The following is a 101,010-nucleotide window of genomic DNA, read 5'->3' as shown; positions in this document are numbered from 1 at the left end:
GCGAGAGGCGCGCGCCTACACCAAAGCCAATCAGCAGCGCCAAGCAATCAGCTGATAGCAACAGCAGGCACAGCCACAGGCGTGCATTGCGCCTGGCGATTAACGCCCCCGTTCCGCTCGCGCTGTGGAAACGCGCCGCCAAATCCGGATTTGCCATGCCCTGTCCTTTTCTCGTCGATTGTCGACCACTGACACAGCAATGGCCGGACGCTCCCAGTTCCGCAGCACGCAGAGGAGCGAAATTAATTCAACCAACAAGAGCACGGACACCTCAAAAGCATCAATCCGTGACAACACCTAATTAATATTAACCAATCAATTATCAGAAATTCAATTCTATATCAGAACGAATGCAACTTAATCTGCAATTTTATTAACAGCGTAATTTCACTTATATTAATCTCATCTTTTTTTGTTAAATCAGGTAAACCAGATCATCGCCCTTCATCCAAAAATGGGAGGTCCAGGAGAATATGACCATTGCACTCTGTGCCAGTGCGACAATCATATTGGCCGTTTGGGCGATCGGCCTTTATTATCTCTGGCAACGTCAAAATGCATCGCTCGTCGAAATCAAGCCAGCATGGCCAGATCGCCTTTTCGCAATTTTCTGGCTCCCGATCGCACTATTGGCGCTCATCGCGACAATCCCCTCGCTATGGCGACAAAAAGCACCACGGCGGCAGAAATATTGACGCTCATCCATCCAGCCTCCGGCCTATTCCCGCCGCAAATGCAACTCTCAGGGCATCCGAAAGATTGCGCGTTTTGAGCTTTGCCATCAGGTTTGCGCGATGAATTTCGATCGTGCGCGGGCTGATGCCCAATTGCAGGGCGATGTGCTTGTTCGGTAGCCCCATTGTCAGGCCTGCCAGAACATCGCGCTCGCGCGGCGTCAACTTTTCCACCAGCGATTGCGCCTGCGCGACCCTTTGCCGGCGCGCACCATTATCATATAGCACCGACCAGGCGTTCTCGACCGCCTGCAGCAGGCTCTGCCGCTCGAACGGCTTCACCAGGAAATCCACGGCGCCCATCTTCATTGCCGCGACCGTCACGGCAATGTCGCCATGCCCCGTCAGCATGATGACCGGAAAATTAAGGTCCGCTTCATTGAGCCGGCGCTGTACCTCCAGTCCATCCATGTCGGGCATGCGCAGGTCCAGGATGACGCAACCCGGCGGCTCGGTCGGCGCGGCGGCGAGGAAATGAGCGCCCCTCTGCCAAGTGCGGACCGAATATCCTTCAAGCTCCAACAAGAATGCCGTTGCCGCTCTGACGGAATATTCGTCGTCCACGATGTGAATCGTCTTCATTTCCTCCACAAAGAATCCCCTTCTTACGCTTCAATGTGAAACAAAAGCAGCTGCCGGCAGGCGCGGGCTCAACCCAGATCCGCCCGCCATGGGCCTCCACAATTGTTCGACAAATGGACAATCCGACCCCAGTTCCCTCTTCCTTGGTCGTGACAAAGGCGTCGAACAGCCGCTCGCGGATTTCCGCAGCGATGCCCGAGCCAGTGTCGGTAATCATGACTTGGGTGGTAAGCTCATCGACGCGGGACGCCTGGATCGTCAGTATCCGCTCATCCATGTTGCGCATCGCATCGATGGCATTGCGACAAAGATTGCCGATCACCTGCTGGATCTGGATCGGATCGGCGAATACCGGCCCCGCGTCCGGCGCAACCCGAAGCACGACGCGGACTTGCGCACGGGCTGCTGCGGGGCGGACGAGCGCAATGCTGCTGCGCACCATTTCGCCGATATCCTGTACCTCCAATTGCGCTTCGCCGCTGCTGGTAAAGTCGCGCAAATGGCGCATTATCGCCCCCGCCCGCACTGCTTCGCTTGACGCGAGATGGAAAATCTCGTCCAGCTTCGCCCGGCTCCCGCCGTTGAGATTGTTGAGCAGGATGCTGCCGCCCTCCATATAGGCTGCAAGCGCAGTCAACGGCTGGGTCAACTCATGCGACAGCATCGACGCCATCGCCCCCATTGCGCTATAGCGGGTGCCATCCAGCATTTCCGCCTGCAGGGTTTCCAGCCGAGCCTTCGTCGCCTCCTGCTCAGAGTCCGTTTGGAAAATCAGGGATGAGCGTTTCGGCGTAGTAGGTTTCCACCCATGGCGACGAGGATCATCGCCTGTGAGACGTCGATGCGCTTTTCGTAGTCGCGGACCAGACGGCGCCATCGGGTCATCCATCCGAAGGTGCGTTCGACGACCCAGCGGCGCGGAAGCACCTTGAAGCCCTGCTGGCGATCGCTTCGACGGATGACCTCCACGACAAAGTCGAGGTAGCTGGCCTTGTCCATGAGCTTGAGGCGATCATAGGCGCCATCGGCAAAGAGATGCTTCACCCACGGCCAGCGCTTGCGGATGCCATCGAGGATCGCCTGAGCGCCTGCACTATCGGAGATATCGGCGGTAGTGAGGTTGACCATCAGCAAGCGTCCATCGGTGTCGACTGCGATATGCCGCTTGCGACCGACGATCTTCTTGCCTGCGTCAAAACCGCGCTTTTCTGCGGAAGGCGCCTTGACCGACTGGCTGTCGATGACCGCCGCACTGGGGCTGGCTTCTCGCCCCTCACGTTCTCGGTCCAACATCAATTCGATGTCGTGGATCGTCTGGAACAGGAACCTGCGTGCCAGCTCCCGAAACCAGCCATAGACCGTCTGCCAGGCGCCAAAATGGATCGGCAGCATCCGCCAACCACACCCCGATCGCACCAGATAGCGGACCGCGTTGATCACTTCGCGGAAATCCACCTCGCGGGGACGGCCTCGACGACCCGGCTTGGGCATCAACGGCGCAAGGCGATCCCATTCCTCATCGGTCAGGTCACTGGGATAACGCTTCGTCTTCTTCGCAATCTGGGCCATCCGCCCCCGGCTCTGCTGCGTCCACATCCAGAGCCTGAATCACGCAGATACGCCTATGACAACCCCTGCCGCCGATTTCCCAAACAGCCTCTCAGAAAGATCGCGGACGAAAGCGGTAAACCTTGTGCCGCCGTTCGCCTCCATCCGCACGAAGGTCATCTCGGTCGGAAAGTTCGAGCCATTATGATGCCGGCCGATCAACTGCCGCTCGATCTTTTCCGAAACATCGACGATCCGGAATGGATAGTCATCAGGCACTTCGTCTTCAGAGGGGCAGACCAGCAGCAGGCTCTCGAAATTCTGGCCTTTGAGATCCACCAGATCATAGCCGAACATGCGGGAGGCCGCTTCGTTGATATATTCGATGCAGCCGTCGGCATCGAATACGAAGACGGCATCCGGCGCGGTCTCCAATATCAGCCGCAACTCATGCTCCCGCTCCTGTAGCGCAAGCTCATGCGCACGCTCCAGCGTGACGTCGCGGATCAGGTTGGCAAAGCCCTGCAACGCTCCGTCATTGTCGTACAATGCCGTGACAACGCAATTTTGCAGATAGATGGTGCCATCGCTGCGGCAGCATTCATGATCAAATTCCCAGCTGCCATGCTGCCGGGCGAAGACGAAGGCTTGCGCCATGCGCGCCTTGATCTCCGCGCGCCCTGGATAGAGCAGCGCGACATGGCGATGCATCACCTCGCCGGTCAACCAGCCGGTAAAGCGCTCGGCGCCTCGATTCCAATGCAGGATGAACCCCGAAACATCGGTCATGTAGAGGGCATAATGCGCCGCGCCGTCGGTCAGCAGCTTCATCTGCGTCATCAGCCGGCCGACATGGGCAGCCTGATATTCCGCCCTAGCGCGCCAGAATGTCGCGCGAAGCGCCACGACGTTGGCGGCAACCAGGGCCATGAGGAAGGCGCCCGCCGCAAGCAGGCCGCCATGAAAGCCTTCAAGCAAATAAGTGACCGCCAAGGCGGCGATACCAGCCAGAAAGCCCGGTCCGGCGCCGAACAGCATCGTCGTAAACAATGCAACGAATGTGAATATCACATAAAATTCGCTGGAGAAGGACGGATAGTCATCGGCCTGAAAAGCGGCGAGCGCGATCGCGACCATGGCTAACCCGACCAGATAGCGACTGACCCCACTCCACGAGACGTGGCGCCTGAGGCAACGCAATCTGACCAGCGAAAAGCTGGCGCGGACTTGGCCCGCCTTGGAGATCGGCATGATGTTAAATCGTCTGACGGCTGCGAACATAACTCAAACCCCGCGCTTAACGCCCAGAATTATTTCATATGCTGCGACCGTCACCCTGAAAGGGATGGCAGAAACCGGCTCACGTCTTCAATCGGACGTCTGCCCCATGCTCACCCCTGACCGATTATTGATCCAGTTGGAGGTTTACATAATTCTCTGCTGCAATGCGCAATTTTTAACATCGGCATTAGGGGAAGTATAGTAGGTAGTTTTACACATTTTGAGAAATTTCGTTCCGCAGCTGCAAAATGTCATTGCCGGAGGATTTCCAAAAATGTCCACTTCGGAAATTTAACTGGTGGAGGACACACGTTTGCCCCCTGCCCGTGCGAAATGGAACATGTCGACGACAATGGTCCGTCCGACCAGTCCGAGGACGATCATATAGACCGCTGCCCCAGCGATGACCGTCGACAACAGCATCGGAATCGGCGCTTGGCCGGCCAATGCGAACCGGAGCCCCCATAGAAAAACAGCCATGACCAGCGATGCGACGACACTGGGCCGCAGCGCTTTCCAATAATCCCGCCATCCCAGCGGCAGCAGAACCACAACTGGCCAGACGGACAGGGGATAGAGGATATAGGCGCGCGCCGTGAACGCGGCAGCGACCGCAGCTATCCCATATTCAACGGCAAAGAAGAAGGTGACAATATTGACCAGCGCATAAATGCCCGCCAGCCAAGTCTGCCATTGCGGCTTTCCCATGGCGAGCATAAGCGACTGATTGTAAATGCCGATCGCCTGGAGCGCCCCGAACAGGCTGAGATAGCGCATCACATCGGCTGCCGCCGCCCAACGCGGACCGAACAACAGGAAAATAAACTCGTCCGATACGATCGCCAGGCCGACAAAGGCCGGGGTCGTTATGGACGATGTCGCCGACACTATTCTGAGGAAAGCCTTTGCAAGGCGGGGCGGATCCCCCTTGAGTTGCGAGAAGACCGGAAGTGCCACACGGGACAGCGCACGCGCCAGCATCAGATTGGCGGCCAGCAAAGCCCGCTTGCCGACGGTATAAATGCCTGTCGCTGCGCCACCGAGCGCCAGGCCGATGACCATGATGTCAGCATTGGCGTTGAAGAAATTCGCAGCGCCCGTCACGCCGACATGACGGCCATAGAAAAGCACATCCCTTGCCTTTTCCCGTGAAAAACGCAGTCGGGGTCGCATCGGGCAGGCGGCCCACAGGATTATCGTCCCGATGACGGCTACGGCCAGATTTTGTGCCACCAGCGCCATCACGCCATAACCGGCCACGGCCAGTGCTATTCCGACAAGGCCGCCCACCAGGGTCGAGATTGTCGAGCGCGTGGCCAATGGCCGCATCAGCAAGGCCCGCGTCAGCCAAGCCTGTGGCACGACGTTCAGCGCACCCAGGAAATTCGCGACGCTCAGCCATCGCAAAACCATGCCCAAGCCCTGACGGGCCGCGGTTCGCTCGACCAAGTCGGCTAGCAAGAAGGTCGCGATCAGCAGCAGCGCGCCGGCCGCAGCAGAAATCCAGAAGGCCGTATCATCCAAGTCGGCATCGGCAGTGCCCTTGCTGACAAGCGATGCACTGATCCCCGACAATATGATCATCTGGAACCATTGCCCCACGAGCAGAGCCATGGCGACAATACCCAGCATCGTCGCATCGACATAGCGCGCAATCACGAGGAAGGTCAGGAACTGCAACAGTTGCACACCCCAACTTTCCAGGATGGACCAGGCCATGCCTGAACGGACTGCGCGCCCCAACCCCGGACCTGACATATCGCCCTCCCCCTAGCTACGTCGAAAATCGTCGGTCGCCCGGACATGCTTCACGAATGCCGCGGGGTTGCCCCGCCACACCTGTCGGGCGGGAATATCATCAAAGACCACTGATCCGGCTGCCACCACGGAATGATCGCCGATCGACACGCCGGGCAAGATGATGGCGTTGCGGCCAATCCAGACGTTGCGACCGATGGTGATCGGACGGGGCCTTACGGAGCGCCCTTCATGAACGGGATGGAAGCTCGTGTCGAACATCGCGACATTGTCACCGATACGCGACCCGCCGCCGACATCGATCCGCGCAGCGCTGAAGATATGAACTCCCGTGTTCAACGAAACCTCGTCGCCAAGAATGATAGCCCCCTGCGGAACCGTAGCCAGGCGAATCCGGGTCGGTTCATTCCGCAGGCGGACATTGTTGCCAATGACCAAGGATCCGGGGTTCCGGAGATAAGGCACGCCACCCCGCACGCGCAGGCCCCGCCCCGGTTGGCAGCCTTGCGCGCGGAGTCGCATCACTGTCAGCCGGGCGTAAAGATGATCCAGCTGTGCGGACAGAAATTGCAATGCCAAACCCGTTCTCCGACTGGCGCTCACGCGACAAGCATGAGCCGAAAGCCTGAATAGCGGCGCGCCTCCACGATCGAATGGGCGCCAAGAACCAAACGCACCATGCAGATCCGCTCATGAAAACGCGTCCGCCTCGGACAAGATGGCACGTGCATCGAGTGCTCGCGTCACTCACCCGAACAAACACCAAGTTCACACATAACAAAATCATGTTCCATTATGTATTTGCACCTAATTGATAGGTGTTACCCCTGATGTTGACTAATACCGCAGTTGCGTAAGAATTTCCGCAAGCAAGATCGAGGCAATATTATCGCGATCGGGCAACGGAATGATCGTTTCTTCAATGGAGACGCAATTGCTTTCGCCGATCAATGCGCCTGGAGGCAAGATAGCGATGATGAATGCATCGCCTCTCGTCGTCGACTGGAAGCTATTTACATGAACGAAATCGGTTATCAGCCCATCATAGCAGTGACCGGCGCGACTGGCTTCGTTGGCGGGGCGCTCGCACGTCAACTCCTGCAAATGGGCTACCGCGTCCGCTCAATGTGCCGCAGGCCCCTTACCGAAGCGGAGCGCGAGAGCGGCATAGAGTGGATCGAAGGCTCGCTGACAGACACGGATCGTTTCGACGCACTGCTTCGGGACGCACGCTATTGTTTCCACATTGCCGCGATGTTCCGTACCGAAGGACCGCGCAAGGCGTTCATGCAGGTCAATCGGGATGCTACTCGGGCCCTGCTCGAAGCGAGCCGACGGGCCGGCGTCGAGCGCTTCATCTATTGCTCGTCGATTGGCGTCCACGGGAATGTGGCCGACGCCCCCGCAGACGAAAATGCGCCATTCGACCCCCGCGATCCCTATCAGGAAAGCAAGTTGCGAGCCGAAGATCTCTGCCGTGACGAAATGGGCCGGCCGGGCATGAGCGTCGTCATCGTTCGCCCCTGCTCCACCTATGGGCCAGGCGACACCCGGATGCTAAAGCTGTTCCGCCTGGTCCAGCGCCGCCGTTTTCTGTTTGCGGGTCGGCAAACACCCAATTTCCATCCTGTCTACATTGATGACCTGGTCGCCGGCTACATATTGACGATGGTTCATCCCGATGCGCCATCGGGTACCTTCATCCTGGGTGATCGCGCTTTCCTGCCGCTGCGCGACTATGTAAGGGCCGTCGCGACCGCCTTGGACGTACCACCGCCCAAGACGACCATCCCCTACAGCCTCGCGCTGATGGCCGCACGCCTGTGCGAAGCACTTTATGCGCCGCTGGGATTGCAACCCCCATTACCTCGTCGCCGGCTGACCATCTTCAGGCATAACCGCGCGTTCAGCATCAGGCGGGCGCAGACGGTCCTCGGCTATCAGCCGCTGATCAATCTGGAGGAAGGCTTTCGTCGCACCATCACCTGGTATCGGCAGCAGGGGATGCTCGCATGACCATGTCCATTGGAACTCTTGCCGACCTAACGGGCAAGCCAGCGGCCGATTCTCGTCCGATCTCGGCGATCGCGGCGATGCAAGCTCCAGGCACCGGCAAAGGAAAATACCGCTGTGGTCAGCGCGAGAGGAGCCGCGATGCCGCAAACCGCCAGCATTGCCAGAGCCGATCCGGCCCCTGTGCCCCAACTAACGAACCGGCGTGTGGCACGAGTATAATCGTCGACGATCACGTTGACATCATCGAGCATTATCCATTCCCGTTGGCTCTTCGCCCGCGCCATGATCGGCCGCACCGCCCCGTCAGGCAGCGTCAGCGCACGGATCATGATCATATCTCCGATATCGACATCGATGCGCGCGGGCAGTTCGACGCAATATTTTCCATCAACCTGCCGGCGATAATGGATCATGCGCGTTTCCGCATCGCCCGACTGCCCAACGTCGGTCACGATGCCCCGCATCAACAACAATCCGACGCTGCCGAAATGAGTCAGCAACGCGGCATGTCGTTCACGTCCGGCGACGGCCCGCGCTGCATGTCGCGACGCGGGCGCGATAGCGACATCCACGCTCGCCTGCCTGTTCCCGATCGGTGCCATGTCCTACAATCTGTTCCTTTGCGGCGCCCTGCTAGCACAGGCGGGCAGCGCTGACCATGAGCGCCCCTCAGCACCCGAGACGGACGGTCCTTGCGATCCGATGTGCTGCCCTGCTCTTGACGGCATGCCCTTGGATGGCCTGCGCGGAGCCACCGTTGTCGGGAATCAACCTCGCGGGCGGAGAGTTCAACTCGGGCAGGAAGCCGAGTATTTTCGGGAAGGATTATATCTACCCCGATACCCGCACCGCGGCGCCCTTCGTCGCGATGGGCATGAAGATCGTCCGGGTTCCGATATTGTGGGAGCGGATCCAACCCGTCCCGCTCCAGCCCCTTTCGACTGCCGAACAGGCCCGCCTCGACAAGGTCGTGGCGATCCTCGCCCCGTTCCGGATCATCATCCTCGACATCCATAATTATGGCGCCAACGGGGGACAGCGACTGGATCAATCGCCAGATGGGAGCGCGAAACTTGCCGATCTCTGGCGCCGGCTGGCCGAGCATTATCGCGGGAACAGGCAGGTGGCCTTCGGCCTGATGAATGAGCCGAACGGCATGGCCCCAGCACGCTGGCGATCGATGGTGGACGAAAGCGTCATCGCCATCCGAAAGGCGGGTGCGCGCAACATGCTGTTCGTGCCGGGCTCCAACTGGACCGGCGCGCATAGCTGGATCACTGGCGGCCGCGCCTCCAACGCTGCCGCCTTCCAGAACTTCCGCGATCCAGCCGGCAATTATGCGATCGAGATGCACCAATATCTGGACTCGGACAGTTCCGGGATGAAGGCGCAATGCGAAGCACCGCCGGTCATCCAACGCCGCATGGAAGCGGCGACAAAATGGCTTCGGGACAACCGCCACAAGGGCTTCCTTGGCGAGTTCGGCGCCCCTGCAAATGCCGCCTGCCTCGACAGCCTGGACGCCCTGCTCAAGCATCTCGATGCCAATGCCGATGTCTGGATGGGTTGGGCCTATTGGGCCGGCGGCCCATGGTGGGGCGCAAACTATCCCATGAGCCTGCAACCCGTGCGAGGCAAAGCCCGGCCACAGGCAGCCATTGTTGCAAAATACAGCCAGACGGGAGCCGCAAGATGACCCGCCTGCATTATGCGCGCCTTCCCCTTGCCTGCTCGATCGTCTTGGGCTGCCCAGCCTTTGCGCAGGTCGAAGTGCCGCCTGACGGCCTGACCGTGGCACCCACGGTGCGGATGCTCTACGACGACAATGTCCTGCGCCAGAGCGATGATCTCGTCTCCGGTGACAAGGACGATGTACGTGTCACCCCGGCGCTCGATGTCACCTTCAGGAAAAATCTCGGTGTCCACCAGGTCACGGTCGTGGGATCGTTGGGCTATGACTTCCATCAGCGCTACAGCAATCTCGATCGTGAGCGCGTTACGCTCACCGCCAAGGGCGATGTTAAGGTCAGCGCACTCTGCTACCTGCGTCCAAGCGCCCGACTGAATTTCGCACAGGCCGATCTGGCCGATCAAGGCATGATCGTCGGCAACAGTGAACGCACCCAGGACTATGCGGTCACGGCCGAGTGCGACAAGCCCTATGGTTACTATCCCGTCATCAAGCTCGGCTATCTCCAAACGAACAATAGCGTCGATTCACGCCGGCCGTTCGACATCCGCACCCGCAGCGCCGGTATCGGTATCGCCTATAGCAAGGCGAGCCTTGGCGACATCCGACTGATGTTCAACGTCGAAGCTTTCCGCCGCCCCCACTGGTCAGGCGAGACTTCCGAACTGCGCATGAGCCGCGGTGCCGACAATTATCGGGTTGGGATCGAGTTCAAACGCGCCGTCGCTCCGCGTCTCAGTTGGAGTGCCGGAATTGGCTATATTCATACCAAGGCGCGTGATGAACGGGTCGATGACTATTCGGGCCTGGGCTATCATGCCGGTGCCGTCTATCGGCCATCGCCGCGCACCTCCCTGACATTCGACGGCAGCCGCAGCACCAGCAACCAGAGCAACACCGGTGCGACCTATATCGTCCTGACCAATTTTTCGCTGCGCGGCAATGCGACCCTCAGTTCGCGATCTTCGATCCAGGCTGGCGCGAGCTATGCCAGGCGCCAGTTCAAGGGCGAGCTGTTGATCGACACCGACATGATGCGCGGTACCGACGAAACGATCGCGCTCAACGCCGGATATCGATTTGCACTGCGCAGCCGCCTGACGGCCGGCGTGGACGTTCGCCACGAATGGCGTGAAAGCGCAGTCGAGCGCTACCGATATAAATCGACATCGATGATGCTGTCCCTTGACCTTACATTGTGAGGAGCATGGCCATGTTCTTACCCCGTGCGATGCGAAACCTGTGCAGTTCCCTTCTTCTGGCCGCGCTCGCCAATCCCGTATTGGCCGGCGTCGACCACAAGGAAGCTGTCGCCGCCTATGTCCTGGGTGCCAATGACGAGATACGCGTCTCGATATTCGGCGCCTATCCGATCGAGGTCAAAACGCGGATCAAGGAAGATGGGCGCATTACCCTGCCGAGCATCGGCGACGTGGTTGCGGAGGGATCCACGACCAACGCCCTTGCAAACAATATCCGCCGGCAATTGCAGACCGGCGGATATTTCGTCGATCCGATCGTCAATGTCGAAGTCGTGAGCTTCGTCAGTCGATCGGTCACGATGTTCGGCAACCTCCAGAACCCTGGGCTCTACCCCCTGGATCGGCCTCAGACGATCGCGATGATGCTGGCTCGCACCGGCGGCGCCCGCGCGGACGCGGCGGACTATGCGGTCCTGCAACGAACGGGAGAAGCGGATCGCCGGATTGCGCTCAGCGATCTCGACCCGCAAAGCGGGACCGGTCAGTTCCTGCGCGCAGGCGATTCCATCTTCGTGCCGAAGGCAGAGGAGGTCTTCATCTACGGCCAGGTGAACAAGCCCGGCCGCGTCGCCTTCGAAACCGGCATGACCCTGCGCCAGATGCTGGCCCAGGCCGGCGGGCCGACTTTGGGCGGATCGGAAAAGAAGATCACGCTGCACCGTGGCACGGAGATCATCAAGAAGGCCAGCCTCGATATGCTGGTCAAGCCTGGTGACGTCTACACCGTCAACGAGCGGACTTTCTGAGATGCGATCCGGTATCCTGACAGGAGGCATTGCGTGAATATCTTCACCAGAATTGCCCGTTGGCTCCGACGAACGCCCGAGCCCGAGCGTCGCCGAGAAGCGCCTGGCCGGCGTTCCCGAGCTACGGGCGGCGCGCCTCAAAATGCGCAGCCGGCCGGCGCTGCATCCATCACACCATCTACAAATGCAGCCATGTCCGCTGACGCTGTCCGATCAGCGATACGCAAGGGGTTCAATGCGACCCAGCCCGTCACGGCCGCCCGCCATCTTCATGGCCGGCAGCAGGAGATGGACCTGCTGGTGGAGGGGGTGCTGGACCGCGGCAATCATGCGATGATCTTTGGCGGCCGTGGGACAGGCAAGACCTCGCTGGCGCGCGTCTTCGCCAATGTTGCCGACAATCGCGGCTATCTGGTCTTCTACATGGCATGCGAGCCTGGGCAGGATTTCACCAGCCTCATCTCGCCGTTCCTCGATGCCGCCCGCGGAAACCTGCCGCGCTCACCCGCGACAGATACGCCGATCGTCGTTGGACCGCGCGATGTCGTGGAAGCACTCGCCGAACATGGGCAGCGAAAATTCATCTTCATCCTCGACGAGTTCGACCGCATCACCGATCCGGCTGTTCTTGGCGAATTGTCGCGCACCATGAAGCTGCTCTCCGACGCGGCCCTGCCGGTTCATATTCTGGCGGTCGGCATCGCGTCCGGATTGAGCCAACTCATCGAAGGCCATGAATCGCTGCGACGGCACATGACAGCCGTTCCCATCGTGCGGATCGACACGGCCGCCGTGTTCGACCTGATCGATCGCGGCGCCGCCCAGGCCGGCCTCAACTTCAGCGATGCCGCGCGCGAGACAATTGCCCATGTCGCATGCGGCTCCCCCTATCATGTCCGCCTGTTCTGCGCGCTGGCCTGCCTGGAAACCCTCAGGCAGCGCAAGACAGTGGTCGAAATGCCGGCAACGCTCGCGGGGATGATGCGGGCGGTCGACGACTGGACGATCACCAATCCGACAGATGCTGCACTGTTCCATGAGGCCATCGATCTGGGCGCTGGCCATTGGCCGGTGATCGAGCAGCTCGTCCGCGCCGCGATCGTTCCTCCCGGACTCGCACCGGAACAGCAGGCGCCGCATATCGACCGCGACGGCCCGGTCCTGGAAATTTTGCGCCGCGCCATGCACGCCCGGCCGGGCAGCACCGCCCTCATGTTCCGGGACAGCCTCGCCCCCCAATTCCTGCTCGGCATGTTGTCTGCCAGCCGCCACGGCGACCACCTGACCCGGCGTGTCGTCAGCCTTGTAGAAGGGCAGCGCCAAAGCGCTGCATCGTAAGGGACCGATAGGATGTACATGTTCGACATAACGCGAGCCATCCTGCAGCGTTGGAGAATGGCAGCCGCCATCTTCTGCTGCGTCATGGCGCTGACGGTCCTTTGGATTGCGATCACGCCACGCGAATATCGCGCGACCGCCACCTTGTTGTTCGACAACCGCGCACCGGACCCGACCGGCGGCAAATCGAACGAGGCGACCGGGGAATCCATGCTCGCGACGGAGTCCAGAATCCTGCAGAGCGAGGTGATCGCCCGCAAGGTGGCCGAGCGGCTTGGCCTTTTCAAAAATCCGGCCATGCGCGCACGTTGGCAGGAGCAGACAAACGGCAACCAGAGTTTCGAAGGCTGGATCAGCCGCAGCGTCCAGTCGGGTTTGCAGGTTTCGCCCAGCGCGACCGGCAATACGATCGACGTCTCCTACCGCAGCCTCGATCCACAGCGTTCGGCGTTGATGGCCAACAGCTTCGCCCAGGCCTTCAATGATGCGCGCCTGGGCATCAGCAACGAATTCGCCCAGCGCTTTGCTGCCTGGTACAAGAAACAGATCGCCGCGTCCGAACAGCGAATGGAAGAGGCGCAGGCACGGCTCGCCGATTTCCAGCGCGCCCATGGCATTGTCGCCACTGGCGCCATCGATGCGGAAAGCACGCGCCTCAGCGAATTGTCGTCGAAACTGTCGTCGGCCGAAGCCGTTGCTGCGGAGGCCCGGTCGCGCGCGGCGGGCGGCGCCAATATGCCCGACATTCAATCGAGCGGGGTGATCCAGGGGCTAAGGGCGCAGATCGCAGCCAAATCAGCGGAAATCAGCCAGATGGCTGCCGAACTCGGCCCCAATCATGCGACGATGCGTGCCGCCCAGCAGCAGTTGCGCCAGATGCAGGACAGTCTGGCCCAGGAAACCGGCAAGATGTCGGGCACGCTGGCGGCCGCCAGTTCGGCGGCATCGGCCAATCAGGGCACGATGCAGGCCCTGCTCGACCAGCATCGCGGGCGCATGCTGTCGCTCGCGGCCGATCGCGGCAAGCTCGCCGTGCTGGAAAGCAATGTGGAATCGGCGCGCAAGGAATATGAGGCGCAGACCGAACAATTCTCGCAGTTGCATGCCACCAGCACGGCTCCGTCGCTCAACATCGTGCGGCTCGACATTGCAGAACCGCCGATGATCCCCAACGCGCCCAATATCGGCGTGCGGTTCCTGATGATGACGATGGTGGCCCTCATGCTCGCAATCGGCTCGGTCATCCTAGCCGAATGGCTCAGTCCGCGCATCCGCAGCCGTAACACCGTCACCTATCTTACCGGCGTGCCGTTGCTTGGTCAGGCAGACCTGCGCGTCAACGGCAGGCAACTCCGTATCGAAGGAGGCAATTGGTCATGAGGCTTCGCTCGACTGAACCGGTAGAGGATGTCTATCCCGGCCTGCCGCCGACTTACGATGGCGATACGCGCGAGGAAACGGCGACTGTCCACGCCAATGTCGATCCCGCGATCGCGGTGATCCACGCTCCCAGCGCAATGCTGGCGGAACAAGCGCGGGACATCCAGTCGACCCTGTCTGCAATGCGCCATCCCGACGGTCGCGCGCCCGGCTCTATCGCGGTCATCGCAATCGAGGCGAGCGAGCAGGCGGCCATATTGACGGCGAATATCGCCGTATCGGCAGCCCTGAGCGGTCTGCGCACCTTGATCGTAGACATGGAGCATTCCGGCTTCGTTCAACATCGCCTGCTTGGCATGAATGCACGAACAGGCTCGCCGGACGACATGGATGAGCCATTTCAGCTGGTGCAGCCGAGCAGTATCCGGTCGTTGTTCGTCATGGCCGCGCCCCAGCAGGATGGCTGCGCCATCGACGGCAGTCCGCTTGCGCCACTGTCGCAACGCCTGTCGTCGCTGACAGCCCATTTCGATCTGTGCCTGGTCGACGCCAGCCATATCGACGATCTCGCTCATGCGGCAGGCAGCGCCGATTGCGCGATCGTTGCGGTCCAGCGCGATCAGACATCCACCAGCGAGCTCAAGGCCGTGATCAACAAGATGACCATGCTGAACACGGTGCTGATCGGCACCATCATGCTGATCTAGCGGTCAGCGATCGTCGGCACCAAGGGGGTCTGATATGAAAATCGCCCATATTTCCCGACAATATCATCCCGGACTCGGCGGGCTGGAAAGCTTCACCAGAAATCTGTGCCGCGAACAGGCTCGCGCCGGGCACCAGGTCAGGATGATCACCCTGGACCGCATCTTCGACGGCGACGACGCGCCCTTGCCACGATGCGAAATCATCGACGATGTCGAAGTGGTCCGGGTACCCTACCGGGGTGGACGTCGCTATCCGCTCGCACCATCCGTGCTGCACCATCTGGACGATTGCGACATCGTCCATGTCCACGCTGTCGATTTCTTCGCCGACTATCTGGCACTGACCCGGCTGCTGCACCGCAAACCGCTGGTCCTGTCCACGCATGGCGGCTTCTTTCATACCGGCTATGCCCGTCGATTGAAGCAATTCTACTTTCACAGCATGACCCGCCTTTCACTGGCTGGATATCGGGCGATCATCGCCTGCAGCGAAGCGGACTACGAGACCTTCGCCAAGGTCAATCGTCGCGCACTTACCTTGGTCGAAAATGGCGTGGACACGGTCAAGTTCGCCGGTCTTGCGCAATCGCCTTCCACCGAGCATCGCTTCATCTATTTCGGCCGGATCGCGCCGAACAAGCGGATCGACCTGTTGATCCGCTGGTTCGCGCATCTGCACAGGCTGGACCGCAAGGCCCGGCTGATCATCGCGGGAAAGCCGATGGGTGTCACCTTCGCCGATCTGCAACAGATCGTCGAACAGCTCGGTTTGGGCGATCTGGTGGAATTTCATGACAGCCCCAGCGACGAGGCGCTGCAGGCGCTGATTGCCCGTAGTACCATCTTCGCATCGCCCAGCGCCTATGAAGGTTTCGGTATTTCCCTGATCGAGGGGGTGTCCGCCGGGCTTTATCCAGTCGTCAGCGACATTCCGGCGCATCGCCGCTCCTGCGTCAAGCTCGATACCGGCAGCCTGATCGATTTCGCCGATCCGCTGTCCGCTGCGCGCACCCTGCAGGACATTCGCAAGGCGCAGCAACGCTCACCCTCCCCCACCACTGCCGCAGGTCTGCTCGCTTATGGTTGGCCGGGCGTGAGCGCCAGGATCTCGGCCATCTACGAACATATTCTGGGACGTCAGACCCGCCAGATCGGGCCGCTTCGCCTTGCCGTTCTTTCGGAGAGCGACGCGCTGAAAGCCGTTTCCGATCTGATCAGGGACCAGTCGCCGCGCGTGGTCGCATTCGGCAATGCCCATCTGATCAACCAGGCACGGCGGGTCGAGGGCGTCGCTGCCGCACTGAACGACGCGCTGGTCCTTAATGACGGCGTCGGCGTCGATATCGCAAGTCGCCTCCGCTACGGGAACTCTTTCCCTCACAATCTGAACGGCACCGACTTCATTCCCCAACTCCTGAAGAACTATCCGGACCGCCTCCGGCTATTCCTGGTAGGCGCAGCCCCCGGCATCGCGGAGCGCGCAGCCGCGATCCTGGAAGAGCGTCATCCCCATATTCGCATAGTCGGCACCCTACATGGCTTCTTCGACCCGCAAGAGGAGGAGCATCTGAGCCGCCATATTCGGGAAAGCGGCGCGGATCTGGTAATCGCAGCCATGGGGAACCCCCGCCAGGAATTGTGGGCGGCCAAATGGGCATCCCATATCGGCCGCCCCATATTGTGCGCGGGCGCCCTGCTCGATTTCACCGCCGGCCATGTCCCGCGCGCGCCTGGCTGGCTGCGCCGCATGCGCATGGAATGGATATTCCGGCTCATGAACGAACCGACCCGACTGGCAGACCGCTATTTGCGCGGCAATGTCACCTTCCTCATGAATGCCATCCGTGACGCCAGGGGGGGCTACTCGGACGGCCCGATCCCGCCGTCATCGCCCCACTCCCACGCTGTCCGCAACGCCGATGCCGCCTGATCCCGTGCCGCCCTACCCAAGTGAACTGCGGGTCGTGCGCCGGATCGCGGTCATCATCCCCTATTTCCAGCGTGAACGGGGTATCCTGCAACAGGCCCTCCGCTCGATCGTTGCGCAAACATTCACCGCGCCCACCGAGGTGGAGCTCCTCATAATCGACGATAGTTCGCCCATTCCGGCGCAGGACGAACTGGCAGACATGGAATTGCCACCCTGGCTGAACCTCCGGACCGTGCAGCAATCGAACGCCGGCCCCGCTGCTGCGCGCAATCACGGACTTGATCAGATCGGACCCGACATCGACTATGTCGCCTTCCTGGACTCCGATGACAGTTGGGCGCCAGATCATCTGCAACAAGGCGTGGACGCGCTCGAACTGGGGCATGATTTCTATTTCTGCGACAGCGCCATGCCGCCGTCCAGCCTGTTCGCCTCGCTGACACTCTTTGCGCAGGGCGCCAATGAGGATGCGTTCGAACCCCTGCCTCTGGGGGGGCAAATCTATCGCCTGCAGCCCGACCGCGCGGGGCAATTCATGGTGCAGGAATATCTCTGCCAGACATCCGCCGTAATCCTGCGCCGCAGGGCGATGCGCGATCTCCGGTTCGAGGAACGGCTTCGCTATGCCGGCGAAGACTGGCTGATGTGGGTGCGGCTGGCGCACAGCGTTGAGGGGATCTGCTTCTCCAAGCTGGCCAAGGCCCAGCGGGGAGAAGGTATCAATCTTTATCGCGATGCGCATGAGCGCCTTGGTGCCAAAAATCTGCGCCGCCTCATGTCGATGGTACTCGCCAATCGATTGATGAAGATTACGCCGGGCATCAGCGCCGCTGCCGCGTGCCTGACCGACCAGCGCATCATGATCTTGCGCCGAGAGATGGCGGCGATCCTGCTTCACCCCCGTGTCTATCAGGGCCTGAAAAATGGTGAGCAGCGTCGCATCATCCTGGATGCCTATCGGCTCATGAACGTCTCGCTGCTGCCATTATGGCGCGACATCATCATTCGAAAGATGCGCTGGCACAGCCCCCGCCTGGACGAGGCCATGACATGAAACTCTTCTATTATCGCGCCAAGGAAGGGAATTTTGGCGATGACCTCAACGGCTGGCTGTGGGAGGAGCTTGCTCCCGGCCGTTGGTCCGACGAAGCCGATACGCTGTTCTGCGGCATCGGCACGATCATCGGCAATCAAATGCCGCCCGCATCGCGGATCAGAATTTTCTCCAGTGGCCTGGGCTATAGGCCGGTGCCCGAGGATTTCTCGACCGATCGCTGGGATGTGGTGGCGTTACGCGGCCCGCTCACGGCGCGCGTCCTCAACCGCCCGGATCGGGCGATTGCCGATGGCGCGCTGCTGCTTTCCACGCTGGATCGGCTCAACCCCCTACCCGAAGCTGAGCGCGGCCGGCCCATCTTCATTCCCCACTATGAGGCGATGGATGAAGGCGACTGGGCTGCCGCCTGCGCCACCGCCGACGTAAAGCTGGTGGACCCGCGGCAATGCGCGCATCAGGTCATCGACGAAATCCGCCGGTCACGTCTGGTGATCGCCGATTCGATGCACGCAGCGATCATCGCCGATACGCTGCGCGTTCCCTGGATTCCGGTCTCCAGTTCGGGAAGGATCAACAGCTTCAAATGGCTCGACTGGTCACTTTCCCTCAACTTGCCCTATGAGCCGCGAATATTGCCTACCGCGACGTTGGATACTGCCTATCGCGACGGGGTCCGGCGTCTGGTCGGTGAACATTATCGACTTGCGCATCCTGATGCAGAAGGCGCGCTTGCGCATCAAAGGCAGATGACCCGTCGTGAACAGCGCGGCTGGTGGATGTCCGTGCGGCCCAAACTGAAACATCATCTGCTCGCCCTGCCGCGGCGTCTGCCACAACCACCCGCGGTCGCGCGGCGTATCGCCACATGGAACCGACGGCAACACAGCCGCATCGCCTCGGCACTTGAACAATTGAAGAGTGAGGCGGGATTTCTGAGCGACGATCGGATCTTTGCCAACCGTGTCGATCAGCTCAGCGTCGAATTCGACAAGCTGGTGCGTTCGGGCTGAACTATCCGCGCCATCTGCGCGCGATGGTGCCAGCGGCGGATCAGATGGCGTCCCAGCATGGGCCAGTTGCTCCAGTCCGTCATCATAGCCTCCAGCAATGCCATCGGCTTGCGTGCGCGAAGATGCGGATAGACGCGGTTCCAGCTATGCTGCTGCCTTATGGCGCTGGCGCGACGAGCCAACAACCGTGACAGAACACGATCATCGCGAACGCGGGGCAGATCCAGCATGGCAAGACTATGGGCACGCATTGCATCCAGGTTCAGTAATGTCCGGGATTGCCCCGATCCCTGATCCGAAATGGAGCCCTGCCGCTGAGTGAACAGATAATGCGGCTCTGCACTCAGAATGAAGCGACCGTCCGCCAGCAGGCAATCGATGATGAAGGCGAAATCTTCGCCGTGCCGCAACTGGGGCGGGTAGCGCAGACAACGGGTCGTCAGGAAGCGGCGACGAAAGATCGGCTTGAGCTGGCCGAAATCGAACGGCGAGCGCCCTGTGATCGCGTTGCGGACGAATTCCGCCGGTCGGATATGCCGGATCGGCTGCGCTGTCCGCGACAATGCCGTCCCGACCACTGTGCCGGCGTGCCAATCATAGAAAAACAGATTGTCCGCGACCAGATCGGCGTCATGCCGATCGCCGAGCGCGGTCAGATGAACCAGCCTGCCCGGTGCGAACGCATCATCGGCGTCCAGTATCGCGATCCATTCGCCCCGCGCGGCCCCAATCCCCAGATTCCGCGCGACCGAAGGGCCACCATTGGCCTCGCTTAGCACCAGTCGCACCCGTGGGTCCTGCTCCATCAAACGCTCGGCGATTGCCACGGTTTTGTCGCCGGACGCGTCATCGACGATGATCACCTCCACCGGGAGTTTCTGCGCAAGCGCAGATTGCACCGCGCGATCCAGGCTGTCCTCGGCGTTGAACGCCGCAATCACGACACTGACAAGGGGGGGCGCAGGGGCAATCGCGGGAATTTGCATAGGTGTTATGCCTTACTCGAAAGCGATAATAAGCTTCGATATACCAATCGATGAAACCGCAACGAATTGAGGAATTTCACCTAGTGGAATTATCTGGCACACCCAACGTTGCAATATACAGAAGAGGCTTCCTTCCTCTTTCTGAAACCTTCATATCAGATCACATACAGGGTCTTAATAGATATAATCCGATCATAATAACTGAGAACATATTGAACGGATACTCTATTAACGGTCACACTCCCCATCTGTTGCATCGCGCCCAGGCGGGCAAATATGAAAAAGTCTATAATCGACTGACCGGCCGATATCGCCATGTCGGCGATGTCCTGTCGGCTCCCTCGACGCGATTGATCCACGCGCATTTCCTGCAGGATGGGGCGAACATCCTGTCCCTTGCCGCGCGAAGGAACATACCGCTGGTCGTCACCGCCCATGGCTATGATGCAACGGTGACGGCGCGCGAACATGCGCGCCGCACCGAGGGACTTTGGTATCTGATGCTCAAGCCCTTCCTTCTGCGTTACGCCCATGGGATCATCTGCGTATCCCAGTGGATCAAGCAGTGCCTGCTCGACGCAGGTTATCCCGACCACAAGCTGCGCGTCATTCCGCTGGGTATCGACACGTCCAGCCTGCCGCCGCCACCCGCCGCCCATGGCCGCCGGGGCGCCCTCTTCGTCGGCCGTCTGGTCGAAAAGAAGGGGGTCAATTTCCTGCTCGACGCCTGGGCGAAACTGCCAGAACGCGTCCGAAGCGAACCGCTCACCATTATCGGCGGCGGCCCCCTGATGCCCGCCCTGGTCGCCCAGGCCCACCGGCTTGGCATCCAGCCGCATTTCCTGGGCGCACGATCTCGCGCGGAGGTCTTCGCGGCCATGGCCCGTCACCGCATCTTCGCGATGCCGAGCGTGCGCGCGGCAAACGGCGATTCCGAAGGGCTTCCCATCGTGCTGATGGAAGCGCAGGCGATGGGCATGGCAGTGATCGCGTTTGACGATGGCCCGATGCGCGAAGCGATCAAACCCGGCATGACCGGGCTGCTCGCACGATCGCGCAACAGCCACGATTTTGCCGACCATCTGCAAACGCTTCTGGGGGCGCCGGACCTGTGCGGCGATTTTGGCCGAGCCGGCCGGTCCCATGTGGCCGCCAAGTTCGACCTCCGCAACCGCGTAGCCGCCCTGGAAGACTATTATGACGAGATCCTTGCCAGCACGGAGGCCCGTTCATGATCGGACAATCCGCCGCAAAGCCACAGCCAGTTCACGCCGAAGGACACCGCGTCCTCATCATCTCGCGCCATGACTATCGGACCCGGCGCCGCGCGAGCGTGCATTTCGTGGCGCGCCATATGGCGCAACAGGGCCATCAGGTGACCTTCATGTCGATCGGCTACAGCTGGCTGTCGCGCCTGCGTGGCGACAGCCGGGCCGATCTGTTTGATCGCGCCAATGCCTGGGAACAGGTGGACGGGCTTCAGGCCTATCTGTGGCGCAGCGCATGGCATCCGGTGAAGTTGCCGGTATCGAGCAAGGTGGAATCCTGGCTTTACAGCAAATGGGCCAGAAACCGCTGCACCGCGCTGGACGAAGCGGCAGGCGCGGCAGACATCATCATCGTCGAATCCGGCATTGCGCCGGCATTGCTGAAGCGCATCCGAGCCGTCGCACCCTCGGCGCGGATCGTCTATCGGGCCACGGATCTTCTATCCACCGCCGGCGTGCCTGAATGCATTGAAGACATGCTTTGGCAATCGGAGGCCGATATCGACCTGATCGTGGTCGTCGCCCGCTCCATGCTCCCGCATTTCGAGGCCTTCAGCTGCCCCAAATTATTCATTCCGCATGGCGTCGATACTGCTTTGCTCAATCAGGCAACAGACAGTCCCTACGCGACCAAGCGCAACGCAGTCACAGTCGGATCGATGCTGTTCGATGCCGGGGCGATCCGCACCCTCGCGCTGGCACGCCCGGAATTCACCTTCCACACCATCGGATCGCCCAAGAGCGTCTTTCCGACCAATGTGATCCAGCATGAAGAGATGCCTTTTGCGCAAACGCTGCCCTATCTCCAGCATGCCGATGTCGGGATCGCGGCCTATCAGCGCGCAGCTGCCGCCGCCTATCTCGCGGATTCCAGCCTCAAACTCCTGCAATATAAGGCAATCGGTCTGCCCGCCGTTTGCCCCGATTTCGCCGTTGGCGACCATGCCCTGCGCTTTGGTTACCGGCCTGATCACCCGCAGGAAATGGTCGAGGCTTTTGATCGGGCACTGAACGCTGGCCGCAGCCCGGTGGCGAGCAAGGATTGGAGCGATGTTGCCGCCAGGCTCGTCGAGGCTTCTCTTGGCTGAGATTGCCCTTTCTCTACCGGCTCGCGCGCGGCGCGACGCGGTGCATCGACGCAGCCTGATCCATGACAGGCTCGTCAACTATGTCGCCGCCGGACTGCTTGTCGCCACGGTCCTCTTCAATCCGGCCCTGGCCTGGGTCAACGCGCATCTATTCCCGATGACCGCCGGCATCGTGTCCGCCGCGCAGGGCAGCATCGTTCTGACCGCGCTGCTGGTCGGGACCATGCAACCGGTTCAACATAGTTTTCGGTGGCTGGCGCTGACCTGGATCATGGTCCTTTCGGCGCTGCTGACGAGCGCGATCAAGGGATATTTCGAACCCAAGATCCTGGGCGACATATTGTTGATCCCGGCCTTCATCCTGCTTGGAACCCGCATTGAAGGCGCGTTGCTGCGTCAGACAGTGTTGTCGTTGCAATTGCTGATCATGTTGGTCGGCCTGTGGGAACTGGCGAGCCCTGGCGGCTTTGGTTCAACCTTTCGCGTGATCGACTATTATGTGCAGACCCGTGGCTATGACGCAGATGCCTTCTGGGCCGGTGGCGACCTATTTCTTAGTTCGGAACGTCCCGGCGGCCGCATGCTGCTCGATGGCCTTGGCCTGCATCGCGGATCATCGCTGTTTCTGGAGCCGGTATCGCTCGGCAACTGGGCCATCGTCGGTACCATCTTCACGGCGGCGATGTGGCGGTCTCTGTCGAACGGCGCGCGACTGTTCATGCTGGTTTCGACGACGGTGCTGCTGGTCACGTGCGATGGCAGGCTTGCGCTCAGCGTGATCCTGCTCTTCTGCCTCTATCTGCCGATCAGCGCCTATGTTCCGGATCAATGGAGCGTCGCCTATCTGCCGTTGCTGCTTGTCGCATTGGTCGGGGGCGAAGCGCTGGGAATTCTGGCGGAGCACCAAGACAATCTTCCCGGACGACTCAGCGTCGGGCTCGATGCACTGCGATCGATGGACCTTGACCAGTTGTTGGGCGTCCGTGCGGATCGGGTCCGGTTCGATGACGCCGGCTGGGCCGATTTCGTCCAGGCTCAATCCGTGGTGATCGCGATCGGGCTCTGGTTAGCACTCGCCTGCAGCAGCTTTGGTCGCGATCCCGGCAACCGGATGGCAAAGCATGGCATTATGCTCTTCCTCGCACTCTGCCTGCCCATCAGCAATTCACTGCTGTCAATCAAGACAGCCGCCCTGATGTGGGTCGTCTACGGCTTCTGTTATGCCCGCGGACGCCTGACGCGCATGGAAGGAAACGCCGCATGAGCCCTGGCCGTCATATACCGGCGCTCGACGGCATCAGAGGCTTTGCTGCCCTGCTCGTCGTATTCTGCCACTTCCGCACGTTCGGCTATCCGGAACTTCTGCATCCGCGCGCCGGCGATTATGGCGTCCTGCTGTTCTTCACGCTCAGCGGCTTTCTCATGGGCCATCTCTACCTCCCCAGAACGCCCGACCGAGATGCGTTGGCGTCCTACGCTGCGGCGCGCATAGCGCGCATCGTGCCGCTCTACGCCTGTGTCTCGCTGCTATCCTTCCTGATCTATCGCTTCGTTTACGCCGATTTCATCTATCCGATCGGACTGATCGAACTGGTCCGGCAGGGAACATTCACCAGTACCGTATCGGTCTTCTGGTCGATCGGGCCGGAGTTCCAATTCTACTTTCTCTTCCCGGCGATCTGGGCGGCCACCCATGCGAAGCAACCGCTACGCGGCTGGCTATATGTGCTGATCGGGCTGATCGTGGCAGGCTGCTATGCAGCGAGCCCTTGGCTGCCGGGCATCTTTGCCCTGGCTAAGATGCACATCTTCATGACCGGAATTCTCTGCGCAGTACTGGTCCGACAGATCCCGGAAGACCGCATGACGCGATTATTCCCGCCGCTGCTGCTGTTCACCGCGGCCTTTATCTGGGTCCTCATCGCACCCCCTGCTTCAGTCAGCGCATGGGTATTCCCGCCCGTGACCAACGATCCGAAACACATCATCTACTATGCAGACCCTTTGAAGATCGTTGCCTGCGCCTTGGTCATTCTGGGCACAGCAATCCGTCATCCGTTCAACGACATGCTATGGGGCAATCCGTTGATGCGCCGACTGGGTGCATATAGCTTCTCGCTCTATCTGCTCCACATGCCCATCCTTCAATTGGTTCGCCTCGCCGGGCCTGCATGGGGCATCAGCATGCCCATGCAGATCCTGATCGCGACAATCTTGTCCTTGGCCGTCGCCGGCCTGTCTAACGAGATGTTTGAACGCCCCGTCGGCAATTGGGTCCGTCGCAAGCTGACCGATGCCCTGAACGGCCATGCCGCGACACGACCGTTGCCGTTAGCGGCAGAAAGCCCTTCTTCCTGACCAGTCAAACAGGCGCGGCCAACTGGAAGAATGGACAAGCTTGTCTTGCGCAATCCTGCCAGTCGATTAGGTGTTCGAACGGATTTCAATCCGCTGCCAATCAATCACTCTCATGAACTCATTCCTTGCGGGAGACGAGCATGAGACCTCGGAGGCAATCGATCGCCCTGCGAAAAGGTACAACGCAAGGCATGCCCGATGCCAAGTATTAAGCTTCAGCCAAATTTCGTGGAAAAGATCTGGGGAAAGGACGTCGCCCCTAACCACCCTGTCGACAAATTGGGCAAGCGCATCGGCGAATTGTGGTTTGGATCTCCGTCCGGAACCAAGCCCCCGCTACAGGTTAGGTACATCTATACCAGCGTTAGATTGTCGACCCATATTCACGCCCACCGCGAATCCACCGGCCAGGAAGAATGCTGGTACATCCTCGAGGCGGAGCCTGCATCGATGATCGGCATCGGCACGATCGTTCCGCTGAAACAGCCGCTGCAGCACCATGCGGCGGAAATTGAAGCATGGGCGCAGTTCATCGATTGGCGGCCGGCTCGCGCCGGCGATTTCTATTTCGTGCCGGCTGGCACCATATATGCCATTGGCGCCGGCATATCTCTTGTCGAAGTGCAGCAGAATATCGACCTGACCTGCAATCGCGATGGACATGACCGCACTCGCGGCCTTGAGACGAAGGCGACCGCCGGAGATCTGCAAACCGAGCAGCGCCCTGCTGTTGCCCTGCATCGTCCACTTGGCTGCAGCGGCGTCCTGCTAGATGATGGGCCTTTCGGTTTGCGACTGGCACATATGCAGGGCGGAGACGCGCTGCACGTGACCAACAGCGGTCTCGCCTGGTTCATTCCGTTGCGGGGGCGCGGGGACATCGATGGCCTGACCTGGCGGGCGGGGGAGTGCTGGTTGCTGACCCAACCCACTCCCCTGATCCGCGCGGCCAGTGACGCCGACTATCTGTTCGCAACGGTGTGATGCTTTTTCACGCAGAGCGATCAGCCCGATGCGGCAACAGGCGCAACATGGATAATGGTGGGATCTTCCTTCGGCCATCCCGGTATCTTGCGCGCTGCCTTGGACGCCAGGAAGCTGCCACCGACCCACATATATGTTCCCAGTTTCTGGCCGGCTCGCCGGTTATCGCATAGCCGCCACAGCAAATGCCGCAAGCGCGGCCAGGCAATGGACGGATCATCGGGCGTGAAGACGGCCAGGGACAAATCCGCGCCAAACAGGTCCGAGATCGGCAGTGGCTCCGCAAATTCCGGCACTTCCAAGCCGAACATGCTTTCGGCACAGGCCAGGGTAATGCGCAGACTATGCTCGATATTCTGCTCCGTTGCCCGTTGATGCAAAATCGCCAAGGCCGCATGATCGAGCCCGGCAATCGCGGCGCAGAAATCCAGAAGATAGGCCGCTGCGTGGCAATGCTGGGTCAGAGACTTCACGAAGCTCAGGCTTGCCAACAGGGTTTCGTGGATTGGCGATATGCAGGGAACCTTCACTTGCCCCAATTCCTGATCCGCCGGCTCACGCAGAAACGCGCCCACGTCCATGGGGTGCGGACAACCCGGCTGCTGGAGCCGATGATGAACGTCGACCGTTGCCTGGTTCGGCGAACGCGAGAAGAAATGCTGCTCTCCCAGAAACGCACGCCACCAGATACGATCACATTCCGCGGGCAGGAAATAACCTGCCGCCTGGAGAAGCGCAGTGCAGCGACGCAGATCACCGCGATCAATCAGGATATCAACATCCGATGAGGGACGATGAAAGTATCCGCCATAGATTCTTCTCTGAGCAAGCGGCCCTTTGAAAACTATAAATCGCAGCTCATCATGGATTAGAGTTTTAGATATATTGGTTATTGTAGCGATGTTCACGCCGTTCATCGCGAGCGTCAACTTCCTGAACCTGTCCTCCTCGCGCGAGAAGGCGTCCGGAATATGCTGCCCAGCGGCGCGGAGCCCGGCACCAAGGTGCAGCAGAAGTTTACAAGATTTCCCAACTGTTATGATGTCCGCCCAATCGTCCGCGTCGATCGCCGGAGAGGGGACGCTAACGATCATCTGCGGAACGGACAGGGCCACATGGCATCTCACGATGTCCACGATTTTCCGTGCCTTGCGGGAGGGATCTAACAACACATCAGTCACGCCTTGAATGTTAGCTTATGCAAAACATTGCCCTACAAAGTTAAATCATGGCGATATGTGTTTATACCTATAGGTGTTACCGCGGATGGATTGGAATTTGACTTAAACATTTACTTACGATCAATTTATACCCGCTGAATGGTTCAGCAGATGATGAGGAGTTGAGTATGGAAAAGGAGTCTTATGAATCGCCCGAGCTCGTCGAACTCGGCTCGTTCGAATCGCTGACGCAGGGCACGTCCTATGGCGAAAGCCTGGACGCGACCTTCCCGGACGGTACGCCGCGCGGCGAGCTCACGTTCTCCTGACAGGGTGGACGCCCTTCTCGGACAGAGGGGGCGTCCATTCTCCTGCAAAGCCCTTGGAAGCGGGGAAGAAAGATGACGATCGCCTGGCCATCCGCGACAATCGTGGCAGCAGATCCCAACATCGTGTTTTGCGACCTAGACAATGAGAGAGTTCTACTGGACCTGACCTCCAGCCGCTATTTCGCGCTCAATCGCGTCGGCGTCCATGTCTGGGAAACGATCGCGACCCCCACCAGTGTCGGCGCACTGCAGGACAATATCGAACAACGCTTTGACGTCCGACCGGAACAGTGCCGCAAGGATCTGGAGAGCCTGTTAAGCAACCTGTCGCAGTTCACATTGATCAGCGTCCAGCATGCGCCGGCGTCCTGATCGCACTTTGGCAGGGCTGCTTCTGGCACTCCTGCTGCCGGTCGCACTGTCTGTGGTATTGGCTGTCCGTCTTGCCCTCAGCCTCACCAGCTATGCGCGCCTGTGCGAATGGTTGCCGCAATCCACTGGCCAGCGCAATCCGCTCTGGGTGCGCCAAGTCGCCCGCGCTGTCAGCATCGTCGCACGACTTGTTCCCGGCGCCACGTGCCTGACCCAGGCCGTGGCCACACGGACGTTGCTCGCCTGGATGGGACATGAAAGCTGGATCCGGATCGGTGTACGCCGCTCCGAAGATGGCAGCTTCCAGGCCCATGCCTGGCTGCTCGACCATCGTGCAAGGCCCATTATTGGCGGCAGACGACAGGACTTGGCCGGCTTCAACGTCCTGGCGGACCTGGACGGACTGGTCCGGCAATGAATGCTTTTGCCGGCCTGTTCCACCGCGATGGCCGGCCGGCACGGCATTGGCCCGGTGAAGGCATCGCCTCCCTGGTATCACGCGGGGTTCGTTGCGCGATCGATAGCGGCCCGACGATTCTTGCCGGGGCTGGCATGGAGGCGTTGGACCATGAGAAGCGGCGTCCGGACCTCATTGTGGCCGCCGACGTCCGGCTCGACAATCGCGCAGAAATCGAGGCACGGCTCGGCCTTCCTCCCCGCCCCGCCCTCCCTGAAGCCAGCCTGATAGCCGCACTGTACGAGCGCTATGGCACAGACTGCGCCTCCATGTTGCTGGGCGACTTCGCCTTTGTGCTCTGGGACGAAGCGACACAGACATTATTTGGCGCCCGTGACCATTTCGGCGTCCGCCCGTTCTACTATCATGCTTCGCCCAGGCTGTTCATGGCAGCGACAACGATTGGCGCGCTGCTCGGTTCGGAGATTTCATCCGCCATCGACGAAGTTGGTGCAGCAGATTTTGTCGCCGGCATAGTCGGCGATGCCCAGACGACGCTATATCGCGAAATCCGGCGTCTGCCGCCAGGGCACGTCATTCAGGTCACGCGCGACGAACTCACCATCAGCCGTTACTGGCATCTGGAGGCATCGCAGCCGCCCAAGGATGAGGAAACCGCCGAGCAGTTTCGGCATTTGTTCGAACAGGCGGTCTCTTGTCGGATCAGCGAACAAGCCGGCGTGATGCTCAGCGGAGGGCTGGACTCCTCGTCCATCGCCATGATGGCATCGCGCTTGCGGGCGGCGGCGGCGGGACCGCCCGTGCCAAGCCTGTCCATGACATTCGACACAAGTCCCAACTGGACGGATGGCCCGCACATAGAAGCCATTCTGCAAGCAGGGCGTTTTGCCCCCCATTTCCTGCCCACCGAGCATCAGGATCCGCTGCAGGAACTGGACATGATCCTGACTGAACAGGACGGCCCCTGCCTCGCCTACAATCTGGGCAGTTCACGACGCCTCTATCATAGGGCCCGGCAACTGGGGCTTCCCCGCCTTCTGGACGGACATGGCGGCGATGAAGTCGTTTCCCACGGGTTTGGGCGGCTGAACGAACTGGCCATGGAACGACGCTGGGCCACCTTGTTGCGCGAAGCACATGGCTTGGCCCATATTCTCCGCTGTTCGACCTGGCAGGCAGCGTCCCCCCATTTCGATCATATCGCGACGATACGGCGATTCCGGCAGAATTGGCGGCGCATCGTCCACCATGCACATCCGCCCCGCACCTCACCGAACTTCACGACCGCGCTCGTCGCACCGGACCTCGTCCGTCGTACAGACATAGCTTTGCGCCGGGCAGCGACAATGCCCAGCCGCTCGGCCTATCAGACCGAGCAGCAGCGCCACCTGTCGACCCTGACATCGCCACAACAACCCTATGCGTTTGAAGTGCTGGATCGTTCGGCGGCTGCAGCCGGAGTGCGCCTGTGCTTCCCATTCTATGATCGCCGTCTCGTCGAATTCTGCGTATCGCTCCCGGCCCACGCCAAGCTCGACAATGGCTATCCGCGCGCATCCCTGCGGAACGCCATGGCAGGCCTGTTGCCAGAGCAGGTCCGGCTGCGGCGCGACAAGTTCAACTTTGCCGGCCAGTTGGGAACAGGCATGGCGCGTCACCGGGCATCCTTGCTGACGATGCTGGATGCGCAGGCTGACATGTTGGCGCCATTTGTCGACATTGATGTCGCCCGCGCGGCCATCACGCAGTTCGATCAGTCCATGGCCAATGATGCCGCCCCCTTATTCGCTGCCTACCGGGTCGCAAGCCTGGGCCGCTGGCTTGCAAGACGATCCCGGCCCGTCGCTCCGAGGGCTAAATTTCACATCGTACATGCAGGAGGATGACATGAAGATGGGCCCAACGCCTCAGCCCGCCCTTGCCCCCGCCAGCAAGGCCTCGTCCCTTTATCGTGCCTTTGGGCTGACGATCGAATCGGATGTTCCGCTGCCGGAACTGACGACCGCCCCGGCGGGATCCGTGCCCGACATCCGCATCATCTACAGCCGCGACCTGCCCTTGCCGTCGCGCGAGGAGGGCGTGATCACGCAGTTCCGCACGGACGGGACGCATTTCCTGGCATGGCCCGACGTTGCGGCCTTCCAGTTCCACGGCCCCGACCTCATCGAGATTCAGCCCTATCCCGATACGCCGGTGACCTACCTCCCCTTTCCTCTGCTGGGGCCGATCATGGCGCTGGCGTTGCACATGCGCGGCTACATCACGCTCCACGCCAGCGCGATCGACCTGGACGGGCATGGCGTCATCTTCGTTGGCGACAAACTGGCGGGCAAATCCACCACCGCCGCAGCCTTCCTCCGGGCGGGCCATCGTCTGCTGACGGACGACCTCCTGGCGATCCGCGCCAACCCGGACGGCACGCTCGAAATCCTGCCGGCCTATGGCCAACTCAAGCTGGCGGAAGAGGCCGCAGACGCCATGCAACTGGCCGAAGCGCAGCCATTGCCATTGGTCTATCCCGGCTTTTCCAAACGCCAGCATCGCTTGATGGGCGATTTCCGCCATGATCAGCTTCAACCCGAACGCCTCTATGTTCTCGACCGCGTGGGGGATCAGCCCGGCCTCACCCGACTTGCCGGAACCCAGGCCCTGTCGGCGATCCTGCGCTACTCCTACATAACCCGTTTCGGGAAGGCAGCGCTCTCGCCCGCCGACGAGGCCCGTCACATGCAGGGCTGCGCTGCCCTGGCCCGTTGCGTCCAGGTGGCAACGCTGCACGTCCCGCATGCCCTCAATCGACTGGAAGAGACGGTCGAACTCGTCCGCGCCGACTGCGAGGACCATAGGTGAGCCAGTTCCGTCAGATCAGCGATTTCGCGCGTTTTTCCCTCGGGGGATATGGCCGACAGGCGTCCGTCATCCTGTTGCTGATCCTGATCGGCAGCATTCTGGAAAGCTGCTCCCTGCTGGCGATGATCCCGTTGCTGAAACTGATCGGCACCAACCATGGTGCGGCCCAGAGCAGCATTCAACTGCCCTGGATTGGCAGCATATCGCTCGGCTGGTTGCTGACGGCAATGCTGTGCCTCATGGTGTTTCAGGCCTTGGTGTCGCGCCGCCGCCTCCTCCTCATGACCCGCACGATGCAGCAGGCGGTAGACGACATCCGCATGCGCCTGTTCACGGCCATCGGCTATGGTCGCTGGTCGCTGGTCGCGAACATGCGCGGGTCGGATCTCAACCATGCGCTCAGCAACGATGTCGATCGCATCCAGGTCGCAGTCTTCAGCCTCATGTCATTTGGCCAGAATATCATCTGGCTGACGCTCTATGGCCTGCTGTCCACGCTGATATCCTGGCAGATGACCTTGTTCGCCATGACCGTTGGCGCAGCGACCCTGTTCGGCCTGTACCCGGTGCGCCGGAAGATCGCCCGCCATGCGCAATCCATGTCGAATTCCCTGCAGGAACGGCAATATGTCGCGTTCGAATTCATCACCGGCATGAAGATCGCCAAGGCTTTCAACAGCGAACCCTATTATCTTCAACGCTTGGATCGGTTGCTGGAAACGCTGCGCGTCGGCACTGTCGAGTTCGCCCGGCTGACATCGAACAGCACCGCCCTGTTCCAGTTGGCAAGCGGTGCGGCCGCAGCCCTGTTCGTCTATGTGGCCTATGCCGTCATCGCGCTGCCGCTGCCGCAGTTGATGACGATGCTGCTGTTGTTCATGCGCCTCGCGCCGCGCTTCAACGCCCTGCAAAGCACGCTCCAGCAACTGCTCCTCTGCCTGCCAGGCTATGAGAATGTCGCCAGGCTGCTGCGCATCTTCACGGCAGAGCAGAACCGCACCGAAGGACCGGAGCGCGGGCAGATGCCCCTCCTGACCCGGCATGTCCGTTTCGACCGTGTATCCATCACCCATCAGGGCGCGGGCACGCCGACGATCGCGAACCTCGATCTGGAATTGCCCGCCGGCAAGATCATTGCCCTGGTCGGGCCTTCGGGTGCAGGCAAGAGCACCATAGCGGACATGCTGATGGGGCTGCTCGATCCCAGCGAAGGCCAGATTCTGGTCGACGGTGTCAACCTTGCCCAGGATGATCGGCAATGGCGGTCCCAGATCGCCTATATGCCCCAGGACGTCTTCCTGTTGCATGACAGCATCGCAACCAATTTGCGCATCGGCAAGGCGGATGCGAGCGATGAGGAGTTGTGGAACGCCCTCGACGCCGCCAATGCCCGGCAGTTCGTCGGTGCCCTGCCCCAGGGACTCGATACCGTGGTCGGCGATCGTGGCAGCCGTCTGTCCGGCGGGGAAAGGCAGCGCATCGCCCTCGCGCGCGCGTTGCTGCGCCATCCCAGGCTGCTGATCCTGGACGAGGCGACCAGCGCGCTCGATATCGACGCACAAACTAAGATCGAAACCGCGATTGCCGGTTTACGGGGCCATATCACCATATTGGCCATAGCCCATACGGCATCGCTCGTCGCACTTGCCGACGTCATCATTCATCTCGACCGGGGTCGGGTCGTGCAGGTCCGGACGAACAATGCGGTCAAGGACGAGGATGTCGTCGCCGCAGCGGAATAACCCTCCCACAGGCTCCAATGCGCGTCCCCATGGGCACCATATCCGCCTATCGGCGCTCCGTTCGACATCGGGGGTGGCCTTGTATCCGGCAAACGCCTATCCGCAGGCCCATCAGCAGCCAATGCGAAGGTTCCCATGTCCAAAGCCAGTCCCGCCGATATCATGCCGATCGCCGATGTCATGGCGCGGCTGCGCGATCCGGACACCGGTTGCCCCTGGGACGTCGAGCAGGATTTCGCCAGCATCGCCCCCTATACGATCGAGGAAGCCTATGAAGTGGCCGATGCGATCGAGCGCAATGACATGGCCGACCTGCGCGATGAACTGGGCGACTTGCTGCTGCAGGTCGTCTTCCACAGCCGCATCGCCGAACAGGCCGGCCATTTCCGCTTGCAGGATGTGATCGACAGTATCGCGGCGAAGATGATCCGGCGTCATCCCCATGTCTTTGGCGAAGGCGCCCGGCGCGAGGATGGCCATGCCCAATGGGAAAGCATCAAGGCGGCCGAACGCGCCGACAAGATCCCCGACCCGAGCGCCATGGCCGGCGTGGCACAGGCGCTTCCGGCGCTGCTGCGCGCCGAAAAGCTGCAGAAGCGGGCCGCCCGCACCGGCTTCGACTGGCCCGACGCCCAGGGCGCGATCGCGAAGATCCATGAGGAACTGGACGAGGTCGCCAGCGCGACCAGCCATGCCCATCGGGAGGAAGAGGTCGGCGACCTCCTCTTTGCCGTCGTGAACCTCGCACGCCATCTCAAGATTGACCCCGAAGTCGCCTTGCGTGGCGGAAATGCCAAGTTCGATCGTCGTTTCCGTCAGATGGAGGCGATTGCCGGCGACGCGTTCGTGGGCCTGTCGCTCGAAGAGAAGGAAGCGCTATGGCAGCAGGCGAAGCAGGCGGAATGATCAGGCCGGTCACGCCGGCGGATCATGACGCGATCTGGGCCATGTTGGAGCCGGTGCTCCGCGCCGGCGAAACCCTGGCGGTCGATCGCGCGATCAGTCGCGAAGACGCCCTTGCCCTGTGGCTGTCGCCGGACCGCACCGTCCGCGTCGTCGAGGAGGATGGCGCCCTGCTCGGCATCTTCTACGTCCGGGCCAACCAGGCCGGCGGCGGCCGCCATGTCGCCAATGCCGGCTATGTCACGGCGGGCCACGCAACCGGGCGTGGCGTTGCCAGGCGCATGTGCGCCGCCTCCTTCGATCTGGCCCGCGGTCTGGGCTTCAGCGCCATGCAATATAATTTCGTGGTTTCCTCCAACAGCCGCGCAGTCGCGCTGTGGCAGGCAATGGGCTTTGCCATTGTCGGCCGCGTGCCAGATGCCTTTGCCCATCCAACGCTGGGGCTGGTCGACACATTTGTGATGCATCGTTACCTTTGACGCGGCGCGTGCGCAGCGGCATAGGGCGCACAATCGCGACCATCGCGCATAGGGGGTATCTGGTGTCAACTTCGCTGTCCGGGCCGGCCATGGCCCCTTCCGTTTTCCTGGCCGGTTGCGCGCAATGACGGCTCCCCTGTCGTCCTGGCTCGACAGCCGTTTCCAGATAGCCGCGCGCGGCAGCAATGTGCGCACGGAAATCGTCGCCGGCATCACCACCTTCCTCACCATGGCCTATATCGTGCTGGTCAACCCGGCGATCCTGAGCGAGGCCGGCATGCCGCTGGTCGGCGTCGCCGCCGCGACCTGTTTCGCCGCCGCCTTCGCCAGCATCCTGATGGGGATGGTCGCGAACGTGCCCCTGGCACTGGCACCGGGCATGGGGCTCAATGCCTATTTCACCTATTCGGTCGTGCTGGGCTTGGGCATTCCCTGGCCGGTCGCGCTGGGCTGCGTCTTCCTCTCGGGCGTCGCCTTTCTGGCGCTGACCCTGGCGGGCATCCGCCAGATGATCCTGGCCGCCATCCCGCCCCATCTGCTGGCGGCGGTTGCCGGGGGCATCGGCCTGTTCATCGCCTTCATCGGCCTGCGCAATGCCGGTATCGTCGTTTCCAACAGCGCCACCTCGGTGGCGCTTGGCGACCTTCGCTCCGCGCCGGTGCTGCTCACCCTGTTCGGCCTGACGCTGATCGCAGGCCTGTCGATCCGCCAGGTCCGGGGCGCGATCCTGATCGGCATCGTTGCCACCACCCTGCTCGGCTGGCTGGTTGGCGCGCTGCATTTCACGCCGACGCCCTATGATGTATCGGCGCTGGGCAGCACGGCCTTCCATCTCGATCTTGGTGCAGTCTTCGCCGGCAGCCATGGCATCGGCGTGCTGGAAATCATCTTCGTCTTCCTGTTCGTCGACCTGTTCGACAATCTCGGCACGCTGATGGCGGTGACCAAGCGCGCCGGCCTCGCTCGCCCCGATGGTAGCGTGCCCAATCTCAACCGCATCCTGATCGCCGACGCGGCCGCCACCATGGTCGGCGCGACGGCGGGCACCAGCACCGTCACCTCCTATGTCGAAAGCGCAGCCGGCGTCGCAGCCGGCGGTCGTACAGGCCTTACCGCCATCGTCACCGGCCTCCTCTTCCTCATCACCATCTTCGCTGCGCCCTATGCCGGCCTGGTGCCGCTCTATGCGACGGCGCCAGCGCTGATCCTGGTCGGCAGCCTGATGATGGCGCCGCTGGTCGAGGTCAGTTGGGAAGAACCGTTCGAGGCTGTTCCCGCCTTCCTCACCCTTGCCCTCATCCCCCTCACCTTCTCGATCGCCAACGGCATCGCCTTCGGCATTGTCGCTCATGCGATCCTGAAGCTGCTGCGCGGCAAGATGAGCCGCGCCGACTGGCTGCTATTTCTCCTCGCCATATTGATCGTCATCCGCTTTGCCTGGGTTGCCGCCGCATGAAGTTCCTCCTCGCCCTGGTCGGCCTGCTGACCGCATCCCCTGCCCTCGCCCAGAAGCTCGATGAGCGGCCCCGCACCGCGATCATGACCGCCTTCCCACCCGAACATGCCGCGCTCGTCGGCCGGATCGAGCAGCCGCGGACCGTCCGCGTCAACGGCGTGCCCGTGACGCTTGGCCAGATGGCCGGCAAGCCGGTGCTGCTGGTCGAAAGCGGCGTCAGCATGGTCAATGCCGCCATGACCACCCAGTGGCTGGTCGATCGCTTCGCGGTGAAGCGTATCCTCTTTTCCGGCATTGCCGGCGGCATCGATCCGTCGCTGCATATTGGCGATGTCGTGGTCGCGGCCGACTGGGGCCAGTTCATGGAAAGCACGATCGCGCGCGAGGCGCCGGGCGGCTACGCCCCGATCTTCCGCACGCCGGGCAACGACCTGCCCAATTATGGCATGATCTTCCCGCGCGATGTCGAGGTCGGCAATGAGGCCGAAGCCAAGAGCTGGCACCGCGCCTTCCCGGCCGATCCCGCCCTACTTACCATCGCCCGCGCCCTCTCATCCTCGGAAAGCCTGGCCCGCTGCGCCGACGCGGCCGCCGCCAAATGCCTGCCGCACCAGCCCAGCCTGCATGTCGGCGGGCGCGGCATCAGCGGCCCGGCCTTCATGGACAATGCCGCCTATCGCCAATATCTGTTCGCGACCTTCCAGGCGCAGGTGCTGGACATGGAAAGCGCGGCGGTGGCACAGGTCGCCTATGCCAATCGCGTGCCCTTCCTGGCCTTCCGCAGCCTCTCGGATCTCGCCGGTGGCGACGCCGAGCAGAACCAGATGAGCGTCTTCATGGCGCTCGCCTCGGCCAATTCGGCCCGCGTCGTACAGGATTTCGTGGCGCGACTGCCTGATTAACGGTCGCGCTTGAGGAAGCGGGCGAGGCCGGAGTCGGACAGGCGGACATCCACCTGCATCTCCGCTTCGCTCGGCCGAGTCGCCAGCACCTCGCCATGCTCGTGCAGCCAGGCAAGGGCCGCACCATCGCTGATCGGCAGGCGTAGGCTGTGAACCCTTGCGCCACGGGTCAGCCGGCTGCTGATAGCCCGCTGCAGCCCCTCGACACCTTCGCCGGTCAAGGCAGAGATGATAACGACATCATCATGCCGCGCCGCAATCTCGCGCGCCTGCGCGGCACTCTCTGTGTCGAGCAGGTCCAGCTTGTTCCACGCCTCGATGATCGGCGGCGGATCAGCCTCGCCATCGCCACGCTCCAAGGCGCCTTCGCCGGCCACGCCCAGTTCGCTCAGCACATCGAGCACGTCGTCGCGCTGCGCTTCGGTATCGGGATGGGCGATGTCGCGGACATGGACGATGATATCGGCCGACAGCACTTCCTCCAGCGTCGCACGGAAGGCCGCGATCAACTGGGTCGGAAGGTCGGAGACGAAGCCCACCGTGTCGGACAGGATCGCCTTGTCGAGCCCCGGTAGCACGATCTGCCGCATCGTCGGATCGAGCGTGGCGAACAGCAGATCTTCGGCCATCACTTCGGCGCCGGTCAGGCGGTTGAACAGGGTCGATTTGCCGGCATTGGTATATCCCACCAGCGCGATCACCGGCCAGGGCGCACGCTGGCGCCGGGCGCGATGCAGGCCGCGTGTCTTGGTCACCTGATCCAGTTCGCGCCGGATCTTGGCCATGCGGTCGCGGATCATGCGCCGGTCCGCCTCGATCTGGGTTTCGCCCGGACCACCCAGGAAGCCGAAGCCGCCGCGCTGGCGCTCAAGATGGGTCCAGCTGCGCACCAGACGCCCGGCCTGGTAATCGAGATGGGCGAGTTCGACCTGCAGACGCCCTTCATTGGTGGCCGCGCGCTCGCCGAAAATTTCCAGGATCAGCCCGGTCCGGTCGATCACCTTGGCACCGGTTCCCTTTTCCAGATTGCTCTGCTGCACCGGGGTCAGCGCATTGTCGACGATGACCAGTTCCGCCTCTTCCTGGTTCACCAGCGTGGCGATCTGGTCGACCTGGCCGCTACCGAATAGCGTGGCGGGCTTGCGGTCACGGACGCGGAAGCTCTGGGCGGCGCGCACATCGATGCCGATCGCCAGGGCGAGGCCTCGGGCTTCCTCCAGCCGGGCGTCGCTGTCGCGGCGGTCGCCGCCATGGGTTTCGGCATGCACGACGACGGCACGCGCACCGCGCGCCACTTCGTCCTCGGAGTCGCGATTGAATATGGCCATGTCAGCTTAGAGCATCTGGCCGCGCTCCGGTCTACCCGCGCGGATCGGCGGGAAGACCGGATGCGGCATGGACGATCAGTCGTCCTGCTCGTTCTCACCCGACAGGTCGAGCGAATGGAGCGGTTGCACGGTCGAAATGGCGTGCTTGTAAACCAGCTGCACCATGCCGTCGCGTTCAAGCAGCATGCAGAACAGGTCGAAGGCGGCGATCTCGCCCTGGAGCATCACGCCGTTGACCAGGAACATGGTCACCGGGCTGCCCGACTTGCGCACGGCGCTCAGGAAGATCTCCTGCAGCAGGCGCGGCTTGCCATTGCCGTCACTGGCCTTGCGCAGATCGGTCAGGTCCATCGTCTGGGCCGGCATGACCGTCGAAATGGCATGCTTGTAGACCAGCTGCGATTGACCATCCCGGCGCAGCAGCACGGAAAAATTGTCGAACCAGGTGATGATGCCCTGCAGCTTCACGCCCTTGACCAGGAACATGGTCACCGGGGTCTTCGACTTGCGCAGGCTGTTGAGGAAAATATCCTGAAGGTTGTTCACTTTGTCGGCCATGGTTTTTGCCAGTCCTTTATTGGCGGGACGTTACCCGCTCTCGCACCTCTGGGCGGAGGTGTCTTGCCTGCCCCCGCTTGTCGAGGGCGAGGCAATCCTACCGCAATTGCGAAGGGGCGTCCATGCCTGACATCGCCATCGGGAATTTCCCTAGCGTCAGCCGTCCTTTCCGTCGGTAATGCCCAGCAATTTCAGTTTGCGGTGCAGCGCAGACCGCTCCATGCCGATGAAGGTCGCGGTGCGCGAGATATTGCCCGAAAACCGCCGGATCTGGATGCGCAGATATTCCCGCTCGAAACTTTCGCGCGCCTCGCGCAGCGGCGCGCCCATGATCGCCGACTGGCCAATGCCGTCGCCGCCGCCGCCGCCGCTCGTCAGTTCAGCCGGCAACATGTCCAGTTCAATCCGCCCGATCCGGTCGCCCGGCGCCAGGATCATCGTCCGTTCGATCACGTTGCGCAACTGACGGACATTGCCCGGCCACTCATTGGCCTGCAGCGCCGCCATGGCATCGCTGGCGATCTCGGGCGGATTGACCCGACGATCGGCGGCGAAGCGCGCCAGATAATGTTCGACCAGCGGCGGAATATCATCGCGACGCTCGGACAGCGACGGAATCTGCAACGGCACCACATTGAGCCGATAGAAGAGATCCTCGCGGAAGCGCCGCTCCTCGATCTCCGCCGTCAGGTTGCGCGCGGTCGAGGAAATGACGCGCACGTCCACCTTCACCTGCCGCTGCCCGCCGACGCGGGTGAAGCTCTGGTCGGTCAGCACGCGCAATATCTTGCCCTGGGTGGTGACGGGCATGTCGGCGATCTCGTCCAGATACAGCGTGCCGCCATGCGCCTGTTCCAGATAGCCCGGACGCACCAGCCCGCTGGGATCCTCGACGCCGAACAGTTCTTCCTCGACCCGATCCGGGTCCATCCGCGCCGCGGCGACGATGATGAAGGGCGCGTCGGCGCGACCGCTCCAGCTGTGCAGCATACGGGCAGCGACTTCCTTGCCGACGCCGGCCGGGCCGGAAATCAGCACTCGGCTACCGGTGCCCGCAACCTTCTTGATCGTCGCCCGCACGCCGTTGATCGATGCCGACGTGCCGGTCAGCTCATCATCCTGGCCAAAGCGCGCGCGCAGCGTCTGGTTCTCGCGCCGCAGCCGCTCGGTCTCGGTGGCGCGCGCCACCAGATGGAGCAGCCGATCCGCCTCGAACGGCTTCTCGATGAAATCGGCCGCACCCTTGCGGATCGCCGCTACCGCCGTGTCGATATTGCCATGACCGGAAATCATCAGCACCGGGACGGTCGCGTCGCGCCGCTTGATCTCGTCTAGCAGTTCCAGCCCGTCGAGCTTCGAGCCCTGCAGCCAGACATCGAGCAGCACCAGCGAGGGGCGCCGGCTGTCCAGCGCTTCGATCGCGCTGTCGCTATTGGCGGCGGTGCGGGTGGTAAAACCCTCATCTTCCAGCACACCCGCAACCAGATCGCGAATGTCCTCTTCGTCGTCGACTATCAGAATATCAAGCGCCATTGGCCGTCACTTTTCCTTTGGGCAAGGCAACCACCTGCCCCTCTTCCAGTTTCTCCAGGGCCGCGACAGGGAAGCGCAGCGTCACCCGCGCGCCCCCGCCTTCCGCGTCATCGAAGCGGATTTCGCCCATATGTTCTTCGACAATCTTCTTGACGATGGCCAAGCCCAAACCCGTCCCCTTCGACCGCGTGGTCATATAGGGCTCCAGGATGCGTTCACGTTCGGGCGGCAGGCCGATGCCATCGTCGCGCACTTCGATTACCAGCGCGCCATCAGCCTCATGCAGGCGCATGCGCACATGGCCGCGCACCCCGCCATCCTCGGGCGCCGGCTTCGGCTCGATCGCCTCGACCGCATTTTTGACGATATTGGTCAGCGCCTGGCCAAGCTGGCGGCGATCGCACACCATCTCCATCTCCCCGGCATCCGCGTCGAAGGCGAAGCGAATATCGGGATGAGCCACCTCGTGCAGGAACAGCGCGTGGCGGGCGATGTCGCCCAGCGCCTCGCGCCGGAACACCGGCTTGGGCATGCGCGCAAAGGAGGAGAATTCGTCGACGATGCGGCGCAAATCACCCACCTGCCGCACAATCGTGCCGGTCAGGCGTGCAAAGGTCGACTTGTCGCTCGTCACCTCCTCGCCATAGCGGCGCTGCAGGCGTTCGGCCGCCAGCTGGATCGGCGTCAGCGGGTTCTTGATCTCATGCGCGATGCGGCGCGCTACATCCGACCAGGCCGCACGGCGCTGATCCGACAATTGCTGGGTGATGTCGTCGAAGGTCAGAATATGGCCGGACACATCCTCGGACACCTTGACCGCCAGCGTGCGCAGGTCGCCTTGCGCGCGCACCTGGACGATGCCGGCATCCTCCTGCGAAGCAACCAGTTCGGCCAGCTCAGCCGAAATCTCGGCCAGCGGCCGTCCGACCGGATCATCGCCTTCACGCACCAGGATCGCAGCGGCCGAGCTGTTCAGCAACTGGATCACGCCGCCGCGGTCCACCGACAGCACGCCGGCACTCACGCCCGACAGGATCGCCTCGATAAAGGCACGCCGCTCATCAAGCTGACTGTTGGCCGCGACCAGCGCGCCGGTCTGCGCTTCCAACCGCTGGGTCATGCGGTTGAAGGCTGAGGCGAGCGTGCCGATTTCATCCCGGCTGGCCGGGCTGGTCACGCGCGCGGACAGGTCGCCCGCCGTGATCTTGCGGGCAGCCGTCACCAGCTCATTGACCGGCCGCACCATCCAGTCGGCGACCGCCAGCGCGATGTAGACGGCGATGCCGACCAGCAACAGCGATCCGACGAACAGCAACAGGTTGAACCGTAACTGCAACGCGCGGGATTGCGCCGCGAACAGATCATAATCGCCCAGCACCTTCTGCGCCCGCTCCACATTGGAGAAGGACGAACTGCCGGCATTGCGCGTGGCATAGAGGTAGATTTTGGAATTGGGGTATAGCAGCGTCACCGCTTCGATCTGGTTCGGCTTGGCCGCCACCACCACATCCTCGCCGGACGCCAGGCGCTTGACCACATCGGCCGACAGCATTTCGGACGCTGGCCGGCTCTCGGGATCGACCGTCGCAGCGGTCCGCGCCACGCCGTCCTTGCCAATCTCGATGATCGCCGACCGGTTCAGCTTTCGCGTCACCACCTGATAGATATAGCCCTCGGCAAAGCGGGGGCTCGAAACGCTTGACTGGCCCAGATAGTCGCGCAGATCGCTCGCCATGGTCAGCGTCTCGTCGCGGACCTCGCGCAAATTCTGCTCATAATAGCCACGCGCCAGATCGCTGGCATTCTGGAGCATGCCGCGCGCACTGTCCGAAAACCAGAATTGGACGCCATATTGGAACAGCAGCGACGCAAAGATCACGACCAGCAGCATCGGTACGCTGGCCACGACCGAGAAGATCGCCACCAGGCGGACGTGGAGCTGACCATCGCTACCGATGGCGGATTTCGCGGCCCTGCGCTTGGCCACGCGGCGCCCCAGCAGCATCAGCAGCGCGATCGCCGGCACCAGATTGGCGACCAGCAACAGCGCCACGATCGGCGGGGTCAGCAGGGTGTAGGACTGGTCCTGCCCGGACAGCAGGCGATAGGTCAGGCCAGCGGTGCCAAGAAACAGGATGAGCGTGACCGCTTCGATCGCGGCGGCCAGGCGACCGTTGCGCAGGTAAGGCCGGATCAGCCTTGCCCAAGCCTGCCCCCGTCGGGGGATTGTCACCGCACCAGTCATAGTGGCTTCGTTACAACAATGCCGTGCCCGATCAAACACAGTTTTTACATAAAACCATGTCGCTGGTCGATGCGATTGGGCGCTTCGTCTCGCCCTCGCTAATCGCTCAGGCGCAATTGCAGTGGGTCGAGGCCATAGTCGGTCAGCTTCTTGCGCAGCGTGTTGCGATTTATCCCTAGCAGGCCGGCGGCGCGGATCTGGTTGCCGTCGACGCTGGCCAGCGTTTCCTGCAACAGGATCGGCTCGATCACCGCCAGCAGATTATCGTGCAACTGGGGATTGGCCTGTCCAAGCCCGACGCCCAGTTGCCGCTTGGTCCATTCCCGCACGGCCTGCGCAAGCTGCCCTGCGGGCGCGGCATGATCGGCTGGCACGGCATCCAGCGGCAGCGCATGCCGCAGCATGTCCGCCGCGATCACATTCTCGCGGCTCAGCACGGCAAGCCGCTGCATGATATTCTGCAACTCGCGCACATTGCCGGGCCAATGATAGGCCATCAGCAGCTGCGCGGCGTCCTCGGCCAGGGCCTTGCGCGGCAAGCCGTCCTGTGCCGCCCGATCCAGGAAATGGCGGGCCAGCAAGATCACGTCCTCGCGCCGTTCGCGCAAAGGCGGCAGCGACACCGGCACGACATTGAGCCGATAATAGAGGTCCTGACGGAACCGGTTTTCCTCGATCAGTCGCGGCAGATCCTTGTTGGTGGCGGCGATGATGCGGACATCGACGCGGACCGGCTTCGACCCGCCGACCGTGGTCACTTCGCCCGACTGGAGCACGCGCAGCAGCCTTGTCTGCGCCTCCATCGGCATGTCGCCGATTTCATCGAGGAACAGGGTGCCGCCCTGCGCCTGTTCGAACTTGCCGGCGGTCCGCGCCTGCGCGCCGGTAAAGGCGCCCTTTTCATAGCCGAACAGTTCCGCTTCGATCAGTTCGCGCGGAATGGCCGCCATGTTGATCGCGACGAAGGGACGGGTGCGTCGCTGGCCCAGGCTATGGATGGCTTCGGCCACCAGCTCCTTGCCCGTTCCCGACTCGCCCAGCACCAATATGCTGAGATCGTTGGAAAGAACCCTGGCGATGGTGCGATAGACTTCCTGCATCGCAGGCGAGCGACCGACCAGCGGCAGGCCGTCATGCGGCAATCCTTGCTCGCTCGCGTCCGCCCCGCCCGATCGATGCCCCAAGGAGTCCGCAACAGCGCGCGTCAACTCATTGAGATCGAACGGCTTTGGTAGATATTCGAACGCCCCCTTCTCGGTCGCCCGGATCGCAGTGTTCAGGGTGTTCTGTGCGGAAAGAATGATAACATTCAGGTCGGGCTTGCGCTCGATAATCTCCGCCACGCCATCCAGTCCATCGCCGTCCGGCAGCATGACGTCGGTGATCAGAATGTCGGGCGAAAAACTCTCCATCAACGCCGTGCGCTCGCGGATCGATCCGGCGATCTTCACCTTGTGCCCCTGGCGCCGCAGAGCTTCCCCCACGACCACGCAGATGGCGGGATCATCATCGACGACCAGGACCGTACCCGTTGCGGCCATCAGCCCATTCCCATCGGCAGCAGGATGCGGAAGGTGGATTCCCCGGCTTCCTGATCGCGGGAATATTGCACGAAACCGCTCATGTCCCTCACCAACTTGTCTACCAGTGCCAGGCCGAGCCCCTGCCCGTCCCGCTTGCCCGTGATGAACGGGTTGAAGAGGTGGTCCAGAATATGTTCGGGCACGCCCGGCCCATTGTCGATCACCACGATCTCGATCGGCAGCACGGCGCTGCCCTTGCGATCGCCGACCAGCACCGACATGCCATGCCGGAAAGCCGTCTCGACGCGAATGCAGGGGTGCTCGACATGCTCAAGCGCTTCCGCCGCATTCTTCAGCAGGTTAATCATCACCTGCACCAGCGCATCGTCGTTGATGATCGCGAATGGCAGGGATGGATCATAACGCTTTATAATTTTTACATTCTTGGCAAAGCCTGCCGCCGCAATATGTGATGCGCGATCGATCAACGGATAAATGTTGCCGGGGCCGCATTCCAGCGTGCGGTCGGTCGTGAAATCCTGCATCCGGTCGATCAGCGCGGCGATCCGGTCTACCTCGTTGCAGATGAGCTGGGTCAGCGCGGCATCGCTGCCGCCATTGCTCGTCTCCAGCAACTGCGCCGCGCCGCGAATGCCCGACAGCGGGTTCTTGATCTCATGCGCCAGGATCGCCGCCGCGCCAACCGCCGATCGCGCGCCGCCCGCCGTGCCGCGATGGCCGATCTTGCGGGCCTGCCCCTGCGCATGGATCGACACGACCCGCCAGCCATCATGATCGACGATGGGGGAAATCATCAGATCCACTTCCATCTCGGCGGTGCGCCCGGCATGGACCTTGATGTCATAGGCGGCGATCGGCTTGTTGCTGTGCCAGATATCGAACCGCGCGCCGGCCTCGGCAATCCGCACCGTGCGCGCCACGTCGCTGCCGATGATCGCCGACCGCGCCATGTTGAGCAGGGTTTCCGCCCGCGCATTGGCGTCGGCAATGCCATTATCCGGCCGTACTACCAAGGTCGCGACCGGAAGCGCCGTCATCAGTTCCGACAAGGATGGTCCATCCTGCTGCATCTGAAGCGGCGGGAGGGACGGCAATGGCATGGTCATGCAGCCTGAAGTGCCACCGCCGGTTCATCCGCCGCAATCAGCGGCTCATAAAAGGCGGCCAGCATATCCAGCACCCGCTGCGCGTCCGCCTCCTGATTGACCGTGTTGCGGAACTCCGCCGATCCAGTCAGGCCCTTGGTGTACCAGCCGATATGCTTGCGCGCCATGTTGACGCCGGTCATATTGTCATAATGATCGAGCATCATGCGATAATGTTCTGTAATCAGATCATATTGTTCAGAAAGGCTTGGGTCGGCGCGACGCTCGCCGGTGGCGAACCAGTGCATCACCTGGCCCAGCAGCCAGGGCTTGCCATAGGCGCCACGGCCGATCATCACCCCGTCGGCGCCGCTCTGGTCGAGCGCGGCTTCCGCGTCCTCGATCGAGCAGATGTCGCCATTGACGATCACCGGCAGCTTGACTGCATCCTTGACCGAGCGGACGAAGCCCCAGTCGGCGCTGCCCTTGTACATCTGGCAGCGGGTGCGGCCGTGAACAGTGATCAGCTTGGCGCCCAGATCCTCGGCAATATGCGCCAACTCCGGGGCATTGAGGCTGCTATGATCCCAGCCCATCCGCATCTTGACCGTGACGGGCACATCGACCGCCTCGACCGTTGCCTTGATAAGGGCGGCCGCAAGCGGCAGGTCGCGCATCAGCGCGCTACCGGCATCGCCATTGACCACCTTCTTCACCGGACAGCCCATGTTGATGTCGATGATGGCCGCGCCCCGATCGGCGTTGAGCTTAGCCGCCTCAGCCATCTCGGTGGGCGAACAGCCCGCGAGCTGCATCGACACCGGTTCTTCCAGCGGATGCCAGGCGGCCTTCTGCAGCGACTGGCGCGTCTCGCGGATCATCGCCGCGCTGGCGATCATCTCGGTAACGTTCAAACCCGAACCAAAACGGCGGACCAGCGTGCGGAAGGGCATGTCGGTTACGCCCGTCATCGGCGCCAATATGACCGGCATGTCGACCGTCACCGGTCCAACGGAAATGGGGGAAAGCCTGCGCGTCATCTTCTATCACTGCCTAAAAAACAGGCAGCCCTTAGCCGAAAATGGCCGCGACGACAAGGCAGGCCCCGGACCATCCATCGCGCTTTAGTAGTTGGCGAGCATGGGGCAGAGCGTCTATGCGCCGCTGCATGACATCGAACAGCAGGATCGTCGCGCTGATCGTCGCCGCCGGGCAGGGAAGCCGGGCCGGTGGCGACATTCCCAAACAATATCGGCGGATCGGCGGCAAGGCCGTGCTGGCCCATGCCCATGACGCGCTGACGGCGCATGGCGGCGTGTCGGCCATCCACATCGTTCTGGGCGAAGGCGAGGAAGACCGCGCCCAGTCCATGCTCGGCGATCGCACCGCCCATTTCGTCACCGGCGCGGACAGCCGGCGCGGTTCGGTCCGGGCCGGGCTGGAGGCGATCGCGGCGGCCGGCGGCGCAGATATCGTGCTGATCCACGATGCCGCCCGCCCGTTCCTGCCCGCATCGGTCATCGACCGGTTGCTGGCCGCGCTGGAACATGCCGAAGGCGCCATCCCCGCCCTGCCCGTCGCCGATACGCTGGTTCGCGCCAATGGCGAGATCATGGCAGACGGCGTCGATCGCGCCGACCTGCATCGCGTGCAGACGCCGCAAGCCTTCCGCCTCGAGACCATCCTGGCGGCCCATCGCGACTGGGATGAGGAACGGGAAGCCACCGACGATGCCCAGATATTGCGCGCATGGGGCCATGACGTCATCTTGGTGCAAGGCGATGAAAGGCTGGAAAAATTGACCTACCCGCAGGATTTCGCCCGCGCCGAAGCGCGCATCATGGGCGCCCGCACCACCCGCGTCGGCATGGGCTATGACGTCCATCGGCTTGCGCCCAACGAAGAATTGTGGCTGGGCGGCGTGCTGGTCCCGCACGATCGGGGCCTCGCCGGCCACAGCGATGCCGATGTCGCGCTCCATGCCATTGTCGATGCGATCCTCGGCGCGCTCGCCGATGGCGATATCGGCAGCCATTTCCCACCGTCCGATCCGCAATGGCGCGGCGCCTCGTCGGATCGCTTTCTCGCCCATGCCCGCGATCTGGTCCTGAAACGGGACGGCCGGATCGATCATATCGACCTCACCATCATCTGCGAAGCACCCAAGATCGGGCCGCATCGCGACGCCATGCGCGTCCGGATCGCCGAGATATTGGGGGTTCCCCTGGATCGGGTCAGCGTCAAGGCGACTACGACCGAGCGACTTGGCTTTGCCGGCCGGCGCGAGGGCATCGCCGCGCAGGCGGTTGCCACCCTCTCCCTCCCCACGCTATCCTGAGCCGACCATGCCCAATACCATTCTGCCCGCCCAGCTCGTCGACCTTGCCGAAAAGGTCATCATCGCCAACCGCCGCGCCGGTCGCACCGTCGCGGTCGCAGAAAGCTGCACTGGCGGCCTGGTCTCCGCCGCGCTAACCGAAATCGCCGGATCGTCGGACGTCTTCGAGGCCGGTTTCATCACATATTCCAATGATATGAAGGCGGAACTTCTAAAAGTTTCGCATGACGTGCTGGACACGTTCGGCGCAGTCTCCATCGCCACCGCCTGGGCGATGGCACAGGGCGCCCTCAAGAAAAGCCACGCCCATGTCGCGGTCGCCATCACCGGTATCGCCGGGCCGGGCGGCGGCAGCGAGCAGAAGCCGGTCGGCACCGTCGTCTTCGCGCGCGCGGAACGCGGCGGCAGCCCCGACAAGGTCGTGGCCGACATGCATCATTTCGAGGATAATGGCCGCGGTGGCGTCCGCCTTCAGGCGGCGTTGTGCGCGCTCGAACTGCTGCTGCCCGATTCGCCGGCGCCATAAAGCGCCGCCGCGCGCGTCTCGAACGCACCGATCATCTTGCGCAGCGCCTTGTCGAAAAACTGACCGGCGAGCATCTCGAATATCCGGTTCTTGAATTCGAACTCGACCTCGAAATCCACCAGCACGCCGCCCTGCCCGTCGTCGCGGAAACGCCATTCATTATGGAGATGCTTAAGCGGGCCGTTGAGATAGTCGACCCGGACATGGTCCGGGCGATGCTTGTGGACGCGCGAGGTAAAGCTCTCGCTGATCCCCTTGAAGCCGACGATCATGTCCGCGACCATCTCGCTCTCGCTATCCGACCGGATACGGATCGCGCTGACCCAGGGCAGGAATTGCGGATAGGCCGAGACGTTCGACACCAGGTCGAACATCTGTTCCGGACTATAGGGCAGCTGGCGGGTCTCTTCATGCTTGGGCATTCGCCGGTCAGGCCTTCGCGACGGCCGCCTTGGCCAGCTTCGCCTCGCGCGCGGCGCGCATCTCGGCGAAATCCTTGCCAGCATGATAGCTCGACCGGGTCAGCGGGCTCGACGCCACCTGCAGGAAGCCCTTGGCCCGCGCGATTGCCGCATAGGCGTTGAACGCGGCCGGGGTGACGAATTCCATCACCTTGGCATGTTTGGGCGTGGGCTGCAGATATTGGCCCATGGTCAGGAAGTCGATGTCCGCCGAACGCATGTCATCCATCACCTGATGAACCTCCAGGCGTTCCTCGCCCAGGCCCAGCATGATGCCCGACTTGGTGAAGATCGACGGATCGAGCTTCTTGACGCTCTCCAGCAGGCGCAGCGACGCATAGTAACGGGCGCCAGGGCGTATGGTCGGGTAGAGCCGGGGCACGGTCTCCAAATTATGGTTATAGACGTCCGGACGGGCGGCGACGATCATCTCGATCGCACGCTCATGCTTGTTGCGGAAATCCGGGGTCAGGATCTCGATCGTGGTGCCCGGCGTCGTGCGGCGCAGCGCCTCGATCACCTTGACGAACTGGCTAGCGCCGCCATCGGGCAGGTCGTCGCGATCGACCGAGGTGATGACGATATGTTCAAGGCCCATCTCGGCGGCGGCATCGGCCAGGTTCTGCGGCTCGTTGACATCGACATTGCGCGGCATGCCGGTCTTGACGTTGCAGAAGGCGCAGGCGCGGGTGCAGACATCGCCCAGGATCATCACCGTGGCGTGCTTCTTGGTCCAGCATTCGCCGATATTCGGGCAGGCCGCTTCCTCGCAGACCGTGTTCAAACCCTTTTCCCGCATCAGCTTGCGCGTCTCGTGATAAGCGGGGCTAGTCGGCGCCTTGACGCGGATCCAGTCAGGCTTGCGGGCACGCTCGGTCGTGGCGGGCTGACCGGGGACGGGGATCGGGGCAATGTCGTTCATCGGCCCCAGATAGCGATGCAGGACCATACTTGCCAGCCCTCTCTTTGTGCGGCACATCAATCATCATGACCGACTTTGCAGACATGCTCGAAGGCTATCGCCGCTTCCGTGACACCGGCTGGTCCCAGCAGCGCGAGCGATGGGACGAACTCAACGAGGGGCAGAGCCCCCGCGTGATGGTGATCGCCTGTTCCGACAGTCGAGTCGACCCGGCCCAGATCTTCGACACCAGCCCCGGCGAAATCTTCGTCGTGCGCAATGTCGCCGCGCTGGTGCCGCCGTTCGAAACCAATCCCGGCTGGCACGGCGTGTCGGCTGCGCTGGAATTCGCCGTCCAGGTGCTCAAGGTTGGCGAGATCGTCGTCATGGGCCATGGCAAGTGCGGCGGCTGCAAGGCAGCGCTCAGCCATGACCTGAAGGACGCGCCTCCAGGCGAAGGCGGCTTCATCCATAACTGGATACAACTGCTTGACGATGCGCGCGACGTGGTGGTGGACCGCTATGGCGACCAGCGCGACCGGGATGTCGAGCGCGCCATGGAGCAGGAAGGCGTGAAGGTCAGCCTTACCAATTTGCGTAGCTTCCCCTGCGTGCGCGCCAAGGAAAAGAGCGGCGAACTGAAGCTGGTCGGCAGCTTCTTCGCCATTTCCGACGGCCAGCTTCACATATTGGACGAACAGACCGGCGTCTTCGCCGCAGCCTGACGGGAGGCGCACCATGCCCATGCGGCAGGAAGGGCGTGGCAATATCGCCCTGCTGATCGACGCGGACAATGCGTCGGCGGCCCATTTCGATGCGGTGATGACCGTGCTGGCGGAACTCGGCACGGTCAATATCCGCCGCGCCTATGGCAATTGGAACAAGGCGACGCTCAAGACCTGGGCGGCGCTGTCGGTCGCGCAGGCGATCGAGCCGCAGCAGCAGTTCGACCTGACCAAGGGCAAGAATGCCACCGACATGAAGATGACGATCGACGCGATGGACCTGCTGTCCAGCGGGCGCGTCGACGGCTTCGGCCTGATGTCGAGCGACAGCGACTTCACCCCGCTGGTGACGCGCCTGCGCCAGGACGGCATCCCGGTCTATGGCTTCGGCAATGCCAATGCGCCCGAGGGCTTCCGCCGCGCCTGCACCCGCTTCATCGACGTCGCCGCGCTGCGGCCGGTCGAAGTGCCGGTGGCCAAACCGGCGGCAGCACCCAAGAAAAAGACGCCGGCCAAAAGCGGCGCCGCCGCCAAACCATCTCCCGCAGCGGCGGCCCCGCCCCCGCCAGCCGCACCGCCGGCGCCAGCGGGCACCGGCGCGGCGGTAGACCCGGAAGTCGTGCGCCTGCTGATCGATGCCTATGACGAGGCGAAGCGGGATGAGCGCGGCTTCGTGGCGCTGGGGCCGGTCGGCCAGCGGGTCGGTAACCGTTCCAGCTTCGATGTGCGCAATTATGGTTTCAAGCGGCTGTCCGATCTGGTCGCCGCCATCCCCAATTTCACCACCGAAGTGCGCGAAGGCGGCCAGACCTGGATCAAGCGGATCCGCTGATGCTGGTCGTCGCCCGTCACCTGATGATCCTCGGCCGGGTGCAGGGCGTCTTCTACCGCAACTGGACGGTCGAGACCGCCCGCAGCCTGGAACTCACCGGCTGGGTTCGCAACCGCATGGATGGCAGCGTCGAGGCGCTGGTACAGGGCGAGGCGGACATGGTCGATCGCTTCGTCACGCTGGCACAGGATGGCCCGCCCGCAGCAAAGGTCGCGCGGATCGACGCGACGGATGCGCCAGTCGAGGCGCTGAACGGCTTCGAGAAGAGACCGACAGCCTAACGCGCCATGGGGCGCGAGATGGTCTCGACAGATCAAAGAGCCGATCGAGTTTAGGCTGAATGACGGCCTGTAGGACAGCGGAAACATCCGGCGGTCAGCACAGCAATCGACGCGACAGTTTATTTTCGTCCGAAGTTCATAGTGTCGTCGGGTCATTTCGGTCCTTTTGCCCCTGCCACGCGCCCATGACGCGACACCCACGCACCTGCAACGCGACAGCGGGGTCATTGCCAGGGTCACCCCCGCGCGCCGCTGACGCGACAGCGAAGCGACAGAGTTGGTTGAACGGCCGAGATCGAGGTGATTTTTTTCATGGCCCGAGTAGATCAGGATTGGGCAAAATAGGACAGACCCGCCTCGCATGGCTGACGGATTTGCGATGGTATCTAACGACCAACTGTGGCCGTTCAGCCGCCGCTTCTCAATTCCAGGGTGCAGTCGGTCCGCGTCTGGCGTTTCCATGCGCAAGACCGGCTGTGATGGGAATGAAAAGGTCCGGGCGTCCGATCGGCACCTCATTCCCCTCCCCAGACTGATGACCCGTTCCGGCTGATACACCTGACGAGAGGCGCGTGTGCCATCCACATGTGCAACACTTGCCCCTCGCCATGATGCAACTGGCGCTACCCTATGTTGCCGGTCAGTTCTGGTTCGGGCTCGCCGTTCCGATCTTGTCCATGGCGTCGCTGACCGTCCAGCTCGCCGCCTTGGCGCGCGGAGGAAACTTCTTGAAGCTTTCCAGCAGGTGGGCAACGATCGCTTGCGCGGGCACCATCAGGAACATGCGGTGCGCGATGAAATCACCATAATAGATGCTTTCGGGGCCGCGTTCGAACGGGTCTGAGCGCAGGTTGATCATCATCGGCGCGCGTAGCGCGGTGAACTGGCCTTGCCAGACGCCGACGGGCGTGCGCGGACTGATCTCGGTATTCTGGGCCAGGAAGTTGACCTTCCACTGGTTGACGCGGATCGCCATCAGATCGCCGTCGTCGCTCCAATAGGCAAAGCCCTTGCGCGGCGCTTCCGTCTCGTCGCCCTTGAAGAACGGCATCAGATTGTGACCGTCCAGATGGACCTTGAACTTGGTGTCGCCGATCTTCCCGCCCTTCTTCACCCGCTCGACCACATTGCTGTCGCCCGCCGCGGCGGCCAGCGTCGGCAGGAAGTCTTCATGCGCGCAGATGTCGTTGATCACCTGGCCGGGCTCGATCACGCCGGGCCAGCGGATGACGCAGGGCACGCGGAAGCCGCCTTCCCAGTTGGTTGCCTTCTCGCCCTTGAAGGGCGTGGTGCCGCCGTCGGGCCAGGTGAAGCATTCGGCACCATTGTCCGTGGTGTAGACGACGATGGTATCCTTGGTCACGCCAAGCTCGTCGACCAGATCGAGCAGTTCGCCGACATGCCCGTCATGCTCGACCATCCCATCGGGATAGATGCCAAGGCCGGTCTTGCCCTTCGAGGCGTCCTTGAGGTGGGTGAAGATGTGCATCCGGGTGGAGTTGAAATAGCAGAACCAGGGGCCGCCCGCGTCATGGTTGCGCTTGATGAAGTCCTTGGCGTCGGCGAGGAACTCTTCGTCCATCGTCTCCATCCGCTTCTTGCTCATCGGGCCGGTATTTTCGATCGTCTGGCCGCCCTTGCCATCGGCCTTGCACCGCAGCACGCCGCGCGGGCCGTATTTCTCGCGAAATTTCGGATCCTTGGGGTAATCCTCATTCTCCGGCTCCTCTTCGGCATTCAGATGATAGAGGTTGCCGAAAAATTCGTCGAAGCCGTGCATGGTCGGCAGATGCTCGTCGCGGTCGCCGAGGTGGTTCTTGCCGAACTGCCCCGTCGCATAGCCCTGCGCCTTGAGCACCTGGGCGATGCAGGGATCATTCGGTCCCAGACCCTGATCGGCCCCTGGCAGGCCGACCTTGGTCAGGCCGGTGCGGATCGGCGATTGGCCGGTCAGGAACGCGGCGCGGCCCGCGGTGCAGCTTTGCTGGGCATACCAGTCGGTAAAGCGCGCGCCCTCCTGGGCAATGCGATCGATATTGGGCGTCTTGTAGCCCATCATGCCGCTATTGTAACAACTGGCGTTAAACCAGCCGATATCGTCACCCATGATGAACAGGATGTTGGGTTGCTTTGCCATTGACAGGGCCTCCATCAGTTTTCGCGGACATGATGGATGTGACAATCAGCGCGCGTGCGGTATCAGTGAAAACCCCGGAAGCGTCCCTGCCTGCCCCTGGCGCGTCAGCGGCATCTGTTGGTCGATCTTGAGCGAGCGAACTGCAAATGCGACAGTTCCGCATGGAGGCGTCCGCTTGATCCATCCGACGGTCGGAGAGCTGACAGTCCGCTCCCCACCCGAAGTTGCCATTCCCCTAACCAGACCTCAACAACCTTCTGGTCGACAGGGAGCATCCGACGTCGCCCGAAGCAAGGGCATTTGGCGACGAGCACCATTATTCACTTCCATCGAGCGTGGCCGCCCCCTCCCCCTTTACCCCGGCCTGCGGATCGGTCAGCCTTGGTTCGTCATGCGCGGCGAAGGGGACGGCGGGTGCGAGTGGGTGGAGCGGCGATCATCGGAGCGGCGGCGTTGCTGGCGACGGGACTGGGGGCTGCACGTCCCGCCTGGCGCTGGCCTGCCCTGCCCTCTGGCGTTGCAGTGCCCGCCATCCCGTCCGACAACGGCATGACCGCTGCCAAGGTCGCACTTGGCCGCCGGCTCTTTTATGATCGCGCCCTGTCGGCCGATGGCAGCATGGCTTGCGCCGATTGCCACCAGCAGGAGAAGGGCTTTGCCGATGGCCTTACCACCCATCAGGGCGTGATGGGCGAGATGGGCGTCCGTAATGTACCCGGCCTCGCCAATGTCGCCTGGCGCAGCGGCCTGACCTGGACCGAGGCCGGCCTTTCGACGCTGGAGCAGCAGGCGATGGTGCCGATGACCGGGACCAAGCCGGTTGAGATGGGGCTGGCGCAGGATGATGTCGGGCTGGCCCGGCGGATCGGCGCCGATCCCTGCTATCGCCGGATGTTCGCGGCCGCCTTCCCCGGCGCACCGAATGACCTGGGCTTCGCAAGGGTGACTGCGGCTCTTGCGGCGTTCCAGCGCACGATGATCTCGTTCGGCAGCGCCCATGATCGCGGCACATTGTCGCCACTGGCGCAGCGTGGGGCCAGGCAATTTGCCGCAGCGGGCTGTGGCGGCTGTCATTCCGGGCCGGACTTCACCGACAGCAAGACCCATTATGTCGGCACCGCTGCGCCGCAGGAGGTCGATGCGGCCGCCTATGGCGGCAAGCCCCTGCCGCCGGGCTTCGAGCCGCCACCCGAGCAGTTCCGCACGCCGTCGTTGCGCAATGTCGCCGTCACTGGCCCCTGGCTGCACGATGGCCAGTCGCCGACGATCGAATCGGCCATCCGCCGCCACGCCGCGTCGATGCTGGTCGATGTCGATATGCCTGCCCTGCTCGCCTTTCTCGACGCGCTGACGGACCCTGATTTCCTGAAGAATGCCGCGCTGGCCCGGCCGGCCGCGACCTGCCCGATTCCCGCGTGAGTTGGCTCCGCCTGAAAACGCTCGTTCGACGGACAAAAAAAAGGGCCAGCCCCGAAAGGCCGGCCTTGATAAGTTTTAGGAGAGGATGCCTGAAAGGCCCGTCCTATGTGCAGCGCAGCGCGTTCTTTCGCAATTGCGAAGGGCGGAACCGGCGTTGCAGATATTGCAACTTCATTACCGCCCGGACGATGGGACGGCAAAACGCCCGGCATCAATAAGGGACACCGGGCGTTTCAAGCCGTTGTTTCAACGGTATTTTCGAGGGAGGTTGTCGTCAGCCTCCCGATCCGGTCAGCGCGTCAGCTTCTTATAGGCGAGGCGCGTCGGACGATCGGCGGCATCGCCCAGGCGACGGCGCTTGTCTTCCTCATAAGCCTCGAAATTGCCCTCGAACCATTCGACATGGCTGTCGCCCTCGAAGGCGAGAATGTGGGTGGCGAGACGGTCAAGGAAGAAGCGGTCATGGCTGATCACCACGGCGCAACCGGCGAAATTCTCGATCGCCTCTTCCAGTGCCGCCAGCGTTTCGACGTCAAGGTCGTTGGTCGGTTCGTCGAGCAGCAGCACGTTGCCGCCGCGCTTCAGCATCTTGGCGATGTGGACGCGGTTGCGCTCACCACCCGACAGCTTGCCGACATTCTTCTGCTGGTCCTGGCCCTTGAAGTTGAAGGCGCCGACATAGGCACGAGTCGACATGTCATGGCCGTTGACCTTGACATAATCGAGACCGTCCGAGACTTCTTCCCAGACATTCTTCGACGCGTCGAGATGGTCGCGGCTCTGGTCGACATAGCCCAGGCGCACGGTCGAGCCGATGTCGATCTCGCCCGAATCGGGGGTTTCCTGACCGGTGATCAGACGGAACAGGGTCGACTTGCCCGCGCCGTTCGGACCGATGACGCCGACGATGCCGCCGGGCGGCAGCATGAAGGACAGATCCTCGAACAGCAGCTTGTCGCCATAGGCCTTGGAAATGCCCTTGGCCTCGATCACCTTGCCGCCCAGACGCTCAGGCACCTGGATGACGATCTGCGCCTTGCCGGGCGCGCGATTTTCCTGGGATGCGACCAGCTGCTCGAACTTGGCGATACGCGCCTTGGACTTGGTCTGGCGCCCCTTGGGTCCCTGACGGATCCACTCCAGCTCGTCATTGATCGCCTTCTGGCGGCCGGTGGCCTCGCGGTCTTCCTGCTCCAGGCGCTTGGCCTTCTTCTCCAGATAGGTGGAGTAGTTGCCTTCATAGGGGAAATATTTCCCGCGATCGAGCTCCAGGATCCAGCCGACGACATTGTCGAGGAAGTAGCGGTCGTGGGTGATCATCAGCACCGACCCGGCATATTCCTTGAGGTGATTTTCCAGCCAGGTGACGCTTTCGGCGTCAAGATGGTTGGTCGGTTCGTCGAGCAGCAGGATGTCGGGCTTCTGGATCAGCAGGCGGGTCAGCGCGATGCGGCGCTTTTCACCGCCCGACAGGCTTTCCACCGACCAGTCCGACGGCGGGCAGCGCAGCGCTTCCATCGCGATTTCGAGCTGGTTGTCGAGCGTCCAGCCATCGGCGGCGTCGATCTGCTCCTGCAGCGTGCCCATTTCCTCCATCAGCGCGTCGAAATCGACATCTTCCGGCGGATCGGCCATGATCATGCTGATCTCGTTGAAGCGGTCCAGCTTGTCCGCCATTTCGCGGGCGCCGTCCTTGACGTTTTCCAGCACATTCTTGGTCGGGTCGAGCTGGGGCTCCTGCGGCAGATAGCCGACGGTCACATTCTCACCCGGCCAGGCTTCGCCGCTGATGTCCGTGTCGATCCCGGCCATGATCTTGATCAGGGTCGATTTACCGGCGCCGTTCGGGCCGACGATGCCGATCTTGGACCCGCGATAGAATTGCAGATTGATGTTGTTCAACACCGGCTTGGGCGCGCCGGGGAAGGTCTTTGTCATGTTCTTCATGACATAGGCATATTGCGATGAGGCGGACATGGGTTCGCGCAGCTCCAAAGGGTATGGACAGGAAAATTTGCGCCGAATTAGCGAAGGCGGAAGCCATTGGCAAATGGGGTATGTCTGAGTAAGCCTTCAGCCATGCAGAAAATCCGATCGGGCCCGCTCGCCGCCCTGCTCCTTGGCAGCATCCTCACCCCCGCTCTGGTCCAGGCCGCCCCGGCCAGCGACGCCGCGATTCGCGAAGCCGCCCTGAAGGATGATGTCGCCTGGGACATCACCGAAGGGCTGACGACCGAAGTCGGTCCGCGCCCGGCCGCCACGCCGCAGGAAGCACGCGGGCGCGAATGGGCCGCCGCCAAGCTCAAGGCATTGGGCTTCGCCAACGTCCGCATCGAACCTTATAAGATGCCGCTGTGGGAACGCGTCCATGACGAGGCGGCGATCATCGCCCCTTTCCCGCAGAAGCTGGTCATCGCGGCACTGGGCAACAGCGGATCGACCCCGGCACAGGGGATCGAGGGCGAAATCGCCTATTTCCCGACCATCGCCGACCTGCAGGCCGCGCCGGACAGCGCGGTAAAGGGCAAGATCGTGTTCGTCAGCCATGACATGGTCGCCGCCCAGGACGGGTCGGGCTATGGCTATTATGGTGCCGCCCGCCGCCAGGGCCCCAGCATCGCCGCCAGGAAGGGCGCGATCGCGATCCTGGTGAAGTCGATCGGCACCGATCATCACCGCATCGCCCATACCGGCGTGCAGATGTGGGCCGATGGCGTGACGCCGATCCCGGCCGTCGCCGTCAGCGTACCCGATGCCGAACAGATGGCGCGCGTGGTGTCGCGCGGCCAGCCAGTCCGCGTCCACCTGACCGCCGTTTCGAAGACCGCCAAGGACCAGCCGTCGGGCAATGTCATCGCCGAAATCCCCGGCAGCGATCCCAAGGCCGGCGTCATCGTCGCTGCCTGCCACCTCGACAGCTGGGACCAGGGCACCGGCGCGATCGACGATGCGTCGGGCTGTGGCATCGTGGCTGCCGCCGCGTTGCAGGTCGCCAAGGTCGGCGCGCCGCGTCGCACGATCCGCGTCCTGTTCGCCGGCGCCGAGGAAGTCGGCGGCAATGGCGGCCGCGCTTATTATGCCTCCCATGGCAAGGAGCCGCATGCCCTGGTGCTGGAATCGGACTTTGGCGCCGACAAGGTGTGGAAGGTCGACTTCACCCTGCCCGCCGGTCATGAAGCGCTTTCGGCCCGGATCGCACAGGGGCTGGCGCCGCTGGGCATCGTGCCGAGCCGTGACAAGGCGCATGGCGGATCGGACATCGAACCGCTGGTGGAAGCAGGCATTCCGGTGATCGACCTGCAGCAGGATGGCACGCGCTATTTCGACATTCACCACACGCCTGACGACACGCTGGACAAGATCGATCCGGCGCAGCTGCGCCAGAATGTCGCCGCCTGGGCGGTCACGCTGAACATTGCTGCGAATGCGACAGAAACATTGGGCATTAACTGAACTTTTATAGTAGAGAACGCCCCGTCGCGTGATTCTGCCGCTTCACCGACGTCAGAAAAGCATTGATTTGTGCAGCGCACACGTTAATGCGGGTCGCTCGCGTAGGGTCACATTTGTAACGTGCCAGACGCGGCATAATGCTATGGGAGCCGTACACAATGAAGAAGATCGCTGTTGTTTTCGCTTCGGCCAGCCTGATGGCCCTCGCCGCTTGCGGTGAGAAGCCGGCCAACGAAACCGCGAACGCTTCGAACGCCGTCGTCGAGAACGTTGTCGAGAACGCCGCCAACGCTGCTGACAACGCCGCCAACGCCGCCAACGAAGCTGCTAACGCCGCTAACGTTGCCGAGAACGTTGCGAACGCGCACTAATCTCTGCCACGGCGAGATTTCGAAGGGCGGGCCTATATGGTCCGCCCTTTTTGTTTGTCCGCGCAATATATGTGGCTCGACATGATTTTCGGGCATTGACGCCGGCGGCGCTCGAACGCTAAGGCGCGCGTGCATCGGGGAGTAGCGCAGTCTGGTAGCGCGCCTGCTTTGGGAGCAGGATCGGCCACCAAAAAACGGCGGATTTCCTAAGGTTTCCCGACACACCTTCCAAAATTCTGGGGAAATTCTGGGGAAATTCTCAGAGTTGCCCGCACCGGGTTTAATCGCGCCTATATCACCAGACATGTGATACGCTGTCCCCGGACGGAGGACGTGTCCCATGAACATTGACGCCTGATGCGCAGCAGCCCCGACATCGTGCTGACCATTGAAGCTGCCGTCCTTGCGCTGCTGATGATCGTCAGGTTGATCGACTGATACCCGCTGCGGTGCTGCATAGGGTCGTGATCAGCGAGATTTTCTAACCCAGCGCAAACTGGAGGCGGTTGAAAAATCTTGACCGATCGATTTTATTTGCCGCCTGCGTAATGATCGGAGGCGCGGATGGAAGACCACTTGAAGGCCGCTGCGGTTGCGGCCGATATGTCAGACGACGAACTGATGAAGGCTTGGACTGCGGTCACCGACCGAGAGAACCTCTCCTACGAGCATCAGGCGGTTATGGATGAAATGATCATCCGAAGGCTGATGCCTGATGAAACGTGACCGCCATCCGTCCTGACCATTGAAGCCGTCGCCCTGGGCGGGATGATGTTCGTCGAGGCGATCAGCACCGATCCGCCCCAGCGCATTGATCCCTCTCGACCATTTCCATGGCGACCGCTGCACGGATCGATGCTATCGCTTCGACGCAGGGAGAGAACGGATGGACGATCATCACGACGATGGCGACCAAAGTCGAAGCGGCGACGATCAGTCGGATATCGAGGCGTTCGTCCTGGCTGCGACGATCCTGGTCGCGGCTATCAGCGCGATCGTCATCCTGATCATCTAGCGCGCAACCATCGACGAGAACGGTCGTTTCATCCCGACCCGCACACCTGGAGAGACAAGCATTGCGCCGCCCCGACACCGATGCCACTAACCGAACGCGATCGATCGCCGATACAATCCTCGCGCTGGCAGTGCTTTGCGCATATGCCGTCGTCGCCCTGGTGGGGCTGCGCTAGACGCGGAACCGACGCGAGCAGAAAACGTTTGTCGGTCTCCTCTCTGGCTTGACTATGCCCCGCCGACTTTGGCGGGGTATTTTTTTTGAAGGCGAACGTTTGAATCATCACTAATATGATCGCGATCGATCGTCGCTAGTCCTCAAAGTCCAGGCGATCTTCCTGGCCGCCATGATGATCGGATCGTCGGCCGCAGGCCTTTACAGCCTGCTCTAACACCCGCGTCAGGCTGGCCCCTGGCGCCAGGCGATCCCATTACGGTCGCACCAAGCCGCATATGTGGTCGAACTGCCAGGGCTGATCTTGAGCCGGGGGTTCTGGAACCACATCTCGATCGTCCAATCGGGATGCTGGTCGCGAACGGCAAGAACCTTTCTTCGGTCCTGTGCGAGAAAACGACCCTTCGCCTCGATTATCCGCCGACCTTCGACATCGACGAAATCGGGCAGATAGGTGTGGGCGATCTGATACGGGAGCTTGATCGCTTCGTGCGCGAATTCGGCCGGGACGAGCGCGGCGCAACGGGCTTCGAATTTCGACCGGTAGCGAGGGGCGTCAGGCTTCATTCTTCGAAACCTTCGCCCCGGCCGAATTCAGCACCGGCGCCAGCGCAATCGCCTTTGGCGCCCCGGTCGGCCATCGCATCGAAACGCACCGGCCACGTTCGATCCAGGTTTCGTTAACGCTGTTGGACTGATTTCCGCCGAGGACGCGGAACAGCCGACCGTCAGCGGAGACCCCGGTCAAAAAGCCGACGTGACCGCCGCCAGGACGCTGGAACCGGACGATGGCGCCGAGGAAGGCCTTTTCGACCGGTTCGCCGAAAGCGTCCCACGACGACGCACGAACGGCGATCCGGGGCGGCTGGAAACCAGCGTGGGATACGACGTGCGCGGCGAAGGTGCCGCACCAAGCGGTTTCGTCATTATCGACGGCGATGCCGAGAATTTTGGGGCCAAGCGCCTTGATCCAGCCCATAATGGTGGAGGAATGCTTGGGGCCGACGATCTCGCGGACGCCGATCTGGCTGCGGGCATAGGTGAGCCAGGACGGCTCGAAAGGGTCACATAACGCTTATTTAGCGGGCATCCTGATGGCGACCAGATGCGCGCGCTTATCGAGAGGCGGCCACTGGCATAAGGGGAAGCTGCGACGAAACCGGGGTCATCGCGATCTGAAAGCCAAAGTATCCAGCGATACCGATCGCGATCCCGACAGCGATTTTCATGAAGCTACCCGCTTCGATCCATCCTCGCGCCTTGCCTTCAACCGTGGTGCGCCACGTCTTGAGGTCGGCTAGATCGGCCTCTACTACACGATAGCCAGGTATCATGGCCGCACGGTCGGCCTCGATCGTGCGGACAGCACCTTCGACAGAAGACAGCCGACTTTCGTGCGCGTCCTGGCGCTGGACGATGGCGGAAAGGGTGGCTTGGATGCTATCCACTTTCCCTTCCAGCCGCCCAAGGATCAGGCTGGTGTCATCCACCGTTCGCAAGGCCGTCCGCAATAGCGACGATGATCGAACCAATCGCGCCACCACCGGCGATGCGGATGATGTTCGTTGCGATAACGGATCGAACAGGCGGCAGGTGCCACAGCCAAATCGCTGCGGCGCCGATCTTCCCGCAGACACTTTTCAGACGGTCGATCATGCGGGCGTCACCGGGAGCGTCGGCGTGAAGGTGCCAGCGGCCGACACCGGCTCTTCACCGTCCCATTCTCGACGTTTATTCTCCAGGGTGACCCGGCGCGTCTCAAGCTGCATGCGAACGCCTGCGATGCTGGACATGGCTTGGCCGACCACCTGGGCGGTCGGATAGTCCTGCTCCAACGTCGCGCTCTGGGCGGCCGAACGAAGGGCGTCGATGTCGGCGATCAGCGCTTCAAGCGTGGCGATCGAAAATGCGTTGACCTCGCGAAGGGTCGTTTCTGCTGTGATTTCCATGTCGGTATTTATCATTCGACAGTGCTGACCCCGACGCGCTGCGTCACGTTCGCCCCCGATCCCAGATTTCGCGTGATGTCGGCGCTGTATGTGCGCGACGCGGTGTTATGTTCGGGATCGGTATAGGTCAGCGACGCCGCATAGCTGTAGGTCCAGGTTATCCGGCCGCCGCTATCACCAGGCATCGGACGAACGCCTTCCAGCGACAGAAGCCCGGTCCCACCGGCCTGGCTGGCGACCAGCGCACCATTTCGACGAAGGTTCAGCACGACACCATTACCGCCTAGGCCGATCGACTTCGACCCTGTCCAGCTATCGCCGCCGCTCGCCTGTAGATACTGCCGCCCGAACGAGTCCAAATCGGCGTCGAACGCGTTTCGCCCCTGCGTCGTCGCCGCATAGGTCTGCTCGCTGGTGTAGCTGTATGTCCAGGAGGCGTTCGCGACGATCATGCCACCGTTCGAACCGAACGTGCCGGTCGAAACCGAGGCATTATTGGCAAGACTGCTGGTCTGCTGGCTGTTGCGGATCGAACCAGCTAGTAGCGTGCCGCCGAAAAATACGTCTCCGTTAACACGAACATATTTCTTTGCGTTCGCCTCGCTGCACTGGTTGAGATCAGCGAAATATGGGCCGGTCCACTCGACGAACCGGTTACCAGCGCCGAAGGGCTGACCGTAGACCGACATCCACGACGATCCATCGGTCGCGATCATACGACCGTTGATGAACTCCATCCGCGCGCCACCACCCGGCTTCAAGATGCGAAAACGGTCGGCCGACACGGTGAAGTCACTGGTCTGGCCATTCGACGCCATCTCGACACCGGACACGTATCCGTTGACATCCATCTGGACGCCCCAGCGCGCAAGCGCCTGATTGGCCTTACCATCGACGCTCGTGACGGTTTCCGAAATCATCGTCACCGCCGCTTCGTTCGAATAGGCGGTCATATGCTGGCCGGGTTCCAGCTTAACCTGACGCCAGCCTACGTTGCCGATTGTCCCAGACGCTTTGAACGTGACCAAGCGAACACGCACGAATGCAGCGTTGCCCGGCGCGAACGCCGTGTGTTTGAGCGCTTTTCGGCCGAAGGCATCGTCCGTGAAATCGTGCCAACTGCTGTAAGCAGGCCCGCTCGATTGGCTGATCCAGTTGTTCGCACCATCATACCAGTTCAATTCGACATACGAGTAGCCGACACCGCTGTTGATCTGACAGATATTGTCGGCGGACACAGTGTAAGCCTGCCCGCCCCACACGCTGACATTGCCGGATTCGAGATACGAATATCCGCCAGAAGCAAAGTCCTGCTGGTTCCAGCAGCACTGACCCCAGCCCCCCGAAATACCGGCCCTCCATCCGCTGTTGGACGCCCACCAGCCCGACATCCCAGAAGAAAATCCGCCGATCTCCAGAAGGTTTGGCGATCCACTCTGAACAACGGTTGCGAGGCTTGCCAGGCTGCTATTTGCAGTCGCAATCGCGGTGGAATTCTGGCTGATGCTGGCCTTCATCGAGACCGCAAGCGCGTCACCCGACCCGATGCTATACACGGTGGGCGCTGGCGCTTCCGCATATGTAGGCCGCCATTGCGGCCGACACATCCAGGCCACGCTGTCGCCATCGCCCGGATACGTCGCGTATTTCATGAATACGGAATGGGCTTGCGCCGCGTTGGGCGGCGAAGCTGCTTTTACCCATAGGCGATCCCACGCACCGATGGCGCTACCGCCTGTTTTTATCGTGCGAGAGCCACCCCAAGAGGTTGAGATGAACGCGCCATTCGCGTCATACCATTCGATTTTTAGTTCGACATTGCACCGGTGCGCGGCTGCGTAGATCGACCATTCATAAAGCGTGTTGCCCTGCACAGCGTAACGTTCTGCATTGTGCCACTGGCCCCAAATCGACTGATTATTGCCAGACTGCCGGATTGACAGCGTGTGTTCGCTGGTAGGACGCCATGCATCACCGCCGTCGTCGCGCCCCCACGCCAAGCCGAATGCGTCCGGCGCGTAAGCGGCCCACCCCGACGCATCGACCGAAAAACTGGTGTTTGGGGCGAGATTGCCGCCGCCCGTGCTGAAGGTCGCGGCAAGGTTAGCACTTTGCGCAGCGGCGGCGGCCTTTTCGGTTGTGATCGCGGCCGACCCTTGGGCGGAATCTGCGGCTGCCCAAGCACTGCCGTTTGCGGCCTGCGCCTGATCCTTGAAGCCGCTTGCGGCTTGCGAGTGCTGCCAGGACTGTCCCGCCTCGTATTGCGCACCCGAATAGCTGCTCGAAGCCGCATCGGCGAAATCGCTAGACCGCTTTTCGCTGGTTACGTCTTCAATCCGAAGCGTTTTCCACGCGCAGTTGTGATTGGCCGAACCCCATGGACCATCACTGGCCAGCCATGGACGAACCGCTCTCGCGTTGGCCGGGAGCGTGATCGCGAAGCTGAAATCACCATAATCTTGGCCGGGTTGTCGTGCGGTTGATCCGACGAACGTGGACGAACCGTTGTCCAGCAGGACATGGAGGCCAGCGATAGTCTGATATGGTCCCCACGCCGCTCCGTTGCCCGACACGCGCATGACCCGGTTGGCCCAAGCACCCGGTAGAAAATCGCCTTCTGTGATGTCGCGGTCAGTTTGCCAAAGGACGTGGAAGCCAACGCGCGGGTCTAACGACGAAGAGCAGAAATCGCGCCAGAGGCCACGATCATTGCTGGCGTCGAAACTGGCACGACCGACCAGATTGCCGCCTGCCCGCGAGGCGGCGTCACGACCGAGCAAAGACACACGAACTTCCGTGCTGTTGGCTGCATTAGCCGCGTTCCCGGCTTCGGTCGCCTTCGTCTGCGCCAAGGCCACATTGGCCGCCGTTGCAGAAACGTCCGCTCCGGTCTGACCGACATGTTGCGCGCTAAGTTGTGTCTGACCGGTGACGGTCTGGACCATCCCGCTGACATTCTGCTCGCTGGTGGCGGCCTGATTGCGAAAACTTTCAGCCTGCCCTCTCGCTGTTTCCGTGCGGATACGATCTTGTTCAATTGCCGAGGATTTCTGGGAAACATCCGTCTGTATCGCTGCGACCTGACGCTGGCTCTCCGCCGAGGCAGCAGCAGCATTTTCGGCGCTACGCTGGTTGGTGATGTCCTCGATGCGGAGCGTTTTCCACGCGCAATTATGGTCCGTAGCGCTGAACGGACCATCGGACTGCAAGAATGGCCGTAGTGATACGGCGTCTGGCTGGATCACCACTTCGCCAGAGAAATCACCGTAGTCAGCCCCAGCAGGGCGTGCCAGAATAGTCTGCCAGGTATATTCGCCATTTGACCGCAAAACCTGAACGCCAGCGTTCGAGGGATATGGCCCCCACGCCGCGCCGTTTCCCGTGATCCGAAGGCGACGGTTTGACCAGTTGCCAGCGATCTGATCGCCCTCGTAGGCGTCACGACCGCGCTGCCACATGACCGCAAAACCGACACGCGGATCATTCCCGACGAAAATCGTTCCGGCCCATGCTCCCCGGTCGCCAGTCGAATCGAAAGAGGGCTTACCGACGATGTTGTCGGCAGCGTGCGAAATGGCATTCAATCGGCTCTTTTCAGAAGCCGCCGCGCTTCGCTGGCCCTCGGCTGCATAACTCGCCGTGTTACTTTCGTGCTGGGCCGCCGCCGCGACCATTTGGCCGGTTTGATCGCGGGCGATGGAGGTCAGGCGTTCTGATTCCGCCGCCCGCGCTGCTGCCCCTTCTGCCGTGTTCGCGGCTTCGCTGGTCTGGTCACGATAGCCCTTCGCCTGGCTGTTCGCGGTCTGCGCGTCAGTGCGGGCGATAATGACTTCGTCGCGGATCGCACCGGTCTGGTTCAGGATGTCGGCGGCGGCGTCGCGCGCTTGCTGGGTCAGACCGAGCGCCGCCTGAGAATTCTGGTCAGCCGCCTGGGCGTTCGAAGCGTGCTGGGCCGAAGCGTCTGCGTTCGCTTTCGAGGTCGCGGTGTTGCCATAAGTGGCCTGGAGGTCGGCCGCCGTTGACTTCGCCGTCGCGACATCGGCATCAAGCTGGTCAAGCTGCTGGGTCAGGACAGAAGTCTGGCTGACGGCCGAATTCGCGGTTTCCTGGGCCTGCTGCGCGGTGTCGATTGCGGTGGTGGCGTTTTCGCGCGCCTGGCCATCGACGATCTCGATCGCAGCCGACACGACATCCGCGCCAACCCACTCGCTGTAAACGCCGGTCCCCATGCGATATCGCGCACGAACCGCGAGATCGACGCCGCCGACATTGCTGCCAAAGCGGAAAACACCGCTGACGGGATCGTGGATAGCCGCCTGCTCGGTCCAAGCGATGGCGCCTGTCGGTCTCGATTCGATCTGGATACCGACGATGCGCGCGGACGGTGCCGGGGTCCAGGTGACCTCGACTTCGCTGACTTGCTGACCGCCTGCGCCTTCAATGACCGAACTGCTGACGACCAGGTTTTCCGGCGCGATCGTGTCGCGCGGATTATAGCCGTCGGGGCGGATCGTCGCGGGCAGCGGTTTTTCTTCGCGGTCCCAGGCATAGACTTCGCTGGACTCTTCGCGAAGCGCCATCGTGAAGAGAAGATCGTGGGTCTCGACCTGCTCGATCACGCGGAACAGTTTCCGGTTCCAACCGCGTTCGGGAAGCGACATGGTGATCAGCGAGCCGACCTGGACTCTGAACGCTTTCGGACCAAAGGTCGCGCTGAACACGCCAGGCGTCTTGGCCTCGCGGAGCAGCCATTGCTTCGCGATACGCTGGCAAGTCTCTGCGCGGGTGACCAGACCAAGATCGAGGGACAGGGTGCGCGGGATCGCGTCGGGTAGCGGATCGGTTTCGACCACACCCCAATCGACCAACTGATAGAGCGAGGACGGATCGCAGCCGCATCGACCGCCTTCGTGCCGAGCGTGCGGAAGCCGAAGCATGCCTGGCCGCTATTATGATCGCGCTGTCGGTCACGATAGGAGAACTGTTCGAAATCGAGGACGGCGCCGGATGATCGTGATCGACCAACCGACGATGCGGATGGTGTGGGGCTGAACGATGACTGGATCGTCAATCACGATCACACCACGGTTCGGCCACTCGATTTGGGGCCATCGCTCGCCGACCTACCCGGTGGATTTTCCCGCCTGGGTCAATCTCGACGATGAATTGACCAACTGGCTCGACGATAACGTCTCCGCGTGGCGCATCAAAAACGCGGGCGGTCGAATGATGCAGATTGATGGCCGCCTGGCTATCAAGCTGTCTGCCGAAATCGTCTTTGCCGACGATGCGGACGCGGCGCTGTTTCGGCTGCGTTGGGGGTGAACGATGACCCATGATATAGCTGCCGCCCGTCGCGCTCAAATCGCGCGGATCAAGCGTATCCTTGCCCGCGATCGATCGACCGATTTGGTCATCACCGAGCGCCGAACTATGACGCGCGAAGAATTCGGTGAATGGCTGGATTCAATCTGCGTCGATGTCACCGACGATTCAGATATGAACTTGCTCGCCAACGATCCCGGCGAACGATGCTCCTTCGAAGCTGCCGCCGCACGCCTCGACGCTGGACAGGGGATCGAGGTCACCCTGGACGACCTGTGACCGATTACGCCGACCTCGATGTCGTCGTCCTGGTCGAACCCGTCGTGGAAGATTGGGTCACCCCGAACGGGACCGTCAGGCGAACCGTCCCGGCCGGAACCGTCGGCGCGATCGTTGCGACCTACCCAGATGGATCGCTGGAGGTGGAATTTCCGACGACGACAGCGCGGGTAACGGCTGGCCAGATACGGCCGGAATGACGGGGCGCGACGACGATAGCCGGAAAATTCCGATCCGTCGATAAATCAAAAATATCGACGTTTCACGCCACTAACGGTAGATCAGGACATCAACTGTTAGGAACCTGTTCGAGACAAAAATTTCATTCGCCGAGTTGACGCTCGGTCCTCGATTATGCCTCGTCTGTATTTGTCCCCAGATTGGACAACCAGAGGCTTCGAGGGGAGAACCACGTCTCGCACATTACTATTTCCAATGTCCATTCCCTCCATCCCCGACATCATGACCGTCGAGGAATTCGCCACATATCTCCGCGTCAGCGCCAAGACGGTGCGACGCATCATCGCCAGCGGCGAACTTGCCGTGATCCGGGTCCACAGCATGACCAGGATCACGCGCGAGGCCGTCGCCGCCTACCTGACCGATCAGACAAGAAAGACCACCCAATGTCCGCAACAGCAAAGCCAGAAGGCAAACGCCCGAAAAACTGCTTCGCCGCTCCGGGAAGCCCGTTCTGGCAATACGAAATCATCATCGCCGGTCACAAAGAGCGCGGTTCAACTCGCTGTCGAAAAGCGGGCGATGCGGCGGACTTCGTAGCTGCGCGCCGCCTGTCGCTGAAAGAGGAACTGGCTGCGCGTGCGGCTGGCAAAAAGATGACAAAGGGTCCGGTTAGCCTCCAGACCGCCTGTGATCGATACTACGAAGACAAGGCCGCGCAGCAAAAGGCAGCCGACACCTACCTGGCGCAGATGGCTTCGCTGGTCGCCATCATGCCGCCCAATACCCATTTGCACGATATCGATCACGCCTTGCTGCTGGACTATCGCCGGAACCGTCAGGCCGAGTCCAAGCGCGTTCTCGCGGGGGCGACGATCAACCGTGAAATTGAACTGTTGCGCCGGGTCTGGCGCCACCTCGACGATTTGGGCTTCGAATGTGGCGAACAGCCCAAGTGGGCCAAAGCGATCGACAGGGGGGCGGAAGTCGAACGCATCCGCGACCTGACGGCTGACGAAGAGACGCGGTTGATGGAAGCCCTTTCGGCCATCAGCCCCGAGCTTTGCCTGGTCGTCGAATTCGCCTTGATCGCAGGACAGCGCAAGAGTTCCATCATGTCGCTTCGCCGGTCGATGGTGGACCGCCAGGCCAACCGCGCGACGATCCTTCTCAAGACAAAGGGGGAGGCGCCTCGGCCGCACACTTTCCCCCTGACTGCCCGCGCGTGCGAAATTCTCGACGCCTTCCCGCCTGTGGCCGGAACCGATGCCGTTTTCACATATACCTGCCGCCGATCAGCACCCGCCAAGCAGGGAAACGCGCCTCGCGTGAAAGGGCAGCGCTACGAATTCTCGCGCGATGGCTGGCGTCGAGATTGGGCGACCGCCCTCAAGAATGCGGGGATCGAAGATTTCAAATTCCACGACCTGCGCCACTCGGCCGCTACGCGGATCATTCGCAAAACAGGAAATCTCAAGATCGCCCAGAACCTGCTGGCGCACACCGACATCGCGCAGACGGCCCGATACGCCCACGCTTTCCACGGCGACATTTTGGCTGCGATGGAACTGGTCGCATCCTGATCAACCGATCGCTGCGAACGAACGGAAGCCCCCGGTAACGGGGGCTTTTTTGTCTCTGGGCAATCCAATCCCCAGATTTTCCCCAGAATCTTTTCGCGAGACGAGGCCTCCATGCCTCGCTATAGACCGCGAACCCGCTGATTCGGTGGGTTCATTGCGGGGCAGACCCCCCAGAATTACTCTGGGGAAATTCTGGGGATTTTGGGTTTTTCCCTGTCCCGAATGGTCCAAACTGGGGTGATCTAGGGAAGAAGCCGGTTTGTGAAAAACGGCAGAAAACCTAGGAAAATGGCGGTTTTAAGCCCGTCGGGGAGTAGCGCAGTCTGGTAGCGCGCCTGCTTTGGGAGCAGGATGTCGCAGGTTCGAATCCTGTCTCCCCGACCAACTTCCGAATATTATCAGTTGGATATACGGCGTCGCTGTTACGGCTTCAGCGCGATGCCGTTGATCGGCGGACATCGTCCGTTCCGCCAGCCATGGCCATGTCGGCCTGAGCCACCGCCTCTCCGATCAGGATCAGGGTCGGGCGATCATCGGCAAAAGCCTGCGTCACCAGCGGCAGGAGATCGAGGCGCGTGCGCAACTGCTGTTCCTGCGGCAGCGAAGCATCGCAGGTGATGAGCGCCGGGGTCGCGCCCGGCAGGCCCGCAGCGATCAGCGCGCGACTGAGTTCCGGGGCGGCCTCGCGTCCCATATAGACGGCCAGGGTGCAGGCCGGATCGGCCAGGGCATCCCAATCCAGATCCAGCGCCTGACCCCGGCGGCTATGCGCCGTCACGAACTGGACCCGACGCGCAATCCCACGCAGCGACAGGGAAATGCCCGCCGACGCCGCCACGGCGCTGGCCGCCGTGATGCCGGGGCAGATCCGAACGCGAACGCCGACCGCGCGCAGCGCCGTCATTTCCTCGGTCGAACGGGCGAACATCGCCGGGTCGCCGCCCTTCAGCCGAACCACCCGCTTGCCCGCCAGCGCCGCCTCCACCAGCATCTCGTCGATCGTCTGCTGATCCTTCGAATGGCGGCCCGACCGCTTGCCGACGCTGACCCGTTCCGCATGATCGGGAATGAGGTCCAATATCTCCGGCCCCACCAGCGCGTCGCAGAAGATGATGTCCGCCGCGCAGATCAGCCTTTCGGCCTTGCGCGTCAGCAGGTCGGGATCGCCCGGCCCGGCACCGACCAGCCAGACGTCGCCCGGCGCGATGAGGTCATTCGGCTGCATGCAATGTCTCCTGAGAGGTCTGGGCCAGGATATTGGCGATGGCGGGGCGGCAGGAACCGCAATTGGTGCCCGCGCCCAGCGCCTTGCCGATCGCAGGCACGTCGACCAGCTTCTGATCGCGGATCGCTGCGACGATCTGGTTGAGGCCGATATCGAAACAGACGCAGATGGTGGCGCCCTTGTCCGGCTGGCTGCCCGGCCCGCGGGCGGCCAGCACGGTTGCGCCGACATCGTCGGCCGCCAACTGGCCGATCAGCCAGTCGCGCGAGGGCAACAGGCCGGTGCGGGTGACGAACAGGACGCCGGCCAGCCGGCCGTCCTGGATGATCGCGACCCGGCGACTGCCGCGCACATGATCGATCGCCTCGACCCGCTCGCCCCTGGGCAGGCAGGCTTCCAGTCGGGCGGCATCGCCATTGCCGGCCAGTTCATAGAGCGCCCCGCCCGGCACCGCGACCCGCGTTGCCCAGAGGCAGGGCAGATTCACTGGCTCCTGCCCGCGCAGGATCAGGAAGCCCTGCCATTGGGTCGAGATCTTCTCGACCGCGGCCGGGGTCGACTTGAAGCCGGGCTGGCCGGAATGCGGATCGACCAGCGGACGCGGTAGCAGGCCGGTACGCCCGCCGCTCGATATCTGGTCGGTCCAGTGGATCGGGGTGAAGATTTCGCCCGGCCGCTGCCCGTCGCTGATGCTGACGCGGAAGATGCTGTTGCCCTGCGCGGTCGACACCCGCGCCAGATCGCGATCGGCCAGGCCCAGCGCATCGGCATCCTGCGGGTGGATTTCGACCAGCGGCTCCTCGCGATGACGCGCCAGCTTGGGCGCCAGACCCGTGCGGGTCATCGTATGCCATTGATCGCGATAGCGACCGGTGTTGAGCGTCAGCGGCCAGTCGCGCAGCGGCCCCTGCAAATCCATCTGCCTCGTCAGCACCAACCGCGCTTTACCGTCCGGAGTGGGGAAATGCCCATCGGCAAAGGGCACCCCACCCCAGCGGAAACTGTCCATCGCGTCATAGGCATCGTTGCCGATCGCCGCCTGCGCACGCAGGTTGAGCAGCCGCTGCCCCTCATTCTGATAGGCGGTCAGACGCGCATGTTCGCGCCAGATGTCAGCCGGCCGATCATAGGCAAAGGCGTTTTTCCAGCCCATGCGGCGGGCGACCTGGGTGATGATCCACCAGTCGGGCCGGGCCTCGCCCGGCAATGCCATGAACGGGCGCTGGCGGCTGATGGTGCGGTCCGAATTGGTGACCGTGCCGTCCTTTTCGCCCCAGCCGGCGGCCGGCAGGCGGACATGGGCATGGGTAGAGCTGTCAGTGTCGGCGATGATGTCCGACACGACCAGGAAGGGGATCGCCTCCAGCGCGTCACGCACCCGGCCGGCATCGGGCAGCGAGACGGCGGGATTGGTCGCCATGATCCAGAGGGCCTTGATCCGGCCTTCATCGATCGCGCGGAACAGGTCGACGGCCTTCAGCCCCGGCTTGGTCGCCATCTGTGGCGCGGCCCAGAAGCGGCCGACGCGGGCGACATTTTCCGGCGCGAAGTCCATATGCGCGGCGAGCGTCGAGGCGAGACCGCCAACCTCACGCCCGCCCATCGCATTGGGCTGGCCGGTGATGGAAAAGGGCGCCGCGCCCGGCTTGCCGATGCGACCGGTGGCGAGATGGACATTGATGATCGCATTGACCTGATCGGTGCCGCGGATCGACTGGTTGATGCCCTGGCTGAACAGGGTGACGGTGCGCGGGATCGCCGCGAACAGCTCGAAAAAGGCCTTCAGCAGCGCCGGGTCGAGGTCGCAGGCCTGGGCCGTCGTCCACAGGTCATGGCCGGTGCGGACATGATCCCAGAATCCGTCGGGCGCGTTCACATGATCGGCCAGATAGGTCGGATCAGTCACGCCCTGTGCGTCGCACCAGGCGAGCAGCCCGGTCATCAGCGCGACGTCGCTGCCGGGCCGGATCGGCAGATGAAGGTCCGCGCCCTCGCAGGTTTCTGTGCGGCGCGGGTCGATCACGACCAGCTTCGTGCCGCGCGCTGCGCGGGCAGCCTGGATACGCTGATAGACGATCGGATGGCACCAGGCGGTGTTGGAGCCGACGAGGAGGATGAGGTCGGCCTGCTCCAGATCATCATAGCTGGCCGGCACGATATCTTCGCCAAAGGCGCGATTATGGCCGGCGACCGCACTCGACATGCACAGGCGGCTGTTGGTGTCGATGTTCGCCGAGCCGATGAAACCCTTCATCAGCTTGTTGGCGACATAATAATCCTCGGTCAGCAACTGGCCCGAGACATAGAAGGCCACGCTGTCCGGGCCATGGCGCTCGATCGTCTCGCGAAATTTCTTCGCGACCAGATCCAGCGCCTTGTCCCAATTGGCGCGGCGCTTGCCGATCATCGGGTGGAGCAGGCGGCCGGTCAGCGCCACCGTCTCACCAAGATGCGTGCCCTTGGAACAGAGGCGCCCACCATTGGCCGGATGCGCCTCGTCCCCCTTGATGATCACCGAGCGCGGCCCGGTCGGCGTGGCGGCGATGCCGCAGCCGACGCCGCAATAGGCGCAGGTGGTGCGGATCGCCTGTGCCATCAGGCCGCCTTTGCCGCGCTGGGCACGGGAATGACTGCCTCGCGCAGCAGGAAGATGCGGCCCGCCTCGACCTTGAGCGGGATGGTGGGCACGCAGCCTTCATCGCTGCCCAGCGCCTTGCCGGTCTTGAGCGAGATGTTCCAATTGTGCAGCGGGCAGGCAACGACCGATCCATGGACGATGCCCTGGCTCAGCGGCCCCTGCTTGTGCGGGCATTTGTTGACCAGCGCGTAGAACTGGTTGTCCTGCGTGTGGAAGATGGCGATTTCCTCGCCGCCGCGCACCGGCAGGGTGCGGGCATTGCCCGGCGAGATCTGGTCGACGGGGCCGATATCCAGCCAGGTGCCAACTTGGGTGTTCGGGATCATGCGAGCGTCTCCATGGGGCGGACTTCGGCGAGATGCTGGTGCAGTTCGGCGTCCTCGCCGGCGGCGCGACGCGCCCAAGGATCGTCCTGCATGAACTGCTGGGAGAAGAGGAAGCGGGCGCGCAGTGCTTCGCGGCCGACATCATCCGCGACGATGCGGCTCTTCACATAATCGACGCCGACGCGCTCGATCCAGGGCGCGGTGCGCTCCAGATAGCGGGCTTCCTCACGATAAAGCTGGATGAAGGCGGCGCAATAATCCATCGCCTCCTGCTCGGTCGCGACCTTGCAGAGCAGGTCGGTGGCGCGGACATGGATGCCGCCATTGCCGCCGACATGCAGTTCATAGCCGCTGTCGACGCAGACCACGCCGAAATCCTTGATCGTCGCCTCCGCGCAGTTGCGGGGGCAGCCGGACGCCGCGATCTTGAACTTGTGGGGCATCCACGATCCCCAGGTCATATGCTCCAACTTGACGCCCAGCCCGGTCGAATCCTGCGTGCCGAACCGGCACCATTCCGACCCCACGCAGGTCTTCACCGTGCGCAGCGACTTGCCATAGGCATGGCCCGACACCATGCCGGCAGCATTGAGATCGGCCCAGACGGCGGGCAGGTCTTCCTTCCTGATGCCGAAAATATCCAGCCGCTGGCCGCCGGTCACCTTGACCATCGGGGCGTTATATTTTTCGACCACATCGGCGATCGCGCGCAGTTCCCTGGGGTTGGTCAGCCCGCCCCACATGCGCGGCACGACCGAATAGGTGCCGTCCTTCTGGATATTGGCGTGCATCCGTTCGTTGACGAAACGGCTGCGCTGGTCGTCCTGATAGTCGCCCGGCAGCGCGCAGAGCAGATAATAGTTGAGCGCGGGGCGGCAGGAGGAGCAGCCCTCCGGCGTCGACCAGTTCAATTTCTGCATGACTTCCGGAATCGAGCGCATGTCCTGTGCCACGATTTCGCGACGGACATCATCATGGGTGAAGCTGGTGCATTTGCACATCGTCTTCGGCCCCGACTGGACATCGTCGCCCAGCGTCAGCGCGAGCAGGGTTTCGACCAGGCCGGTGCAGCTACCGCAGCTGGCCGACGCCTTGCAGGTCGCGCGGACCGCATCCAGGCTGTGCGCGCCCTTGGCGATGCAGGATACGACCTGGCCCTTGGCTACGCCGTTGCAGCCGCAAATCTCGGCATCGTCCGAGAGCGCCGCAACGGCCGCCTTAGGGTCCAGCGCGCCCCCTCCCGAGGCGAAGGCCTGGCCGAAGATCAGCATGTCGCGCATGTCGGCGACATTTTCCTCGCGCTTGAGCAAGTCGAAATACCAGCCGCCATCGACGGTATCGCCATAGAGGACCGCGCCGATCAGCTTGTCGTCCTTGACGATGACCCGCTTGTAGACGCCGCGCGAGGCGTCGCGCAGGACGATATCCTCACACCCCTCGCCGCCGGAAAAGTCCCCGGCGGAAAAGACGTCCAGCCCCGCGACCTTGAGCTTGGTCGAGGTGACCGAGCCCTTGTAGCCACTATGCTGGTCGGTCAGGCCGTCGGCGAGACTCCGGCACATGTCCCACAGCGGCGCGACCAGGCCATAGACATTGCCGTCATGTTCGACGCATTCGCCGACCGCCAGCACATCGGGATCGCTGGTGACCATATGATCGTCGACCTGGATGCCGCGATTGACGGCCAGGCCGGCGTCGCGGGCCAGCGCGGTCGCGGGGCGGATGCCGACCGCCATCACCACCAGGCTGGCCGGGATCTCGCGGCCGTCCTTCAGGCGAACGCCCTCGACCTTGCCGTCGCCATAAATGGCTTCGGTATTGGCGCCGGTCAGGATGGTCTGGCCACGTCCTTCGAGCGCGGTCTTGAGCAGCCAGCCGGCCGCCTCGTCCAGCTGCCGCTCCATCAGCGTGTCCATCAGGTGGATGACGGTCACCTTCATGCCGCGCAGGGTCAGGCCATGGGCGGCTTCGAGGCCGAGCAGGCCGCCGCCGATCACCACCGCGCTGCCGCCATCCGCAGCAGCGGCGAGCATGGAGTCGACATCCTTCATGTCACGGAAGCTGATGACGCCGGGCAGATCCTTGCCGGGCACGGGAATGATGAACGGATCGGAGCCGGTCGCGATCAGCAGCTTGTCATAGCCGATGGTGCGGCCCGACTGGCTGGAAACGGTCTTCGTGGCGCGATCGATGGCCTTTACCGGATCGCCGGCGATCAGTTCGATGCCATTGTCGGCATACCAGGCGGCGTCGTTGATGACGATCTGCTCGAACGTCTTTTCGCCGGCCAGCACCGGCGAAAGCATGATGCGGTTATAGTTCACATAGGGTTCGGCGCCGAAGATGGTGACGCGATAGCGCCCTGCATCGCGGGCCAGCAATTCCTCGACCGCGCGGCAGCCGGCCATGCCGTTGCCGATGACGACCAGATGTTCCCGTGCTTGCCCCACGGGCGGCAGGACATTGCCCTCATCCTGCGTGACCGGGTCGATCCCGTCCTGAAAGTCCATCCCCGTTACTCCAGAAAAGAAAAAAGCCGCCATCCAGACCCTCGGGGATTGAAACCCGAGAGTCTGGATGGCGGCTTTGCCATCATCTAGTGCCTTGCCGGTCCTACCCTGAACCGTCGCAGCGATGTGAAGCGGGACATCCTTGTCCCTTGCAGTGCAGCATATGGGGAATCGCCCGAACGCTCAAGCGATTCCTCTCATGGCTTTTCAATCAGATGCTCCAGTCGGCCTGAAGCCACAATTTCTCGGTATCGGTCGCCATCGCCCGCGCATCATAATGGGCGTAGCGCACCGACAGGGCGGTCCTGCGCAGCTTCGCAGATGCGATCAGATCCCACTCATTACCATAATGCTGGTCGAGCCGATCGCTTTCGAACCGGTGCCAGGTCGCGGCTAGCGCGACCCCCGACAGCGGCCCTACCTGCTTCCAGCCATAGCCGGTACCGACATAGAGGTCGCGCATGCCGTTGGCGGGCGTGGTCAGGAACTTGTCGGCCCAGCCCTGGAACTTGAAATTGGTGCCGAGCGGCGTCTGGAAGCTGGTGAGCGCAGCGCCATGGCTGGCGCCCAGCACCTCATAGCCGGCATTGAGCTTCCAGCCGTGCAGGTCGAGCGTGGCGTCGGCCAGCCAGTAATCGGCGGCATAGTCATTGGGATTGCGGTGATAATCCAACTGGCGGGCATAGCTGAGCTGATAGGCGAACTTCGCAAATTTGGAGAGCGGCTGGTTGCCCGCCAGGCGCACGCCATAGGTCTGGCTCGACAGGCGATAGGCCTGCACCGCCGCCTCGTCCTGATCGACCAGATAGGCAAAGCCGCTGAGCATACCCAGCGGCGTGGCATAGGAGAGATTGGCGAGGATATTGTCGCCGCTGATCGCCTGCTGGCGCGCGCCCTTGCCCTGAAAGCCCCAGATGGTTCGCACGCTCCAGGCATAGGAGACGTCCAGTTTCAGTCCCTCGGCCGGCGTCAGTTCGGCGCGGACCGCGTCGAAGGTCTGGCCATTGTCGCGAAAGGCGACATTGCCGACGAAGCGCTCGTCATCCAGCACGATCTTCTGCCGTCCCCCGGTCAGGGTCAGTGCGCTGGTCCGATATTGCAGCTGGGCGATATAGAGGGCGACATTCTGCGGATCGGCCACCAGCGGCTTGGTCGCTGCATTGTCGAAGCCGTCGAAATAGCGGTCGATCACCGCCAATGTCCCCTGCCCCACGAATGTCGCCGACAGCGCGCCGCTGCTGGCCGTCAGGCCGGCGCGGGCCCGGACGGTCAGCGCATCGGCCTGCTGTGCTAGGCCATGCTGGTCGACATGTTCGTAGCGCAGCCGCGCCTCGGCGACGGGTTTCAGGTCGATCTGCTGGGCACAAGCAGGCCCGGCGACGGCCAGCGCGGCCGTCGTTGCGAGAAGATATTTCATGGATGATCGTCCCCCCTCGGACGGAAAGAGCGTGGCTCGGGGCGGCAGTCCTCAAAAGAGGCCGCCGCCCTCCTCTCCAACTCAGATGCGGGCGCCGCTGGTCCAGTTGGCGCGCCACTTCGCCTTCACCAGCGCCACGCCTAGCAAAGCCAGCACTGCAAGACCGGCGAAGATCAGGAAGCCGGGCGCGAAGCTGCCGGTCAGTTGCTTGGCAAGGCCGAGCGAACTGGCGAGGTAGAAGCCACCAATGCCGCCCGCCATGCCGACAAGGCCGGTCATCACGCCGATTTCCGCCTGGAAACGCTGCGGCACCAGTTGGAAGACCGAGCCGTTGCCGGTGCCCAGCGCCAGCATGGCGAGGACGAACAGCGCCAACGCGCTGGCCAATGTCGTCGCCTGCGACACGCCGGCCAGCGCCAGCGCCGCCACGACATAGACGATCATCAGCGCCTTCACGCCGCCGATCCGATCCGCCAGCGCGCCGCCCATCGGCCGCACCAGCGACCCGGCGAAGACGCAGGCAGCGGTGCAATAGCCCGCGATGATCGGGGTCAGCCCGAACTGGTCGGTGAAATAGATGGGCAGCGATGCCGCCAGTCCGACGAAGCCACCGAAGGTCACGGCATAGAAGGCCATCAGCCACCAGGCGTCAGCGGTCTTGAGCGGCTCGAAATAATCGACCAGTCGCTTGGCCGACGGCGCGTTGGGCGCATCCTTGGCCATGATCATATAGGCGACGAAGACGATCGACAGCGGGATGCAGGCAAGGCCCAGCACCGCATTCCAGCCGAATGCCTTGGCCAGCATCGGCGCGAACAGCGACGCCAGCACCGTGCCCGAATTGCCCATGCCGGCAAGGCCCATCGCCTTGCCCTGATGCTCGGGCGGATACCAGCGGCTGGCGAGCGGCAGCGCGATCGCGAAGCTGGCGCCGGCAAAGCCCAGGATCACGCCCAGAACCAATGTGCCGCCGAAGCTGTTGACGCCCATCAGCCAGGCCAGGAACAGGCCGGCGATGACGATGATCTGGCTGATCGCGCCCGAGCGCTTCGGGCCGATGCGATCGACCAGCAGGCCGTTGACGACGCGAAGCAGCGCGCCGGCGAGCGTTGGCGTCGCCACCATCAGCCCCTTTTCCGCCGGCGTCAGCGCCAGCGTCTTGGCGATCATCGGCGCCAGCGGCCCCAGCAAGACCCAGACCATGAAGGCCAGGTCGAAATAGAGAAAGGCGGCAATCAGGGTCGGCGCGTGGCCGGCCTTCCAGAAGCTTGTCGTGGCGGGGGCCGATGCGGCCTCCCCTTCGCGGTCCCAATAAGCAGTAGCCATGATGCGTCCCCCAACCAATGGAATTGGAAACGAAAAAGCCGCAGGCCGGACGCGCGCACTCATGGCGTGGTCCGGTCAGCGGCTTTGCTGCGAAAAATGGATGGAATGGCGATCCCACCCTTGGGACGGCGCATTCGTCTGGACGCGCCTCGTCGCGCGGTCCTTTATCTTATCCCGTAGAATGCATTATGTTGCAAGGCACAAATTCGCCCCATAATTCAACGCTACGGCGCAGAATCCCGCAGGAAATCCTCGATCCGTTCGGGGTCGAAGATTCGCCCGTCGAAAAAGCGATCCGGGCCAAGCGTCAGGTCGCCGCGATGGGCACCGACCGGCATCGGGGTCGTGAGCGCCCCTTCCAGTTTCATGCTGGCGCCGGGCATCGGCAGGCCGCTATCGGCCAGCGCCCGGCGGAAGATGTCGGGCCGAAAAACGGCGGCGGCCCGCGCCGCACTTTCCGCATCATGGGCAACCATGCCCCAGCGGACCAGCTGCGAATAGATCCACAGCGCCTGGCTGCGCCAGGGGAAGGCGGTCGCTTCGCGCGCGAACAGCATGAAATCGGGATTGACGATCGGCGCGTCGCCGAGGCGCGCCACGATCCGCCCCGACAGTGCGCGCAGGATCAGGTCGGCCGGCTGATCGACATAGCGGGGGTCGGACAGGAGATCGGCGAGCGCCTCATGATGCGCAGGATCGTCGCACCAGGCGGCCGACCGGGCGAGCGCGCGCAACAGGCGATCGACCGTTTCCGGGTTCGCCTCCAGCCAGTCCTGGCGGAAGGCCAGAACCTTTTCCACGCCGCGCTGCCAGATACGTTCCCCGATCGCGACGGTTTCAGCCAGCCCGGCCTCGATCGCCGCGCTGCCCCAGGGTTCGCCGGCGATGAAGCCGTCAATTTCGCCCGCCCGCATCGCCTCGACCGTCAGCGAGGGCGGCAGCACGCGCAGCACGACATCCCGATCGGGATCGATGCCCGCGCTCGCCAGCCAATAGCGCAACATGATCGCATGGCTGGAAAAGCGGTGGACCACGCCGATCACCGGCTTGCGCCGCCACAGCCCGATCGCGGCGGCGAAATCATGGGCTGTGCCCAGCGGATCAGCGAGCCGCCGGGCGATGTCCGGTTCCAGTGCCTTGGCGAAGTCCGGTGCCATCACCAGCATATTTCCGTTGACGTTGAGCTTGTAGGGCGCGGCCAGTGCGGCGGGCTGCTGGCTGAGGCCAAGCGTCACCGCCACGGCCAGCGGCGCCAGCATCTGCGCGCCATGCACCTGGCCATAGACCAGCCGGTCGCGCAGCGTCGCCCAGCTGGTGGTGCGCACCAGATCGAGCGCGATCCCCTCTTCCTCGGCAAAGCCCCGTTCGCGCGCGACCGCCAGCACGGCCACGTCCGTCAGCGGCAGAAAGGCTATCCGCAGCAACTCGCTCATATGCCCCCTCCCAACAGGTCGCTGGCGGTAATAAGCGCCTGCGCCACGTCCACGATCTTCTTGCCCTGGTTCATCGCGCTCGACCGCAGCAAAGCATAGGCATCCTGCTCGGACAGGCTGCGCTGGTTCATCAGGATCGATTTCGCCCGGTCGATGACCTTGCGGTCGGCGAGCGCGGTGCGCGCCTCGTCCAGTTCCGACTGCATCCGGGCAAAGGCGTTGAAGCGCCGCACCGCCAGTTCCAGCACCGGCTTCACCCGCTCCTTGCGCAGACCATCGACGACATAGGCGGATACACCCGCATCGATCGCCGCGCCGATCATCGCATCATCGGACTGATCGACGAACATCGCGATCGGCCGGGCAAGCGCGCGGCTTACCGTCAGCATCTCCTCCAGCGTGTCGCGGCTGGGGCTACCAAGATCCATCAGCACCACATCGGGCGCCATCCGCTCCAGCCGGGCAACGAAGGCGCCGCGGGGCGGGACGATATGAATATCGTCATAGCCCGCCTCACGCAGCCCTTCTTCCAGGACCGTCGCTCTCAATCCGCTGTCGTCGATGATGACAATTCGCATGGCGCCCCTTTGGATACGCCCATAGCAGCAGTCCGACGGCTCAGGTCAATCGAAAGCGAACGGCAATCGCCGGATCATTTCACCATGCCGCCGGCGACGATGTCGTCCACGTCATGGATGACGCCATTCATCATCACCTTTTTCACCTTGAAGGTGTTGGCGATGTCGGCGCGCGGATCGCCGTCGACCAGCACGATGTCGGCCAGCTTCCCGGCCTCCAGCGTGCCAGCATCCAGGTTCAGATCCTTCGCCGAATTGACGGTCGCGGTCTGGAGTGCCTGGAACGGCGTCAGCCCCGCGTCTACATAGGAGGAGATCTCCGCATGGAGATTGTTGGCGATCATCGTGTCGGTGCCCGCCGTCACCAGCGTGCCGGCATCATACATTTTCTTCAGGCTCTTATATTGCCCCTCCAGCAACGGGCGCAGCATGCTGGCCATCGGATCGGCTTCGGTGATCGTTTCCCGTGCCCAGACCGGATAGAGATTGAGGCGCGGGTCGTCCTTGTAGCCGGGATGCTTGGCGAGATAAGGCGTCATCGCGCCGAAATGGGTCGGCGTCAGCGTCCGGCCGCTGCGGCCGAAAAGCTGGATCACATCTTCATAGGCCATGCCCTGCGGCCCCTGCTTGGGCGAATAGCCGCGCCGGCTGGTCGCGCCCATATGCTCGGTGCCATCCACGCCGGAAAAGGCCGCCGGGAAGATTTCATGGCCACTCACTGGGATGCCCATTTCATGGGCGGCGCGCACGATCTGCCGCTGGAACAGGTCGGGCATGCGCACATAGCTCTTGATCATGTCATAATGGAGCGCGCGCATGCGGGTGAATTCCCGCTCCAGATGGGCCGGGCTGGAGACCGCCACGCCCATCTTGTAATAGACGCGCTGCCATTCGAGCAGCGGCCCGGCGACATAGAGGCGCGGCGACAGGCGCACGCCGGATTCCGCCGCCTCGCGATCCTCCACCGCATCATAGATTTGCGTGCCCGGATCGCGCACCGTGGTGATGCCATAGGCAAGCCAGGCCCGTTCCAGATTGGAGCCGAAATCCTTCTGGGCGTGGGAATGATGTTCGATCAGGCCGGGAATGGCGGTGAGGCCCGTGCCGTCGACGAAATGCTCCGCCTGATGAAGCGCGGGATCATGGTCGCGGATTTCGGCGATGCGGTGGCCGTCGACGATGATGTCCTTGTCATGCTGGGTCACGTCATGGACGGAGTCCACCAGGTTGCTGACATGAATGACGGTGCGCCCGGTCGGGTTGGCGATGCGATAGGTCAGGTCCACCGGAATATCGGTGATCGCGCCGGTTTCGGTGTCGAGCGACTTCAGCTTGTCGGCCGACTGGAACAGGATCGTCTTGTTGTCGCCCGCCCAGCTCGGGAAATAGGAGATGTCGGACGTGTAGGAGCGCGGCGGCCCCAGCGGCTTGCCGTCGGCGGCCACCGGCCAGATCTTCAGCAGCCCCTCATAGATGGCGGCCATCTTCGTCCCGTCGGGCGACCAGGTTGGGCCACCACCGGCGCGGGTATCCATCGACATATTGGATTCGGGCAGTTGCCAGAAGGGTTTGCCCACGCCATCGGTCGGCACCATGTAGACCTGGTTGGTGCCCTCGCGGAAGCTGTTGGAATATTTGTAGGATAGCGGGATGGCGACATATTTGCCGTCGGGCGACCAGCTGGGGCTGCCGGGCTGGCCTAGCGATCCCTGAAGGCGGGTGATCTTGCCGGTCGCGACATCGACCACGCACAGGCCGGCAACGCCCCAGCGGCCGTCGACATCGATATAGGCGATCCGCGTGCCGTCATGCGACCAGGCGGCACCCAGCGGCTGGGTGTCGATATCGGTCAGCCGGCGATCCTTGCCGGTCTTCATATCGCGGATCCACAGCTGTGGCAAGCCACCGCCCTTGTCGGAGGTGTAGACCAGGCTCTGGCCGTCGGGCGACCAGGCCGGATCAGTGTCCAGCGCGCCGTCCTTGGTCAGATTCTCCGGCACCCCGCCCTTGGACGACATGACATAGAGATCGCCGAGCGCGGCAAAGGCGATGCGGCTGCCGTCGGGCGACAGGGTCGGATGGACGATGCCCAGCGCCTTGCGCGGCGCGGTCGAATCCCAGTCGCGCTTGGCGCGGGTGTAGCTGGGCTTCACCACCTCCAGCGTGGCAGCGAAGTTGACGGTCGACAGGCTGGTGCCCTTGCGGCTGCGGATTTTGCCGTCGGACACATAATAATAGCCGCCCTTCCCCCAGGACACACGGAAGGGGAAGACATTCTCGGCGCCGCTGACGGCCTTGCCATCGACTTCCAGACGGCTGCCCTGCGCGTCCTGCACGACATAGGCAAGCTCGCCGCCGGGTCCGAAGGACGGCGCATCGATCTTGCCCTGCACCTGCTTCAACAGGCTTTCCTGCCCATCGGCGAGGGCCGTGACATAGAGGGCGGTCTTGGCGCCGTCCGTCCCGGAATAGGCGATGCGCGCGCCGTCGGGCGACCAGCTGGGCATGCGATCCTCGCGCCCGTTGCTGCTGACCTGCTTCATCGCGCCGCTGGCGATGTCGAGCGTCCAGATGTCGTAATTGCCGCTGCGGTCGGACGAGAAGGCGATTGTCCGGCCATCGGGCGACCAGGCCGGCTCGCGATCATCATAGGCGCCCTCGGTCAGCTTGCGCATGTCGCTGCCGTCCGGCTTGATCGTCCAGAGGTCATAATTGCCGTCGCGATAGGAAAAATAGGCGAGGCGCGAACCGTCGGGCGACCAGACCGGCTGGCGGGCATCGTTGAAATAGTCGGTGATCCGCTTCGCCTTGCCGCCGCTGGTCGGGATGATCCAGAGGCTCCCCTGAAGGTCCACGGCCAGCCATTTGCCGTCGGGCGACACCGACACCGCCATGGAGGTGCCTTCATGCACATCGAAGGCGATCGGGGTCTCGCCACCGGGCGGGGGCAGATTGGCGGGCTGGGCATAGGCCTGGACGGCGCCCGCCGACAACAGGGCCAGCGACAGAAGCTTGAAGGCAGATTTCATCGGATCGATCCCCTTACCAACCAAATATATAGCGTTCGCGGCGCACATCCGCGCCACCGCGCAGCGTGCCGCTGCCCGGCACCACGCCGGCCGCGACGATGCCGGTCGACACCGCGAACGGCCCCAGCACGTCCAGCTTGTGACCGCGCGCGGTCAGATCGTCGCGCACCGCCTCCGGCACGCGATCCTCGATTTCCAGTACGCCCGGCTCATCCTTCTTGATGCCGAAGGAGCCGTGGAAATGATTGGAATTGATCCGCGGCGCCTCGATCGCGGCCTGGAGCGGCTGGTTAAAGGCCAGCACCCGCAGCAGCACATTCATGATCTGCTGATCCTGATTGTCGCCGCCCGGCGTGCCGATAGCCAGATAGGGCTGGCCGTCCTTGAGCACCATCGAAGGCGACAGGGTCGTGCGCGGCCGCTTGCCCGGCACCAGGACATTGGGGCTTTCCGGATCAAGGTCGAACACGGTCAGGCGGTTGCTCATCGGCACGCCGGTATCGCCTGCAATATAGGCGCCGCCCAGCATCCAGCCGGAACTGGGCGTGCAGGAAAAGAGGTTGCCGTCCTTGTCCACCACTTCGATCGCGGTCGTGTCGGCGGTCGGCTTGGGCGGGGCTTTCAGCATATGCGGCGTGAATTGCGGCGTGGTCCGCGCCCTGCCCTCGAACGCCCAGGGATTGCCGAAGCGATGCTCCAGCGAGGCGCGCGGGCCGATCTGCCTGGCCCGCTGCGCCGCATAGTCCTTCGACAACAGCCCCTTCATCGGCACTGTGGCGAAATCGGGGTCGCCAAAATACATGTTGCGATCGTCGAAGGCGAGCTTGATCGCCTCGGCAACGGTGTGGAGATAGGGCGCGGAGCCCGGCTCCATCGTCGCGATCCCGGCCGCCTCCGCAATGTTGAGCGCCATCAGCATGGCCGGCCCCTGGCTCCAGAACCCCGCCTTGCAGACCTGATAGCCAAAGACGCTGGTCATCGCCGGCGCCTCGACCTTGCCCTTGTATTTGGCCAGATCCTCATAGCGCATCAGGCCGCCGTCCCGCTCCATCGCGGCGCCGATGCGGCGGGCGATGTTGCCCTTGTAGAAGGCATCGCGCCCGGCCTGGATCGCGGCCTTGCGATCGCCGCTCTTCTTGAACGCTGCGGCATCCGCGTCGGCGATGATCCGCATCGTGCGGGCGAGGTTGGGCTGGCGGAAAATCTCCCCGGTTTTGGGCAATTGGCCACCGGGATAATAGGCGTCGTAGGCGTCCTTATATTTGGACGTCGCCTTCTGCTGGCTGACGAACACTTCGGCCAGGAAATTATACATGACAAAGCCGTCGGCCAGCTCGATGGCGGGCTGCATCACTTCATGCAGGCCCATCGTGCCATTGAGCTGGAGCGCGAGCGCCATCGCATCGACCATCGCCGGCACGGTGCCGCCATTGGGGCCATTGCCCGGAATGACGCCGGCATCGGCGAACTTGTCGGGCGTGGCCAGCCCCGGCGCGACGCCCTGGCCGCTGATCAGCGACACCTTCTTCGTCTTGCCGTCATAGATGATGGTCGGCGCTTCGCCGCCAAAGCCGAAATGCGAAATCTCGGTCACGGCCGCGGCGAAGACCGCCGCGACGCCCGCGTCGGTCGCATTGCCACCGGCCAGCAGGATTCGCGTCCCTGCCGCCACGGCATAATGACGTCCTGCCGCGACGATGCCGAACTGACCGACGATTTCCGGCCGCAGCGTTTCGCCTGCGCTAACCAATCTGGTTGGCTCTATCGCCGCCTTGCCGGGCTTTGGCGGTGCATTGCCCGCCTGGGCGGAGGCTGGCCCGGCACCCGCGACCAAGGCCGCACCGGCCATGGCCGACGCCGCAAACTCCCGCCGGGTCACCCCCTGCTTTGCGTTATCGCTCATCGATGGAATCCCCTGTTTTCGGCCTGTCCGGCATCACCCGAGGGAAGGCGTTTGCCGGCCGATACGCGCAACAACGAGCCAACCCGATTTTTCCGCTATACGCCGGTAAATCCGATTTTATTTCAAAAATATTTCGAAACATATGGCGGAAATTTCATGCCCATCAGTTCTAGCGCAATGAACGCGCACAATGGTGGGTGTTGTGCCCGGAAAAAGCCTTGCCGTCGTGAGGGCGACAGCAGCAACGATTTCCCACGCAAGGGATGATGCCGGAACTCCAGTTTTTCGGGAGGGCCTGCAAATGCACTATCTGAACGGTCATCAATAAACATGGGTCGCTGCACGCGTCGTGCGGCGCCGACATTTGCCGACCTCCCCAATCTCTGAACCGGAAAGGCACCTTTGCCTAACGGCGCGAAGCTTCAGGCTTCATCACAGGGGAACAATAATGACGAAAGAAAGAGGAAAGACGCTTTTCGCCTTAACCACCGCCCTAACCAGTGCCAGTCTCTGGGCGTTGACGGCCGGCATGGCCCAGGCCCAGTCCAGCACAGAAGCCGTCCCGCAGGCCGGTGAACCGGCCGCTGCGGAAATCGTCGTCATCGGTTCCCAGATCAAGGGCGCCAATACCGCCGGCGCGCTGCCGGTCAGCCTGGTCGGCGAAGAGCAGATCGAGGCCGTGGCCGCCGTTTCGGGCGCCGACCTCTATCGCTCCATCCCGCAACTGGGCGGCGTCACCTTCAACGAACAGGTGTTGGGCGGCGGCAACGCCAATGCCGCGCGCGGCGACGTATCGACCGTTTCGCTGCGCGGCCTGGGCCAGGGCAACACGCTGCTGCTGATCAACGGCCGTCGCACCGTGTTGCATCCGACATCGCAGGCGATCACCGGCGTCGTCGATTCCGGCGTCCCGACCTTCGGCTACAACGCCAACACCATTCCCGTCGGCAATATCGAGCGCGTCGAAGTGCTGCGCGATGGCGCGGCGGCGCTCTATGGCTCTGACGCGGTCGCCGGCGTCGTCAACAATGTGCTCCAGTCCGATTACAAGGGCGCCAAGTTCGACGTCCAATATGGCGGCGCGGAAGGCACCAATCTGCGCGAATTTGCCGCCAATGGCCTGGTCGGCTTCGACTTCAACGAAGGCCGCGGCAATATCTCGATCTTCGGCGGCTATGCCCAGAAATCGAAACTCTATCTCAGCGACCAGGATTATACCGCCAGCGTCGATCGGCGCGGCTATGTCGCTGGCACCTCCTTCGCCAATGTCGCGGCCTGGAACGGCACCAGCACCAGCACGCCCTGGGGCACCTTCCGCGTCGTCCGTCCCGGCGGCGGCGCCAATTTCCTCAACCAGACGCTCACCAGCAACGGCACTGCCTTCACCAACAGCTCGGGCCAGTTCCACATCCAGCCCAGCGCCAATGCCGGTTGCCGCATCGCTTCGGGCACACCCGACACCTGCTATGATGACGGCAATGGCGCGACGGAAATGTCGGGCGCGGATTCCAACCTGCGCTTCAATTCGCCGGCAACCTTCGACGACCTGACCGCCCAGCCCTCGGTCAAGCGCATCAACATCTTCTCCTACATCAACTATGAACTGTCGGACGCTCTGTCCTTCTTCGGCGAGGTCGGCTTCTATCGCGGCAAGACCAGTTCGACGATCGGCGCGCCCGGCTCGCTCGCCAACATCCCAATCACCGTAGCGGCCAATGCCTATTGGAACCCGCTCGGCCCGGTCGGATCGCCCAACCGCCTGCCCGGCCTCGATCTTTCGGTGGTCCCGGCCGAGGGCCTGCCGGTGCAGATCACCTCGCTCAGTTATGTCGACGTGGGATCGCGCAAGGTCGACGTGACCAATTACCAATATCGTTTCCTGGGCGGCCTGCGCGGCAGCATCGGCGATTTCGACTGGGAATCGGCCGGCCTCTACACCTGGGCCACGGCCAAGGACACGCAGGAGAATTTCTCCAACACGCTGCTGCAACAGGCGATCAACAAGACCACGCCCGACGCCTACAACCCGTTCAACGGCGGCTGCGTCGACACGCCCTCGATCGGCGACTGCACGCCCAACAGCCAGTCCACGATCGACAGCTTCATGATCGAGGCGACCCGCAAGACCCGCACCTCGCTGGCCCTGTGGGACTTCAAGGTGTCGAACGCCAATCTGCTGGGCCTGTGGGCCGACAACAGCATCGGCGTCGCGGCCGGCATCGAATGGCGACGCGAGACCTATCATGACAATCGCTCCACCTATCAGGGCGGCATTGCCGGGGTCGACACCACCTATACCGACGCGGTGACCGGCGTCTTCTATGGCTCCGACCTTGGCGGTGCCAGCCCCAGCCCGGACGTGCGCGGCAAGCGCAACGTGAAGTCCGCCTATGCCGAACTCGCCATCCCGATCTTCAGCCCGGAAATGGAAATCCCCATGTTCCGTCGCCTGAATTTCCAGGTCGCGGGCCGTTACGAGGATTATAGCGACGTTGGTTCGGTGGCGAAGCCCAAGATTGCGGGATCGTGGGAATTGCTGGAGGGCATGATGCTGCGCGGTTCCTGGTCGCAGGGCTTCCGTGCGCCGAACCTGGAGGTCATCAACACCTCCACGCTCGATCGCGTCAATGGCGGCTTCGACTATGTGCTGTGCGACGCCGATGTCCGATCCGGGCGCGCGACCAACTTCTCCAGCGCGGTCTGCAACGTGTCGGTGCTGCGTCGCAGCGGCGGCAACCCGAACCTGAAGCCCGAAGAATCGACCAGCTGGAGCTTCGGCGCCGTGCTGTCGCCGAAACTGGGCGATGGCCTGGGCAAGGTCACCTTCACCGTCGACCGCTGGAAGATCCAGCAGAAGAATGTCGTGGGCCTGCTCGACTATCAGAATGCGCTCAACCTCGACTATCTGCTGCGCACCCAGGGCAGCAGCAACCCTAACGTCATCCGCCGCGATCCCACGGCGGACGATATCGCCCGCGTTGCCGGCACCGGCCTCGCGCCGGTCGGCGAACTGCTCTACGTCGTCGCCAATTTCCAGAATCTGCTGCCGGTCACCGTTCAGGGCATCGACTTCAATCTGGACTATTTCCTGCCCACGACGTCGGTCGGCACCTTCTCGCTGAACGTGAATGCCTCGCGCCTGATCAGCTATTATGTCGACGCCCCGGCGGGCGTGCAGCAGGTGATCGCAGGGCAGGCCGCTGGCGAGATCAATGCCGGCGTGCCGATCCAGGGCGGCGGCGACGTGATCGGCCGCGATGGCCAGCCGCGCTGGCGGCTTTCGGCAACCTTCGACTGGTCGCTCGGCCCGTGGAAGATCGGCGCCTTCACCCAATATATCGACAGCGTCTATGAAAATGGCGTGCGCGATGCGTCCGCCAATCCCTGGACGGTGAAGGGCCAGACGACGGTCAATCTCTATGGCCAATATACGTTCAAGAATGACGGCCCATTGAACGGCACCACCGTTCAGATCGGCGCGCGCAACATCTTCGACAAGGATCCGCCGCTCTCGTCCGCCGGCTATCTGTCGAACCTCTACCAGCCGCAGGCGCGCTACTGGTATACCAGCCTGAAGAAGGTCTTCTAAAGGCTTGCAAGACATGGGCACGGCGCGATGCTGCCGTGCCCATTTTCTCCTTTTCCTTTCCCCTGCAAGGTCGCTCCGCCATGTCCGATACGCCCCCGTCCTTCCTGGATCGCCGCGAAATGCTGGCCGCCGGCCTTGCCGGCATGGCGCTATCCACCCTGCCCGGCCGCGCCATGGCCCAATCGGGCGCACGCGCGCCCGACGCACCCCGCACCGGCAGCGCCAGCGTCGCCGCGCACCGGGTCGAAGTGCCCATGCCGCATGGCGGCGTGACCGCCGGCCATCCACTGGCCGCCATGGCCGGCACCCGCATGCTGATGCAGGGCGGCACCGCCGCCGACGCCGTGGTCGCGGCGATGGCGGTCATGAACGTGGTCGAACCCTGGGCATCCAGCGCCGGCGGCAACGGCTTTGCCACCTGCCTCGATCGCAAGACAGGCAAGGTCCAGTCATTGGCCTTCACCGGCGGCGCGCCGCGTCTGCTCGATCCCGATGGCGATCCCAAGGCGCTGGACCATGGCCCCAAGGCATTGACCGTGCCGGGCGCCTTTGGCGGCTGGATCGCGCTGGCCCGCCGGTTCGGCAAATTGCCGCTCTCAACCCTGCTTGAACCGGCGATCGGCTATGCCCGCGACGGCCATCCGCTCGACGCCTCCATCGCGATGTTCATCACGCGCGCGCAGAAGACATTGGCGCTCTATCCGACCAGCGCGGCGATCTTCCTGCCCGGTGGCCAGCCCCCGGCGCCCCGTTCCATCTTCCGCAATCCCGATCTGGCCCGCAGCTTTCAGGCCCTTGCCGATGCGGAAAGCCAGGCGCTCAAGGGCGGCGCCGATCGGGATCGCGCGCTGCAGGCGGCGCATGACTATTTCTACACCGGCCCGATCGCGCAGGAATTTGCCCGCTTCTCGAAGGAGACCGGCGGCTGGCTGCGGCTCGATGACCTCAAGGCCTATCAGCCGCGCTGGGACGATCCGGTGACGACCAATTATCGCGGGCTGGATGTCTATTGCAGCCCGCTCACCTCGCGCACGGGACTCGAATTATGCGAACAGCTCAATCTGATCGAGGGGCTCGACCTCGCCGCGCTGCCCGCCGACGATCCCCTCTTCACCCATTATCTGATCGAGGCGATCAAGGTCGCGAAGGCCGATGTCTATAAATATGCTGCCGATCCCAAATTCGCGCAGACGCCGGTCGAGGGACTGCTGTCCAAGCGCTTCGCCGCCGAGCGACGCAAGCTGATCGATGCCGCCCGTGCGGGCCTCTATCCCGATGGCGGCAATGCCGCCGCCTTCGAGCGGGCCGCGCTGGAACGGGCACGGCAGGATTTCGCGCATCAGGGCGACGATCATACGCGCGGCGGCGATACCACCAGCCTGTCGGCGGTCGATGCCGACGGCAATGCCATCGCGGTCACGACGACGGTCGGCGGCGGCTTCGGCACCTTCCTGGTGATGGGCAATACCGGCATATTGTTCAACAACGGCCTGCGCCTGGGGTCGTCCGCCCCCTATGCCGGCCATCCCAACAAGGTCGCACCGGGCAAGGTCGCCCTGCTCGGCAATGGCCCGACCATCGTCCTCGACAAGGGCCGGCTGAAACTGGTCTTCGGCTCACCCGGCGGCGAGACGATCGGCCAGACCCAGTTCCAGTTCCTGGTCAATGTCGTCGATCGCGGCCTGCCGATCCAGGCCGCGATCGAGGCGCCACGCTTCGCGCTCGACGCCGATCCCAATTTCTACAGGCCCGGCGCGGCGATCACCGTGCAGGCGGAACGGCGCTTCCCGGACGCCACGATCCAGCGCCTGACCGCGATGGGGCACAAGATCGAACTGGTCGGCCCCTACGCGATCGGCAGCGTACAGGGCATTTTGGCCGACCCATCGGGCGCCCGCATGGCCGGCGCCGATCCCCGCCGCATGGGCTATGCTGTGGGATATTGAACAAGCCGGCCAGTCGCGGCGACGCGGCTGACCGGCTCGGGTCAAGGCTGCACTATTCCGGCAAGCCTTCCTCGCTAGCCGCATAACCGGTCGTGCGCAGCAGGCTGCGGCCGCGGCTATAGGCGAAATAGAGCGCCAGGCCAGCCAGGTTCCACAGGCCGAAACGCAGCAGCGTCTTTTCCGGCAGGCTGATCAGCAGATAGATGCAGCCGACAATCGCCAGCGTGCCGACCAGATAGGGCTGCGGACAGCGGAACACGCGCTTCATCTCGGGCGCCTTGCGGCGCAGCGCCATCATGCAGCCGGCAACCGCGATGAAGGCGATCAGCGTGCCCGCATTGGCCAGTTCGGCGATCTCGTCGAGGCGGAAGAAGCCGGCCACCGCCGCGACGAAGAGGCCCGTGATCGCGGTGATGCGGGCGGGCGAGCCGGTCTTTTCCGACACCTTGCTGAGCGAACGCGGCAGCAGCCCGTCACGCGCCATGACGAAGAAGATGCGGCTCTGGCCATACATCATGACCAGGATGACGGAGGGCAGCGCCACCAGCGCAGCGCCCGCCACCAGCCAGGCGGCAACCGGATGCTCCAGCGTGCGCAGCACCAGCGCCAGTGGTTCGGACGAACCGGCCAGCGCCCGATAGTCGAGCGCGCCGATCGCCGCGACCGCGACCGCCATATAGATGAGGGTGCAGACCGCCATCGATCCGACGATGCCGATGGTCAGGTCACGGCCAGGATTCCGCGCTTCCTCGGCCGAGGTCGCCACCGCATCGAAACCGTAGAAGGCGAAGAAGACGATCGCCGCTGCCGCCATCACGCCGCGCGTCATGCCACCTTCCACATGGCTGACGAAGCCATAGGGCATGAAGGGCTGGAGATGGTCGGACTGGAAGGCAGGCAGCGCCAGTGCGACGAAGGCGGCGAGCGCGGTCAGCTTGATGACGACCAGAATGATGTTGAGCGTCGCACTTTCCCGCGTGCCCGCGATCAGCATGCCGGCGATCGCCAGCGCCACCAGCACGGCGGGCAGGTTGACGATGCCGCCGCCATGCGGCCCGGCCAGCAGCATCGGCGGCAGGCTGATCCCCGCCTGCTGGATCCAGCCGACCAGATAGCCCGACCAGCCGACCGCCACCGTGCTGCACGCCAGCGAATATTCCAGGATCAGGCTCCAGCCCACGACCCAGGCCAGCGTCTCCCCCAGCACCGAATAGGTGTAGGTATAGGCGCTGCCTGCGGTCGGGATCAGCGTGGCCAGTTCGGCATAGGCCAGCGCCGCGCAGGCGCACACGGCCCCTGCAATGGCGAAGGCCAGGATCACCGCCGGCCCCGCCCGGTCGGCCCCCACGCCGGTCAGCGTATAGATGCCGGTGCCAACAATCGCCCCGACCCCCAGCGCGATCAGATGCGGCCAGGACAATGTCTTGCGCAATTGCTGATGCTGCGCGTGATGACTGGCGCCGATCGGCTTGATCGGTCCCCAAAATCCAGTGCTCAACCGAAATTTCCTTCCCTGTTCTTATGGACGTTCCGGTTGCTCGGTTATGGCTCAGTCGTCGGCGTCGAGCTGAACCATGAGATCGTCCATGGTTTTGCGGATATGTGCGACCGTGAGTTCGCGGATCAGTTGGCCGTCGCGGGCGAGCCAGGCATCGAGCATCTCACGATGTTCGTCATTGGCGCGTTCGTCGCGGCCAAGCGGCTCCAGATGCTTGCGGACATAGCGTTCCGACAGGATATGGAGCCGTTCGAGAATATTGACCGACAGCGGCTGGCTGCTGGGACGCAGCAACGCCATGTGGAAGGCGCGGTTGAACGCCCCCACCCCGTCGCCACCTTCGTCGGTGACCTGATAGAGGGTGGCCAGCGTGTTGATCGCCGCCTGATGCTCCGCCTCGTCCGCCCGTTCGGCGGCCAACGCCATCACATCGGGCTCCAGCTTCAGGCGCAGCGCATAGACTTCGTCTGCCTCCACCCGATTGAGGCTGCGCACGAAGAAACCGCGATTGGCCTGCGACTTGAGCAGCCCTTCCTGCTCCAGTCGAGCCAGTGCCTCGCGCAGCGGAATCTTGCTGATCCCCAGTTCGGCGGCCAGCGCGTCCTGGCGGATCGGCCCGTCGGGCGGCACCCGGCCGGACAGGATACGCTCACGGACAAGATCGACCAGCTGGTCGGACAGGTTTCGGATGACTAGGCTCATGCAGCGAACATAGCACAGAGCGGACGGCGGAATACAACTTCGTATATGATGGACGATCCCGTCCATCCGCTCTGCGCCTTCGATTTCATACGACCGTGAAGCCGGCCCAGAAGGGGTCTTCGCGATCAACCCAGATAGTGTTGAAGCCGGTGGCAATTGCCGATCCCTCGATCGAGGGAATGATCGCCTTCTGGTCGCCGATCATCGTCTCGGCCTCGACCCGGCCGATGAAGCGACTACAGATATAGCTTTCATGCACGAACCGGTCGCCGACCTTCAGCTTGCCCTTGGCCGCCAGATGCGCCAGCCGCGCCGACGTGCCGGTGCCGCAGGGGCTGCGGTCGATCGCCCGCTCGCCATAGAAGACGGCGTTGCGGCCATCGGCCCCCTCGCCCTTGGGCTTGTCGGCCCACAGGACATGGCTCACCCCCTTGATGCTGGGTTCGAGCGGATGGACCGGCTGATATTGTTCGCGCACCAGTTCGCGGATCGTGCGGCTGAGTTCCACGATGCGCGATGCGCCGAGATCGTCGAGGCCGGTATAGGCGCCCTGCGGTTCGACGATCGCGTAGTAATTGCCGCCATAGGAGACATCGACGCTGAGCGGGCCGAAGCCCGGCACGTCGATTGCGATGCCCTCCGCCGCCAGATAGGCGGGGACGTTGCGGATCTTGACCGATGTCACGCGCTTGCCGTCGCTCGTATAATCGATGTCGATGATGCCGGCTGGCACTTCGACCCGCAGCCTGCCCGGCGTCGCCGGCTGGATCAGGCCATTTTCCAGGCCGAACGTCACCATGCCGATCGTGCCATGGCCGCACATCGGCAGGCAACCGCTGGTCTCGATGAAGAGGATGCCGATGTCGGTATCATCGCGCGTCGGCGGATAGAGGAAGCCGCCCGACATCATGTCATGGCCGCGCGGCTCGAAGCAGAGACTGGTGCGGATCCAGTCGAAGCGGTCGAGAAAGTCCAGGCGGCGTTCCGCCATGGACTTTCCCTTGAGCAGCGGCGCGCCGCCCGCGACCAGACGGACGGGATTGCCCGCCGTATGGCCGTCTATGCAGAAGAAGGTGTGGCGCACCGCGGACATCAGGCCGCCGTCAGGCTGGGCTGGGTGGCAGCGCACTGCTCGACCCAGCGGATGACGTCGGCGCGGCGCTGGCCTTCCAGCGGCATGCGCGGCAGGCGGACATGCTCGGTGCCGCGTCCCATGATGCTTTCGGCCAGCTTGATCGACTGGACCAGATCATGATCGGCATCGAGGTGCAGCAGCGGCATGAACCAGCGATAGATGCGCAGGGCTTCTTCCAGATCGCCCCGGTTGATCGCCGCGACCAGCGCCACGGATTCGCGCGGGAAGGCGCTGGTGAGGCCGGAAATCCAGCCATGCGCGCCCAGCAACAGGCCCTCGAACGCGACATCGTCCAGGCCCGCCATCAGGATATAGCGGTCGCCGAAGGCGTTGATCAGGTCGGTGAAGCGACGCGGATCGGGCGCGCTTTCCTTGACCGCGACGATGTTGGGCGTGTCGGCGAGGCGGGTGAGCGCGTCGATGCCGATATTCACCCGATAGGCCGGCGGGTTATTGTAGAGCATGATCGGCAGCGACGTCGCCTTGGCCACCGTTTCGAAATGGGTGCAAAGCTCACCCACGGTTGGCACATAGACCATGGCGGGCAGCAGCATCAGCCCATCGACGCCCAGCTTTTCGGCGTCCTGCGCGAAGGTTACCGCGCGGCGAGTGGTGAATTCGGACACGCCGACCAGGATCGGCACGCGGCCATCCACGACCTCGACCGCCGCCTGGACGACAGCGCGCTTTTCTTCGGCTTCCAGCGAGTTGTTCTCACCGCAGGTGCCAGCGATGATGAGGCCGTCGACGCCATCCTTAACCAGCGCATCCAGGACAGCCTGGGTTGCGGGGATATCAACGTCCAGATCAGGGGTGAACTGGGTGGTGGCGGCAGGGTAGACACCACGCCACGTCAATTTTGAGGAATTCACATAAGCCTCCGTTGAAACTAAGGATCGTATACGGTATCTAATCGTCATCGCCAAGTGAAAAGAAGTCAATTGACCCAACACGCAATCATCATCGGCGGCGGCATCGTCGGAATATCCTGCGCTATCCGATTGCAGGAAAAGGGAATTTCAACGCTGCTGATCGAACGGGAAAACCCGCTGCGCGGCGCATCCTGGGGCAATGCCGGCCATGTCGCGGTGGAGCAGATCGACCCGCTCGCGTCGATGGCGACGGTATGCAGCTTTCCCCGGCGACTGTTCTGGCGCGGGGGCGCGCTCGGCCTGCCCTGGCGCGACATCGGCCGCTGGCTACCCTTCTCACTGCGCCTGTTGAATGCCGCGCGCCCATCGCGCTTTGCGGCAGGACGCGCCGCGTTAAAGGCAATGTTGAAAGAAGCAATACCGGCCTGGCAGCGGATCGACGCGTTGTGCGCGGGCCAGAGCCGCCTGATCGAGGATGGGCATTTCATCGCCTGGGAAAGCGAGGCAAGCGCGCTGGCCGGGCGCCGCGCCTGGATGGCCGCCGATTGCGGCACGGCGCGATTCCGCGACGCGACGGCGCGTGAGCTTGCCCTGCTCGAAGCTCTGTTCCCCCATCCGATCATCGGCGCGATTCGCTGCGAGGGAAGTGGCCGCATTGCCGACCCGACCCGGCTGGCCCAGGATCTGAGGGATGCGCTGCTGGCGGCAGGCGGGCGGATCGAACAGGTGGAGGTTAGCGCGCTTCCCACCCATGGGGGACAGGCACAGGTTCAACTGGCCGACGGCCGGACGCTGGACGCGGACCATATCATCGTCGCGACCGGCGCAGCATCGGACGCGCTGCTGCGCCCGATGGGCCACAAGGTGCCGATCATCGCCGAACGCGGCTATCATCTGCAGACGCCAACCGCGCCCGAAGGCTGGCCGATGGATATGCCGCCGGTGGTGTTCGAGGATCGATCGATGATCGTCACCCGGTTCGAGAGTGGGCTCCGCGCGGCGAGCTTCGTCGAATTTTCCAGCCTCTCTTCCCCGCCCGACCCGCGCAAATGGCAGCGGCTGCGCGCCCACGCCGCCGCGCTGGGCCTGCCGATCGAGGCGGATGCCAGGCCCTGGATCGGCGCCCGCCCGACCCTGCCCGACTATCTGCCCGCGATCGGCCGGAGTGACCGGGCAGACAACCTGCTCTATGCGTTCGGCCACCAGCATCTGGGGCTGACATTGGGACCGCTGACCGGAGAAATCATCGCCGCGCTAGCCACCGGCGCACCGCCGCCGGTCGATGCCACGCCCTTTTCGCTCCGCCGCTTTGAAGGATAGAGTATGACACAACAGATTGGCGGCTCCGACGCCGCCACCGAACTGGCCGGACTTCAGCCCTGGCCCGATCGCGCGCCGGCCATCACGGCGTCCGAATATCAGGCACGCATCGCCAAGGCCCGCGCCTTGATGGCGCAGGAAGGGCTCGACGCGCTGCTGATCGACGCCGGAACCAGCCTTGCCTATTTCGCTGGCGTTCCTTGGGGAGCGAGCGAGCGACTGGTGGCGATGCTGCTGCCGCTCAACGGCGATCCGATCCTGATCTGCCCGCGCTTCGAGCGCGGATCGCTGGAAGCAGACCTCAAGATCGACGCCGGCGACCTGCGCCTGTGGGAAGAGGATGAAAGCCCGTCCGCCCTGGTCGCCGATGCGCTCAAGACGCTGGGCGTCGCCCGGCTGGGGATCGACCCGGCCATGGCCTTCCTGTTCGTCGAGCGCATTCGCGCTGCCGCGCCGGACGTGACGCTGGTTGCCGCCTCGGCCGTGATCGACGGTTGCCGCAGCCGCAAGTCGGCCGCCGAACTGGCGCTGATGCAGCAGGCCAAGTCGATGACGCTGGAGGTGCATCGCCGCGCCGCCCGCATCCTGCGCCCCGGCATCACCGCGACCGAGGTGCGTCACTTCATCGAGGCCGCGCACAGGGCGCTCGGCGCATCGGGCAGCAGCTTCTGCATCGTCCAGTTCGGCCGATCGACTGCCTATCCCCACGGCCTGCCGGGCGAGAGCGTGCTGGCCGAAGGCGACATGGTGCTGATCGATACCGGCTGCACCATCGGCGGCTATCATAGCGACATCACCCGATCCTATGTCTATGGCGAGGCGGATGCCGAGCAACGGCGCATCTGGGCGCTGGAGAAGGAAGCGCAGCAGGCCGCATTCGATGCAGTCAAGCCCGGCATCCCCTGTGGCGCGATCGACGCGGCGGCGCGGCGCGTGCTGGAGGCGGCGGGCCTTGGCCCCGACTATCGCCTGCCCGGCCTGCCCCATCGCACCGGCCATGGCATCGGCCTGTCGATCCATGAGGCACCCTATCTGGTGCGCGGCGACATGACCCCGCTGGAACCGGGCATGTGCTTTTCCAACGAACCGATGATCGTCGTGCCGGATCGCTTCGGCGTGCGGCTGGAGGATCATTTTTACGTGACCGAAACCGGGGCCGCCTGGTTCACCCCGCCCTCGGTCGCGATCGACCAGCCGTTCGCCTGAAATCGCTGGCGGCGCTCAGCTGAGCGCCGCCAGTTCCTCATAGAGCGCGCGGGGAATGCGACAGCCCTGATCGGGGGTGCGACGACGCGCCGCGAAGCGCCGCTGCGATGGCAGGCGCGCGCCTTGGCCGGTAATGCCGTCGAACAGCGCCTCGGCCCGCTGCATATGCTCGGCGGCCGCCGCGCCCAGGAAGCCGGCGGGATCGATGGCGATGATGAGTTCGCCGCCATAGGGCGATGCCTTGGCGCCATCGTCATGCGCCAGCGATTCCGCACTGGTCATATCGCCGATCAGCGGCCCGGCAATCAGTTCGACCATCGCCGACAGGGCCGATCCCTTGTGCCCGCCAAAGGTCAGCAGCGCTCCGGCCAGGCCCGCTTCCGCGTCGGTGGTCGGATGGCCCTGGGCATCGATCGTCCAGCCTTCCGGGATCGGCTTGCCGGCACGGCGATGCAGTTCGATCTCGCCGCGCGCGACCGCGCTGGTGGCGAAATCGAAGACAAAGGGATCGCCGCCGGGGCGCGGCCAGCCAAAGGCGATCGGGTTGGTACCGAACAGCGGCGAGGTGCCGCCGGCCGGCGCGACCCAGGCATGGCTGGGGGTACAGGCGAAGGCGACCAGCCCCTGATCGGTCAGCGCCTCGATCTCCGGCCAGAGCGCGGCGAAATGGACGCAGCGATTGATGCCCATGGCGGCGATGCCCATCGTCCGCGCCTTTTCCACCAGCAAAGGCAATCCCGTAGCGAAAGCCAGTTGGGCGAAACCGCCGGCCGCATCCACGCGCAGCAGCGCGGGCGTGACGTGATCAACCACTGGCACTGCGTCCGGCACGACCTTGCCGCTGTTCAGCGTATGAACGCAGTTGAGCAGACGATAGACGCCATGCGACGCGCATTCGTCGCGCTCGCCAGCAATGATCGTCGCGGCAACCGGGCCGACATGCGCCCCCGCCAGACCATGGCGGCGCAGCACGGCATGGGCCAGATCCGCGACCTGCTGCAGCGTCAGCGTGACGCTTTCGTCAACGCTCATCCCTTTATTGCCCATGCCGCGGCGTTGAAGATAGACATGCATCCTCCGTCTTGATCCCGAACCATAATCGCAATATCGTATACGGTATAACGATTACAGACAAGCCGGAGCCGCCATGTCCCACCGTCACACGCCCCTCAGCCGCAGGGCCATGTTGCTGGCCGCGACAGCCGCCGCGACGGCCCCCGCCTGGCAGGGATGGAGCAGCGTCGCCCATGCCGCGACCGGCAGTGCGCTGCCCGAATCGGCGCGCGCCTTGCCGCTAAATGCGACCCGGCTCCTACCCTCCCCCTTTGCCGACGCGGTCGAGGGCAATCGCCGCTATCTGCTGCGGCTGGAGCCGGACCGGCTGCTGCACAATTTCCGCAAACATGCCGGCCTGACGCCCAAGGGCGCCATCTATGGCGGCTGGGAAAATGACACCATCGCCGGCCATACGCTGGGCCATTATCTGACCGCGCTGGCGCTGATGCACGCCCAGACCGGCGACGCCGAATGCGCCCGCCGTGCCGCCTATATCATCGCCGAACTGGCCGAGTGCCAGGCGGCGGCCGGCGATGGCTATGTCGCGGGCTTCACCCGCCGTCGCGACGATGTGATCGAGGATGGCAGGCTGATCTTTCCGGAGATCATGCGCGGCGACATCCGATCGGCCGGCTTTGACCTCAACGGCTGCTGGGTGCCCTTCTATAATTGGCACAAGCTGTTCGCCGGCCTCTTCGACGCCGAAACCCATCTGGGCAACAGCCAGGCGCGCGGCGTCGCGCTGGCCCTGGCCGCCTATATCGACGGCGTGTTCGCGAAACTGGACGATGCGCAGGTGCAGCAGGTGCTGGACTGCGAGCATGGCGGCATCAATGAAAGCTTCGCCGAACTGCACGCCCGCACCGGCGATCCGCGCTGGCTGGCGCTGGCCACGCGGCTGCGCCATCGCAAGGTGCTTGATCCGCTGGCCCAGCGGCAGAACAGCCTGCCCTGGATCCACGCCAATACCCAGATTCCCAAGCTGATCGGCCTTGCCCGCCTGCACGAGATCACCGGCAATGCCGCCGACGCGATCGCCGCCAACTTCTTCTGGGAGACCGTGGTCGGTCAGTATAGCTACGTCATCGGCGGCAATGCCGACCGGGAATATTTCCCTGATCCCGGCACAATTTCCAAGCATATCACCGAACAGACCTGCGAAAGCTGCAACAGCTATAACATGCTGAAGCTGACCCGGCATCTCTATGCCTGGAAGCCCGAGGCGCGCCTGTTCGACTATTATGAGCGCGCCCATATCAACCATATCCTGGCGCATCAGAACCCGGCCACCGGCATGTTCGCCTATATGGTGCCGCTGATGTCGGGGTCGCACCGCGTCTGGTCGGAACCGTTCGACGATTTCTGGTGCTGCGTCGGCAGCGGCATGGAAAGCCATGCCAAGCACGGAGAATCCATCTGGTGGGAAGATGCCGACCGGCCGGCCGACATGCTGATCGCCAATCTCTATATCCCCAGCGAAGCCGACTGGGCGGCACGGGGCGCGAAGCTGCGGATCGAGACCGGCTATCCGTTCGACGGGCACATCGCGATGTCGATCCCGGAACTGGCGCGGGCCGGCCGCTTCACCCTGGCGCTGCGCATCCCCGGATGGTGCCAGGACGCGCGTATCGCCGTCAACGGCACGCCCCTGCCCGCCCCGCGCATCGCCGATGGCTATGCCCTGATCGATCGCAAGTGGAAGGCCGGCGATCAGGTGACGCTGGACCTGCCGATGGCATTGCGGGTCGAAGCAACGCCGGATGATGCCCGGACCATCGCGCTGCTGCACGGCCCGGTCGTGCTGGCGGCCGATCTGGGCGCGGCCGACCAGCCCTTTGACGGTCCATCCCCGGCGCTTGTCGCCGCCGATGTGACGCAGGGCTTTGCTGCCACAACCGCCGCCGTGCCCGCCTATCGCACCGTCGGCATCGGCAAGCCCGCCGACCTCAGCTTCGCTCCCTTCTTCCAGCAACGAGACCGCCGCACCGCTGTCTATTTCAAGCGCTTCACTCAAGACGAATGGGGCGTCGAACAACAAGCCTTTGCCGTCGAGCAGGCGCACCTCCGCGACTTGGAGCGGCGCTCGGTCGACGTCATGCATCTGGGCGAGATGCAGCCCGAGCGCGATCATGGGCTGGAGGCGAAACTTTCCTACACCACAACCTATCGCGGACGGCATGGGCGCGACGCGCGCACCGACGGCCATTTCCAGTTCCGCATGAAGGTGAAGTCCGGCCCGCTGATCCTGCAGGCCACCTATTGGGGCGAGGAGCGCAACCGGCTGTTCGACATATTGGTCGATGGCCAGAAAATCGCGACGCAGAAGCTGGATGCCGACCGGCCGGGCGAATTTTTCGACGTCACCTACGCCATTCCCGAAGCACTGACGCGCGGCAAGAGCACGGTGGTCATCCGCGTCCAGCCGGCCCCCGGCATGACGCGGGCCGGGCCGATGTTCGGCGCGCGCATTTTCACGCCCGCGGGCGAAACACGCACTTGACCCGCCTTAATCAAGGTATATCGTATACATTATTGATAGGAGCGGGGCGCCGGATCGCTTCGCCGAACAGGGAAGAGAGACATTCATGAAAATGCCCCATGCCGCATCCTTGCTCGCCATCGCCTGGCTCGCCGGCACGGCCCCGGTTGTCCTCGCCCAGACGGCGCCGGCCGCCAACGCACCGGCCGCACAACCGACCGCCGCCGACCTGAAGCTTAAGGCACT

The 101,010-nt window shown here is 63.0% G+C and carries 88 protein-coding genes, 1 tRNA gene and 2 pseudogenes (2 of these 91 only partly in view); 48 read left to right on the top strand and 43 right to left on the bottom strand.

Going from position 1 to position 101,010, the window contains the following annotated elements; all coding sequences use genetic code 11:
• Positions 1 to 157, bottom strand: partial view of a sugar transferase gene (locus tag HH800_RS29000; protein ID WP_235682052.1) — the 5' end (the start) only. It extends 1,229 nt beyond the left edge of the window; 157 of the gene's 1,386 nt are visible here — the first part of the coding sequence; the start codon lies at positions 155 to 157; the stop codon falls past the left edge of the window.
• Between the two features lie 316 nt (positions 158 to 473).
• Here HH800_RS29000 and HH800_RS07905 point away from each other — a divergent pair, with 316 nt between their 5' ends.
• Positions 474 to 695 carry a hypothetical protein gene (locus HH800_RS07905; RefSeq protein ID WP_125988862.1) on the top strand — a complete coding sequence of 74 codons (222 nt, stop codon included), beginning with the start codon at positions 474 to 476 and terminating at the stop codon, positions 693 to 695.
• A 3-nt stretch (positions 696 to 698) separates the two neighbouring features.
• Here the strand turns inward: HH800_RS07905 and HH800_RS07900 are convergent, their stop codons facing one another.
• The 6 genes from HH800_RS07900 to HH800_RS07875 form a co-directional block, all read right to left on the bottom strand.
• Positions 699 to 1,316: a response regulator transcription factor gene (locus HH800_RS07900; RefSeq protein ID WP_072894451.1), complete on the bottom strand. Its 618-nt coding sequence runs from the start codon at positions 1,314 to 1,316 to the stop codon at positions 699 to 701.
• Positions 1,246 to 2,025 carry a sensor histidine kinase gene (locus HH800_RS07895; protein WP_235682051.1) on the bottom strand — a complete coding sequence of 260 codons (780 nt, stop codon included), beginning with the start codon at positions 2,023 to 2,025 and terminating at the stop codon, positions 1,246 to 1,248. The genes HH800_RS07900 and HH800_RS07895 overlap by 71 nt, the downstream gene beginning before the upstream one ends.
• A gap of 62 nt (positions 2,026 to 2,087) precedes the next feature.
• Complete coding sequence (locus tag HH800_RS07890) at positions 2,088 to 2,912, bottom strand: IS5 family transposase (protein ID WP_125990377.1); 825 nt, start codon at positions 2,910 to 2,912, stop codon at positions 2,088 to 2,090.
• A 12-nt stretch (positions 2,913 to 2,924) separates the two neighbouring features.
• Complete coding sequence (locus HH800_RS07885) at positions 2,925 to 4,115, bottom strand: PAS domain-containing protein (RefSeq protein ID WP_235682050.1); 1,191 nt, start codon at positions 4,113 to 4,115, stop codon at positions 2,925 to 2,927.
• 321 nt (positions 4,116 to 4,436) lie between these two features.
• Positions 4,437 to 5,864: a lipopolysaccharide biosynthesis protein gene (locus HH800_RS07880; RefSeq protein WP_169860739.1), complete on the bottom strand. Its 1,428-nt coding sequence runs from the start codon at positions 5,862 to 5,864 to the stop codon at positions 4,437 to 4,439.
• 51 nt (positions 5,865 to 5,915) lie between these two features.
• Positions 5,916 to 6,482 (bottom strand): acyltransferase, encoded by a 567-nt coding sequence (locus HH800_RS07875; protein ID WP_004207140.1) that lies wholly within the window; start codon positions 6,480 to 6,482, stop codon positions 5,916 to 5,918.
• A 270-nt stretch (positions 6,483 to 6,752) separates the two neighbouring features.
• Here HH800_RS07875 and HH800_RS07870 point away from each other — a divergent pair, with 270 nt between their 5' ends.
• Positions 6,753 to 7,919 (top strand): NAD-dependent epimerase/dehydratase family protein, encoded by a 1,167-nt coding sequence (locus tag HH800_RS07870; protein ID WP_169860738.1) that lies wholly within the window; start codon positions 6,753 to 6,755, stop codon positions 7,917 to 7,919.
• Positions 7,920 to 7,945: 26 nt separating this feature from the next.
• Here HH800_RS07870 and HH800_RS07865 read toward each other — a convergent pair whose 3' ends face one another.
• Positions 7,946 to 8,521 carry a hypothetical protein gene (locus HH800_RS07865; protein WP_169860737.1) on the bottom strand — a complete coding sequence of 192 codons (576 nt, stop codon included), beginning with the start codon at positions 8,519 to 8,521 and terminating at the stop codon, positions 7,946 to 7,948.
• 155 nt (positions 8,522 to 8,676) lie between these two features.
• On the opposite strand from HH800_RS07865, the gene HH800_RS07860 reads away from it, so the two are divergent.
• The 9 genes from HH800_RS07860 to HH800_RS07820 all read left to right on the top strand — a co-directional run bounded on the left by HH800_RS07860 (position 8,677) and on the right by HH800_RS07820 (position 19,039).
• A complete protein-coding gene (locus HH800_RS07860; RefSeq protein WP_235682049.1) occupies positions 8,677 to 9,615 on the top strand; it encodes a glycoside hydrolase family 5 protein in 939 nt (312 codons plus the stop codon).
• On the top strand, positions 9,612 to 10,811 hold the full coding sequence (locus HH800_RS07855) for an outer membrane beta-barrel protein (protein WP_169860735.1): 1,200 nt from the start codon (positions 9,612 to 9,614) through the stop codon (positions 10,809 to 10,811). Before HH800_RS07860 ends, HH800_RS07855 begins: the two co-directional genes overlap by 4 nt.
• 11 nt (positions 10,812 to 10,822) lie before the next feature.
• Positions 10,823 to 11,617, top strand: a complete 795-nt coding sequence (locus HH800_RS07850) for a polysaccharide biosynthesis/export family protein (protein ID WP_235682048.1) — start codon at positions 10,823 to 10,825, stop codon at positions 11,615 to 11,617.
• 192 nt (positions 11,618 to 11,809) lie between these two features.
• Positions 11,810 to 12,955, top strand: a complete 1,146-nt coding sequence (locus tag HH800_RS07845) for an AAA family ATPase (protein ID WP_169860733.1) — start codon at positions 11,810 to 11,812, stop codon at positions 12,953 to 12,955.
• Between the two features lie 57 nt (positions 12,956 to 13,012).
• Positions 13,013 to 14,335, top strand: coding sequence for an exopolysaccharide biosynthesis protein (locus HH800_RS07840; protein WP_235682047.1), 1,323 nt, complete (start codon positions 13,013 to 13,015; stop codon positions 14,333 to 14,335).
• Positions 14,332 to 15,042: a tyrosine-protein kinase family protein gene (locus HH800_RS07835; RefSeq protein WP_017502682.1), complete on the top strand. Its 711-nt coding sequence runs from the start codon at positions 14,332 to 14,334 to the stop codon at positions 15,040 to 15,042. The genes HH800_RS07840 and HH800_RS07835 overlap by 4 nt, the downstream gene beginning before the upstream one ends.
• Before the next feature lie 34 nt (positions 15,043 to 15,076).
• A complete protein-coding gene (locus HH800_RS07830; RefSeq protein WP_169860731.1) occupies positions 15,077 to 16,972 on the top strand; it encodes a WecB/TagA/CpsF family glycosyltransferase in 1,896 nt (631 codons plus the stop codon).
• Positions 16,962 to 18,026: a glycosyltransferase family A protein gene (locus tag HH800_RS07825; protein WP_169860730.1), complete on the top strand. Its 1,065-nt coding sequence runs from the start codon at positions 16,962 to 16,964 to the stop codon at positions 18,024 to 18,026. The genes HH800_RS07830 and HH800_RS07825 overlap by 11 nt, the downstream gene beginning before the upstream one ends.
• Positions 17,960 to 19,039: a polysaccharide pyruvyl transferase family protein gene (locus HH800_RS07820; RefSeq protein WP_235682046.1), complete on the top strand. Its 1,080-nt coding sequence runs from the start codon at positions 17,960 to 17,962 to the stop codon at positions 19,037 to 19,039. Before HH800_RS07825 ends, HH800_RS07820 begins: the two co-directional genes overlap by 67 nt.
• On the opposite strand, the gene HH800_RS07815 is transcribed toward HH800_RS07820, so the two are convergent.
• Positions 18,997 to 20,025: a glycosyltransferase family 2 protein gene (locus tag HH800_RS07815; protein WP_169860729.1), complete on the bottom strand. Its 1,029-nt coding sequence runs from the start codon at positions 20,023 to 20,025 to the stop codon at positions 18,997 to 18,999. The genes HH800_RS07820 and HH800_RS07815 overlap by 43 nt on opposite strands.
• A gap of 251 nt (positions 20,026 to 20,276) precedes the next feature.
• On the opposite strand from HH800_RS07815, the gene HH800_RS07810 reads away from it, so the two are divergent.
• From HH800_RS07810 to HH800_RS07790, 5 genes are all read left to right on the top strand, one after another.
• Positions 20,277 to 21,260, top strand: a complete 984-nt coding sequence (locus HH800_RS07810; protein ID WP_169860728.1) for a glycosyltransferase — start codon at positions 20,277 to 20,279, stop codon at positions 21,258 to 21,260.
• Entirely contained in the window at positions 21,257 to 22,381 is a 1,125-nt protein-coding gene (locus HH800_RS07805) for a polysaccharide biosynthesis protein GumK (protein ID WP_097383306.1), read from the top strand. The genes HH800_RS07810 and HH800_RS07805 overlap by 4 nt, the downstream gene beginning before the upstream one ends.
• A complete protein-coding gene (locus HH800_RS07800; protein WP_169860727.1) occupies positions 22,374 to 23,645 on the top strand; it encodes a polysaccharide biosynthesis protein GumE in 1,272 nt (423 codons plus the stop codon). The genes HH800_RS07805 and HH800_RS07800 overlap by 8 nt, the downstream gene beginning before the upstream one ends.
• Positions 23,642 to 24,739 carry an acyltransferase family protein gene (locus HH800_RS07795; protein ID WP_169860726.1) on the top strand — a complete coding sequence of 366 codons (1,098 nt, stop codon included), beginning with the start codon at positions 23,642 to 23,644 and terminating at the stop codon, positions 24,737 to 24,739. The genes HH800_RS07800 and HH800_RS07795 overlap by 4 nt, the downstream gene beginning before the upstream one ends.
• Positions 24,740 to 24,937: 198 nt before the next feature.
• The gene (locus HH800_RS07790) at positions 24,938 to 25,723 is read left to right on the top strand and encodes a class I mannose-6-phosphate isomerase (RefSeq protein ID WP_235682044.1); all 786 of its coding nucleotides are present in this window, start codon (positions 24,938 to 24,940) and stop codon (positions 25,721 to 25,723) included.
• A 20-nt stretch (positions 25,724 to 25,743) separates the two neighbouring features.
• Here HH800_RS07790 and HH800_RS07785 read toward each other — a convergent pair whose 3' ends face one another.
• A complete protein-coding gene (locus HH800_RS07785) occupies positions 25,744 to 26,904 on the bottom strand; it encodes a nucleotidyltransferase family protein (RefSeq protein WP_169860725.1) in 1,161 nt (386 codons plus the stop codon).
• Positions 26,905 to 27,071: 167 nt separating this feature from the next.
• Between HH800_RS07785 and HH800_RS07780 the strand changes: the two genes are divergently transcribed.
• The 10 genes from HH800_RS07780 to HH800_RS07735 all read left to right on the top strand — a co-directional run bounded on the left by HH800_RS07780 (position 27,072) and on the right by HH800_RS07735 (position 36,334).
• Positions 27,072 to 27,212 carry a lasso RiPP family leader peptide-containing protein gene (locus HH800_RS07780; RefSeq protein WP_004212599.1) on the top strand — a complete coding sequence of 47 codons (141 nt, stop codon included), beginning with the start codon at positions 27,072 to 27,074 and terminating at the stop codon, positions 27,210 to 27,212.
• A 72-nt stretch (positions 27,213 to 27,284) separates the two neighbouring features.
• Positions 27,285 to 27,584, top strand: a complete 300-nt coding sequence (locus HH800_RS07775; protein ID WP_004212598.1) for a PqqD family protein — start codon at positions 27,285 to 27,287, stop codon at positions 27,582 to 27,584.
• Positions 27,568 to 28,002: a lasso peptide biosynthesis B2 protein gene (locus HH800_RS07770; protein ID WP_169860724.1), complete on the top strand. Its 435-nt coding sequence runs from the start codon at positions 27,568 to 27,570 to the stop codon at positions 28,000 to 28,002. The genes HH800_RS07775 and HH800_RS07770 overlap by 17 nt, the downstream gene beginning before the upstream one ends.
• The gene (locus tag HH800_RS07765) at positions 27,999 to 29,888 is read left to right on the top strand and encodes an asparagine synthase-related protein (RefSeq protein WP_169860723.1); all 1,890 of its coding nucleotides are present in this window, start codon (positions 27,999 to 28,001) and stop codon (positions 29,886 to 29,888) included. The genes HH800_RS07770 and HH800_RS07765 overlap by 4 nt, the downstream gene beginning before the upstream one ends.
• A gap of 1 nt (position 29,889) precedes the next feature.
• The gene (locus HH800_RS07760) at positions 29,890 to 30,852 is read left to right on the top strand and encodes a hypothetical protein (RefSeq protein ID WP_107917686.1); all 963 of its coding nucleotides are present in this window, start codon (positions 29,890 to 29,892) and stop codon (positions 30,850 to 30,852) included.
• The gene (locus tag HH800_RS07755) at positions 30,849 to 32,594 is read left to right on the top strand and encodes an ABC transporter ATP-binding protein (protein WP_169860722.1); all 1,746 of its coding nucleotides are present in this window, start codon (positions 30,849 to 30,851) and stop codon (positions 32,592 to 32,594) included. The genes HH800_RS07760 and HH800_RS07755 overlap by 4 nt, the downstream gene beginning before the upstream one ends.
• Before the next feature lie 135 nt (positions 32,595 to 32,729).
• Positions 32,730 to 33,500: a nucleoside triphosphate pyrophosphohydrolase gene (mazG, locus tag HH800_RS07750; RefSeq protein ID WP_169860721.1), complete on the top strand. Its 771-nt coding sequence runs from the start codon at positions 32,730 to 32,732 to the stop codon at positions 33,498 to 33,500.
• A complete protein-coding gene (locus HH800_RS07745; protein ID WP_169860720.1) occupies positions 33,473 to 33,976 on the top strand; it encodes a GNAT family N-acetyltransferase in 504 nt (167 codons plus the stop codon). The genes mazG and HH800_RS07745 overlap by 28 nt, the downstream gene beginning before the upstream one ends.
• A gap of 124 nt (positions 33,977 to 34,100) precedes the next feature.
• The gene (locus HH800_RS07740) at positions 34,101 to 35,432 is read left to right on the top strand and encodes an NCS2 family permease (RefSeq protein WP_169860719.1); all 1,332 of its coding nucleotides are present in this window, start codon (positions 34,101 to 34,103) and stop codon (positions 35,430 to 35,432) included.
• The gene (locus HH800_RS07735) at positions 35,429 to 36,334 is read left to right on the top strand and encodes a 5'-methylthioadenosine/S-adenosylhomocysteine nucleosidase (protein WP_169860718.1); all 906 of its coding nucleotides are present in this window, start codon (positions 35,429 to 35,431) and stop codon (positions 36,332 to 36,334) included. The genes HH800_RS07740 and HH800_RS07735 overlap by 4 nt, the downstream gene beginning before the upstream one ends.
• Here the strand turns inward: HH800_RS07735 and hflX are convergent.
• From hflX to dusB, 7 genes are all read right to left on the bottom strand, one after another.
• On the bottom strand, positions 36,331 to 37,662 hold the full coding sequence (gene hflX / locus HH800_RS07730; RefSeq protein ID WP_169860717.1) for a GTPase HflX: 1,332 nt from the start codon (positions 37,660 to 37,662) through the stop codon (positions 36,331 to 36,333). The genes HH800_RS07735 and hflX overlap by 4 nt on opposite strands.
• 75 nt (positions 37,663 to 37,737) lie before the next feature.
• Complete coding sequence (gene hfq / locus HH800_RS07725; protein WP_004212587.1) at positions 37,738 to 38,220, bottom strand: RNA chaperone Hfq; 483 nt, start codon at positions 38,218 to 38,220, stop codon at positions 37,738 to 37,740.
• A gap of 156 nt (positions 38,221 to 38,376) precedes the next feature.
• Positions 38,377 to 39,753, bottom strand: coding sequence for a sigma-54-dependent transcriptional regulator (locus HH800_RS07720; protein WP_169860716.1), 1,377 nt, complete (start codon positions 39,751 to 39,753; stop codon positions 38,377 to 38,379).
• On the bottom strand, positions 39,743 to 41,998 hold the full coding sequence (locus HH800_RS07715) for an ATP-binding protein (protein ID WP_169860715.1): 2,256 nt from the start codon (positions 41,996 to 41,998) through the stop codon (positions 39,743 to 39,745). Before HH800_RS07715 ends, HH800_RS07720 begins: the two co-directional genes overlap by 11 nt.
• A 98-nt stretch (positions 41,999 to 42,096) precedes the next feature.
• Positions 42,097 to 43,539 carry a nitrogen regulation protein NR(I) gene (gene ntrC, locus HH800_RS07710; protein WP_169860714.1) on the bottom strand — a complete coding sequence of 481 codons (1,443 nt, stop codon included), beginning with the start codon at positions 43,537 to 43,539 and terminating at the stop codon, positions 42,097 to 42,099.
• Positions 43,539 to 44,648, bottom strand: coding sequence for a two-component system sensor histidine kinase NtrB (locus tag HH800_RS07705; protein ID WP_169860713.1), 1,110 nt, complete (start codon positions 44,646 to 44,648; stop codon positions 43,539 to 43,541). Before HH800_RS07705 ends, ntrC begins: the two co-directional genes overlap by 1 nt.
• Positions 44,645 to 45,667: a tRNA dihydrouridine synthase DusB gene (gene dusB / locus HH800_RS07700; protein ID WP_169860712.1), complete on the bottom strand. Its 1,023-nt coding sequence runs from the start codon at positions 45,665 to 45,667 to the stop codon at positions 44,645 to 44,647. The genes HH800_RS07705 and dusB overlap by 4 nt, the downstream gene beginning before the upstream one ends.
• A gap of 116 nt (positions 45,668 to 45,783) precedes the next feature.
• Between dusB and HH800_RS07695 the strand changes: the two genes are divergently transcribed.
• Both HH800_RS07695 and HH800_RS07690 read left to right on the top strand, forming a co-directional pair.
• The gene (locus HH800_RS07695) at positions 45,784 to 46,965 is read left to right on the top strand and encodes a bifunctional 2-C-methyl-D-erythritol 4-phosphate cytidylyltransferase/2-C-methyl-D-erythritol 2,4-cyclodiphosphate synthase (RefSeq protein WP_169860711.1); all 1,182 of its coding nucleotides are present in this window, start codon (positions 45,784 to 45,786) and stop codon (positions 46,963 to 46,965) included.
• Between the two features lie 7 nt (positions 46,966 to 46,972).
• Positions 46,973 to 47,491 carry a CinA family protein gene (locus HH800_RS07690; protein ID WP_004212578.1) on the top strand — a complete coding sequence of 173 codons (519 nt, stop codon included), beginning with the start codon at positions 46,973 to 46,975 and terminating at the stop codon, positions 47,489 to 47,491.
• Here the strand turns inward: HH800_RS07690 and HH800_RS07685 are convergent.
• On the bottom strand, positions 47,437 to 47,913 hold the full coding sequence (locus tag HH800_RS07685; RefSeq protein ID WP_010339373.1) for a type II toxin-antitoxin system RatA family toxin: 477 nt from the start codon (positions 47,911 to 47,913) through the stop codon (positions 47,437 to 47,439). The genes HH800_RS07690 and HH800_RS07685 overlap by 55 nt on opposite strands.
• Before the next feature lie 7 nt (positions 47,914 to 47,920).
• Positions 47,921 to 48,901, bottom strand: a complete 981-nt coding sequence (gene lipA, locus HH800_RS07680) for a lipoyl synthase (RefSeq protein WP_169860710.1) — start codon at positions 48,899 to 48,901, stop codon at positions 47,921 to 47,923.
• Positions 48,902 to 48,939: 38 nt separating this feature from the next.
• Between lipA and HH800_RS07675 the strand changes: the two genes are divergently transcribed.
• The 3 genes from HH800_RS07675 to HH800_RS07665 are packed head-to-tail and all read left to right on the top strand — an operon-like array spanning position 48,940 to position 50,691.
• Positions 48,940 to 49,578 carry a carbonic anhydrase gene (locus tag HH800_RS07675; protein WP_010339375.1) on the top strand — a complete coding sequence of 213 codons (639 nt, stop codon included), beginning with the start codon at positions 48,940 to 48,942 and terminating at the stop codon, positions 49,576 to 49,578.
• A gap of 13 nt (positions 49,579 to 49,591) precedes the next feature.
• The gene (locus tag HH800_RS07670; RefSeq protein ID WP_169860709.1) at positions 49,592 to 50,410 is read left to right on the top strand and encodes an NYN domain-containing protein; all 819 of its coding nucleotides are present in this window, start codon (positions 49,592 to 49,594) and stop codon (positions 50,408 to 50,410) included.
• Entirely contained in the window at positions 50,410 to 50,691 is a 282-nt protein-coding gene (locus HH800_RS07665) for an acylphosphatase (protein WP_169860708.1), read from the top strand. The genes HH800_RS07670 and HH800_RS07665 overlap by 1 nt, the downstream gene beginning before the upstream one ends.
• A 640-nt stretch (positions 50,692 to 51,331) precedes the next feature.
• Here HH800_RS07665 and HH800_RS07660 read toward each other — a convergent pair.
• Entirely contained in the window at positions 51,332 to 52,828 is a 1,497-nt protein-coding gene (locus HH800_RS07660; protein ID WP_097385696.1) for an arylsulfatase, read from the bottom strand.
• 414 nt (positions 52,829 to 53,242) lie between these two features.
• On the opposite strand from HH800_RS07660, the gene HH800_RS07655 reads away from it, so the two are divergent.
• Complete coding sequence (locus HH800_RS07655) at positions 53,243 to 54,247, top strand: cytochrome-c peroxidase (RefSeq protein ID WP_169860707.1); 1,005 nt, start codon at positions 53,243 to 53,245, stop codon at positions 54,245 to 54,247.
• A gap of 291 nt (positions 54,248 to 54,538) precedes the next feature.
• Here the strand turns inward: HH800_RS07655 and ettA are convergent, their stop codons facing one another.
• Positions 54,539 to 56,224: an energy-dependent translational throttle protein EttA gene (ettA, locus tag HH800_RS07650; protein ID WP_004212532.1), complete on the bottom strand. Its 1,686-nt coding sequence runs from the start codon at positions 56,222 to 56,224 to the stop codon at positions 54,539 to 54,541.
• A gap of 102 nt (positions 56,225 to 56,326) precedes the next feature.
• On the opposite strand from ettA, the gene HH800_RS07645 reads away from it, so the two are divergent.
• The 4 genes from HH800_RS07645 to HH800_RS29340 all read left to right on the top strand — a co-directional run bounded on the left by HH800_RS07645 (position 56,327) and on the right by HH800_RS29340 (position 59,086).
• Positions 56,327 to 57,700, top strand: a complete 1,374-nt coding sequence (locus tag HH800_RS07645; protein ID WP_169860706.1) for a M20/M25/M40 family metallo-hydrolase — start codon at positions 56,327 to 56,329, stop codon at positions 57,698 to 57,700.
• A 158-nt stretch (positions 57,701 to 57,858) separates the two neighbouring features.
• On the top strand, positions 57,859 to 58,071 hold the full coding sequence (locus HH800_RS07640; RefSeq protein WP_004212530.1) for a hypothetical protein: 213 nt from the start codon (positions 57,859 to 57,861) through the stop codon (positions 58,069 to 58,071).
• 564 nt (positions 58,072 to 58,635) lie between these two features.
• Entirely contained in the window at positions 58,636 to 58,797 is a 162-nt protein-coding gene (locus tag HH800_RS07635) for a hypothetical protein (RefSeq protein WP_169860705.1), read from the top strand.
• A gap of 160 nt (positions 58,798 to 58,957) precedes the next feature.
• Positions 58,958 to 59,086, top strand: coding sequence for a hypothetical protein (locus tag HH800_RS29340; protein ID WP_268932917.1), 129 nt, complete (start codon positions 58,958 to 58,960; stop codon positions 59,084 to 59,086).
• Positions 59,087 to 59,485: 399 nt separating this feature from the next.
• Here the strand turns inward: HH800_RS29340 and HH800_RS07630 are convergent, their stop codons facing one another.
• The 6 genes and pseudogenes from HH800_RS07630 to HH800_RS07605 all read right to left on the bottom strand — a co-directional run bounded on the left by HH800_RS07630 (position 59,486) and on the right by HH800_RS07605 (position 66,146).
• Complete coding sequence (locus tag HH800_RS07630) at positions 59,486 to 59,827, bottom strand: endodeoxyribonuclease (RefSeq protein WP_169860704.1); 342 nt, start codon at positions 59,825 to 59,827, stop codon at positions 59,486 to 59,488.
• Positions 59,817 to 60,299, bottom strand: a pseudogene (locus tag HH800_RS07625) (TIGR02594 family protein); the annotation flags it as partial. The gene HH800_RS07630 and the pseudogene HH800_RS07625, both read right to left, overlap by 11 nt.
• A gap of 76 nt (positions 60,300 to 60,375) precedes the next feature.
• The gene (locus HH800_RS07620; RefSeq protein WP_169860703.1) at positions 60,376 to 60,750 is read right to left on the bottom strand and encodes a hypothetical protein; all 375 of its coding nucleotides are present in this window, start codon (positions 60,748 to 60,750) and stop codon (positions 60,376 to 60,378) included.
• On the bottom strand, positions 60,743 to 60,916 hold the full coding sequence (locus HH800_RS07615) for a hypothetical protein (RefSeq protein WP_169860702.1): 174 nt from the start codon (positions 60,914 to 60,916) through the stop codon (positions 60,743 to 60,745). Before HH800_RS07615 ends, HH800_RS07620 begins: the two co-directional genes overlap by 8 nt.
• A complete protein-coding gene (locus HH800_RS07610) occupies positions 60,913 to 61,209 on the bottom strand; it encodes a hypothetical protein (RefSeq protein WP_169860701.1) in 297 nt (98 codons plus the stop codon). The genes HH800_RS07615 and HH800_RS07610 overlap by 4 nt, the downstream gene beginning before the upstream one ends.
• A gap of 11 nt (positions 61,210 to 61,220) precedes the next feature.
• A complete protein-coding gene (locus tag HH800_RS07605) occupies positions 61,221 to 66,146 on the bottom strand; it encodes a hypothetical protein (RefSeq protein WP_169860700.1) in 4,926 nt (1,641 codons plus the stop codon).
• A gap of 118 nt (positions 66,147 to 66,264) precedes the next feature.
• Between HH800_RS07605 and HH800_RS07600 the strand changes: the two genes are divergently transcribed.
• The 6 genes and pseudogenes from HH800_RS07600 (at position 66,265) to HH800_RS07580 (ending at position 68,960) form a co-directional block, all read left to right on the top strand.
• The gene (locus HH800_RS07600) at positions 66,265 to 66,534 is read left to right on the top strand and encodes a hypothetical protein (protein ID WP_169860699.1); all 270 of its coding nucleotides are present in this window, start codon (positions 66,265 to 66,267) and stop codon (positions 66,532 to 66,534) included.
• A 108-nt stretch (positions 66,535 to 66,642) separates the two neighbouring features.
• Positions 66,643 to 66,813 (top strand): hypothetical protein, encoded by a 171-nt coding sequence (locus tag HH800_RS07595; protein WP_169860698.1) that lies wholly within the window; start codon positions 66,643 to 66,645, stop codon positions 66,811 to 66,813.
• Positions 66,810 to 67,013: a hypothetical protein gene (locus HH800_RS07590; protein WP_169860697.1), complete on the top strand. Its 204-nt coding sequence runs from the start codon at positions 66,810 to 66,812 to the stop codon at positions 67,011 to 67,013. The genes HH800_RS07595 and HH800_RS07590 overlap by 4 nt, the downstream gene beginning before the upstream one ends.
• A gap of 154 nt (positions 67,014 to 67,167) precedes the next feature.
• Positions 67,168 to 67,410 (top strand): annotated as a pseudogene (locus HH800_RS29580) (helix-turn-helix domain-containing protein); the annotation flags it as partial.
• 29 nt (positions 67,411 to 67,439) lie between these two features.
• Positions 67,440 to 68,576, top strand: a complete 1,137-nt coding sequence (locus tag HH800_RS07585) for a site-specific integrase (protein WP_169860696.1) — start codon at positions 67,440 to 67,442, stop codon at positions 68,574 to 68,576.
• A 307-nt stretch (positions 68,577 to 68,883) separates the two neighbouring features.
• Positions 68,884 to 68,960: transfer RNA gene (locus HH800_RS07580), tRNA-Pro, on the top strand.
• A 46-nt stretch (positions 68,961 to 69,006) separates the two neighbouring features.
• Here the strand turns inward: HH800_RS07580 and cobA are convergent.
• The 11 genes from cobA to HH800_RS07525 all read right to left on the bottom strand — a co-directional run bounded on the left by cobA (position 69,007) and on the right by HH800_RS07525 (position 85,293).
• Positions 69,007 to 69,801 carry a uroporphyrinogen-III C-methyltransferase gene (gene cobA / locus HH800_RS07575; protein ID WP_169860695.1) on the bottom strand — a complete coding sequence of 265 codons (795 nt, stop codon included), beginning with the start codon at positions 69,799 to 69,801 and terminating at the stop codon, positions 69,007 to 69,009.
• The gene (locus HH800_RS07570; protein WP_037518144.1) at positions 69,788 to 72,397 is read right to left on the bottom strand and encodes a nitrate reductase; all 2,610 of its coding nucleotides are present in this window, start codon (positions 72,395 to 72,397) and stop codon (positions 69,788 to 69,790) included. Before HH800_RS07570 ends, cobA begins: the two co-directional genes overlap by 14 nt.
• Complete coding sequence (nirD, locus tag HH800_RS07565) at positions 72,397 to 72,765, bottom strand: nitrite reductase small subunit NirD (RefSeq protein ID WP_004212514.1); 369 nt, start codon at positions 72,763 to 72,765, stop codon at positions 72,397 to 72,399. The genes HH800_RS07570 and nirD overlap by 1 nt, the downstream gene beginning before the upstream one ends.
• On the bottom strand, positions 72,762 to 75,275 hold the full coding sequence (gene nirB, locus HH800_RS07560) for a nitrite reductase large subunit NirB (RefSeq protein WP_169860694.1): 2,514 nt from the start codon (positions 75,273 to 75,275) through the stop codon (positions 72,762 to 72,764). The genes nirD and nirB overlap by 4 nt, the downstream gene beginning before the upstream one ends.
• A 211-nt stretch (positions 75,276 to 75,486) precedes the next feature.
• The gene (locus HH800_RS07555) at positions 75,487 to 76,692 is read right to left on the bottom strand and encodes a hypothetical protein (RefSeq protein WP_169860693.1); all 1,206 of its coding nucleotides are present in this window, start codon (positions 76,690 to 76,692) and stop codon (positions 75,487 to 75,489) included.
• Positions 76,693 to 76,773: 81 nt separating this feature from the next.
• Positions 76,774 to 78,018, bottom strand: a complete 1,245-nt coding sequence (locus tag HH800_RS07550; RefSeq protein WP_169860692.1) for a nitrate/nitrite transporter — start codon at positions 78,016 to 78,018, stop codon at positions 76,774 to 76,776.
• Between the two features lie 224 nt (positions 78,019 to 78,242).
• Positions 78,243 to 79,451, bottom strand: coding sequence for a CmpA/NrtA family ABC transporter substrate-binding protein (locus HH800_RS07545; RefSeq protein WP_169860691.1), 1,209 nt, complete (start codon positions 79,449 to 79,451; stop codon positions 78,243 to 78,245).
• On the bottom strand, positions 79,448 to 80,029 hold the full coding sequence (locus tag HH800_RS07540) for an ANTAR domain-containing response regulator (protein WP_010339138.1): 582 nt from the start codon (positions 80,027 to 80,029) through the stop codon (positions 79,448 to 79,450). The genes HH800_RS07545 and HH800_RS07540 overlap by 4 nt, the downstream gene beginning before the upstream one ends.
• A 74-nt stretch (positions 80,030 to 80,103) precedes the next feature.
• The gene (locus tag HH800_RS07535; RefSeq protein ID WP_169860690.1) at positions 80,104 to 83,058 is read right to left on the bottom strand and encodes an amidohydrolase family protein; all 2,955 of its coding nucleotides are present in this window, start codon (positions 83,056 to 83,058) and stop codon (positions 80,104 to 80,106) included.
• A 13-nt stretch (positions 83,059 to 83,071) separates the two neighbouring features.
• On the bottom strand, positions 83,072 to 84,961 hold the full coding sequence (locus HH800_RS07530; protein ID WP_169860689.1) for a gamma-glutamyltransferase family protein: 1,890 nt from the start codon (positions 84,959 to 84,961) through the stop codon (positions 83,072 to 83,074).
• Between the two features lie 122 nt (positions 84,962 to 85,083).
• Positions 85,084 to 85,293 (bottom strand): hypothetical protein, encoded by a 210-nt coding sequence (locus tag HH800_RS07525; RefSeq protein WP_169860688.1) that lies wholly within the window; start codon positions 85,291 to 85,293, stop codon positions 85,084 to 85,086.
• A gap of 197 nt (positions 85,294 to 85,490) precedes the next feature.
• Here HH800_RS07525 and HH800_RS07520 point away from each other — a divergent pair, with 197 nt between their 5' ends.
• Both HH800_RS07520 and HH800_RS07515 read left to right on the top strand, forming a co-directional pair.
• A complete protein-coding gene (locus HH800_RS07520) occupies positions 85,491 to 88,550 on the top strand; it encodes a TonB-dependent receptor domain-containing protein (RefSeq protein WP_235682114.1) in 3,060 nt (1,019 codons plus the stop codon).
• Positions 88,551 to 88,630: 80 nt separating this feature from the next.
• A complete protein-coding gene (locus HH800_RS07515) occupies positions 88,631 to 90,496 on the top strand; it encodes a gamma-glutamyltransferase family protein (RefSeq protein ID WP_169860686.1) in 1,866 nt (621 codons plus the stop codon).
• A 52-nt stretch (positions 90,497 to 90,548) separates the two neighbouring features.
• On the opposite strand, the gene HH800_RS07510 is transcribed toward HH800_RS07515, so the two are convergent.
• The 4 genes from HH800_RS07510 to HH800_RS07495 form a co-directional block, all read right to left on the bottom strand.
• Positions 90,549 to 91,994, bottom strand: a complete 1,446-nt coding sequence (locus tag HH800_RS07510) for an amino acid permease (protein ID WP_169860685.1) — start codon at positions 91,992 to 91,994, stop codon at positions 90,549 to 90,551.
• A gap of 51 nt (positions 91,995 to 92,045) precedes the next feature.
• Complete coding sequence (locus HH800_RS07505; protein WP_048936520.1) at positions 92,046 to 92,696, bottom strand: GntR family transcriptional regulator; 651 nt, start codon at positions 92,694 to 92,696, stop codon at positions 92,046 to 92,048.
• Positions 92,697 to 92,781: 85 nt separating this feature from the next.
• Entirely contained in the window at positions 92,782 to 93,789 is a 1,008-nt protein-coding gene (locus HH800_RS07500; protein WP_169860684.1) for a 4-hydroxyproline epimerase, read from the bottom strand.
• Entirely contained in the window at positions 93,789 to 94,688 is a 900-nt protein-coding gene (locus HH800_RS07495) for a dihydrodipicolinate synthase family protein (RefSeq protein ID WP_202600244.1), read from the bottom strand. Before HH800_RS07495 ends, HH800_RS07500 begins: the two co-directional genes overlap by 1 nt.
• 84 nt (positions 94,689 to 94,772) lie before the next feature.
• On the opposite strand from HH800_RS07495, the gene HH800_RS07490 reads away from it, so the two are divergent.
• Positions 94,773 to 96,023 carry an NAD(P)/FAD-dependent oxidoreductase gene (locus HH800_RS07490; RefSeq protein ID WP_169860683.1) on the top strand — a complete coding sequence of 417 codons (1,251 nt, stop codon included), beginning with the start codon at positions 94,773 to 94,775 and terminating at the stop codon, positions 96,021 to 96,023.
• A 3-nt stretch (positions 96,024 to 96,026) separates the two neighbouring features.
• Entirely contained in the window at positions 96,027 to 97,229 is a 1,203-nt protein-coding gene (locus HH800_RS07485) for a M24 family metallopeptidase (RefSeq protein WP_169860682.1), read from the top strand.
• Positions 97,230 to 97,244: 15 nt separating this feature from the next.
• Here HH800_RS07485 and HH800_RS07480 read toward each other — a convergent pair whose 3' ends face one another.
• Positions 97,245 to 98,261, bottom strand: coding sequence for an Ldh family oxidoreductase (locus HH800_RS07480; protein WP_169860681.1), 1,017 nt, complete (start codon positions 98,259 to 98,261; stop codon positions 97,245 to 97,247).
• A gap of 115 nt (positions 98,262 to 98,376) precedes the next feature.
• Between HH800_RS07480 and HH800_RS07475 the strand changes: the two genes are divergently transcribed.
• A complete protein-coding gene (locus HH800_RS07475; RefSeq protein WP_235682043.1) occupies positions 98,377 to 100,785 on the top strand; it encodes a glycoside hydrolase family 127 protein in 2,409 nt (802 codons plus the stop codon).
• Between the two features lie 85 nt (positions 100,786 to 100,870).
• A protein-coding gene (locus HH800_RS07470) for a DUF885 domain-containing protein (protein WP_169860680.1) crosses the window boundary here: on the top strand, positions 100,871 to 101,010 show its 5' end (the start). The gene runs 1,663 nt beyond the window's last position; the window shows 140 of its 1,803 coding nt (coding positions 1–140); the start codon lies at positions 100,871 to 100,873; its stop codon lies off the right edge, out of view.

The sequence above is a fragment of the Sphingobium yanoikuyae genome (assembly GCF_013001025.1).
Taxonomy (GTDB): Bacteria; Pseudomonadota; Alphaproteobacteria; order Sphingomonadales; family Sphingomonadaceae; genus Sphingobium; species Sphingobium yanoikuyae_A.
This window is presented reverse-complemented; position numbering and strand designations above follow the sequence as displayed.

What these genes read in the sequence shown, in the direction of transcription:
- HH800_RS07905 (WP_125988862.1), top strand. Translation starts at nt 474, where the DNA reads ATGACCATTGCACTCTGTGCCAGTGCGACAATCATATTGGCCGTTTGG.
- HH800_RS07900 (WP_072894451.1), bottom strand. Translation starts at nt 1,316, where the DNA reads ATGAAGACGATTCACATCGTGGACGACGAATATTCCGTCAGAGCGGCA.
- HH800_RS07895 (WP_235682051.1), bottom strand. Translation starts at nt 2,025, where the DNA reads ATGCTGGATGGCACCCGCTATAGCGCAATGGGGGCGATGGCGTCGATG.
- HH800_RS07890 (WP_125990377.1), bottom strand. Translation starts at nt 2,912, where the DNA reads ATGTGGACGCAGCAGAGCCGGGGGCGGATGGCCCAGATTGCGAAGAAG.
- HH800_RS07885 (WP_235682050.1), bottom strand. Translation starts at nt 4,115, where the DNA reads ATGCCGATCTCCAAGGCGGGCCAAGTCCGCGCCAGCTTTTCGCTGGTC.
- HH800_RS07880 (WP_169860739.1), bottom strand. Translation starts at nt 5,864, where the DNA reads ATGGCCTGGTCCATCCTGGAAAGTTGGGGTGTGCAACTGTTGCAGTTC.
- HH800_RS07865 (WP_169860737.1), bottom strand. Translation starts at nt 8,521, where the DNA reads ATGGCACCGATCGGGAACAGGCAGGCGAGCGTGGATGTCGCTATCGCG.
- HH800_RS07855 (WP_169860735.1), top strand. Translation starts at nt 9,612, where the DNA reads ATGACCCGCCTGCATTATGCGCGCCTTCCCCTTGCCTGCTCGATCGTC.
- HH800_RS07850 (WP_235682048.1), top strand. Translation starts at nt 10,823, where the DNA reads ATGTTCTTACCCCGTGCGATGCGAAACCTGTGCAGTTCCCTTCTTCTG.
- HH800_RS07845 (WP_169860733.1), top strand. Translation starts at nt 11,810, where the DNA reads ATGTCCGCTGACGCTGTCCGATCAGCGATACGCAAGGGGTTCAATGCG.
- HH800_RS07840 (WP_235682047.1), top strand. Translation starts at nt 13,013, where the DNA reads ATGGCAGCCGCCATCTTCTGCTGCGTCATGGCGCTGACGGTCCTTTGG.
- HH800_RS07835 (WP_017502682.1), top strand. Translation starts at nt 14,332, where the DNA reads ATGAGGCTTCGCTCGACTGAACCGGTAGAGGATGTCTATCCCGGCCTG.
- HH800_RS07830 (WP_169860731.1), top strand. Translation starts at nt 15,077, where the DNA reads ATGAAAATCGCCCATATTTCCCGACAATATCATCCCGGACTCGGCGGG.
- HH800_RS07825 (WP_169860730.1), top strand. Translation starts at nt 16,962, where the DNA reads ATGCCGCCTGATCCCGTGCCGCCCTACCCAAGTGAACTGCGGGTCGTG.
- HH800_RS07820 (WP_235682046.1), top strand. Translation starts at nt 17,960, where the DNA reads ATGGCGCGACATCATCATTCGAAAGATGCGCTGGCACAGCCCCCGCCT.
- HH800_RS07815 (WP_169860729.1), bottom strand. Translation starts at nt 20,025, where the DNA reads ATGCAAATTCCCGCGATTGCCCCTGCGCCCCCCCTTGTCAGTGTCGTG.
- HH800_RS07805 (WP_097383306.1), top strand. Translation starts at nt 21,257, where the DNA reads ATGATCGGACAATCCGCCGCAAAGCCACAGCCAGTTCACGCCGAAGGA.
- HH800_RS07795 (WP_169860726.1), top strand. Translation starts at nt 23,642, where the DNA reads ATGAGCCCTGGCCGTCATATACCGGCGCTCGACGGCATCAGAGGCTTT.
- HH800_RS07790 (WP_235682044.1), top strand. Translation starts at nt 24,938, where the DNA reads ATGCCAAGTATTAAGCTTCAGCCAAATTTCGTGGAAAAGATCTGGGGA.
- HH800_RS07780 (WP_004212599.1), top strand. Translation starts at nt 27,072, where the DNA reads ATGGAAAAGGAGTCTTATGAATCGCCCGAGCTCGTCGAACTCGGCTCG.
- HH800_RS07775 (WP_004212598.1), top strand. Translation starts at nt 27,285, where the DNA reads ATGACGATCGCCTGGCCATCCGCGACAATCGTGGCAGCAGATCCCAAC.
- HH800_RS07770 (WP_169860724.1), top strand. Translation starts at nt 27,568, where the DNA reads ATGCGCCGGCGTCCTGATCGCACTTTGGCAGGGCTGCTTCTGGCACTC.
- HH800_RS07765 (WP_169860723.1), top strand. Translation starts at nt 27,999, where the DNA reads ATGAATGCTTTTGCCGGCCTGTTCCACCGCGATGGCCGGCCGGCACGG.
- HH800_RS07760 (WP_107917686.1), top strand. Translation starts at nt 29,890, where the DNA reads ATGAAGATGGGCCCAACGCCTCAGCCCGCCCTTGCCCCCGCCAGCAAG.
- mazG (WP_169860721.1), top strand. Translation starts at nt 32,730, where the DNA reads ATGTCCAAAGCCAGTCCCGCCGATATCATGCCGATCGCCGATGTCATG.
- HH800_RS07745 (WP_169860720.1), top strand. Translation starts at nt 33,473, where the DNA reads ATGGCAGCAGGCGAAGCAGGCGGAATGATCAGGCCGGTCACGCCGGCG.
- HH800_RS07740 (WP_169860719.1), top strand. Translation starts at nt 34,101, where the DNA reads ATGACGGCTCCCCTGTCGTCCTGGCTCGACAGCCGTTTCCAGATAGCC.
- HH800_RS07735 (WP_169860718.1), top strand. Translation starts at nt 35,429, where the DNA reads ATGAAGTTCCTCCTCGCCCTGGTCGGCCTGCTGACCGCATCCCCTGCC.
- hflX (WP_169860717.1), bottom strand. Translation starts at nt 37,662, where the DNA reads ATGGCCATATTCAATCGCGACTCCGAGGACGAAGTGGCGCGCGGTGCG.
- hfq (WP_004212587.1), bottom strand. Translation starts at nt 38,220, where the DNA reads ATGGCCGACAAAGTGAACAACCTTCAGGATATTTTCCTCAACAGCCTG.
- HH800_RS07720 (WP_169860716.1), bottom strand. Translation starts at nt 39,753, where the DNA reads ATGGCGCTTGATATTCTGATAGTCGACGACGAAGAGGACATTCGCGAT.
- HH800_RS07715 (WP_169860715.1), bottom strand. Translation starts at nt 41,998, where the DNA reads ATGACTGGTGCGGTGACAATCCCCCGACGGGGGCAGGCTTGGGCAAGG.
- ntrC (WP_169860714.1), bottom strand. Translation starts at nt 43,539, where the DNA reads ATGGCCGCAACGGGTACGGTCCTGGTCGTCGATGATGATCCCGCCATC.
- HH800_RS07705 (WP_169860713.1), bottom strand. Translation starts at nt 44,648, where the DNA reads ATGACCATGCCATTGCCGTCCCTCCCGCCGCTTCAGATGCAGCAGGAT.
- dusB (WP_169860712.1), bottom strand. Translation starts at nt 45,667, where the DNA reads ATGACGCGCAGGCTTTCCCCCATTTCCGTTGGACCGGTGACGGTCGAC.
- HH800_RS07695 (WP_169860711.1), top strand. Translation starts at nt 45,784, where the DNA reads ATGCGCCGCTGCATGACATCGAACAGCAGGATCGTCGCGCTGATCGTC.
- HH800_RS07690 (WP_004212578.1), top strand. Translation starts at nt 46,973, where the DNA reads ATGCCCAATACCATTCTGCCCGCCCAGCTCGTCGACCTTGCCGAAAAG.
- HH800_RS07685 (WP_010339373.1), bottom strand. Translation starts at nt 47,913, where the DNA reads ATGCCCAAGCATGAAGAGACCCGCCAGCTGCCCTATAGTCCGGAACAG.
- lipA (WP_169860710.1), bottom strand. Translation starts at nt 48,901, where the DNA reads ATGGTCCTGCATCGCTATCTGGGGCCGATGAACGACATTGCCCCGATC.
- HH800_RS07675 (WP_010339375.1), top strand. Translation starts at nt 48,940, where the DNA reads ATGACCGACTTTGCAGACATGCTCGAAGGCTATCGCCGCTTCCGTGAC.
- HH800_RS07670 (WP_169860709.1), top strand. Translation starts at nt 49,592, where the DNA reads ATGCCCATGCGGCAGGAAGGGCGTGGCAATATCGCCCTGCTGATCGAC.
- HH800_RS07665 (WP_169860708.1), top strand. Translation starts at nt 50,410, where the DNA reads ATGCTGGTCGTCGCCCGTCACCTGATGATCCTCGGCCGGGTGCAGGGC.
- HH800_RS07660 (WP_097385696.1), bottom strand. Translation starts at nt 52,828, where the DNA reads ATGGCAAAGCAACCCAACATCCTGTTCATCATGGGTGACGATATCGGC.
- ettA (WP_004212532.1), bottom strand. Translation starts at nt 56,224, where the DNA reads ATGTCCGCCTCATCGCAATATGCCTATGTCATGAAGAACATGACAAAG.
- HH800_RS07645 (WP_169860706.1), top strand. Translation starts at nt 56,327, where the DNA reads ATGCAGAAAATCCGATCGGGCCCGCTCGCCGCCCTGCTCCTTGGCAGC.
- HH800_RS07640 (WP_004212530.1), top strand. Translation starts at nt 57,859, where the DNA reads ATGAAGAAGATCGCTGTTGTTTTCGCTTCGGCCAGCCTGATGGCCCTC.
- HH800_RS07635 (WP_169860705.1), top strand. Translation starts at nt 58,636, where the DNA reads ATGGAAGACCACTTGAAGGCCGCTGCGGTTGCGGCCGATATGTCAGAC.
- HH800_RS29340 (WP_268932917.1), top strand. Translation starts at nt 58,958, where the DNA reads ATGGACGATCATCACGACGATGGCGACCAAAGTCGAAGCGGCGACGAT.
- HH800_RS07630 (WP_169860704.1), bottom strand. Translation starts at nt 59,827, where the DNA reads ATGAAGCCTGACGCCCCTCGCTACCGGTCGAAATTCGAAGCCCGTTGC.
- HH800_RS07615 (WP_169860702.1), bottom strand. Translation starts at nt 60,916, where the DNA reads ATGATCGACCGTCTGAAAAGTGTCTGCGGGAAGATCGGCGCCGCAGCG.
- HH800_RS07610 (WP_169860701.1), bottom strand. Translation starts at nt 61,209, where the DNA reads ATGGAAATCACAGCAGAAACGACCCTTCGCGAGGTCAACGCATTTTCG.
- HH800_RS07605 (WP_169860700.1), bottom strand. Translation starts at nt 66,146, where the DNA reads ATGCTTCGGCTTCCGCACGCTCGGCACGAAGGCGGTCGATGCGGCTGC.
- HH800_RS07600 (WP_169860699.1), top strand. Translation starts at nt 66,265, where the DNA reads ATGACTGGATCGTCAATCACGATCACACCACGGTTCGGCCACTCGATT.
- HH800_RS07595 (WP_169860698.1), top strand. Translation starts at nt 66,643, where the DNA reads ATGACGCGCGAAGAATTCGGTGAATGGCTGGATTCAATCTGCGTCGAT.
- HH800_RS07585 (WP_169860696.1), top strand. Translation starts at nt 67,440, where the DNA reads ATGTCCGCAACAGCAAAGCCAGAAGGCAAACGCCCGAAAAACTGCTTC.
- cobA (WP_169860695.1), bottom strand. Translation starts at nt 69,801, where the DNA reads ATGCAGCCGAATGACCTCATCGCGCCGGGCGACGTCTGGCTGGTCGGT.
- HH800_RS07570 (WP_037518144.1), bottom strand. Translation starts at nt 72,397, where the DNA reads ATGGCACAGGCGATCCGCACCACCTGCGCCTATTGCGGCGTCGGCTGC.
- nirD (WP_004212514.1), bottom strand. Translation starts at nt 72,765, where the DNA reads ATGATCCCGAACACCCAAGTTGGCACCTGGCTGGATATCGGCCCCGTC.
- nirB (WP_169860694.1), bottom strand. Translation starts at nt 75,275, where the DNA reads ATGGACTTTCAGGACGGGATCGACCCGGTCACGCAGGATGAGGGCAAT.
- HH800_RS07555 (WP_169860693.1), bottom strand. Translation starts at nt 76,692, where the DNA reads ATGAAATATCTTCTCGCAACGACGGCCGCGCTGGCCGTCGCCGGGCCT.
- HH800_RS07550 (WP_169860692.1), bottom strand. Translation starts at nt 78,018, where the DNA reads ATGGCTACTGCTTATTGGGACCGCGAAGGGGAGGCCGCATCGGCCCCC.
- HH800_RS07545 (WP_169860691.1), bottom strand. Translation starts at nt 79,451, where the DNA reads ATGAGCGAGTTGCTGCGGATAGCCTTTCTGCCGCTGACGGACGTGGCC.
- HH800_RS07540 (WP_010339138.1), bottom strand. Translation starts at nt 80,029, where the DNA reads ATGCGAATTGTCATCATCGACGACAGCGGATTGAGAGCGACGGTCCTG.
- HH800_RS07535 (WP_169860690.1), bottom strand. Translation starts at nt 83,058, where the DNA reads ATGAAATCTGCCTTCAAGCTTCTGTCGCTGGCCCTGTTGTCGGCGGGC.
- HH800_RS07530 (WP_169860689.1), bottom strand. Translation starts at nt 84,961, where the DNA reads ATGAGCGATAACGCAAAGCAGGGGGTGACCCGGCGGGAGTTTGCGGCG.
- HH800_RS07525 (WP_169860688.1), bottom strand. Translation starts at nt 85,293, where the DNA reads ATGTTTATTGATGACCGTTCAGATAGTGCATTTGCAGGCCCTCCCGAA.
- HH800_RS07520 (WP_235682114.1), top strand. Translation starts at nt 85,491, where the DNA reads ATGGCCCAGGCCCAGTCCAGCACAGAAGCCGTCCCGCAGGCCGGTGAA.
- HH800_RS07515 (WP_169860686.1), top strand. Translation starts at nt 88,631, where the DNA reads ATGTCCGATACGCCCCCGTCCTTCCTGGATCGCCGCGAAATGCTGGCC.
- HH800_RS07505 (WP_048936520.1), bottom strand. Translation starts at nt 92,696, where the DNA reads ATGAGCCTAGTCATCCGAAACCTGTCCGACCAGCTGGTCGATCTTGTC.
- HH800_RS07500 (WP_169860684.1), bottom strand. Translation starts at nt 93,789, where the DNA reads ATGTCCGCGGTGCGCCACACCTTCTTCTGCATAGACGGCCATACGGCG.
- HH800_RS07485 (WP_169860682.1), top strand. Translation starts at nt 96,027, where the DNA reads ATGACACAACAGATTGGCGGCTCCGACGCCGCCACCGAACTGGCCGGA.
- HH800_RS07480 (WP_169860681.1), bottom strand. Translation starts at nt 98,261, where the DNA reads ATGAGCGTTGACGAAAGCGTCACGCTGACGCTGCAGCAGGTCGCGGAT.
- HH800_RS07475 (WP_235682043.1), top strand. Translation starts at nt 98,377, where the DNA reads ATGTCCCACCGTCACACGCCCCTCAGCCGCAGGGCCATGTTGCTGGCC.